Here is an 86,327-nt window from a genome sequence, read left to right on the forward strand (position 1 = left end):
CGGCAATCGACACAAGGTCGCCCGAGTTGATTTTCGCTTCATATTCCTGCGCGCGGCGCGACCACATGGTGCGCTTCACCTTCGGCTTGGTCGTGAGCACCTGCAGCGCTTCCTTCAGCGTCTTGTCCGACGACAGCTTGCGCATCCCCACGCCTTCCGCCTTGTTGGTCGGGACACGCAGAGTCATTTTTTCCTTCTCAAAGCGCAGCACATAAAGCTCAAGCTGCATGCCGGCGATTTCCGACTTCTGCAGTTCGATGACGCGCCCCACGCCATGCTTGGGATAAACGACATAGTCTCCGACTTCGAAGAGGAGGGTATTTGCGGACATGCAGGTTCCTTTCATTGATCTTGCCGCAAGGTCAGCGTCAAAACTCCGGTGCATCCGGCCCTCGCATAAGAGGGGGATCGAGCAACTGGGTCGGCGCTAGCCCGTTAAAGTGGCAAGGGATATGGCTCCATCGGAACGCCGGACGATGCCCGCCGCGAACGGCGATGCGGGGGAAAAGTTCGACGCGTTGACATTTATTATAGCAGAGTCGCAACAAAATTGCCACCCCGCGCCGAAATCCGCGGAATCAGCGGCTTGACGAGGATTCCAGTCCGTTTCACCTTGCTACGGAAATGAGATGGGAATGATGACATGAAGGATCAAGTCTGGTGGGTAACGGGTGCGTCGTCAGGGATCGGCGCGGCGCTGGCGCGCAGTCTCGCTGCGCGAGGCGCAAAGCTGATTCTCTCGGGGCGCAACGTCGCAGCGCTCGAGGCGGCGGCGGGGGACATCGGCCCCGGCACGATGATCCTTCCCTTCGAGGCGACCGACTATGAAGCCCTCCCCCGCCTGGTCGAGGAGGCCTGGAACTGGGGCGGCCGGATCGACGGACTTGTCAACAATGCCGGCATCTCGCAGCGCAGCCTCGCTGTCGACACCGATTTTGCGGTCTATCAGAAGATCATCGACGTCGATCTCCTCGCGCCGATCGCGCTGACGCAGCAGCTTTTGCCGCGCATGCTTGCGGCAGGCGGCGGGCAGATCGTTGCCATATCGAGCGTCGCAGGGATCGCCGGCATCCCGCTGCGCAGCGCCTATTCGGCGGCGAAGCACGGGCTCATCGGCTATCATGACGCGGTGCGCGCCGAAAACGAGCATCTCGGTCTCAAAGTCCTCGTCGTCGCCCCGGGATCGGTGGCAACCAACGTCAGCCGCAACGCGCTCAACGCCGACGGCAGCGTGCGGGGCACAAGCGACAAGGCCATCGACAATGGCCTCGCGCCCGAAACCGCTGCAGAGCGGATTGTCGATGCGGTGGAAGCCGGCAAGCGCGAGATCATTGTCGCCGAGGGCGCCGAGGCCGAAGTTCCCGGACTGCGCCGCGGCGATCCTGATGCATTGTTCGACCGGATGAATGCGATGGTGCAGGCCGGCTATGCACGGCAGATGGGCGCCGCAACGGCGCCCTGAGGCAGCTTCCCTGAGGAATGTGAGCGACCGCTCCCTCATCCCTCGCCCGCCAAGCAAAAGCCCCGCCGGATCGCTCCGGCGGGGCTTCTTCTTCGCCTTTGCGGCAAGGGTCAGCCGGCCGCGTGACCCGCGAGCGCCGCGAGCAAGAGCAGCGCGACGATGTTGGTGATCTTGATCATCGGGTTCACCGCCGGTCCCGCGGTATCCTTGTAGGGATCGCCGACGGTATCGCCGGTCACCGCGGCCTTGTGGGCTTCGCTGCCCTTCCCGCCGTGGTTGCCATCCTCGATATATTTCTTGGCGTTATCCCAAGCACCGCCGCCCGCGGTCATCGAGATGGCGACGAAGAGCCCGCCAACGATCACACCGAGGAGCAGCGCGCCGAGCGCGGCAAAACCCGCCGCCTGGTCGCCCGCGACCCAGCTGATCACATAATAGACGAGGATCGGAGCCAGCACGGGCAGCAGCGAGGGGACGATCATCTCCTTGATCGCCGCCTTGGTGACGAGGTCGACCGTGCGCGCATAGTTGGGCTTGGAGGTTCCCGCCATGATGCCGGGGTCGTTCGCGAACTGCTCGCGCACGTCCTTCACCACGTCGCCCGCCGCGCGGCCGACCGCCGTCATGCCCATCGCACCGAAGAGATAGGGCAATAGGGCGCCGAGCAGGAGGCCGACGATGACATACGGATTTTCAAGGCTGAAATCGACCGACAGGTCCGGGAAGAATTCCCGAAGATCGGTCGTATAGGCTGCAAAGAGTACCAGCGCTGCAAGGCCCGCCGAGCCGATCGCATAACCCTTGGTGACCGCCTTGGTGGTGTTGCCAACCGCGTCGAGCAGGTCGGTCTTCTCCCGGACCGAATCGTCGAGTCCCGCCATTTCGGCGATGCCGCCCGCATTGTCGGTGACCGGACCATAAGCGTCGAGCGCAACGACCATGCCGGCAAGCGCGAGCATCGCGGTTGCGCCATAGGCGATGCCGATGAGTCCGGCGAGCTGATAGGCGATGATGATGCCGGCAACGATCACGAGCGTCGGCAGCGCCGTCGCCTCAAGGCTGATCGCAAGACCCTGGATCACATTGGTGCCGTGGCCCGTTTCCGACGCCTTGGCGATCGAGCGGACCGGACGGAAGCCGGTGCCGGTATAATATTCGGTGATCCAGATGATCAGTCCGGTGATGACGAGCCCGAGCAGCGAGCAATAGAAGAGCGAGCGGCCGGTGTAATCGGTGCCGGGGATCACGGCTTCCATGCTGCCAAGCGCGTAGCTGGTCGCGAACCAGATGCCGGCGATCGACAGGATCGCCGAGACGAGGAAGCCCTTGTACATCGCGCCCATGACATTGTTCGAGTTGCCAAGACGCACGAAATAGGTGCCGATGATCGAGGTGACGATGCAGACCCCGCCGATCAGGAGCGGCAGCGCCATCAGCCCGCCCAATAGGTCGCCTGCGCCCTTCAGGAGCAGCGCCGTGAGCACCATCGTCGCGCCGACAGTGACGACATAGGTTTCGAAAAGGTCGGCTGCCATGCCGGCGCAGTCGCCGACATTATCGCCGACATTGTCGGCGATCACCGCGGGATTGCGCGGATCATCCTCGGGAATGCCCGCCTCGACCTTGCCGACGAGGTCGGCACCGACGTCGGCCGCCTTGGTGAAGATGCCGCCGCCAAGACGCGCGAAGATCGAGATCAGCGAAGCGCCGAACGCGAGCGCGACGAGCCCGTCGACGACGGTGCGGTCCTCACCGCCGACGCCCTTGCCCATCTGGGTGGTCAAGAACCAGTAGAAGACCGAGATGGCGAGCAAAGCGAGCCCCGCGACCAACATGCCGGTGATCGCGCCGGCGCGAAAGGCGAGCGTCAGGCCCGACTGCAGCCCCTTTTGCGCGGCCGCAGCGGTACGGACGTTCGAGCGCACCGAGATGTTCATGCCGATGAATCCGGCGACCCCGGAGAGGATCGCACCGATGACAAAGCCCGTCGCGGAAACGCCGCCGAGCGTCGCAAGGATGATGACGGCGACGACGACGCCGACGATGGCGATGGTGGTATATTGGCGCTTCAGATAGGCCTGCGCGCCCTCCTGAATCGCCGCAGCGATTTCCTGCATCTTCTCATTCCCCGCCGAGGCGCCAAGCACCTGCCGCGAGGTAATGAACCCATAGAGCACAGCCAAAAGGCCGCACGCTATCGCGATCAAAACCGGATTCATGCGTGTCTGTTCCTTCCCCAATGAGAAGGGCGAACGCATAGATAGCAGTCGAACGTCCGACTTATTGTTGCCGGCTCGCCCTCTCCCCTGATGCGACCGCCCCAAAATTTTTAACGGCCGGGTTATGGGAAGAAAGAATGCTAAGCACAAGCCCGCATTATGAAGGGGCGGGCTCCACGCGATTTTAGTGCATGAAACCCAGCCGCTCGGGAAGCGGGACCCTCTGCGCCTTGTGGGTCAGCATCACCCCCTCGCCCACCGCGGTGTGACCGAGCAGTGTCACCCTGACGTCGAGCCCCTCGGCGATCTCACGGATCGCGGCAGCTTCAGCCGGGTCGGCCGCGAAAAGAAGCTGATAGTCATCGCCGGCGGTGGCCGCGGCCATCCGGGTGTCGACCACATCGGGGCGAACTGCAAGCAATGCCGCCGACAAAGGCAATGATTCCAGCATGATCCCCAAGCGGCAGCCGCTCGCCTCCGCCATGCGTCCTGCGTCGATGATGAGGCCGTCGGATATATCCATCATCGCGTGGACATGGGGCGCGACCGCCTGGCCGAAGGTGAGTTGCGGCTGCGGGCGGCGATAGGCGTCGAGGCAGGTTTCATTGGACTCAACCTCACCCAGCCGCATCGCAAGTCCAACGCCCGCATTGCCGATCGTTCCTGTAACCCAGATCTGGTCGCCTGGCCGCGCGCCGCTGCGCGATGGCGCGCCCTTTTCAGGAGCGCGGCCGATTGCGGTGAGGCCAAAGCTGCGCGGTGCGCCGGCCGGCGCGCGCACCGTATCGCCCCCGAGCAGCAGCAAGCCGAAGCGGCGCAGCGCGATATCGAGACCGTCCGCGAAGGCCTTGTCCCACGCGTCGTCGCCCAGACTGTAGCCAAGGAGAACTCCAAGCGGCGCCGCGCCCTTCGCAGCGAGGTCGGAGAGGTTCACCGCGACCAGTTTCCACGCGACGTCCTGCGGCCTTTCGTCGGGCAGGAAATGGATGCCCTCGATGATCATGTCGTGGGTGAGGACCAATCCTTCCCAAACCGCCGCATCATCGGCGAGTCCCCGCGCAGCGGGGTCGGTCGCGATGCTCCGCAGACGGGAAATGAATTCGGCTTCGCTCATAGACCCCTCACGTCGACCGGGCGACATCTGCTGTCCATCACCTCGCGCCGAACCGAGATACTATCGCGGCCGCGCCAGGCTGGCGGGGATCGCAGGCGTCGGAGAATACGAACGGACTATTCAGGCGCTGGTTCCCCGCACCGCCTTGCCGATCGCATCGAGCAGACCATTGGCGAAGCCCGCTTCGCGCGCATCGAAGAAGGCCTTCGCCACGTCGACATATTCGCTGACGACCGCGCCGACGGGCACGTCGGTGCGGGCGATCAGCTCATAGGCGCCGGCGCGCAGGATGGCCTTCATCGTCCGGTCGAGCCGCTCCATCGTCCAGCCGCTCGCGAGCCGCGCCGTGATCGCCGCGTCGACCTCGCCGGCCCTCGCGATCGCGCCTTTCACGATATCGTCGAAGAAAGGCACGTCCGCATCGGCATATTCGGCATCTTCGATAATGGCGCCGATACGGTGCTGGTGGAATTCGTGGATCAGCTGCGCGACGGGCGTATTTTCCATCTCATGCTGATAGAGCGCCTGCACCGCGGCGAGGCGGGCGGCGGAGCGGGGCTGGCTGCGATTTGTGTACTTGCTCATGACTGTTTCAATCTGTTCTGGACGCTGAGCGCATGGGCGGGCAGGCCTTCCGCGGTCGCGAGCGCAACCGCGGCGGGGCCGATCGCCGCCAGCGCATCCTCGTCGAGCGCGAGAAAGCTGGTGCGCTTCATGAAGTCGGTGACCGACAGCCCGCTCGAAAAGCGCGCGCGGCGACCGGTGGGCAGAACATGGTTGGGCCCCGCCACATAGTCGCCGATCGCCTCGGGCGTCTGGCGGCCCAGGAAGACCGACCCTGCATGACGCACCGCCCTGAAGAGGGCGTCGGCCTCGGCCGCGTCCACCGCGAGTTCGAGATGCTCAGGCGCCAGCCGGTCGCAGAGCGGGACCGCGTCGGCGAGCGCCGGAACGACGATGACCGCGCCATTTTCGGCCCAGCTTGCCTGCATCGTCGGCGCAGTTGCGAGCGTCGGGATCACATGCGCAACCGCCGCGGCGACCGCGTCGGCGAAATCGCCGTCGTCGGTGAAGAGGATCGACTGGCTTGTCGGGTCATGCTCGGCCTGGCTCAAAAGGTCGGCGGCAATGACGTGCGGGTCATTTTTCGCGTCGGCGATGACGACAATTTCGCTGGGGCCCGCAACCATGTCGATGCCGACGACCCCGTAAAGCTGGCGCTTCGCCTCAGCGACCCAGGCGTTGCCGGGGCCGGTGATGACATCGACGGGCGCAATCCGCCGCGTGCCATAGGCGAGCGCCGCGATCGCCTGCGCTCCGCCGATCCGAAAGATTTCGTCGACCCCCCCGATATGCGCGGCTGCCATCACGACGGGATTGACCGCGCCATCGGGCGTCGGCGTAACCATCACGATACGCTCGACCCCTGCGACCTTGGCCGGGAGGATGTTCATCAGAACCGAGGAGGGATAGGCGGCGCGCCCGCCGGGCACATAAACCCCCGCTGCATCGACCGCGCGCCAGCGCGCGCCGAGCCGGGCGCCCACGGCGTCGCGATAGTCGCGGTCCTCAGGCCGCTGCGCGGCATGATAGGCGCGGATGCGCTCGGCTGCGAGATCGAGCGCGGCGCCGAGCACGGGATCGAGCGCCTCATAGGCCGCAGCGCAGTCTTCCTTCGAGATGCTCCAGCCTTTTGCATCGAGGTCGAAGCGGTCGAACCTTGCGGTATAGTCTGCGAGCGCCGCATCGCCCTCAGCCTTGACCCGCGCGATGATCGCAGCGACGTCGGCCGAAACGTCGGACGCGCTCTCGCGCCGGTCATTTACCAGCGCGTCGAAGGCAGCTGGAAAGCCAGGGTCCGAGGCGTCAAGCCGGCGCATGGCCGACCGCCTGCCGGAATCTCTCGACCAGCGCGGGCACTTCGGCCGAATGCAGCTTGAAGGCCGCGCGATTGACGATCAGCCGCGCCGATACCTCGCTTATCACCGTCTGCTCGGCGAGCGCATTCTCGACCAGCGTGCGCCCTGTCGAAACCAGATCGACAATATGCGATGCGAGCCCGAGCTTCGGCGCAATTTCCATCGCGCCGTTAAGCTTGATACATTCGGCCTGGATGCCCTGCGCCTCGAACCAGCGGCGCGTGGTCGAGGGATATTTGGTCGCAACGCGGATATGGCTTTCGCCCAGCCCCGGCGGCGCGCTGCCTTCGGGCCCCGCGAGCGACAGGCGGCAATGGCCGATGCCGAGGTCGACGGGCGCGTAAAGCTCAGAATAATCGAACTCGTCGACGACGTCCGATCCGACGATCCCGAGCTGCGCCGCGCCATGGGCAACAAAGGTCGCAACGTCGAAGGCGCGCACGCGGATCAGGGAGATATGCGGCCGGTTGGTCCCGAACACGAGGGCACGGCTCTTGGGGTCGAAGAAATCCGGCGCAGGCTCGACCCCGACACGCGCGAGCAGTGGCAGCGCTTCATCGAGGATGCGTCCTTTGGGGATAGCAAAGATGATCGGTTCGGGCATAAACGCCGTGCCTTTAAGCGGCGGCGGGAGAAAGGGCAATGAGCGAGCGCTATCAGTTTGTCGACATGGCACAAGCCGGCCCCGACGCCGTGCGCACCGCATTTTCGAACCAGGTCGCTTATTGCCGCGCCGCCGAGGCGCCGGTGACGGCGCGGATAGTCGCCGCGGCAGCCAGCCTTCTCGACAAGCCCGCGACCGACTTCGCGCGGCAGATCGCCGAGTGGCCAGGCGCGCCGCTCGCCGACGCCTTGCCGCTGCGGGTAGCCGGCGGACTCCACGCGCTTCATCTCGCGGGCGCCGCGCCCGAGCTTTCGCCCATCTACGCCAATGCCGAAGATATCAATGACGCTGCGATCGTTGCCGGCGTCGTCCGCCGGCACGAGGCGGCCCTGCTCCCCTGGCTCGGCGGCCCGCCGCAGACCAACGAGGCGGGGCGCTCGGCCAATTTCATCGCAGCGATGCTGTGGCTTGCCGACCGGCCATTGCCGCCGCGCTTTCAATGCCTCGAAATCGGATCGAGCGCGGGGATCAACCTGATGCTCGGCCGCTATCATTATGATCTGGCAGGAGTCGTGGTCGGGCCGCAGCCCAGCGTGATGAGCTTTGCGCCCGAGTGGCGCGGCGCGCACCCGCCGCAGCACCCCATTGCAATTGCGAGCACGCGGGGCTGCGACGTTGCGCCCGTAGATCTGACCGACCCTGCCGAGGCGCTGCGGCTCAAAGCCTATATCTGGCCCGAGCATCATGTCCGCTTCGGCCGCATCGAGGCAGCGATCGCAGCGGCCAAGGCCGACCCGCCCGATCTGGTGCGGATGAACGCGGCGGATTTCGTCGAGGCCGAGCTTGCAAAGCCGCAGGCCGAAGGGACGACGCGCGTCCTCATGCACTCGATCGTCTGGCAATATGTGCCCGATGAAGAGCAGGCGCGGGTGAGCCAGGCGATGGAGGATGCAGGCGCGCGCGCCACGCCCGAGCGGCCGCTCGCCTGGATCGCGCTCGAGGCGAACCGGACGCTGCACCGGCACGAGCTGAGCGTGCGATACTGGCCCGGCGACGGCGAACCGGTGATGCTGGGGAGCGCGCATCCCCACGGGGCCTGGATCGAATGGACCGCGCCCGCATGATGCGCCTTTCGATTTTGGGTATCGGGCCGAACCATGCTATGCTGCGCGCGGAAAGGAGAATGCCCATGCAGGCCGTAACCGAAGGCGACCGCCGCAAGGAACTCGCCGTCCTCCTCGACCAGATCCAGGCCCATCCCGAACGTGACTGGACTCGGGAGCGACAGCGAATCGCAACGCTCAACAAGCTGATCGCGCCCTCGCGCAAGCCGCACTGACGGGCACGCGGACGCGATAGGTCGCCCGAAAGCCAGGACAGTCTTTCGGGCGACGGCTCGCCGCAGCTCAGCGCCCGCCCACCGCATTGACGCGCAAATCCGGGAACGATCGAATCTTCTGTTCGTAGCCCCCTCATTCGGCCGCTCGCGCGGGATCCATGTCGTGCGGGCGGCTCCTTTGAAATCCAAGGGGGAACAGCCAGGAGATTGATCATGCGCAAGACCCTCATTCTTCTCGCGGCAAGCGCCGCTGCAGTGGCCGCGCCCGCCCTCGCCCAGCTTGATACCGGCGTTGCCGGGCAAGTTGGCGGCAGCGTCGATCCCGGTCGCGTTGCAGGCGGCGTGGTCCAGGATGTGACCCAGCCCGTGGGCGGCGTCGTCGATCAGGTCGACCAGACCGCAAATGACGCAATCGGCAGCACCGACCTCAAGCTCGCGGCGCGCGAAGATGTGCGCGCGGGCGCGAATGTGACCGATTCCAAGGGCAACAGCATCGGAACGGTGCAAAGCATTGACGGTGACAACGCCGTGGTTGTCAGCGATGGCAAGCTCTACAATATTCCTCTCTCGGCTCTCTACAGCCATGCAGCAGGCACCGCGCACGGCCTTGTGACCAAGCTGCCCAAGGCCGAGCTCGAGGCGCGCGGCGCTGCCGCCGCCGAAACCGACGCTGCGAACCCCGGTCGCTGACCGAACGAGCCCCTGCGCGGCCATCCCCCCCCCGGCCGCGCATGAAGGCGCCGGAGCCCAAGGCTCCGGCGCCTTCACTTCATGCCGGGAAAGCGCTTTCCAGCGTGCACCTCAACCTCGTCGCCGGCCCTGAGCGGAATCACCGCACGGCCGAACCAGACGTAGCGCGCGCTGGGCTGCGTCAGATCATTGTCGTAGCGCGCCGCAGCGAGCGCCTTGTCATAGCCCATCCATCCAAGCGTTGCGGGCAGGATCTGGCTTGCCGAATGTCCCTTGCGCGGCGCCTGGGCATAGGCCTCGGCAAAACGCGCGGGCAGAAACGCAAGCAGCGGCACGCGAAATTCGTCGGCCACGGGCTCGCGGCTGCAGTGCGGCAAGGCGCCAGGCGTCAGATTCTGCCCGTGGTCCGACGTATAGACAATGGCAACGTCCCGGCGGTCGACCCCTGCGAGCAAGCGCGCGAAGAAGCGCCGCTTCGACCAGGCGAGCGCGGTCGCATATTGCCGAGCGGCGGGCGCGTCGGCGGGAATTGTCCCGAGCGGATAATGGTCGCGGTACTGGAAATGTACCCCGCGCAGCACCGCATAGCTGAACGTTCGCCCCGGGCGCTTGATCTCGGCGTTCAGCCGATCGGCAATCTGAAGGTCGGTGTCGATCCCCCCTTTCATCGAGAGGACGGTGTCAATCAGGGCGCGTTCGGGCGGGAGAAGCAGATTTTGCGGTGCCCCGCTCGTCTGCCCGTCGATCAGCAGCGTGCGGTAGCCCGCCGCGCGCGCATAGCCCCAGATAGAGGGCGTGCGCCGCAAATCGGTTTGGGGGCCGGCGCGGCGCACATCGACGCCCGATCGCAGCGCGACATGGGCCGGGGCGGAGCAATTGGCCATGGAAGCTGCCACCCCGAAATCGAGGTGCGGAATATCGGCGATAAGCGGCGCGATGATGCGCTCGAACGGCGCCTGCGCAACGCTCTCGTCGACCACCCAGACGATATGGCGCGGCGCGAGCGCAGCTCCCTCGCGCGTCGGCCTGAGCGCCGGCGCGGCGCGCGGCGGCGGCGCTTCGGCCGTCACAACCTCCCAGCCAAGGCCGTAAAGATTGCGCTCGGCGCTTTCGGGCCAGAGGCCAAGAAGGCGCGCTGCAAGACTGGGGGCGATGAGCAGGATCAGGAGCGGCGGCAGCGCGCGCGGCCAGGCCGGGAGCCATCCGCTCTGCCGCGCGAGCACCCGCGCGGCAGCAAGCAGAGCCAGCGCCAGTGCCGTCTGCACGACGGCAAAAAGCAGCGGCGCACCGAATTCGCCTGCAGCAGCCCCTGCCTGCCGCGCTTCGGCCAGCATCCAGCCGAGCGTCGCGGCGTCGAGCGGCGCGCCGACCACCTGCCCGTAGCCGAGGTTGACGAGGATCGATGCGCCGGCGAGCGCGAGGAGCGCGGCACACCAGCGACGGGGCAAGAGGCAGATAAGGGCGAGCAGCACCGCGGCTTGCACAGCAAGAAATGCGAAGGCCGCCGCGGCGCTTGCCGGATCGCCGGCGGCGAAACGGTAAAGCACCGAGTGGACGAGCTGAAAGCGGTTGGCGAGCGCAAAGCCGGCTGCAAAGAGCAGCACAGCCGCCGCCATTTTCACCCCGCCGCCGCGCGTCCTGCGGCGGGCCTCGCTCATCCCCGCGTCCCTCATCGCCGACAGTCATAACGGGCAAGCGTTGAAAAAGCACGAAGCGATCGCAAGCAGCCGCGTTCGTGCCAAAGGAAATGGCCCGCCCCAGGGGAGGACGGGCCAGTTTCAGTGCCGGAGCGCCGGATTGCGGCTCCAGCCCTCTGATTATCTCGTCAAACTCTCGTCAGCCCTCTTCCTCGAAGAGATCGGCAGCGTTCGCAGCGCTTGCCGAGAGCCGCACCGTGTCACCATCCACCGAGGCGACAAGACCAGCGGGGAGATAGTGATGCCGCGCACCTTCCCCGTCCCCGGCCTGCGGGCTGTCGCTCTTGGTGAGCTTGATCCGCTCGCCCTCGAGGTGATCGACGGTGCCAATATGAACGCCGTCCGCGCCCACCACCTTCATATTCTCCTTGATCGCGCTGTGGTCATGCTCGGCCATCGTCTCTCTCCTTGCCGCCCGCGCAACCCGCCGCGCGAGCCTCTTCGTCATACGCGCCGGATCCCATTATGCTCCCACCTTCCCCGACGAGCCGGGCGAAATTGTCGCCAGCCTCCATCGCCGCATCGATCCCGGATCAGGGCGCGCCGCGGGGTTCATCGTCGTCGATCCCGCCCGGACCGAGTTCGCCTTCCTCGTCGTCATCGCTGCGCTCGCCCCGATAGGCATCCATGTCGATCCGTCCCGACCGCTCCATCTGGCGCATATGGTCGACAAGATCCTGGCTATCGTCGTCCGGGCCCTGCGAGGGCGTCTTGTCGCTGTCGGCGAGCCTGCGGCCGCTTTGCGCGTCCTCGGCGACGCTTTGCGCCTGAGCCTCGTCGTCGCGCTGCTCGCGGTTGACCGCTTCGGGCGCGCCGGGATCGCGGGCATCGCGCGCGGGGAATGGAGTGCTTGTCTCGTTCATGGCCGGCTCCTTCAGGATGGATACCGGTTCAACGCGCAGCCTCGCTTCGCTGTTCCTTCAGGCGGCGTCGGCGAGCACCTTGCGCTCGATCACGCGAATGAAGGCCTCGGGTTCCTGCGCCCCCGGTATCAGCATCCGCCCGCCCAGAATGAAGGCGGGAACGCCGCTAATATTCCGGTCAGCCCAATAAGCCTCTTCGGTGCGCACCATTTCGGCATAGTCGCCGGAGGCGAGTATCGCCGCCGCGCGGTCGGCGGGGAGCCCCACTGACGCTGCGATGTCAGCAAGAACGCCATGGTCGCTCACATCGCGATTGTCAGTGAAATGGGCGCGAAAGAGCGCAAGCTTGAGCGCGGTCTGCACGCCGGTCGGACCTGCCTGGTCCGGCTCTTCGAGCGCTCCTGCCCAGGTCAGCAGGCGATGCGCATCAAAGCTGTTGCGCATTCGAAAACCCGGCCCGCGGTTGAAGCTGAAATCAAGATCGGCGGCGATTCCCGCCAGGCGGTCGCGGTTCGCCCGGCTCTGATCCGGCGTGATGCCATATTTGCGGATCACATGTTCCACCGAATCTTCGCCTTCGGGCGGCATGTCGGGATTGAGTTCGAAAGGATGCCACTGGACCCGAAAATCGAGCCGCCCCGCAAAATGCGCGATGACCTTTTCAAACTTCAGCCAGCCGATGATGCACCATGGGCACATCACGTCGGACACAATGTCGACGGCGAGCAAGGGACGAGGCGATAGGGTCACGGCAATTCTCCTTCGTGCGCGGCGCCCGGCTATCGCATCAGCGCGTGCGACGATCCTTGCCGCTGCGCCGCTCGCCTTTGCGGCGCTCGGTCCCTTCGTAATCGGGAGCGTCGCTGGCACGGCGGTCGCCCGACCGCCGATCGGGACTGCTGCGCTTCTCTTCGTCGGACATCCATGGTTCCTTTCCACCACAAAGAAACGGGAAGCGACCTTGCAGGCGAGTTACTCACATAATTGGCAAAAGCACAAGCAATGGCGCGTGAAAATTCAGCGCCGCCGGCGCGAAGCATCGCCCAGCGGTGACCCAGCAAGGGCACATCCTGTTTTTCTCTCGGTTCAGCCGCGCGAAAGCCAGGGGCGGCTATGGGCGTCATTGCGGGGCGGGGTGCCCGCCGCCCGCCCATGGAGTCATTTCAAAGATGCGCAGATTGACTGGCCTCTCAACCGCCGCCGCGGTTCTCGTCACCACCATCGGCGCGAGCTCCACACCCGCCGAAGCGCGCGGCCGCCATGGCGGCTGGGGTCACCGCCATCATGACCGGATCGATGCCGGCGACGTGATCGGCGGTCTGTTCGTGATCGGCGCGATCGCTGCGATTGCAAGCGCTGCGAGCAAGCAGAAGCGCGACCGCGATGGCCGCTATGAACCGCCCTATCGCGATGACCCGCGCAGAGATGCTGATTACGAGCCGCGTGACGCGCGCCCCTATGAGGACGGCGCCTATGGTACGGGCGAAGCCGAAGCGCGCGCGAGCGACGCGTGCAGCTGGGCGGCCGAAGGCGAACTTGGCGATGGCGCGCGCGTCGAAAGCATCACCGATGTTCGTCCCGGCGCCCGCGGTCTCTCGGTCACCGGCACGGTGTCGCAGCCCGATGGCGAGGTGCGCAGCTTTGCCTGCAGCTATCGCGGCGGCCGCGTGATCGACGTCAGCTTTGGCTGAAGCGGGCGCGACCCCTGCTTGATCGCAGCGCTTCGCGCGCGGCGGCCTGGTTGCGGCTGGCCAGTGGACATGGGGCCTCAAGATGAACGCCAGCCAACGACGGCTGAACCTCAGATAAGCAAGGGGTTCAGCACCCCGTCACTCCCGCGCTGGTAAATCGTCTTCAACAGGCTGCGAGTTCGCGCTGCCTGACGGTGAAGGAGACCGAACCATGGCTGAGATGATCAAAACGTCTTTGACCAAGGCCGCAATTGGTGTGGCCACCGCCGGCGCGTTGATGAGCGCCACACCTGCAATGGCGCGCGACCGTTATGACCGCGACGGCATCAGCGCAGGCGAGATCATCGCCGGCGCGGTGGTGCTCGGCGGGCTCGCAGCGATCCTGTCCTCGAACAACGACCGTTACGACTATCGCGACCGCTATAACGACCCGCGCTACGGCTATGGCTATGATTATGGTCGCTATGGCAACAGCCGCACCGCGGTCGACCAGTGCGTCCGCGCCGCCCAGCGCAGCGCAAGCCGATATGGCCGCGCCGACGTCACCCAGGTGACGAGCGTTGACCGCAAGCGCGACGGGTACAAGGTCAAGGGCCGCGTCGTGGTCCGCGATGGGTACGGCGGGCGCTGGGGCCGCGGCGGCTATTATGACAAGGGCAAGTTCAGCTGCAGCATCCGTTACGGCCGCATCCATGATCTGAAGCTCTCGGGTCTGCGCTAAGCAGCCAAGAGGTGCAAGGGAGCCCGCCTGCCAATCGGCCGGTGGGCTTCTTGCCTTTGGATCGCGGCGGATGATGACCGAATATTTACCTTCCTTGTTTATAACCGTCCATGGACAATAATCGCCATCCGGACGTGGGGGACCGGACGGCAGCTATGGGTTGCGCATGTCTGATTTCGAGACCGGATCCGAGTCCGCAGGCGCGGACGAAAAGCGCCAGCCGCGCCAGTCGCGCCTGGTAAAGGCCGCGCTCGCCTGTTCGCGCTTCGGACAATTTGACGTGACGATCCGCAACGTGTCGCAGAGGGGGATCGGCGGCAAGGCGCCGCACACCCTCAATCTTGGCGAGCGGGTCACGCTGTTCCTCCCCGGGCACGACCCGATGATGGGCACCGTCCGCTGGGTCGTCGACCACCGGTTCGGGCTCGAGACCGATGCGGAGATTTTTCCCGGCCGGCTCCGTTCCGCGCATTCCGACACGCTGGTGACCGCGGACAGCCACGCCGACTTCCAGATCATGCCGCCGCCCAGGGTTTCGGCCTGGCGGCCGGGTCTGACGCAAACCCAGCCGCTCCCCGGCCACTACGGCCGCAAGCGCTAGGAACGTCCCCCATGCATAAGAAAAGCCGGCGCGGACGCTCCCGCACCGGCTTTACACGACCAGACAGTAGAGGCGTCAGGCGACGCGGCGTACTTCGTTGCCGTCGTCGTCGATGTCGCGCAGCACATAGCCGCGGCCCCAGACCGTTTCGATATAATTTTCGCCCCCGCAGGCCAGCGCGAGTTTCTTGCGCAATTTGCAGATGAAGACGTCGATGATCTTGAGTTCCGGCTCGTCCATCCCGCCATAGAGATGATTGAGGAACATTTCCTTCGTCAGCGTTGTGCCCTTGCGAAGGCTCAGAAGTTCCAGCATCTGATATTCCTTGCCGGTCAGATGCACGCGCACGCCGTCGACCTCGACCGTCTTGGTATCGAGATTGACCGCAAGCTTGCCGGTCTTGATCACGCTCTGGCTGTGCCCCTTCGAGCGGCGGACAACCGCATGGATGCGCGCAACCAGCTCGTCGCGGTGGAACGGCTTGGTGACATAGTCATCGGCGCCAAAGCCAAAGGAGCGCACCTTGGAATCCATTTCGGAGATACCCGAGAGGATCAGCACCGGCGTCTGAACTTTTGCGGTGCGCAGCTTTTTCAGCACATCATAGCCGTGCATGTCCGGCAGATTAAGGTCGAGCAATATGATGTCGTAATCATAGAGCTTGCCGAGATCCAGGCCTTCTTCGCCCAGATCCGTTGTATAGACGTTGAAGCCCTCTGTGGTGAGCATCGTGTCGATCGCCTTCGCGGTCGTCGGCTCGTCCTCGATCAGCAATACACGCATTGGGCACCCCTTCGACTGTTTCCCACGAGAGCCCCGCGAACCGATCGCCGGGCCATCGTAATCGTCCGCGGCGGATCGGTCCCCTGTTGCGGGACTGCCGGACCATTAACCACGAAACTAATGAAGGGAAAAGGTTAATTTTGGCTTAACCCGCAGGAATCCACGAGTCGCAACGAATTGCGAGGCCTCAGGCGCTGCAGGTTCATGCCTCTTTATCCGCCGCCGCGAGCTCTCCCACGCGGCCGCAGGAGCGTTTCAAGGCATCGACCAGATAGTCCGAAAGGGCGCGCACACGCGCCGGACGCAGCCGTGACGGGGGCGAGAGAAGGTGCAGATGCGCCTGCGGAAGCGACCAGTCGCTCAGGATGCGCACGAGCCTTCCCGCCGCGAGTTCCTCTTCGACAATGAAATCGGGGAGCATGGCGATCCCGCCCCCCGCGAGGAGCCACGGCACCGCGATGTCGCCATTGTTCACGAACAAGGGGCCGCTCGGCACCACGGCTGCCTCCTCGGTGCCGCGGTGGAAGCGCAGCGGGGCCGCGCGTTCGCGGTGCCCATAGCCCACGAGCCGGTGACGCGCGAGTTCGAGCGGGTGGCGGGGCGTCCCGTTCCTTTCAAGATATGCAGGGCTTGCCATCACTGACGCTGCGACCGGCGCAATGGTGCGTGCGAGCAGAGCGGAATCATCAAGGCTCGCGATCCGCAGCGCGAGGTCGATTCCCTCGGCGACAAGATCGTTGCGCGCATCGTTCAAAATCACCTCGACCTCCACCGCCGGGTGCTGCTCGAGAAAGGCGGCGAGCGGTGGACCGAGCACCTTGATGCCAAAGCTCATCGGTGCTGCAAGGCGGATCGGACCTGCAAGGTCGACGCGGTCGCCGCGCGCCGCCTCGGTTGCAGCGGTCGCCGCCGCCACCATCGCACGCGCCTCATCGAGCAGTCCCGCGCCCGCGGTCGACACGGCGACGACGCGGGAGCTGCGATGGAGCAAAGTGATGCCGAGCGACGCCTCGAGCCGCGTGACCGCCTTCGAAACGCTCGCCTTTGATATTCCAAGCTGAGCCGCAGCAGCAGTAAAGCTGCCGCCGTCGGCAACGGCGACGAAACAGGCCCAGCCTTCATAATCGGGAAGCGCCACGAACACCCTCCAAATGGAAACGATAGTTTTCTATATATGCTATTTTAGAAACAATCCCAATCGCTATGTTGGCCCCAACGGAAAAAAAGGCCGCAGCCGCAATCGCGGCACAAGCCTCCCCAAGTGAAAGGATTGCCCCATGATCGACATTCGCAAATTCGAGACGCTGGGCCACGCGAACCACGGGTGGCTCGATGCCCGTCACCATTTTTCCTTCGCCAATTATCATGACGAAAGCCGCATGGGCTGGGGTGCGCTGCGCGTCTGGAACGACGATGCCATCGCGGCTCAGTCGGGCTTTCCTCCCCACCCGCACCGCGACATGGAAATCATCACCTATGTCCGCACCGGGGCGATCACCCATCGCGACTCGATGGGCAACAGCGGCCGCACCGCGGCGGGCGATGTCCAGGTGATGAGCGCGGGCACCGGCGTCACCCACAGCGAGTTCAACCTCGAAGATGAAGAAACCACGCTGTTCCAGATCTGGATCCTCCCCGATCAGGCGGGCGGCAATCCCGGCTGGGGTCAGCGCGATTTTCCAAAAGCCGACCGTTCGGGCAGCTTCGTGACGCTCGCAAGCGGGATTGATGGAGACGACGCCTTGCCGATCCGCGCCAACGCCCGCGTCGCAGCGGCGACGGTGAACGCCGGCGAGACGGTCGCCTACGACCTCGACGCCGGTCGCCACGCCTATCTGGTCGCCGCCAAAGGCCGCATCCGCGTCAATGGCGAGGATGCAAGCCCTCGCGACGGCATTGCGATCCGCGACGTCGGCACCATCACCGTCGAAGCGCTCGACGATGCCGAACTCGTCCTGGTCGACAGCCTCTGACACCCCCCGGGCCGCCGCCCCGCCCCTCCCTCGCGGCGGCGGCCCACCCTTTTCGCGATCCTTTCCAAGCTGCCCACGGAGTCTTTGCCATGACCCACATTCTTCGCATCGATGCGAGCGCCCGCACCCAGGGTTCGACGACGCGTGCGCTCGCCGACCAGCTCGAAGCCCGCCTCGTCGAGCAGAGTTATGGCGCGACCGTCACTCGCCGCGATCTCCATGCGGCCCCGCCTGCGATGCTCACCGAAGCCTGGGTCGGCGCAAACTTTACCGACGAAGCCGAGCGCAGCGACGAACAAAGAAATGTGCTGGCCGCGTCCGACGAGCTGATCGGTGAGCTCGAGCGGGCCGACACCATCGTGATCACCGCCCCCATCTACAATTTCTCGATTCCCGCCGCGCTCAAGGCATGGATCGACCAGGTGACTCGCGCGCGCCGCACCTTCCGCTACACCGCAGCCGGACCCGAAGGGCTGCTGAAGGACAAGCGCGCCTTTGTCGTCTTCGCCTCGGGCGGCGTTGCGCTCGGCAGCCAGGTCGATTTTGCGAGCGCCTATCTTAAACATATCCTCGGCTTCATCGGCATTCGCGACGTCGAGTTCATCGCCGCCGACGGCCATCAGACCGACAGCGCGGCCATGGCCCGCGCGGCAACTGCGATCGACGCGGTGAAAGAGGCCGCCTGACACCCCCCGGGGTCGCCGCCCCCCTCCCCGGCGGCGGTCCACCTTGTTTCCATCCACGAAAGGACATAATCATGACTAAGATTTTGGTGCTCTATTATTCAAGTTACGGGCACATCGAGCAGATGGCCGATGCCGTCGCCGAAGGCGCGCGCACCGCGGGCGCCGAGGTCGATATTCGCCGCGTTGCCGAAACCGCGCCCGCCGCGGTGGTCGAGGCGGCCGGCTTCAAGACCGACACGGCGCATCCGCAGCTCAGCGACCCGAACGAACTTGCCCAATATGATGCGATCGTCGTGGGCACCCCCACCCGCTTCGGCCGCATGGCGAGCCAGATGGCAAGCTTCTGGGACACCGCTGGCGGGGTCTGGGCGCAGGGCAAGCTCAATGGCAAGGTCGGCGCCGCCTTCACCTCGACTGCCACGCAGCACGGCGGGCAGGAAACGACGCTCTTCTCGGTCCTCACCAACCTCCTCCATTTCGGCATGACGATCGTCGGCCTCGATTACGGCTTTGCCGGACAGACGGGCGTCGATGAGGTCAAGGGCGGCGCTCCCTATGGCGCGACCACGGTCGCCGACGGCGACGGGTCACGCCAGCCAAGCGAGACCGATCTTGCGGGCGCGCGCTATCTCGGCGAGCGCGTCGCGCGCACCGCCGCGAAGCTTGCGGCGTGAGAACAGCGATGCACCGGCTTCCCGCTCTGTTCCTTTCGCATGGGTCGCCAATGCTGTCGCTGGAGCCCAGCCCGGCGCGGGATTTCCTCGCCGGGCTGGGCGACCAGCTGCCGCGGCCGCGCGCAGTTCTGATCGTCTCGGCGCATCACGATGCAGCCCATGAGGCCGGGCGCGTCACGGTCACCGCTTCGCCCGCCCCGGCCACGATTCACGACTTCGGCGGATTTCCGGACGAACTTTATGCCATGGAGTATCCGGCGCCCGGCGATCCCGCGCTCGCCGCGCGCATTGCAGCGCTGCTCGGCGCGCAGGGCTTCAATGTCACACGCGACCCGGCGCGCGGTCTCGACCATGGCGCCTGGGTCCCGCTCTCGCTCATCTACCCGGACGCGGACATTCCAGTCGTCCAGCTTTCGATCGCCTCGCACGCGGCGCCCGAATGGCATTATGCGCTCGGGCAAGCGCTCGCACCGCTTCGCGACGTAGGCGTGCTGATCGCTGGATCGGGCAGCATGACGCACAATCTGCGCGCCCTTTTCGCAGAGCGCCCGGCCGTCGATGCGCCCGCACCCCCCTGGGTCACCGGCTTTGCCGACTGGGTGGCTCAGCGCCTGGCCGCAGGCGCCGTCGACGACGTCCTTCACGCGGTCGAGCGCGCGCCGCACGGCAAGGACAATCACCCGTCGATGGACCATATCCTGCCCTTGTTCGTCGCGATGGGTGCGGGCGGCACCCCGCTTGAGGCGCGGCGGCTCCACGCCAGCACGACCTATGGCCTGCTCGCAATGGACGTCTACAGCTTTGGCGCTCAATAGGGCGGCGGGTCGACAGCGCCTCTCGAGCATCATCCCGGTCTCATCCTGCATCTGCTGCGAGCCAGGATCTTGGATCCGGCGCGCCGCCCATTCCCGCGCCAGACCGCTCAATATCCTCTTTTGCGCTTTCGGCGACCGGGCGGCCCGCCTATAGCGCGGCGATGCTCCTTTCTGACCGCATCCTTTTCCTCGACGGCGAGGCGATCGTACTCGACAAGCCGGCAGGGCTGCCGGTCGACCCGCCGCGCGACGGGAGCCTCAGCCTCGAGAACCATCTCGATTCGCTGCGCTTCGGCTTCAAGCGCTGGCCGCTCGCGGTGCACCGGCTCGACCGCGACACCTCCGGCTGCCTCCTGCTCGCGCGCAATCCCAAGGCCCACGGGCGCTTCACCCGCGCCTTCGAAGAGCGCGCCGTCGACAAGCAATATCTCGCGATACTCGACGGGGTGCCCGAAAGCGACGGCGGCACGATCGATTTGCCGCTCGCCAAGATTTCGTCGGCCGAGGCGGGCTGGCGGATGGTCGGCGACCCGCATGGCACGCAAAGGGGCAAGGCAGCGGTGTCGCATTGGGAAAAGCTGGCCACAGTCGAAGGCCGCAGCCTGCTGCGCTTTCGCCCCGAGACGGGGCGCACCCACCAGCTTCGCGTTCATGCGCTCGAAGGGCTCGGCTTCCCGCTCGTCGGCGACCCCGTCTATGGGCTCGGTAACTCCGCAACGCGCACTTTGCTCCACGCCGAACGGCTGGTGGTGAAGCGCGACCCCAAGCCGCCGATCATCGCCGAGGCGCCCTTCCCCGATGCCTTCGTCGCGCTCGGCTTTACCGAACCCGCAGGAGCCGCGCCGACCCGCGGCTGACCTCCCGCGCGAGCGCAATCATCGAGACGTTTTCTGGAAGCGCCGCGGCCGGGCAGGCAGATGTGCGCGTGCGTGTTTCGCCCCGCGCGCCCTATTGCCAATTCAGCCCTTCGGTTTTGAAGGTGAATTGCTGATTGCCTTTCTGGAAGAACTCGCCTTCGATGATGACCTTTTTCGACTTCTTGAGACTGGCCAGGAACGAGCGCTCATTGAGGATGAAGGCGAGATCGGAAGAGCCATCGCTTGCGCCGGTGCAGCTGAACCGCCTGATCGGCTGATCGTCGAATTTGACCGAGACATAGCCGTCGCTGAAGGAATGGCAGAGAATCTGTCCCTTATCGACCGAGAAGATGATGCTCAAACCGTCCTTCTTCTGCTGGCGTACCGTCAGATAGCCGTTCACGACGCCATAGGGGAAATCGAGGTCCACTTCATTTGCGCTGACAACGCGGGCAAACTTCGTCGTGGTGCCGCGCATCTCGTCGGTGCTTTCGCTATAGTCCCAATTGCTTTCATCGGCGCGCGCAGCGGCGGCCGCCTCGACTTTTCCGCCAGTGGGCGCGGCAGCGGCAGACTGGCCCTTCTCGCTGGTTTCCGCCTCGCGCAGGGATGCGGCGTCCGGTTCCGGGGCAAATATCCCGACCAGGATAAAGGACGCAAATGCGGCAAGGCCGAAATGCCACCGCTTCCAGCCACCAAGATAGGGCTTGAAGACACCCACAATGGCGGCGAGGAACAGAAAAAGGAACAGAAACGACACGGAAAGCCCCCCTCGCGTAAATAACTGCGGCGATATGCCGGCTTGGCGTAAACACCGGCTTAATCATCCGTCACCGCCCTCGGCCCATGGTCCCCGCAATGTCTCGGGCAGAGGGCTTATGCCCAGTGTATGATGTTTCTCTTCGGCGTTTTGCGAAGATATTTTGCGCCTTCCGGCGGGAACAGCGGAAGAGCTCGAAAGTCGCTCGCCGCTCCTCGGCGTCGCCGCCCCAGGCCGGTCGGGCCGGAGTTCACCTGCTGCGGGCCGCCACTACCAAGGAGTTGCGCGGCCGATAGAGCCTGCATATCGAGAGCTATGGTTCTCGTTCCGATCACACGCAGCATCGCCATTGACAGCGATGAGCTTGACGAAAGCTTCGCGCGTTCAGGCGGCGCGGGAGGCCAGCATGTCAACACGACCGATAGCGCGGTCATGCTCCGCTTCGACGTGGTCAACTCCCCTACCCTGCCCGAGGCCGTGAAGACACGACTTGCCGCCCTGGCGGGGTCGAGGCTGACCAAGGACGGGGTTCTGATCCTTCGCAGCGAAGGGAGCCGATCACAGGCTCTCAACAGGCAGGAAGTGCGCGAGCGACTCTTCGCCCTGATACGCGAGGCGACCTTCGTCCCCAAAAAGCGCAAACCAACCAAGCCGAGCGCGTCGTCGAAGAGGCAGCGCGTCGAGAGCAAGCAGCGTCGGGGCGCGATCAAGGCGGGGCGCGGGCGGGTGCGCGGGACCGACTGAAGCGCACCGCGGGTGACCCGCCTCTACCGCCTCGATGCGCCTGCCAGCGCGATCGCCGCCGCCTTCGGCATCGAGGCGGGCGATGATCCCTGGACCGGTGATTATGTCGCCCCCGGCCGCCCGGCGCCGGTGATCGTCGGCGACGGCCGCACCGGATCGCGCCGCTTTCTGCGTCCGCGGCTCTGGGGCGTCGCGCCGCCGCCCATGGGCGCGCACCCCGTTACCACGGTCCGCAACCTTCAAAGCCCTTTCTGGATCGGCACGCTGCGGCATCCCGAACTGCGCTGCCTCGTGCCCGCGACCGCCTTTGCCCTGTGGTCGGGTCCTGCGGGCGCTAAGCGTCAGCGCTGGTTTTCGCTCGCATCGCGCCCCGTCTTCGCCTTTGCCGCGATCCAGCGGCAGATCGAGGATTGGCCGGGGTTTGCCATTCTGACGACCGATCCGAACCGGCTGGTCGCGCATTACCATGAGGGCGCGATGCCGCTCATCCTCCATGCCGAGGATCACGATCGCTGGCTGACCGCCGACTGGCGCGACGCAGCGTCGCTGGTTGCACCCTATCCCGGCCAGTCGATGCGGGTCGGCGATCGGCCGCCGCCCGCGCTTTAAGCCCCGGGCTTTTCCGACTTTTTGAGGATATGCTTCCACTCCTCCGCTGTCACCCGCCCGACCGACAGGCGCGAGAGGCGGATGAGGTCCATTCCCGCAAGCTTGGGGTCGGCCTTGATCGCCGCGAGCGTCACCGGATGGGCAAGCGGCCGCACGGGCTCGACGCGTACGACGACCCAGGGCGAGCCTTCCTCGGCGGTCGGGTCGGGAAAGGCGGACTCGGTGATCTTCATGATCCCGACGCATTCCTTGCCGATATTGCTGTGATAGAAAAGCGCCTCGTCGCCGACTTTCATCGCCTGCATGTTGAGTTTCGCCGTGTGGTTGCGCACACCGTCCCAGATGCCGCTGCCATCCTGGACGAGCGTGTCCCAGCTGTAGACGTCGGGTTCGGATTTCATCAGCCAATATTGCTTTGCCATGGGCCGCGCTTAGCCGAGCAGGCTGCGCGACGGAACCGCCTTTTTCCCTTTCACCCTCCCGCCGGAACGCCTAAATCGCAGCTATGACGCGCCCCGGGGCGCAAACCCCTTACAGATGGATTCCACTCGCATGACCGCCGCCGTCCCCGTTATTTCCCTGTCGCTTCCCGCCGAGCAGTTTGCGCATGATTTCGGCGCTTCGTTCGAGCGCTTCGGCTTTGCCATGATTACCGATCACGGCATCGAGCCGGCGCTGATCGACGATGCCTGGACAAAGGCGAAGCAGTTCTTCGCGCTGCCCGAGGAGCAGAAGCGGGCTTATCATATTGCTGGCGGCGGCGGTGCGCGCGGCTACACGCCGTTCGGAACCGAGATCGCGAAGGGCGCAAAAGAAGTCGACCTTAAGGAATTCTGGCACGTCGGCCGCGACCTGCCCGAGGGCCACCCGCTCGCTGCGCAGCAGCCGAACAATGTGTGGCCCGCCGAGATCGCAGGGTTTCGGGACACCTATGAAAAGCTGTTCGCCGAATTCGACCGCGTGGGCGGCCGTTTGCTTTCGGGCATCGCCCGCTACCTCGGGCTTTCTCCCGATTTCTTCGACGAGACGGTAAAGGACGGCAACAGCGTGATGCGCCTTCTCCACTATCCGCCCGTCGACGGCCCGGCGAAGGGCATCCGCGCCGAGGCGCACGAGGATATCAACACGATCACCCTGCTGCTTGGCGCCGAGGAGGCAGGGCTCGAGATTCTCGACAAGGACGGCAGCTGGCTTCCCGTCAGTCCGCCCGCCGGGGCGATGGCGGTCAATGTCGGCGACATGCTGCAGCGGCTCACCAACAACCGCCTGCCATCGACCACCCACCGCGTTCGCAACCCCGATGCAGGGCGCGCCAGCATCGCGCGCTATTCGATGCCCTTCTTCCTCCATTTCCGCTCGGACTATGTCATCGAAACGCTCGATGACTGCATCGATGCCGAGCACCCGAACCTCTATCCGACGCCGATCACCGCTGATGAATATCTGCAGGAACGGCTGCGCGAGATTGGACTCAAAAGATAGGCGCAATGGCGCTATCATCTCCTTCTTCTCACGAAGGAGGCGGCCATGACTTACGAAGGCGAATGCTTCTGCGGCGCCGTGAAGATCGAGGTGTCCGGCCAACCCGAGGCGATGGGCTATTGCCATTGCCGCTCATGCCGCTCGTGGTCGGGCGGCCCCGTCAATGGCTTCACTTTGTGGAAGCCCGAAAATGTGCAGATTACCGAAGGTGCGACCAATGTCGCGACCTTCAACAAGACGCCCGGCAGCAGCCGCAAATATTGCGCCGCTTGCGGCGGCCATCTCATGACCGATCATCCGGGGCTAGGCGTCGTCGATGTCTTTTCCGCGACCTTGCCGGCGCTGGCGTTCGCGCCGGGTCTGCACATCCATTATGCCGAGACGGTCCTCCCGATGCGGGACGGGCTTCCCAAGTACAGGGACGTGCCAGGCGCCTTCGGCGGGTCGGATGAGCAGATAACAGAATAGCGCCCGCGCTTACCGCCCCTCCCAATAGTCGAATACCGCTTGCTGCTGCTCGCGGATGAAGCGCGCCGCGCTAGCGCCCTCCCAGGGTCCGTCATATCCCAGTAGCAGCGCAGTGCCGCCGACCCACCAGCCCTGCCCGGGCAGGCGGTCGCTTTCGCGCACGACGAGCACCGCAAGGTCGGGCTCGCCGTCGAGCGCGCAGAGGCGGTCGACCTCGGTAAGCGTCTTGCATAGCGCGCGCATCTTGGGGCGGGTGAAACGGAAACCGAGATCGCCAAGCAGTTCCGAGTAGCTCACGCTCCGTCCCTCGCGCGCAGCCTCGGTCAGGATCGCACGGATCCGCGGCGCGTCGCCGAGCGCGCCGACGTCGGCCGCGGTCTCTTGGTCGCCTAAGCCTTGGTCTTTGGCGGCCATGGGATGAATCCGGAGGTGCGATCGACATAGTCGGCGTAGCCCTCACGCGACTTGTGAAGCCCCTTTTCGAGCAGCGGCTTGCCCGACCAGCGGGTCAGCGTGAAGGTAAGGAAAAGCGGGCCGATGATGCTTGCGAGTGCGACCCACAGCCCCGCGTCGGCGGCGACCAGCCAGATGCCCCACCAGCTGAGCGTGTCGCCGAAATAATTGGGGTGGCGCGTATAGCGCCAGAGGCCGGTGTCGAGCACCTTTCCGCGGTTTTCGGGGTCCTTGCGGAAGGCGTGGAGCTGCGCGTCGCCGATGCTCTCGAAAGCAATGCCGGCGAGCGCGGCGAAGGTGCCGAGCGCCGCCAGCCAGCCCGCGGTCGCGGGCGGCGTCGTCGCGCTCGCCCAGATGCCAATCTGTGCCGGAAGCGAGGTGAGAAAAAGCAAGGGCGCCTGGGTCAGGAACACCGCGACCAGGGCGGCCGTGCCCCAGCTCCAGCCGCGCTGCTCCATAACGCTGCCCAGGATCTTGCGGTAGCGCGGATCCTCGCCATTAGCGCGCCAGCGCAGGAAGAGGTGCCCAGCAAGGCGCAGACCCCACAGCGTGACAAGAAGCAGCAAGAGCTGGGTGCGCACACCATCAAAGCCTGCCTGAAGCGCGGCTCCCCATGCGAGCAGCACGATGCCAAACGCCCAGAAGGCGTCGATGAAAGAGACATCGCGGATTGTCCGCGCCGCGATCCAAAGGGCCAGAATCACGACCAGGAGGCCCGTGAAATTGATCGCCAGAACTGACCCGAGCCCTGTCATGCCGCCGCTCCTTCGCTCCCTTCTCCTATTATATCAGCAAGCGAGCGCACAGCCCGGTCGGGATATTTTGGGGTGCAGTCGCGGTAGATGGCGAACAGCTTCTCCATATCGGCTCGAAAATCGCCCGTGGGCCAGATTGCGGGCCCAAGCCCGCCAGTCTTTCGGCCATAATCCATCAAGCCGACCACCATCGGTACCTTCGCCGCCATCGCGATGTGGTAGAAGCCGGTGCGCCATTTCCTCGTCCGGGCGCGGGTGCCCTCGGGCGCGACCGTCAGCATGAACGCGTCGCGGCGCGCGAATTCGGCCACCATCGCATCGACATAATTCTTCCCGCCGCTGCGATCGACGGGAATACCCCCCATCTGCCGCATGAAGCCGCCGATCGGCCATCGAAACAGCGAAAGCTTGCCCATGAAGTGTGGGCGGATGCCAAGGTCAGCCGTCAGACCGAGATAATAAAGAAAATCCCAATTGCTCGTGTGCGGCGCGGCGATGATCAGAAAACGCCGAGGCTCGGGCACTTCGCCCGCTGCCGTCCAACCCTGGCGGCGGTAGAACCAAAGCATCGCAGCGCGCACGAAGCGCGCCAGCGGACCCGGCGCGTCATCCCCGACAGCCATCACGCCCCTCCCCTCTTTCTCGCCCGGATTGCGCGAATGCGCGCGGCAACGCAAGCGGCGAGAGCTTTGCCCTTTGCCTGAGGGCCCGGCCTTGCTATCGGCACCGGACAATGGCGAATACCACCGACGATCCCGACCATAGCGAACCCGTCCCCGGCCAGATCGATACCCCGTTCGACAGTGCGCTGTCGGAACGCTATCTCGTCTATGCGCTCTCGACGATCACCGCGCGCTCGCTGCCCGATCTGCGCGACGGGCTGAAGCCCGTTCACCGCCGCCTTCTCTGGGCGATGCGCGCGATGCGGCTCGATCCGAGCCAGGGCTACAAGAAGTCGGCGCGCGTCGTCGGCGACGTCATCGGCAAATTCCATCCCCACGGCGACACGGCGGTCTATGACGCGATGGTCCGTCTCGCGCAGGACTTCTCGCTCCGCTATCCGCTCGTCGACGGCCAGGGCAATTTCGGCAATATCGACGGCGATAACGCGGCCGCCTATCGTTACACCGAGACGCGGCTGACGCGCGTTGCGATCGACCTCATGCAGGGGCTCGACGAGGGCACCGTCGACTTCAGACCCACCTATAATGGCGAGGACGAAGAGCCCGAGATCATGCCGGGTCTCTTCCCCAACCTGCTCGCCAACGGGGCGAGCGGGATCGCGGTCGGCATGGCGACGAACATCCCGCCGCACAATGCCGCGGAGGTGATCGACGCCGCACTCCTTCTCATCGACAATCCCAAGGCCGAGCTTTCGCAGCTTCTCGAGCATGTCAAAGGCCCCGATTTTCCGACCGGCGGCATCGTCGTCGACAGCCCAGAGGCGATCGCGCAGGCCTATGAAACGGGCCGCGGCGGATTTCGCGTTCGCGCGCGCTTTTCGACCGGCAAGGATGCCAATGGTGCCTGGGAAGAAAGCGGGATCGAAAAGCTCGCTGGCGGAACCTGGCAGCTCGTCATCAGCGAAATTCCTTATGGCGTCGCCAAGGGCAAGCTGATCGAGGCGATCGCGCAGCTCATCGCCGACAAGAAGCTCCCGATCCTTGAGGATGTGCGCGATGAAAGCGCCGAGGACATCCGCATCGTCCTCGTTCCCAAGAGCCGCAACATCGATCCCGATGTGCTCAAGGAGAGCCTCTTCCGGTTGACGGAACTTGAAAGCCGCTTCGCGCTCAACCTCAATGTCCTCGACGCGACGCGCACGCCAAAGGTCATGGGCCTGCACCAGCTGCTGACCGAGTGGCTGCAGCATCAGATCATCGTCCTCGTCCGCCGCGCCGAGCACCGGATCGGCAAGATCGACGACCGGCTGGAACTGGTCGGCGGCTATCTGATCGCCTTCCTGAACCTCGACCGCGTGATCGAGATCATCCGCACCGAGGATGAACCCAAGGCGGTGATGATCGCCGAGTTCGAGCTCACTGACCGGCAGGCCGAAGCGATTTTGAACATGCGTTTGAGGTCGCTGCGCAAACTGGAGGAAATGGAGCTCAAGCGCGAGCAGTCCGGCCTGATCGCCGAGCGCGAAGAACTGGTAAAGCTGGTCGAAAGCCCGGCGCGCCAGCGCACGCGGCTGAAACGCGATCTCGCTGCCTTGCGCGCGGTCTACGGCCCCGATACCGCGCTCGGCGCGCGGCGCACGACGCTTGCAGAGGCGGCACCAGCGCGCGACATCCCCCTCGACGCGATGATCGAGAAAGAGCCGGTGACGGTCATCCTGTCGAAGCGCGGCTGGATCCGCGCTCAGCGCGGACATGTCGCTCCTGAACAATGGGGCGAGTTCAAGTTCAAGGAAGGGGACGAGCTCGCCTTCGCCGCCCATGCGCAGACCACCGACAAGCTGCTCATCGCCGCGAGCGACGGCCGCTTCTTCACGGTGGGCGCGGACAAGCTGCCCGGCGGGCGCGGCTTTGGCGAGCCGCTCCGGCTGATGGTCGATATCGATCCCGAAGCGCGGATTGTCGCGCTGATCCCGGCGAGCGCCGAGGGCCGCCTGCTTCTCGCCTCGACGAGCGGACACGGCTTCATCGTCCAGATGGGCGAAGTGATCGCGGAAACGCGCAAAGGCCGCGGCGTTGTCAATTTGAAACCCAAAGCGCAGCTCGCCGTGGTGCGTCCGATCGCGCCGGGCGACGACAGCGTCGCGGCGGTCGGCGAGAACCGCAAACTTGTCGTCTTCCCGATCCATGAAGTGCCCGTCATGGCGCGCGGCCAGGGCGTGATGCTGCAACGATATCGCGACGGCGGCCTCTCCGATGCGACGAGCTTCGTCTTTGCCGAGGGGCTGAGCTGGGCGATGGGCGGCGACAGCGGCCGCATCCGGACCGAGACCGACCTCATTCCCTGGCGCGTTGCGCGCGGCGCGGCCGGGCGAATGCCGCCGACGGGTTTCCCGCGAAACAACCGTTTCAATTGAAACGGAATGTCCCTTTGCCGTAAATAGCTTTTTTACTTCCCGTGACATAGTCATGGGAACATGGGGAAAGGTCGCACAAAACCCTTCGTTATGCCTATCGATCAGACCGGCGAAGACCGGCCCTTGCTTTACGTCGGCTGGATCGACGCTCTGCCGGTTCCCGCTGCGCTGATCCGGCCGATGGCGCGCGGCAATTTCAGCCTCCACGCGAGCAATGCGGCGTTCGACCGGCTCGGCCTCGCACCCGCCAGTACCAAGGCGCCGATCAAAATGCGCCGCGCGATCGAGCGCGCGGCAGCGGGAGCGGCCGACGACACGCAGGAATTCTCATGCCGTCTCGGCGAGGGCGTGGGTGCGCGCGACTTGCGCGGCGCGATCGGCCGGCTGTCGGCCGAATACGGCGACGAAGCGCTGTTCCTGCTCACGTTGATCGACCGGACGCAGGAAATGATGACCGAGCGCAACCTGCGCCGCGAGCTTGTGTCGGACAGCCTCACCGGTCTTCCCAATCGCGCAGGTTTTCAGGAACTGGTCGAGCAGCGCTCGCGCGGCGATGAACCCGCCGACAATGCGATCCTGCTGCTCGATCTTGCGCGCTTCAGCCGCATCAATGAACATATCGGACCGCTTGCCGGCGACGAATTGATCATCACCGTGGCGCGCCGCCTCAAATCGAGCCTGCGCAGCGGCGATATATTGGCCCGCAGCGGGGGCGACGAATTTGCCATCTTCACCCGCATTACCGGCGGCCGCGCCGATGTGCGCGAACTTGCGCGGCGTATCCGCGGCTGTTTCGACCATCCCTTCCGGATCGGGGAGTTGAAGGTCAGCGTCGATTGCGCGCTCGGCTGCGCCATTCAGCCCGGGAATGACACCGATATCGGCGACCAGATCCGTCACGCGCAGATCGCCTTGAAACGCGCGAAGCAGACCGACCGCATCGAAATATACGAGCCTGAAGCGGCCATGCTCTCGGACAATCGCTTTGGCCTCGAGACCGCGCTCAGGAGTGCGATCGAGGAAGACCGGCTGAAGCTTGCCTTCCAGCCGCTCGTCGAGCTGGGCAGCGGCCGGGTCGCAGGCTTCGAGGCGCTTGCGCGCTGGGACGATAAGGACGGGAGCCCGGTCTCTCCGGCCGAGTTTATTCCGGTCGCCGAGGATTCAGGGCTCATCGTACCGCTCGGCCAATGGGTGATTGCAAAGGCGGCAAAGGTGCTTGCCGCCTGGGACAGCGACAATGGCGCAGCCCCGGTGGAATGTTATTTCTCGGTCAATGTCTCGGCCATCCAGCTGGTCCGGGACGATATCGCGGCCGTGGTTCGCCAGGCGCTGGAGACCAATGCCATCGGCGGCGAGCGGCTGATGATCGAGCTGACCGAAAGCGCGATCATCGGCGATCCCGATCTTGCCCTCTCGGTGCTGAGCGAACTCAAGGCGCTCGACGCGCGGATCGCGATGGACGATTTCGGCACCGGCTATTCCAACCTCGCCTATCTCCAGCGCCTGCCGATCGACGTGCTCAAGATCGATCGCAGCTTCGTCGACCATATGGTCGAGGACCGCGACAAGGCGGCCATCGTGCGCACGATCCAGAGCCTTGCCGAGGTGCTGGGAATGAAGACGACGGCCGAAGGCGTCGAGACCGCCGACCAGGCCCGGCTCTTGTCCGCCCTCGGCTGCGATTTTGGGCAAGGCTATCTCTTCGCTCGCCCGATGGACGGTCCTGAAGCCTTTGCCTATTGGCGCGAATCGCTCTTGCGGCCGATCATCTGATCAGCAAGTTCGCGCGCGCGCGCCGCACCGGGAAAATCTTCCGCGACCCAGGCCGCCTCGACCGCGCGGAGGACGCGCGCGACCTCGGGCCCCGCGGTCACCCCGCGCGCGATGATGTCACCGCCCTTGATCGGCAGCACGGGAGGCGCCCAGCCTTCAAGGCTTTGCACCTCGGCGACGTCCGAGCCGCCGAGGAGATGGACATCGCGCGCGGCGTCCACGCCGATCGCGTAGGCAAGACGGCGCGCTGGACGCGCCCGATCGTGGCGGTGCGCTGCGACCGAGGCTAAATGCTTGCGCTGGCGCGTCGAGAGGCGCAGCCGGCTCGCCACGGTCTCGGCAGTTGCCGCGTCCGCCGGGAGAAGCGCCGACAGGCGGCGAAGCGGGGCGGGCGTGGTGCAGCTTGCGGTCTCGCTCGCGATCAACCGGTCGAGGGCAGCCGCGAAGGCGGGATCGAGTTCGGGCACAATCACCGCGAAAATACCATCTTCCGCCATCCGGCCGACAATGGAACGCGGATCGCGAAGCGCGAGGATCTTGAGGAGCTCATCGGCGACGCGCTCGCGTGAGAGGCTCTTGAGCGAGTGGCGCGCGGCCACCGCCGCGGCGTGGCTCGCGGGGTCGAGGTCGCCGGTCCCGAAGCGCGCGGCGAAGCGGTAAAAGCGCAGGATGCGAAGATGATCCTCGGCGATCCGGGTCGCCGCATCGCCGATGAAGACGACGCGCCCCGCCTCAAGGTCCGCAAGACCGCCAAACCAGTCGTCCACCTCGCCCGTCGCGGGGTCAGCGTAGAGCGCGTTGATGGTGAAGTCGCGGCGCGCCGCGTCCTCCCGCCAGTCGTCGGCGAAAGCGACCGTCGCGCGCCGCCCGTCGGTCGCGACGTCGCGGCGCAGCGTCGTGATCTCGTGCCGGTCGCCGCTCGCGATCGCGGTCACGGTTCCGTGCGCAATGCCGGTCGGGATGACTTTGATGTTAGCGGCCGTCAGCCGCGCTGTGACCTCGTCGGGACGCAGCGGGGTCGCAAGATCGATATCGGTCACCGGAAGGCCAAGCAGCGTATCGCGCACCGCGCCGCCGACGATCTTCACCGCGCCTCCGTCCGCCGCGAGCGCAGCCACGATTCGCGCAAGGCCGGGTCTTTGCCGCCACTCGGCATCGGGCAGCCGCGTCACCGGTGCCATCCCGCGGGCATTCGCCGCGCCAGATTGATGATGATGCCCGCCGTCACCCCCCAGATCCGCCGTCCCTGCCAGTGCATGTCATAATAGTGACGATCATGCCCCTGCCAATGCGCCTGCTGGCGATGGTAGCTAGCGGGATTGAAGAGGATGTCGAGCGGCACCTCGAACCAGTCTTCCACCTCGTCGGGGTTCGGGTCGAGCGGCAGGTCGGGCGGAATGACGCCAAGCACAGGCGTGATGTGATAGCCGCTCCCCGAACGATAGGCGTCGGTCATACCCGCGATCGTCACGTCGCGGCGGTCCAGCCCGATCTCTTCTTCTGCCTCGCGAAGCGCAGCGTCGACTGCGTCGCGGTCACCAGGATCGATCTTCCCGCCCGGGAAGGCGACCTGGCCTGCGTGACTGCGCAGCCATTGCGGCCGCTGGGTGAGAATGACGCCGGGCTCGGCGCGGTCGGTAAAGGCAATGAGTACCGCCGCGTCGCGAAGGCTCGGGGCGCTGTCGAGCAGATAGGTCTCATCCTCTCCCGGATGGGGAAGCAGATTGCCCAGCGCCTCGCGCAGCTTTTCCGATAGCATCAGACGTCCACCAGCGCGAAACGGACCCCGTCGGACCATATGGCGGGCGCGGACGCATTCTCGCCAAGCGCCATCTCGACGATCTCGTAATAGAGCGCGCGCTCGATGCGCGCCTCAAGTCCGCACCCGATCGCGCCGCGGACATGAAGCCGGGGGTCGGGATTATCGGGGTCACGGCCGAAGAAAAGCGGGTGATCGCCCCCCGCGAGCACCAGATCGTCGGTGTCGAGGCGAAAAATCAGCTTGCGCGCCGCCCCCTCGCCTTCGCTCTTCATCTCGACCGCGCGAAAGGGCGTATCCTCGACTGCGATCGCAAGCTTCTCGGCGGGGGTGACGAGAACATATCTCCCGTCGGGCTCGCGCCGCAGAATGGTCGAGAATAGACGGACCATAGCGGGTCGGTCGATCCGCCCGCCTTCATGATACCAGCTGCCGTCGGCGCGAATCTCCATCGCGCTGTCGCCGCTGCGCTCGGGGTGCCACGTCTCAACCGGAGGCAGCTTGCGCGCCGCAAGCATCTCGGCCGCCTCGGTAAGCGAAAGCTGCGAAAAGGGTTTGGGAAGCGACGGCGCGGGCGTGACCATGGATCTGACATAGGCGGGCGGGCGCGCCGTGCAACCCCGCCTGTCGTCAGCGCGGGGAGATCATCCCCGCATCGCTGGGCACAGCGTGGCCGTTCGCGGCGCGCGCAAGGAGACGATGCTTCTCGAAGGGGCCCGGCAGATCCCATGCTCCCGTCGCATCGGCCGCGAATCCAAAGAATCGGCCATAATATTCAGGATCGCCAATCATCATCAAAGCACCGTCGGCAATCGCTTCGGCCGCCTCGAGCATATGCGCCATCAGCGTGCGGCCGTGACCGCCGCGCTGCACGTCGGGGCGCACCGCGACGGGTCCGACCATGACGAGCGGATAGGCGGCGCCCTCTTTTGTCCGCAGGGCGACGGGCCAGCACTGGATCGTCCCGATGAGGGCCCCCTCCTCGATGAGCGCAAAACTCAGCTCAGCGATCGCCGCCGTGCCTTCACGGATGCGGTAGGCGGTTCGTCCGAAGCGGTCGGGCCCGAAAGCGGCGTCGAGCAGATGCTCGACCGTCTGCGGCTCGATATTCGCCAGTGGAAGTAACTCGACCAATGCACGCCCTTTCGCTAATGCGGCGGCGCTTTAGGGTCGCGGCACCGCATTGGAAAGCCGAATGTCGCGCCCCGCAGACAGGATTTTCTTGTGACCGACCAACTCTGGCTCGAAGTCGACGGGCTGACCGTCCAGGTGCTGACCGGCATCTATTCGGAGGAGACCCACCTTCCCCAGCCCTTGCGCATCTCGGTGCGCGCACGGCTCGCGATGGCGGAGCATTATGACCCCGCCACCCCCTTGAGCGCATCGAAGAATTACATGCACCTCAAGTTCGCGGCGACCGAGGCGATCCCGAAAGACGTGCATTTCGTGCTGATTGAAAGCGTCGCGGATCATATCATCGACACGCTGTTCCTTCAGGACGACCGGGTCCTCGAGGTGGAGGTGAAAATTGTGAAGCTCGCGATCGCCGAGGACGGGGAAGATATCGGGATCACGATGCGGCGCATGCGAAAATGACGCAGAAGCTTGCTCTCGTTACCGGCGGGCTCCACCGCGTCGGGGCCGCGATTGCAGCGCGGCTCGCGCGCGAGGGCTATGTGCTGGCGCTTCACAAGCACAGCCTCGCCGACCCTGACCCGATTCTGAGCGACGCCCTTGCCGAGACGGGCGCCGAAAGCCGGCATTTCATCGCTGACCTCTCGGAGGCGAGTGAGGTCGACGCTCTCGTCCCGGCGGTTGCCGACGCCTTCGGGCGGACGCCCGACCTCCTTGTCAACAATGCGGCGCTGTTCGCCGAAGGCGAATGGCCTGAGCTCACGCAAGCGGGCCTGGCCGCCATGATGCAGCTTAATCATCATGCGCCCGTCATGCTCGCCAAGGCGCTTGTTGCCCGGGCGGGCGAAGGCCAGCGCCCCGCGATCGTCAACATCGTCGATCAGCGCGTTGCGCAGCCGGTGCCCGACCAGATCGCCTACAGCCTTTCAAAATCCGCGCTGTGGCAGGCGACGGCGATATTGGCGGTGGCTTTCGGGAGCCGCGCGCGGGTCAATGCCGTGGCCCCGGGGCTCACCCTTCCGACCGACGACTATGTGCCGGGACAGATGGAGCGGCTTGCGCAGCGCATGCCGCTGGGCGCGCTCCCGACCCCGGCGCAAATCGCCGACGCGGTCGCCTATCTTGCACGCGCCGAGGCGGTAACGGGGCAAACGATCTTCGTCGACGGCGGCGCGCATCTTGCGCCGATGGGACGCGATTTCGTGGCGCTCGAGCGCGATTGAGGCGCATCGCTCGAGCGGCCCCTGGAGCGGCGGACCCTCAATAGATATGGACCGCCTTGGTCACCAGATAGGAGTCGAGGCCTTCAGGACCGCTCTCGCTGCCGAAGCCCGATTCCTTGATGCCGCCAAAGGGCGCATCGATTGCTGAAATCACGAAACTATTGATCCCGACCATGCCGCTCTCGATGCCGTCGGCGATGCGGTTGATGCGGCGGCCATTCTCGGTGAAGGCGAAAGCGGCAAGACCATAGGGCAGTCGGTTGGCTTGCTCGAGCGCATCCTCTTCACTCGCAAATGGGCGTATCAATGCCAACGGACCGAAAGGCTCGTGATTCATTGCATCAGCGTCGAGCGGCACGTCGGCGATCGCGGTGGGCAAAAAGAAATTGCCCTCGCCCGTCGCTTCCCCGCCCGCGACGACGCGCGCGCCCTTGGCCTTTGCATCCTCGATCATCGCCTCGAGCGCGGGCGCGCGGCGCGCATTGGCGAGCGGCCCCATCTGCGTGTCGGGATCGAGCCCGCTGCCGATCTTCACCTTCGCGGTGCGCTCGGCAAAGCCTTTGACGAAGGCCTCGTAAATTCCCTCCTGAACATAGAAACGCGTGGGTGAGATGCACACCTGGCCCGCGTTACGGAACTTTTGTGCAACGACGCGGTCGAGCGTTGTGTCTAGGTCGCAATCATCGAAGATGAGCACCGGCGCATGGCCGCCAAGCTCCATTGTGATCCGCTTTACCCCGTCGGCAGCAAGCCGCATCAGATGCTTGCCGACCGCCGTCGATCCGGTGAAGCTGACCTTGCGGATCACCGGCCTTGCGAGCAGGTGACGGCTGATCATGTCGGGAACGCCGTAAACAAGCTGAGCGACGCCCGCAGGGATGCCTGCGTCGTCGAGGCAGCGCATGATCGCGCTGGTACAGCCCGGCGTTTCCTCGGGCGCTTTCGCGATCACGGTACAGCCGGCGGCAAGCGCGGGCGCAATCTTCTTCACCATCAGATTGACCGGGAAATTCCACGGGCTGAACCCCGCTGCCGGGCCGACGGGCTGCTTCAGCACCATCGCGCGCTGCCCGGCGGGGCGCGGCAGCACGCGGCCCGTCACGCGCTTGCCTTCTTCCGCAAAATAGGCAAGCAGCCCCGCCGCTGACGCAACCTCGCCGCGGGCCTCGGCGATCGGCTTGCCCTGTTCAAGCGTCAGCAGCGTCGCAATCGGCTCGATGCGCTCGCGGATGATCTGGGCTGCCTTGTGCATGAGCGCCGCGCGCTCGTCGGGGGTCTTGGCGCGCCAGCGCGGCCACGCCTTCTCGGCAGCAGCGAGCGCCTCATCGAGGTCGGCGGCGGTGGCGATTGGCAGCTCGGCGATCGGTGCACCCGTCGCGGGATTGTAGACCGGCGCGACGTCGCGTCCCTCTCCGCTCCGCCACGCGCCCGCGATAAAGAGTTGCAGGTCGGCGTTATAATCGGCGGTCGCGGTCATCGAAGAGCTCCTTCTAGGCGCCTCCCGTCTCCACCCGCTCCAAGCAAAGGCTAAGACCCGATCGGCGCTGATGCTCGAGGGAGCGCATCGATTTTGCAGGGCACGAAGAAGATGAGGGGACGGTCAGCAGATGCGCCCCATATAGGAAGGGCTCAGGAGTAGTTAAAGCTGATACTGATCCGCTCGTGCTTGCCGGCATTGACCATCACCTCGTGCCTCAGCCAGCTTTCCCAAAGGAAGATGCGCCCGGGCGCAGGCTCGGCATAGATGAAAGGGTGGAGATGCTCGGGCGCATCGTCGGTGCGGCCGGGGGCCGCCATCAACATCGGCAGCCGCGGGTCTTCAAGCTTCAGCGCGCCCGAGCCTGCTGGCACCGTGACATAGAAGGTACCCGAGACGATGCTGTGCGGATGAATATGGCCGCTATGCGTGCCGCCCGGTTTCATCAGATTGACCCAGAGGCTGTCGAGCCGGAGCGGCTTTGCCAGATCGAAACAGGAGGCCTTGGCAAAGGCCCTCACCTCGCGGTCGAGCAGGCGCTTGAGATCGGCAAAGGCGGGGTCGCGCTGCGGCAGGTCGTTGAGACTCGCATAGCTGGTGTAGCCGCGATGGCCGTGAGTGCGGCTCCAGCTGCGGCCCGCGCTATCTTCCTCGGCGAGCAGCCGGCAGCTTTGCTCGAGCTCCTCAAGCAGATCGGGCGTGCCAATGTCGGCCTCATAGAAATTTGTGGCGAAGAGCGTGCGAACGGGCATGATGGGCGGGAAAGCACAGCAGACGAACGAGGGCAAGGGAGACGAGGATGGAATTCGAACTGATCGCGGACGGTTTGCGCTTCCCCGAGGCGCCGGTGGTGATGGACGATGGCAGCGTAATCGTGGTCGAGATCGAGCAGGGCCGCATCACCCGCTGTTGGCCCGGCGGCCGAAAAGAGGTGATCGCAGCGCCTGGCGGCGGTCCGAACGGGCTCGCTTTCGGTCCCGACGGCAAGCTTTATTGCTGCAACAACGGGGGTTTTCACTATCTCGAATCCAACGGCTATCTCGCCCCCCACGGGATCGCGAGCGACTATTCGGGCGGGCGCATTGAACGCATCGACATCGAAACCGGCGCGGTCGAGATCCTATACAAGTCGGGCGATCACGGCATCACGCTGCGCGGCCCCAACGACATCATGTTCGACGCGCACGGCGGCTTCTGGTTCACCGATCACGGCAAGGTCGATTATGAAAAACGCTGTCACGACATCGTCGGCATCTTCTATGCGAAGGCCGACGGGAGCTTCGTCGAAGAGGTGATTTTTCCGAGCTACAACCCCAATGGTATCGGCCTCTCTCCCGACGGTAAGAAGCTCTATGCCGCGGAAACCTACACATGCCGGCTGACCCAGTTCAACATTGTCGCGCCGGGAAAGGTCGACGATGCCGCAGGACCCGGCGGACCCGGCATCCCGCTTTACCGCCCGGCGGGCTATAAATTCTTCGACAGTCTCGCGATGGAGGCGAACGGCAATATCTGCGTCGCGACGATCGGCGAATGCGGGATCAGCGTCGTCTCGCCCGAGGGCGAACTCGTCGAATTCGTTGCGACCGACGATATCTTCACCACCAATATCGCGTTCGGGGGCGATGATATGCGCGACGCCTATCTGACGCTCTCGGGGAGCGGGCGGCTCGTCAAGACGCGCTGGGCGCGGCCGGGACTGAAGCTGCAATATTGAAGAAGAGACGGGGAAAGCCATGCACCGCGAATCCCATACGGTCGAGCGGATCGGCTGGCTACGCGCCGCGATCCTGGGCGCCAATGACGGCATCGTCTCGACCGCGAGCCTGATAGCGGGAGTAGCAGCAGCGGGCGCTGCCCAAGCATCGATCCTCGTCACGGGCGTTGCAGGGCTCGTTGCGGGCGCGATGTCGATGGCGGCGGGCGAATTTGTGTCGGTGAGCTCGCAGGGCGATGCCGAAAAGGCCGACATCGCGCGCGAAAAATTCGAGCTCAAGACGCAGCCCGAGTTCGAGCTTGAGGAACTGACGCAGATCTATGAGGGGCGCGGACTCGACCGGCGCCTTGCCGAAGAGGTCGCCGAGGCGCTCACCGCGCACAATGCGCTCGACAGCCATTTGCGCGACGAGCTTGGCCTCAGCCGCGAAATGCGCGCGAGGCCGGTGCAGGCCGCGGCCGCGTCGGCTGCGAGCTTTTCGGTGGGCGCAGCGCTCCCGCTCCTCATCGTGCTGCTCGATGCCGGCCCTTCGCTCCCCTGGACCGTCTCGGCCGCGTCGCTCCTCTTCCTGGCGTTGCTCGGCGCGCTCGGCGCCTGGGCGGGTAGCGCCCCGATCGCGCGCGCGGTTCTGCGGGTCAGCTTCTGGGGCGCGTTCGCGATGGCGGCAACCATCGCGATCGGATCGCTGTTCGCAGCGACGGGAGGGCCCTAGCGCCTTTCCAGCCACTCGCGCAGTGCGACCGCATTGTTTCGCTTTTCGTCTTTCGCCGCATAGAGCAGCGTGACGGGCCCCGCATTTCGGGCCGCCTCGAGCTCTGCGAGCGCCGCTGCAATGTCCTCGCCCCCGGCGCCGAGTGCCGCGAAATAGGCGCTGCGAAATGCGTCCCAGGCCGCATCGTTGCCCGCCGCGGCATTGTGGAATGCATCGCGCATCGCGTCGGTGGGCGACAGCGCTTTCAGCCACACAGCGATATTGGCCTTTTCCTTCGAAATGCCGCGGGGCCAAAGCCGGTCGACCAGAAAGCGCGTGCCGTCCCCGGGCTCTGCCGGCGCATAGATGCGCTTCACTGCGATTGTATGGGGAGGCGTCATCTGTATGACTATCCCCCATCCTGCGGTGGTGGGCAAGAGAATCGGAAAGGGTTTGCATGCAGAACGGCTGGGCAATCGACATTGATCGCGATGACATTACGAAAGCGGCGCTGATCGAGGAGGCCCATGCGTCGCTCGCGCCAGGGCAGGTCCGCGTGGCGATCGACCTCTACGCGATGACCGCCAACAACGTCACCTATGCCGTGTTCGGAAAGCCGTCGGGGCTGTTCGGAAACGACCAGGGCTATTGGGATTTTTTCGCCGAGCGGGATGCCCCCGGCCGCCTCCCCGTGTGGGGATTTGCAACTGTCACCGAAAGCGCGGCGAAGGGCATCGCCGCCGGCGATCGCTTCTACGGCTATTATCCGATGGCAAGCCACGCCGTGCTGACCCCCGACAAGGCAGGGCCCAGCGGCTTTACGGACATCACGCCGCGCCGGACCGCCCTGCCCCCCGTTTATAACCAGTACCAGCGTCTCGAGGCGCTGCCCGACTATCGCGCCGGACACCATGACTATTGGCCGATCTTTCGCCCGCTTTTCCTGACCGGCTGGCTGATCGCCGACCAGTTCGACGATGAGGGCGACTATGGTGTGGATCAGATCTTGATCGCGAGTGCGTCGAGCAAGACCGCGATCGGCCTTGCTTATTCGCTCGCACGGCGCGGCGGCGAGAGACCCCAGACGATCGGTCTCACCAGCCGCCCGCATGTCGCCGACCTCGCCGCCCAGGGCATATATGACCGCGTCATCGCCTATGAGGAGGTCATGACGCTGCCTGCTTCGATTTCGGCTGCACTCGTCGACATGGCAGGCAATGGCGCAGTTACGCGAATGGTGCACAGCCATTTCGGGAACAATCTCAAAGCCTCGATCATCGTCGGCAAATCGCACTGGGACGCGCAGGCCGATAACGCCGGGCTTCCGGGTCCCGAGCGCCTGGGCTTCTTCGCCCCGGGCCGAGTCCAGAAGCGGATCGGCGACTGGGGGGGCGGCGCCTTTGCGCAGAAAATGGGTGAGGCATGGCTCGGCTTCATGGATGTCGCGCCCCGGCTCGCGCGCCCCGATACGCGCGCGGGCGGCGCAGCGGCGCTTGACGCTTACCGCGAAATGCTGTCGGGCGCGGCGGACCCCAAGACAGGATTATTGATCGCGCCATGAGCTTCACCACGGTTATTTTCGACTTCGGCGGCGTCATCACCGCCTCACCCTTCGAGGCGTTCAACAGGTTGGAAGAAGCGCGCGGCCTGCCGCGCGACTTCGTGCGCCAGGTCAATGCGCGCGACCCCGACATCAACGCCTGGGCAAGGTTCGAGCGCGCCGAGATCGACGCTGCGGCCTTCGATCGCGCCTTCGCGGCCGAGGCCCGCGCGCTGGGGCACGAACTTGAGGGCGAGGCCGTGCTCGCGGTGCTCGCCGGTGCCGTACGCCCGGCGATGGTTTCAGCACTCGATACACTGAAGTCGAGCGGGTTCGCGATCGGCTGCATCACCAACAATGTCCCGTCGGGCAAAGGCGCGGGGATGGCACGCAGCGACAGTGCCGCGGCCGAGATTGCAGCGATCATGGGGCGCTTCGATCATGTCATCGAGTCGAGCAAGGTCGGGGTGCGCAAACCCGACCCTGCGATCTACCGGATGATGTGCGACGCGCTTGGCGTTGCAGCGGCCGACTGCATCTATCTCGACGACCTCGGCATCAACTGCAAACCCGCTGCCATGCTCGGCATGCACGCGATCAAAGTGACGAGCGGCGAGCAGGCGCTCGCCGATCTCTCCGCGGCGCTGGGGATGCCGCTGCCCTAGACTTTAGTGCGCAAGGAGCAGCGGCATCCGGCTGTGCGACAGGAGGTGCCGCGTCACGCCCCCGAAGAGCGTCTCGCGCAAGCGGCTGCGGCCAAATGCTCCCGTGACGATGAGCCCCGCGCCGAGGGCCCCCGCCTCGGCGAGAAGCTGCTCGCCGACGCTTTCGGCGCTGCGGGCGACGGGCTTGAGCTCCCCGTGGATGTCGTGGCGCGACAGGTAACGGAGCGCATCGGTCGCGGGAAAGCCGTCTTTAGCGCTCTCCTCCTCCTCGACCGTCACCAGGGTCACCGCGCGCTCTTGAAGAAGGGGAAGCGCCGCGCGGAGAGCGCGGGCTGATTGCGTACTGCCATTCCAGGCGACCATCACGGGCCCTTCCAAAGCGAACGTCTTTGTCTCGCGCGGCAAGGCGAGAACGGGCACCGATGCCGCGAGCGCCACATCGCCCGCGAGCAGCGGCAGGTCGCCCCGCCCCTCGCCTTCTCCCGCCGGCAGGCTGACGATGGCGAGATCAGCAAAGGTCGCAGCGCCGGCGAGCGCGCCCGCGACGTCGCCATCGGCCATTGCGATGTCCCAGGGCACATCCTCGTCCGCAAGGCGCTCGGCAAGGCGGCTTTCGAGGGCCAGATCCTCCGCCTGCGCCGCGGCGAGCGCCTCGGCAGCAAAATAGGTGCCGCCAAAAGGATCGAAACTGACGAACTGGCGCAGCGGCGTTGCGATCAGCAGCGTAGCATGCCCCTCGAATTTTCGGGCGAGATCGAGCGCGGTCTGGAGCCGTCCCTCGAAAGCGGCGTCCTTATCGGCATGAACGAGAATCGAGCGCATGCGTGCCTCCTTTGTCATTTGGTGGGCGAAAGACTGTACCTTAGATCGCGGCGATTCATTGACCAGCGTCAATGGCGGGCGCGATACTGAGCTGCGCAGCCTCCTCGAAGATGCGCACCAAAACCGGTTCGGTATCGGCGACGCGCATCGCGACATGGAATTCGACGGGCGCGGGCGGCGGCATGCCGGCGAGCTCGACGAGCGCGCCGCGCGCAACTTCGGCGCGGACCATCGGCTCGGGGAAAATGCCGATCCCGCCGCCCGCGAGCGCGATGTCGATCATCATCCGGGCATTGTTGCAAAGATTCAACGAGCGCGGCGCGATGCGCGAGGCGTCGATTGCGTCGCGCATCCGGCCGTGGATCGGCGAATGGCTCGCGAGCGACCAGACCGAGACGGGCGCTGCCTCGCCGCCCGCATCGAAGGCCGCTGCCACCGGGGGACTGGCGAGCCAGAGGAGCGCCACCCGGCCGATGGGCCGCGATGTGAGCGCGGGATGCGCAACGGGACCCGCGGCGAAGGCCATATCGGTGCGCCCCGTGAGCAATTGCTGGATGAGGTTCGCGGTGAGGTCGATCTCGATCTCGAGCCCGACCCCCGGCATCTCCTCCTTCAGGGCGGCAACGAAAGGCGGAAGACAGCTTGCCGCTGCAATTTCTCCAGCGCCGATCCGGACCACCCCGCTCGCTTCGGCGAAACCGCCGCTCCCAAGAAGCGCGCTCTCCATGTCGCGAAGCAGCGGCGCGCAGTCGCGCACGAGCTTTCGCCCCGCCGGAGTGAGCGACATCGTGCGCCCGTCGCGGCGAAAGAGCGTGGTGCCGAGCCGCTGCTCAAGCTCGCGCATTCGCGCCGACACGGCCGGCTGGGTCGTGTTGAGGCGCTCGGCGGCGGCCGAGAAGGTCCCGAGCCGGTCGATCCACAGCAGCGTTTCGAGATGATAGAGCGCGATTCGATTAATCGACATTATTTATCGATAGTCTAAAATCACTATGATTAGAATTGATATGTCGGATCGGCCAATGTCAGCGCATCAGCAGCAGGAGGCCGAGTCATGGCGAACAAGCGATATCCCGACGCAGCGACAGCTCTTGAGGGTCTCCTCTTTGACGGAATGCACATTTGCGCAGGCGGCTTTGGTCTTTGCGGCATACCCGAGCGGCTGATCGACGCGATCCGGGATTCCGGGGTCAAGGACCTCACCATTGCGAGCAACAATGCCGGCGTCGATGGCGAAGGGCTCGGCAAGCTGCTGCGCACGCGCCAGATCAAGAAGATGATTTCCTCCTATGTCGGCGAGAACAAAGAGTTCGAGCGGCAATATCTTGCAGGCGAACTCGAAGTCGAATTCTGCCCGCAGGGAACGCTCGCGGAGCGCTGCCGCGCTGGCGGCGCGGGCATTCCGGGCTTTTACACCAGGACCGGCGTCGGCACCGCGGTCGCCGAGGGTAAGGAAGTCCGCTCGTTTGACGGCGAGGACTATATCCTCGAACGCGGCATCTTTGCCGACCTTGCAATCATCAAGGGATGGAAAGCCGACGAGAGCGGGAACCTCATTTTCCGCAAGACCGCGCGCAACTTCAACCAGCCGATGGCGACCGCAGCGAAGATCTGCGTCGCAGAGGTCGAAGAGATTGTTCCCGTGGGGAGCCTCGACCCCGACGCCATTCATTTGCCTGGCATCTATGTGAAGCGGCTCCTTCTCGGCGCGCCCTATGACAAGAAGATCGAGTTCCGCACCGTGCGGCCGCGGGAAGCCGCGTGAAGCGCGCCATCGCCCTGTCGCTTGGCCTCCTTCTTGCCGGCTGCGCGAGCACGGGAGGAAACTCCATCGCGTCCGCGCCCGTCGCCCCTGGCAAACCGGCGACGCCGGCTACCGCGCTTCAATATCTTTATGGCTCGGCCGAGGCCGAAATCGCCGTGCGTGCGGTCAATGTGCGGATCGCTGACTATGTGGAGGAGCGCGTCAAGCAGCGGCCGCAGGACAGCGTCATCCTCGCGCCCGGTGCGCGCATCGATGCGCCGCGCTTTGAGCCTTGCAGCGACAAGCCCTTCGCCGCGGTGTTCGATGCCGACGAGACGTTGATCTGGAACCTCGGCGCGACGCGCTACATGGCCGAGCGCGGTATCGCTTTCGATCCCAAGATCTGGGACAGCTGGGAGAAGACGGGCGCCGGCGCTGCGAGGGCGATGCCGGGGACGGCCGAGATGGTGAACGCGCTTCGCGCGGTGGGCGTCACCGTGGTTGCCAATAGCAACCGCCTCGCCGCCAATGCCGCGGGCTCCGAAGCGACGCTGCGGGCGGCGGGCCTCGGCGACTTCAAACATGGCGAGACCTTGTTCCTCGCGGGCGACGATGCCGGCGGGTCGAGCAAGGATGGGCGCCGCGCCGCGATCGCCTCGAAATATTGCGTGATCGCAATGGCGGGCGACCAGCTCGGCGACTTCAGCCAGCAGTTCAACGAGAAGACGCTGTCACCGGAGGCGCGCATCGCGCTCGCGACCTCTCCTGCTGCCTCCGCGCTCTGGAACCAGGGCTGGTTTCTCTTTCCCAACCCCGTCTATGGTCCGTGGGACCGGCTGGGCTGGGATGATCTTTTCCCCTCCGACACCCATTGGGAGCCGAAATAATGGCCGACGAAAAAAAGGGCTGGACCCGCGACGACATGGCGGCGCGCGCCGCCAAAGAGCTGGAAGACGGCTATTATGTCAACCTTGGTATCGGTATTCCGACGCTGGTCGCCAACCATGTGCCCGCGGGCATGACGGTGACGCTCCAGTCCGAAAACGGCATGCTCGGCATCGGCCCCTTCCCCTATGAGGGCGAGGAGGATCCCGACCTCATCAATGCCGGCAAACAGACGATCAGCGAACTGCCCCAGACCGCCTATTTCGGGTCGGAGCAGAGCTTCGCGATGATCCGCGGCGGGCACATCGACCTTGCGGTGCTCGGCGGCATGGAAGTCGCCGAGACTGGCGACCTTGCCAACTGGATGGTGCCCGGCAAGATGATCAAGGGCATGGGCGGCGCGATGGACCTCGTTGCGGGGGTGAAGAAGATCATCGTGGTAATGGAGCATGTGTCGAAAGACGGAAGCCCCAAATTCATTCCTGAATGCACGCTGCCGCTCACCGGGAAAAATGTCGTCGACATGATCGTCACCGACCTTGCAGTCTTCAAGCGCGACGATCATGCAAGCCCTTTCAAGCTCATCGAGCTGGCGCCCGGCGTGACGGCCGAGGAGGTCGCGGCGAAGACGACCGCCCGATTTGAGACGGCGATCGAGACAGCGTGAGGCGGGCGCCTGCGCGCGCGAGACCCGATCGCCCTGCGGCGAAGGGGCCCTGTTTGACCCGTTCATCCATCCTGCCGTCTCCTTGGGGGTGACGGCGAGGAAAGGGAGAGCTAAGAGGGCGACCAAATATGAGGTCGCGATCACCCCGAAAGTCCGCTCTGCGGCTCCTCCTCGCTCCCGTTGCGCTCGCCGCACTGGGTCTTGGCTGGTTTGGTCTTCACGCCTCGGGCGGCAGCCAGCCGCTCGCGAGCATCGCGATCCCGATGAATGCGCCCGAGGATCTGCCCGACACGCCGACCGAATGGCGCGGCCGGGTCGATTACGAGGCGATCGACCGGCAATTGACCGATCTCTCGCGCCGTCCCGAAATGGCGGGACTGGCGGTCGCGGTGGTGGAGGACGGCAAATTGCGCTTCGTGCGCACCTACGGCGTCGCCGACCGCTCGACCGGGGCGCCGGTCACGCCGCAAACCCTCTTTCGCTGGGCCTCGGTCTCCAAGACCGCGACCGGCGTTCTCGCCGCCGCGATGGCGCGCGACGGGACGATCGACCTCGACCGCCCCATCACCCAGTGGCGCACGTCGCTGCATCTCCCGGGCGGCGCCGAGGCGCGTGTCACGCTCGATCAGTTGCTCGCCCAGCGTACAGGCCTCACCAAAAATGCCTACGACGACCGGCTCGAAAGCGGGCAGAATCCCGCGCTCCTGCGCGCAAACCTGGTCGATGCACCGCTGCAGTGCGAACCGGGTACCTGCCACACCTACCAGAATATCGCTTTCGATGCGGCGAGCGAAATATTGGGCGAGGCAGCCCAAAAGACCTTTCCCGATGCAGTGAGCGACCGCCTCTTCCTCCCGCTCGGCATGGTGAGCGCCGGCTTCGGAATGGAGCGGCTGACGGGCGCGAGAGACTGGGCGAAACCGCATCGCGGGCGGATGATCCTGCCGCTCAAGGAATCCTACTGGCGCGTTCCCGCCGCCGCAGGGGTCGAAAGCGATATTGTCGATTTTGCGCGCTGGATGCAGGCGATGATGGGCACGCGCCCCGAGGTGCTGCCGAAAGCTGTGCTGGAAATCGCTCACCGCCCGCGGGTCAACACCGGGCGCCTCTACGGGGGCGCCCTGCGTCAGGCGACGAGCGATGCAGGCTATGGTCTCGGCTGGCGGAGCTTCAGCTATGACGGGCGCAGGGTCGAGGGCCATTCGGGGGCGGTTTCAGGCTACCGCGCGACCATGATGTTCGAACCGGCGACCCGTACCGGCGTGGTGGCAATGTGGAACAGCGACTGGGGCTTCCCGTTCCGCATCCCCTTCGCCGTGCTCGACAGCTATCACAAGCGCGGCGATGCGCGCTGGCTCGACCTTCGGGAATTGCCGAAGGTCAAAGCGGACGTGGCTGCAAGGCCCGCGAGGGCATCGGCGGGCTGAAAACAAGGCGAAGGGGGCCCCTGCATGTACGAGCTGATCACCGCCAACCGCAACTATTCAAGCTGGTCGCTGCGACCCTGGATGCTGATGAAAGGGCTCGAAATCGCGTTCGAGGACCGGATCGAGCCTTTCGCGCAGCCCATTAATTATGACGCATTCCGTAGCTTTTCTCCGACTGGACAAGTGCCCGCGCTGATCGACGGCGACCGGACAATTTACGATTCGCTCGGTATCACCCTCTATCTCGCCGACCGGCACGACGGCGTTTGGCCGAGCGATCCCGGCGCACGCGCCTTTGCGCAATGCGCAGTCTGCGAGATGCACAGCGGATTTGGCGCACTGAGGAACGATTGCACGATGAACGTCGGCGTTCGCGTGCAGCCCAAACCGATGTCGGACGCCTTGAAGGCCGACATCGGACGGATCCGCGAGCTGTTCGAGGACGGGCTTGCGCGTTTCGGGGGGCCATGGCTTGCGGGCGCGGCCTTCGGTGCCCTCGATGCCTTCTTTGCGCCCGTGGCCTTCCGCATCCGCACCTACGGTCTCGACGTCGGCGCCGGTGAGGCCTGGGTCGCGGCGATGCTCGCCCATCCCGCGATGCAGCAGTGGGAAGCACAGGCCCTCGCCGAAAGCTGGCGCGAGGAAAGCCACGAAGCCGAGTTGGCGGCGGCGGGCGTGATCACTGCGGACTACCGTAAAAGCTGACCGCCGCTATTCCGCAAGGGCTTCGCGCACGGCGGCAACCCCCGCCTCACGCTGCGCCTTGAGCTCGGCTTTCAGTGCCGCAGGATCGCGCGCGAAGAGGAAGCCGAAGCTCACCCCGCCTTCCTTGCCGAAAGTCGCATGGTGGAGCTTGTGCGCCTGGACAAGCCGCTTTGCGTAGCCGCGCCGCGGCACCCAGCGAAACCAGCGCTGATGGACGAGCCCGTCATGCGCGAGCGTGTAGAGGATGCCGTAAAGGAGAATTCCGAGCCCGATCCACGTCCCCGGCTCCCACGCCCGGGCGCCCATGATCATCGGGCTGCCCAGAGCGAACATCGAAATGCTCATCGCGGCGCCCACAAGCGCGAAGCGGTCATTTTTCTCCAGCACGCCATCGTGCGGCTCGTGGTGATCGCGGTGCCATGCCCAGCCGAAGCCGTGCATGACATATTTGTGGCTCGCCCAGGCGACGCCCTCCATCGCTGCGACGGTGGCAAGAACAAGGAGAATAGGGGCAAGGCTCGACATGGCGAGAGTATAGACCTCTCCCCTCGCCCGCGCACCCTCCTTCCGCAATCCCGCGCGACGAAATCGAAATCGCGCCGGAGCGGCGACCGAAAATTTCACTTCCTTCCGCCCCCGGCTTGCATTGTTATGCAACCGGCTTAATTGGACCGCATGACTCAGCCCCGCACTCTCTATGAAAAAATCTGGGACGCGCACGTCGTCGAGCGGCGCTCCGATGGAACCTGCCTGATCTTCATCGACCGGCACCTCGTCCATGAAGTGACGAGCCCGCAGGCGTTTGCAGGTCTTCGCGCGACCGGTCGCACGGTGCGCCGGCCCGATCTCACGCTTGCGGTGCCCGATCATAATGTGCCGACCACAGCGCGGCTCGATGCGGCGGGGAACAAGCTGCCAATCACCGATCCCGAGAGTGCGGCGCAGCTTGCAGCGCTCGAGACGAACGCGCCCGATTTCGGCATTCGCTATATCGACGCAGTCGCGCCCGAACAGGGCATCGTTCACGTGGTCGGGCCCGAGCAGGGCTTTTCGCTGCCCGGCGCGACGATCGTCTGCGGCGACAGCCACACCGCCTGCCACGGCGGCATCGGCGCGCTCGCCTTCGGCATCGGGACGAGCGAGGTCGAGCATGTGCTCGCGACGCAGACGCTGTTGCTCCAGCCTGCAAAGACGATGGAAGTCCGCGTCGAGGGCGAGGTCGGCCCCGGTGTCAGCGCGAAGGACATCATCCTCCACATCACCGGCACGATCGGCGCCGCGGGCGGCACGGGCCACGTCATCGAATATACGGGCAGCGCCATCCGCGCGCTGTCGATCGAGGGACGCCTCACGATCAGCAACATGGCGATCGAGGGCGGCGCGCGCGCCGGGCTGATTGCGCCCGACGAGACGACCTTTGCCTATCTCAAGGGCCGGCCCTACGCGCCCAAGGGTGCCGACTGGGATGCCGCGGTCGCTTATTGGAAAAGCCTCGCGACCGATCCCGGCTCAACCTACGACAAGGTAGTCGTGATCGACGCTGCGGACATCGCGCCGAGCGTGACATGGGGCACGAGCCCCGAGGATGTCGTGCCGATCACCGGCGTCGTCCCCGATCCTGCAAGCTTCGCCGACCCGTCGAAACAGACCGCCGCCGCCAAGAGCCTTGCCTATATGGGCCTTGAACCGGGCATGCGGATGCAGGACGTTTCGGTTGAGAATATCTTCATCGGCAGCTGCACCAACAGCCGCATCGAGGACATGCGCGCCGCCGCTGCGGTCATCAAGGGCCGCAAGAAGGCCGCGAACGTCAAATGGGCGATCGTCGTCCCCGGCTCGGGTCTCGTGAAGCGGCAGGCTGAGGCTGAAGGGCTCGACCGCATCTTTATCGAGGCGGGACTTGAATGGCGCGAGCCGGGCTGTTCGGCGTGCCTTGCGATGAACCCCGACAAGGTGCCCGCGGGCGAGCGCTGTGCATCGACGAGCAACCGCAATTTCGTAGGCCGCCAGGGACCCGGCGCGCGTACCCACCTCGTCAGCCCCGCGATGGCCGCGGCGGCAGCGGTGACCGGCAAGCTCACTGACGTGCGGGAGCTGATGCTATGACCCCCCTTGAAAAGGTCGCGGGCCGCGCGATTCCGCTGGGACTCAAGAATGTCGACACCGACGTCATCATCCCTGCGCACTGGCTGAAGACGACGAGCCGCGAGGGCATGGGACGCGGCGCGTTCGAGAGCCTGCGCGCCGACCCCGACAATCTCTTCGACAGGCCCGAATATAAGGGCGCGCCGATCCTGATCGCGGGCGACAATTTCGGCTGCGGCTCGAGCCGCGAGCACGCTGCATGGGCGCTCGGCGATCTCGGCATCCGCGTCGTGATCGCGCCGAGCTATTCCGACATTTTCTCGGGCAATGCGGTCAAGAACGGCATCCTCCCGGTCGTGCTTCCGCAGGCGGCGATCGACCGATTGATGGAAGTCGCAGCGACCGATCCCATCCATGTCGATCTCGACACGCAGACCGTAACAACGCCCTTCCAGGACCGTTTCACCTTCGAAATCGACCCGTTTCGCAAGATGTGCCTGCTCGAAGGGCTCGACGAGATTTCGCTGACCGAGAAAAGCGGCGCGGCCATAGACGCCTATGAAAAGACCCTCGATGCCGAGCGGCCGTGGATGCGGCCTGCCGTCTGATAATCTGAATAAAGGGAGACGATGATGAAGGCTCTTCTGTCGACCGCGACCGGCGGCCCCGAGACGCTGACGCTCGGCGAACTGCCGCGCCCGACCGCGGGCAAGGGGCAGATCGTCATCGACGTCAAGGCCTGCGCGGTCAACTTCCCTGACGTGCTGATCATCGAGGACAAATATCAGTTTCGCCCCGAGCGCCCCTTCGCGCCGGGCGGCGAGGTGGCAGGGCTCGTCGCCGAGATCGGTGAAGGCGTCACCGAGTTCAAGGTCGGCGACCGCGTGATTGCGGGCTGCGGCAACGGCGGCATGTCGGAGGCCGTCGCCGTCGGCGTGCACAATGCCTATCACCTGCCCGAGGGCCATGATTTTGCCGAAGGCGCATCGCTCCTGATGACCTATGGCACCTCCATTCACGCGCTGGTCGATCGCGGTCATATCAAGGAGGGCGATACGCTGCTCGTTCTTGGCGCATCGGGCGGCGTCGGTATCGCGGCGGTCGAACTCGGCAAGGCGTTTGGCGCGAGGGTCGTCGCGGGCGTTTCGAGCGAGGAAAAGGCCCAGATCGCGCGCGCGGCAGGCGCCGACGAGGTGGTCGTCTATGGCCGCCAGCCGTTCGACAAGGACCAGTCGAAAGACCTTGCGAACAAGTTCAAGGAAGCGGTGGGGCCGAACGGCGCCAACCTCGTCTACGACGCCGTCGGCGGCGATTATGCCGAACCCGCACTGCGCTCGATCGCATGGGAGGGTCGCTATCTTGTCGTCGGCTTCCCCGCGGGTATCCCGCGCCTGCCGCTCAACCTGACGCTCCTCAAGAGCTGCGATGTCGCGGGTGTCTTCTGGGGCGCCTTCGTCGCGCGTGAGCCGGTGCGCAACCGCGCCAATATCGCGCGCCTGTTCCAGCTTTGGGAACAGGGCAAGATCAGCCCGCGGGTCACCGAAACCTTCGCGCTCGAGGACGGCGGGAAGGCGATCGCGAAGCTCGGCGATCGCACCGCGGTCGGCAAGCTGGTCATCACCCTCTGAAATACCGGCCCGACCCGGCGCTGACCGAGGCGCTGCGCGCACTCGCCGCATCATCGGGGAAGCTTGAACTGCGCGTCACGCCGGGCGCGAGCCGCGATGCTGTCGCCATCGCGGACGGGATTGTGCAGGTGCGCGTGACCGCCCCTCCAGCCGATGGCGCTGCAAATGAGGCGGTGCTGAAACTTCTCGCCGCGGCGCTCGGCTGCGCGCGCCGCGACCTGACGCTCCTGCGCGGAGCCACCGGGCGCACAAAGCTTGTCGGGGTCGATCTTCCGGGCGGCAATTAACGCTTTGTCAGGGGCTTTTCCCTATTGTGCGAAGGACGACAGAACCGGGCGCAAGGGTGGGATTTCATGGCGACTCGCCGTTCGATAGGGGAACCAGGTGCCGCGGGCGTGGCGAATATCTCGCGCACCCGCCGCGCGCAGCTCGTTGCCGAGTTCGAAGGCGAACTGGGCATTGATCACCAGGCACGCGCCCGCGCCGCCTATGAAGCGCGGCGCTGGCAGATCATCAAGACGGTGATCGTCTGGACGATCGCGATCATGTTCTTCCTGATCGCGTGCCAGAAATTATGGCTCATGGGCCTCGAAGTCGATCAGCCTTTTTCCGATCTCGATCCGATGAAGAGCCTTTTCGGCGATTAGCCCCACGCGCCGCGTCAAAGCCGCAAGGCTTTGCATCAGCCCGCAGCCTTCATCCCCGCATCGCCGAAAGAAGAGCCGCCCAAAAGGCGCGGGATCAGTAGACCCGCGCCTTCGGCTTGATATATTCGACGTCGTCCGAGAGCGTATATTCGTGGACCGGGCGGTAATCGAGCGTTACGCCGCCGCCCTTGCCGCCCCAGCCGTCGAACCAGCTCACCGTGTGCTTCATCCAGTTCGCATCGTCGCGGTTCGGGAAATTCTCGTGCGCGTGAGCGCCGCGACTTTCCTTGCGGTTGAACGCCGAGTGCATCGTCACCGTCGCCTGCGCGATCAGATTGTCGAGTTCGAGCGTTTCGACAAGGTCGGTGTTCCAGATGAGGCCGCGGTCGGTAACGTGAATGTCCTCCATCCGCGCGTAGGTCTTGGCGAGCTTTTCCTTGCCCTCGGCCATCAGTTCGTCGGTGCGGAACACCGCTGCGTGCTGCGACATGGCGCGCTGCATCTCGGTGCGGATCTCCGCGGTCGGCGAACCGCCATTGGCATTGCGGAAATGGTCGAGGCGGCCGAGCGCAAGGTCGGCGCTGTCCTTCGGCAGCGGCGCCAGCGCCGCGCCGGGCTTCAGCAGCTCCTTGAGGCGATGCCCGGTCGCGCGGCCGAAGACGACAAGGTCAATGAGGCTGTTCGAGCCGAGGCGATTGGCGCCGTGGACCGACACGCACGCCGCCTCGCCGACGGCGAAGAGGCCGGGCACCACATGCTCGGGGTTGCCGTCCTTGAGCGTCACAACTTCGCCATGATAGTTGGTCGGGATGCCGCCCATATTGTAATGGACCGTCGGCACCACGGGGAGCGGCGCGCGGGTGAGGTCGACACCGGCGAAGATCTTGCCGCTTTCGGTGATGCCCGGCAGGCGTTCCGCAAGCACCTTGGGATCGATGTGATCGAGGTGGAGGTAGATATGATCCTTGTGCGGACCGACGCCGCGGCCCTCGCGGATCTCGAGCGCCATCGAGCGCGACACGACGTCGCGTGAGGCAAGGTCCTTCGCCGAAGGAGCGTAGCGTTCCATGAATCGCTCGCCTTCGGAGTTAGTGAGATAGCCGCCCTCGCCGCGCGCGCCCTCGGTGATGAGAACGCCCGCGCCGTAGATACCGGTCGGGTGGAACTGGACGAACTCCATGTCCTGCAGCGGCAGCCCTGCGCGCAGCACCATGCCGCCGCCATCGCCCGTGCAGGTATGCGCCGAGGTTGCGGTAAAATAGCAGCGGCCATAGCCGCCGGTCGCAAGCACGACCGCTTGCGAACGGAAACGGTGAACGCTGCCATCCTCGAGGCAGAGCGCGACCACGCCGCGGCACACGCCATTTTCCATGATCAGGTCGAGCGCGAAATATTCGATGAAGAAGTCCGCGTCATATTTGAGGCTCTGCTGGTAGAGCGCGTGGAGCATCGCATGCCCGGTGCGGTCTGCCGCGGCGCAGGTGCGCTGCACCGGCGGGCCTTCGCCCATATTCTGCATATGGCCGCCGAAGGGACGCTGATAGATGGTGCCGTCCGCGTTGCGGCTGAACGGCACGCCTGCATGTTCCAGCTCGTAGACCGCCGCGGGCGCCTCGCGCACCATATATTCGATCGCGTCCTGGTCACCGAGCCAGTCGGAGCCCTTGACGGTGTCGTACATGTGCCACTGCCAGTGGTCGGGTGTGTTGTTGCAAAGACTCGCCGCGATACCGCCCTGGGCCGCGACCGTGTGGCTGCGGGTGGGAAACACCTTGGTAATGCAGGCGGTCTTGAGGCCGGCCTCGGCGCTGCCCATGGTGGCGCGCAGCCCTGAGCCCCCCGCCCCCACGACGACGGTGTCGTAAACATGGTCGATAATCTTGTAGGCTTCACTCATCTCACATGCCCCCCGGGCCGAGCGCAGCGGGCGCCAGCGCGATGCGCACGATCGCGAAGATCCCGAAGGCCGCGCCGCCGATCGCGTAGAAATTCAGAATGACAAGCGCCAGCAACCGCGTCGCTTCGCCATGGACATAATCTTCGATCATCACCTGAAGCCCGAGGCGGAAGTGCCAGAAAACGCTGATGATGAGCAGGATCAGGCCGAGCGCGACGGTCGGGTTCGACGCCCAGCGCGCGACGGCGCCATGATCGGCGAGCGGTAGCCGAAGGAGCGAGACGAGGAACCAGGTGACGAGCAGCAGATTGCCCAGCGCGGTCAGCCGCTGTTGCAGCCAGTGACCGGTGCCATGGTGCGACGAGCCGAGCCCGCGCACCCGGCCGAGACGCGTTCCGTTACCCATGAAGCGCCTCCTTCGCGATGTAGAGCCAGACCGCCGCGGTCGAAAGGATCGCGCCGACAAAGACGAGGATCGACCAGAGCCTGTTGATCTTGAGCTCGTAGCCCGCGCCCGTGTCGAGAACGAGGTGGCGAAGGCCCGAGAAAAGATGCTGGAAGAACGCCCAGGTCAAACCGACGAGGACGATCTTTCCAAGAATATTGGTGACCTGATGGAAGGTCCCCGCGTCCGGATCGTGCCAGACGCAGGCGACAAAGGCGGCATAGGCCTCTGGTCCCGCGGCAATCGCGCAAAGCCACCATAGGAAAAGGAGCACCCCGGCAATCGCGAGTCCGTCGCCCGTTATGCGATGGAAGATCGAGACCGCCATCGACGGCGCCCATTTATATATTCCAAGGTGCGGTGAGAGCGGTCGCCCGCCCGGTTCCCTTTCAGCCATATCAGCCCCGTATCTTCCTGACTCTATCCGGTCGATGGGGGCCGGTTAAGCCTTCCTGCCGCGATATGCAATTGCCTTGGCAAATGAAGATGAAGATTTCAGGCCGGCAGGCAAGGCCGCGCCCCGAGGCGCTACTTGCTCTTGTCGCGGTTCACGTAGAGCAGCGCTGCCAGAACGGCAGCCGAGCCGATCCCGATCCCGGCGGCTGCGGTTTTCCAGCCGCGCTTCCGGTCGATCTTCGCCGCAGCCTCCTTGTCGGCCGCTTCGGCCCTGTCGGCGGCTTCCTTCTGCGCCTGGAGCTCGCGCGCGGCGCGGAGGACCTCATTCTCTTCTTCTTCGGGGAGGGGAGGGTTCGGCTGGCCTTGGTCCGTCATCGGTCTTCTCTGTTCCTTGCTCAACGTAACGCCTGGTCGACAGGCACATAGTCGGTTCCGGTCGCTTCGGCTACCGCCTCGAACGTCACCTTCCCATTCCAAACGTTCAAGCCCTGCGCAAGATGCACATCGCGGCTGAGTGCCTCCTTCCAACCAAGGTCGGCGATACGCAGCGCGTGCGGCAGCGTGACATTGTTGAGCGCATAAGTGCTCGTTCGCGCGACCGCACCCGGCATGTTGGCGACCGCATAATGGACGATGCCATCGACGACATAGGTGGGATCATCGTGCGTCGTCGCGTGGCTCGTCTCGAAGCAGCCGCCCTGATCGATCGCGACGTCGACGAGCACCGATCCGGGGCGCATCGTCTTCAGCATGTCGCGGGTGACAAGCTTGGGCGCCTCGGCGCCCGGGATCAGCACTGCGCCGATGACGAGATCGGCCTCGGCGACGCATTCGGCGAGATTTGCGCGGTTCGAGAAGCGGGTCTTCGCCCGCGATTCGAAAAATGTGCCGACGCGTTCGAGCACCTCAGGATCACGATCGAGGATGGTGACGTCTGCCCCGAGCCCGGCTGCCATCTGCGCCGCATTGAAGCCCACCACCCCGCCGCCGATGATGCACACTTTCCCCGGCGCCACGCCCGGGACGCCGCCGAGCAGCACCCCGCGCCCGCCATGCGCCTTTTCCAGCGCCGTCGCCCCCGCCTGGATCGACATGCGCCCCGCAACCTGGCTCATCGGCTTTAGAAGCGGCAGCCCGCCGTGCGGGCTCGTGACCGTTTCATAGGCGATGCACACGGCGCCCGATGCCATCAGGTCGCGCGTCTGCTCAGGGTCGGGGGCGAGATGAAGATAGGTGTAGAGGATCTGGCCGGCGCTGAGCATCGCGCGTTCCGCCGGCTGCGGTTCCTTCACCTTCACCACCATCTCGGCGGAACCGAAAATCTCCGCGCCGCTCGCGACAATTTCGGCCCCTGCATCCTCATAGGTGCGATCGCGCGCGCCGATACCCTCGCCCGCCCCCGTTTCCACCAGCACGCGGTGACCGTGCACGACGAGCTCGCGCGCGCTTTCAGGGGTCAGCCCGACGCGATATTCGTGATTCTTGATTTCCTTCGGCGTACCGATGATCATGACCCTGTCTCCAACCGGTTTCACCTGAAACCAATAGCCGCCCCCAAACCCCGATGTATAGCGCTCACGGGTCTGCCGCGCTCACCAAATTCGCGCGCGCCGGGTTAACGCGCAATTTACCCATTTTGCAGCATATTCCGTTCACCAGCTTCGCGGACGAAAAGGCGGCAGCCGCCGCGCGTCGAAAACATGGCTTCGGGGGACGGGATATGGTGAAGGAAAATCCGATTCATAAGCAGCAGATTGATCCGGTGCTGATGGCCGATCGCTTCTTCTATTACGACCTCGACGGCCGCCTCGTCGCTGACGCGGAAGAAATTGCCGCGATCGTGGCGGGCCATGAGGAAGAAATGGGGCGTGCCTATTGGGACGCGTTCAACGCCCTTCCCCATGTCCGCAAGGTCGAGGGCGAGCTCCTTGAAACCTATGTGCGCGGCAGCGCGCGGCATATGCTCATCAAATATTCCGATCCCGCAGGCCAGGAATCGGCGACGATCGCCTGCCAGAACACGCATATGGCGCGGCGCGTCAATGTTCCCCTTGCCTCGGTGCTGTCGTGCCTTGGCGCGTGCCACCGCCTCACCATCGAGCATGTCGTCCGGGCCTGCGAAGGCGATGCTGAGCGCATCGTCCGGCTGACGAGCGCGGTCAACCGCCTCGCGCTGCTCGAGATCGACATCATGCAGACCTATGCCGAGAAACTGGAGCGCGCGGCGGTCTCGAGCGAGCGGCAGGCGCTCGCAGGCGATTTCGACCGCTCGATCGCGACGCTCGCCCAGGACACCGACGGGGTGCGCCAGCAACTCGCCGTCCAGGCCGAATCGGCCGACCTTGCCGCCAAGGGCATGATCGCAAAGACTAGCGAGGTCGCCGCAGCCTCCGAGCAATCGGCGATCGCGATGCGCGAAGCGGCGTCGACTGCCGCCGGGCTGATCCGCGCCATCGAGGACGCACGCAGCGAAGTCGAGGCCTCGGCCGCGGTCGCGACGCGCGCCTCTGAACAGGCGGGCGAAGCGGTGGCGATGTCCGAGGCGCTGTCGCGCCACGCTGAATCGATCGAGTCGATCCTCGGGCTGATCCGCGAGATCGCCGGCCAGACCAACCTTCTCGCCCTCAACGCGACGATCGAGGCGGCGCGCGCGGGCGAATCGGGCCGCGGATTTGCGGTGGTTGCGCAGGAGGTAAAGAGCCTTGCCAATGAAACCGCTCGCGCGACCGACGACATCGCGGGCAAGATCGCCGCGATCCAGCAGGCGACGAAGGGCGCGGTGAGCGCCAATCAGTCGATCCAGACGACGATCGTCGAGGTCCAGCAGTCGGCCGAGCGGATTCGCGACGCGATGGATGCACAGGCTCAGACCGTCACCTCGATCACCGCCGCGGTCGACGAAACCGCGCTTGCCGCCGACTCCATGTCGTCAACGATCGCAAGCATCCGCAACGATTCAGGTATGGTCGCGGGCGAGATCAGTGTGCTGAGCGAAAAATTCGCCAAGATGGGCGAGCGGCTCCAGTCGCTCGAGCAGGCAGCGAGCGAGTTCAGCCGCCGGGTCGCCTAGCGCCACTTACGCCCTTGGCACGGCGCCCCGCCCGCCGCTAAACGCGGCGGATGAGCAGGCATATCCTCATCACGGGCGCAAGCCGCGGCATCGGTGCCGCGATCGCGGCGGCGCTGCAATCCCCCGATCACCGCATCGTCGCGCTGTCGAGCGCCGATGGCGACCTTGCCGACCCGGCCGTGCCGCCTCGGCTCTGGACCGCGGGCCTCGACCGGCTCGGCGGCCGTATCGATGTGCTGATCAACAACGCCGGGGTGTTCGAGGCAAATCCGATCGACAAGAGCGACGCCGATTGGCTTGCGGGATGGAACCGCACGCTTGAGATCAACCTCACCGCGAGCGCCCAGCTTGGCCGCCTCGCCGTGCGGCATTGGCTCGAAGGCGGTGAGGGCGGGCGCCTCGTCAACATTGCAAGCCGCGCCGCGCACCGCGGCGACAGCCCCGCGCACTGGCACTATGCAGCGTCAAAGGCGGGGATGGTCGCTATGACCAAGACGATCGCGCGCGGCTACGCCCGCGACAAGATTCTCGCCTTTGCGATCTGTCCGGGTTTCACCATGACCGGCATGGCCGACGATTATCTTGCGAGCCGTGGCGGCGACAAATTGCTCGCCGATATCCCGCTCGGCCGGGTCGCCCAGCCGGAGGAAATCGCCGAGATGGCGCGCTGGTGCGCCCTTAAGGCGCCGCCTTCGATGACCGGCGCGGTGCTCGATGTGAACGGGGCAAGCTATGTCCGCTAAGCCGCTGCTCCTCGCCGCGCTGCTGCTGCTCGCAGGCTGCGCGGCGCCGGCCGGGAAAGTCTCTTTCCCCTCCCCTGCTGCCAATGGCGAGGCGCTCGCCGCCGCGTGCGAGGACCGCGACGGCTGGAGCGACCCCGCGCCGCCCGCGAAAATTTTCGGCACCAGCTATTATGTCGGCACCTGCGGCATTTCCGCGGTGCTGATCGACGCACCGGGCGGCCTCGTGCTGATCGACGCGGCGACCGAGACCGCCGCGCCGCAGATTCTCGCCAATATCCGTACGCTGGGTTTTGACCCCAACAAGGTCCGCATGCTGCTCGCGAGCCACGAGCATCTCGACCATGTGGGCGGCCTTCGGGCGCTGCAGGATGCGACCGGCGCCAAAATCTATACGCGACGCGAAGCCATCGAGGCTCTGACGAGCGGCGAGCCCGATCCACGCGATCCGCAGCGCGGCGCGATCGCCCCTTTTCGCGGCGTGGTCATCGCCGGCGAACTTCAGGACGGCGAGACAGTGCCGATTGCAGGGCTTGAACTCACGCTTCACGCAACGCCCGGCCACACGCCGGGGAGCACGAGCTGGACATGGAAGTCGTGCGAAGGCGCCGACTGCCGGACCATCGCCTATATCGACAGCCTGAGCGCCGTATCGGCCGATGATTATCGCTTCGCCGATCACCCCGACTATGTCGCCATGCTGCGCGCCACCTTCGCCAAGCTGTCCGCCTTGCCTTGCGATATATTGGTCACCCCGCATCCTGCTGTAAGCAACCTTTTCGCGCGCCTATCGGGGGCCGCCGCGCTCGTTGATACCGACGCTTGCCGCGTCTATGCCGCGGGCGCCGCGGAGCGTCTCGACGCGCGGCTCGCCAAGGAGGCCGAAAACAAGTCATGAGCTGGCTCGTCTCGCTCCCCTGCACCCGCGATGAAGCCGAGGCGCTTTCGGGCGAAGTGCCTGCGCTCGACGCGCTTCCCGATGCGCCGGTGGTGGCAACACGCGAGATCGACGAAGCGGCGGGCCAGTGGCAGCTCGATGCCTATGTCGAGACGCCGCCTAGCGCCGCGCTCGTTGAAACCTTGCGCGCGCTGATCCCGAGCGCGAGAAGTGCCGCGCCGACGGTCGAGGAGCTCCCCGAAGAGGATTGGGTGACGCTGAGCCAGCAGGGACTCCGGCCCGTTCAGGCCGGCCGCTTCTTCGTCCATACAAGCAGCCATGCCGACCATGTGCCGTCCGGCGTCGTCGCGTTTCAGATCGACGCGAGCCAAGCCTTCGGAACGGGCGGGCACGACACCACCGCGGGGTGCCTTGCGATGCTCGACCGGCTGGCGCGCAGAGGCGCCGCGCCGCGCAACATCGCCGACATCGGCACCGGCACGGGGCTCCTCGCCTTCGCGGCCCTTCACCTGTGGCCCCGCGCGCGCGTGATTGCCTCCGACATCGACCCTGCGAGCATTTTCGTCACGCGCGACAATGCCGTGATCAACGCCGTGCCGCTCGGCCGCGGCGGCGGGCAGCTCGCGCTTGCGGTTGCAGCCGGAACCGATCATCCTGCGATCCGCCACCGCGCGCCTTTCGATCTCGTGATCGCCAATATTCTCGCGGGTCCGCTGATCACCCTCGCTCCCGACATTGCCGCTTCCACCGCGCCGGGCGGTCATGCCATTCTTGCCGGACTGATCGCGCGCCAGATGGAGGCGGTGCTCGCCGCCTATCGCGCGCAGGGCTTCCGCCTTGCAGCGCGCGGGGGGAGCGCCGATTGGCCATGCCTGCTCCTCGCCAAGCGCCGGCGCTATGGCTTTCGGCGCAAGGAACGCGCCTTCCACCGGTCGGACCCGGCGGACGCCAGTTTCGGGAGCTGGTAGGCGCTACGAGCTCTTGGCGAGCGCGTAATCCTGCGTACCGCGCGTGATCACCTCGTCGCCCGGCAGGATGTCGGCGATCGGGATCGGCGGCAATGCAGCGTTCGAAGCGTAAAGCGGCGCGAAGTCGGTATTGACCGTTACATCGAGGAGCTGGTCGAGGCTGTCGATGACAAAATAATTCTGCTGGAAATCGTCGATCCGATAGTCGGTGCGCATCACGCGCGCGAGATCGAAGCCGATGCGGTTCGGACTGTCTGAATCGAGCGCAAATAGGCTCTCGGCGTAGGAAGACACAATGCCCGCGCCATAGATGCGCAGCCCCCCCGCTTCCCGGATCAGGCCGAATTCGACCGTGTACCAGTAGAGCCGGGCGAGCTGCTTGAGCGCATCGAATTTCTGGCTGCGTAGCCCGCCCTCGCCATAGGCCTGCATATAATCGGCAAACACGGGGTCAGCGAGCATCGGGACGTGGCCGAAGACGTCGTGGAAGACGTCGGGCTCCTGCAAATAGTCGAGCTGCTCGGGCGTGCGGATGAAATTGCCCGCCGGAAAGCGCCTGTTGGCGAGATGATCGAAAAAGACATCGTCGGGAACGAGACCCGGCACCGCGACGACCTGCCACCCCGTCGCCGCCATCAAGCGCGAATTGAGCTCACGATAATCCGGAATGCCAGGATTTTCGAGCTTGAGCACGTCGATACCGCGCAAAAAGGCTTCCGATGCGCGGCCGGGAAGCATCGCAGACTGGCGCGCAAAAAGGCGGTCCCACATCGCATGCTCGGCGGCGGTAAACGCCTCCCAGTTCTGCGCAATCGTCCAGTCGGGCGCGGCGGCTGGCGGCGGCGTGTCGTGGACATGGGTTTCGGGATTCGCCATAGGCATCGCGTTACCACAAAACTGGTTTCAGGTGAAACTTTAACTCGGTCTCAGCCATCGAGCGCGATCACTTTGGTCGCGAGCCGGTCGACCTCGTCGCGGTCGTGGCTCACGTAGAGAATCGGAAGCTTCAGGTCATCGCGAATACGCTCGATCACCGTCATGATATCGCCGCGCCGCGCGGCATCGAGCGAAGAAAGCGGCTCGTCCATCAGCAGTATCTCGGGTCCGGCAAGCAGCGCGCGGCCGATCGCGATGCGCTGCGCCTCGCCCCCCGACAGGCTCCCTGGCCAGCGATCGAGCAGATGGCCAATGCCGAGGAAGGACGTCGCCTCGTCAAGGCTCATCCAGCGGCTCGCTGGTGGTGCAAGCTTGACCCCGTAAAGAAGATTGGCCCGCACCCGCCGGTGCGGGAAAAGACGACCGTCCTGAAAGACATAGCCGACCCGACGGGCCTCGGGCGGCAGGTCGATGCCATCTCCAAAGAGCGTGCGTGTGCTGACGCGGATATGCCCCCGGTCGGGCCGCAGGAGCCCCGCGACCATATCGAGAAGACTGGTCTTGCCGGCGCCTGAAGGACCAAAGAGGGCGGTCAGCCCCGGCCCTGCCGTAAAGCGCGCGGCGATGAGCCGATCGCCGCGCCGCTTCGCAACATCGATATCAATCGTCATGCTGCTGCCTTCCGGCCGGCGTGCGGCGAACGAGCCATTCGGAAAGAAGGAGCGCGCCGAGCGACAGCGCGACCGAAAAGAGCGCAAGCCTCGTCACCATCGTCTCGGACCCCGGGATCTGAAGCGCGGAATAGATGGCGAGCGGGAGCGTGCGCGTCTCGCCCGGAATGTTCGACACAAAGCTGATCGTTGCGCCAAACTCGCCGATCGAGCGCGCAAAGCCGAGCACGAGCGCGGCGAGCACGCCGGGAAAGGCAAGCGGCAGGCTGATCGTCCAGAAAGCATGCCACGAGCTTGCCCCGAGCGTCCGCGCCGCCCCTTCAAGCCGCCGGTCCACCGCCTCGATCGAAAGCCGCATCGCGCGCACCATCAGCGGCAGCGCCATGATCGCCGCCGCGAGCGCCGCGCCGGTCCAGCGGAACATCAGGCTCACGCCGAACCAGCTTTCAAGCCAGCGTCCCGCCGGACCCAGCGGCCCGAACGCGAGCAGCAGCAGCCAGCCCGTGACGACCGGGGGCAGCACGAGCGGCAGGTGGACGAGGCCATCGAGCAGGAGACGCCCCGGAAATCGGTAGCGCGCAAGCACCCAGGCGAGCGCAAACGCCAGTGGCAGCGCTGCGAGCACCGCGGCGCCGCCGACCTTCAGCGACAGCGTAACGATGCCCCATTCGGCCGGCGTGAGCATCAGGGCGCCGAAAAGCCGTGGCGCGCGAAGATCGCGCGCGCCTGCTGCGAGAGGAGAAAGGAGCGAAATGCGGCCGCATCCTTGTGCCGCGACGCCTTCAGCACGGCGAGCGGATAACGGATGGGCGCGTGGCTCGAGGCAGGAAAGACGCCCACGACGCGGACGCCGCGCGACGCCTTCGCGTCGGTTTCATAAACGATGCCGAGCGGCGCGGCTCTCCGCTCGACCAGCGCCATCGCGGCGCGGACATTCTCAGCCGGAGCGAGCTGCCGTCTAAGCGCGCTCCACACGCCAAGCGACGTCAGCGCGGCCTTTGCATATTTGCCCGCCGGCACCGCATCGGGATCGGCAAGTGCAAGCCGCCCGCCGCCAAGCACCCGGGCGAGCGGGAAACCATGCGCGATCGTCAGCCGCACCTTGCTCGCCGCAGGCGCGACCAATACCAGCCGGTTCCCGAGCAAGGTCGCGCGGCTTCCTGCGCGCAGGCGCCCCGCCTTTCCGACCCTGTCCATCCAGGGCTCGTCGGCAGAGATGAAAAGGTCGGCAGGCGCGCCCGCGATGATCTGCCGGGCGAGCGCAGATGAGGCGGCAAAGGAGACGACGGGCCGAGCATGTCCCTTTGCCGCCCATGCGTCGGCGACTTCGCCTAAGGATTCCTGGAGGCTCGCCGCAGCAAGCACCAATGGTCCGCGCTCGGCAGCGCTTAAAGCCGGCGCGAGAAAGAGCGCGGCAAGGAGAAGACCAAGGGAGCGGACAAACGCCATATCGTCTCAGCTATATAGAGCGCCGCTGCCCGGCGAAAGCGAGGCTGCGACGCGGATGTGGCCATAGCCTGGCTCGACCAGCCCGCGCGCGGTGAGCTCGCGAAGCGCGGCCCCCAGGGTCACGCGCGAGACCCCGAGCAGGTCCGCGAGCTGCTGCTGCGTTGCGCGGACCGTGCTGCGATCGGGCGCGTCTGCCGCCATCGCAGCGAGCAGCCGCACAAGCCGGTCGGCGGCCGGCAGACGCCGTTCGGCATCGATGATGTCGAGCGTGACAGCAAGCTGGCGCGACAGGCTGCGAAGCAGGAGTTCGGCCCACCCGATATCCTCCGCCATCAGCCGGCGCAGCAGCGGCCGGCCGATTGCGATCAGCCGCGCAGGTCCGCTCGCGATCGCGTCGGCCTGGCGCGGAACGCCTGCAAAAAAGGCAAGTTCGCCGAACATGTCGCCCGGCCCCAGCACCGCAAAGGCGGTGAAGCGTCCGTCCTCGGCATGGCGCCCTGCGAGGACATGCCCCTCGCAAACCACCCAGAAGGTGTCGCCAGGGTCGCCCTGGTGCTGCACAAATTGCCCATCGGCGAGGCTGCGCACCGGCGCGATCGCTGCAAGCCGCTCGCGCTCGGCGCGCGCGAGCCTGGTCCGCTCGGCAAGCGCAAAGTGATAACTTCTTTGCATTGCGCTCCTGGACCTGGGCCAGCGAGCGGCAAAAGGCAAGCCGCCCGAAGCGGTGGACGGCCCCCCGCATGCGGCGTCAGCCGCGACCCGGCGGCCGGGCCTTCTCCCGCCCGCGCCCCGGGCGGGAGAAATATATTACAAGGCCCCGTGGCAATGCTTGTATTTGCGTCCTGAACCGCAAGGGCACTGCGCGTTGCGGCTGATATCGAGGCCGGCATAGGGGTTCTCACCCTCGGGCATATCGGGACGCGGCGCCTGCATCGGGGGCAGCGTGTTCGCGATCACCCCGAGGTCGCCGCCATCGATGTCCGCGCTGTTGTCCTCGCCGGTGAAGGGGTCGATGTGGGTGGTGAGGAAGTCGGGCAGTTCAGGCAGCGGCATCGGTTCGGGTTCCTGGAACTGGAAATCGATCCGCGCGACGGTGCGCGTCACATCCTCGCGAATATTTTGCAGCATCCGCTCGAACAGCGCGAAGGCCTCGGCCTTATATTCGTTGATTGGCTGCTTTTGCGCGTAGGCACGCAGGAACACGACCTGACGCAGCGCATCGAGGGTGGAAAGATGCTCCTTCCAATGATGATCGAGCGTCTGGAGCAGAATGGATTTTTCGATCCCGCGCCACGTATCGGGGTCGACCTGCGCGGCCTTCTCGGCCGCCGCGGCATCGGCCATCGCTTGAATGCGCTCTTCGAAGACTTCCGGATCGACGGCATCTTCCTCCATCCACGCATCGATCGGCGGCGTGAGGTCGAGAATATCGGCGATGCGCGCCTTCATGCCCTCGATGTCCCACTGTTCGGGATAGCTTCCCGGCGGGCAGGCGTCGGCGACGATCGAATTGACCGTTTCGGCGCGCATCGCGGCCATGGCATCGTCGACGGTCTCGCTGTCGATGATTTCGCCGCGCTGTTCGTAGATGACCTTGCGCTGGTCGTTCATGACGTTGTCATATTCGACGACCTGCTTGCGGATGTCGTAGTTGCGCGCCTCCACCTTCTTTTGCGCGGTCTCGATCGCCTTCGAAAGCCATTTCGAGCCGATCGCCTCGCCGTCCTCGAGATTCTTGTTCATCATCTTCGCGAACAAGGTGTCGGGCCCGAAGATGCGCAGCAAATCATCGTCGAGGCAGAGGTAGAATTTTGACAGACCGGGGTCGCCCTGGCGTCCCGACCGGCCGCGCAGCTGATTGTCGATGCGCCGGCTTTCGTGGCGTTCGGTCGCGAGCACGAAGAGGCCGCCTGCTGCACGAACCGCCTCGCGCTCGGCCGCGACCTCCTCATGAAGGCGCGCGATCGCCGCATCGCGTTCGGGGCCCTCGGGGAGGTCCTTCAGTTCATCCTCGATGCGAAATTCTTCGCTTCCTCCGAGCTTGATGTCGGTGCCGCGGCCCGCCATGTTGGTCGCGATCGTCACCGCGCCGAGCCGGCCCGCCTGCGCCACAATATGCGCCTCGCTTTCGTGGAAGCGTGCGTTGAGGACGCTGTGCGCGACGCCCTCCCGTTCCAGATAGGAGGAAAGCAGCTCGGACTTCTCGATCGACACCGTGCCGACGAGTACCGGCTGGCCGCGCTCCTGCGCCTCGCGGATCGTCCGCGCGATGGCGCCGAACTTGTCGGCGATATTCTTGTAGAATTCATCTTCCTCGTCGCGCCGCGCGATCGGGCGGTTCGTCGGGATGGTGACGACGTTCATCTTGTAGATTTCGAAAAATTCGGCCGCCTCGGTCGCCGCGGTGCCGGTCATACCCGAGAGCTTGGGATACATGCGGAAATAATTCTGGAAGGTGATCGAGGCCAGCGTCTGGTTCTCGGGCTCGATCCGAACGCCTTCCTTGGCCTCGACCGCCTGGTGCAAGCCGTCGGACCAGCGGCGCCCGTCCATCATGCGGCCGGTGAACTCGTCGATGATCACGACCTTGCCGTCTTTCACGATATAGTCGGTATCGAGCTTGAACATCACGATCGCCTTCAGCGCCTGGTTGACGTGATGGACGATCTGGGTGTTCTCGATATCGTAAAGGTTGCTGCCCTGGAGGAGGCCGGCCGCCTCAAGCAGCCGTTCGACATGCTCGGTGCCCTCTTCGGTGAGGCTGATCGACTTGGCCTTCTCGTCCTTCTCATAATCATCCTCGCCGAGCTGGTTCACCACCTCGTTGACGCGAATGTAGAGCTCGGACTTGTCGTCGGTCGGACCCGAGATGATGAGCGGCGTGCGCGCCTCGTCGATCAGGATCGAGTCGACTTCATCGACGATGCCGAAGTTGAAGGGGCGGTGGACCATTTGCGACCGCTCGAACTTCATATTGTCGCGCAGATAATCGAAACCGAGCTCGTTGTTGGTCGCGTAGGTAATGTCGCTGTTATACGCCTCGCGCCGCTGCATCTCGTTGAGGTTGGGGACAATGACGCCGGTCGTCAGGCCGAGAAAACCATAGACGGCACCCATCCACTCGGCGTCGCGGCGGGCGAGATAGTCGTTGACGGTCACAACATGAACGCCCTTGCCCTCGAGCGCGTTCAGATAGCAGGGCAGCGTCGCCATCAGCGTCTTGCCCTCGCCTGTCGCCATCTCGGCAATCTCGCCGCGGTGAAGGACGATGCCGCCGATCATCTGCACGTCGAAATGCCGCATGCCGAGCGTGCGCCTTGCAGCCTCACGTACCGTCGCAAAGGCTTCGGGCAGAATGTCGTCGAGCGTTTCGCCCGCGGCGAGCCGCTCGCGGAATTTCGGCGTCTGCGCCTGCAGCGCAGCGTCGTCGAGCGCCTCCATCTGCGGCTCGAAGCCATTGATCTTGTCGACGATCTTGCGAATCGAGGCGACATAACGGTCGTTGGACGAGCCGAAGAGGCTCTTGGCAATGCTGCCGAACATGCTGGATTTCCTTGGATTATCGCTAGGGATAGCGGCGACGCTGTGCGTCGCCCGTTCGCCGCGGGGGCGGCGTGAAAAAGTCTCAGGCGGATTGCCCGCGAAGCGGCACTATTCGAGTGCGCGATCCGAACGGCTGAGAACGCCGGGCAGATAGGGCGGAGCCGTGCGCACCGGCTTGCGGCACGCGCAGGAGGCGCGGCGCGAGGGCACCGGATCGGCAGGCCGGCGCGCCTTGTCGGACGCATCGGATTGGCCTGCGGTTTCGGCGAGAAGAATGAGCGACCCCATCGCCGCCGGCATCGCCGGCGCCGCCTGCGCGCGGTCCGCGCCGGCAAGACCGGTCAGCAACGCGAGCAAGGTCAATAAAAGTCGCAATCGGGGCCCCTCTTTGGTCCAGCGCACAAAATAGTGCACGCTGAAGGCTGAACATAGGGTGAAAAGGGCGCCGCGTCCAGAGACTGATCAACGGCAAGGCCTTGCCGCACGCATCAGGAAAGCTGGGGGTTCAGCTCCTTCACTTCCCGAAGGAAACTCTTGGGTTTCTTGAAAAACTTGCTCTTGCGGTTGACCTTCAGCCCGACCAACTCGGCGAGCTCCATCACGAAATGGACGCAATTATGCTTGCCGAGGTTGTAGCTTGGCTGTTTGCGCTCCTGCCATTCGCGGATCTTGGCGGTCAGCCGGGCATAGGTCGCATCATCGAGTGTCAGGCTGAACTGCTTGTCGCTCTTTGCCACATAATCGGGCTTCGAGGTCTGCACATAGCCCTTTACCGATCCCAGCAGGATCGCCGGGCTCACCGTTCGGGCGGTGAAGCCATAATTGGTGTCGACCAGCTCACCGGTCGCGTCGAGGCGCCCCTTCAGCGTCACAAAGGCGTGGGGGAAGCGGTCGCCGAAATCATGGCTGTAAAAGCTCACCACCACCGCGGCACGCGCCGGAAGCGCTGCGCAGAGGAAAAAAACCAAGAGGGAGAGGAGCATCGGCCGCAAAAAGGTCATCGCGCCGTGATAACCAGCCCGCCTCCCCATGGCCACCCCCCGTTATTGCCGCTTGACCTCTGTCGCTCGTAGCGCGGACAAGCATGTGAGCACGAGGGGAGGACAAACATGGCACGCAGGGCGATCTTCATCACCGGCGGCGGGTCGGGCATCGGGCGCGCAGCCGCGCGCCATTTCGCAGATCGGGGCTGGTTCGTCGGGCTCGCCGACGTCAATGCCCAAGGGATCGACGAGACCGCCGCGCATCTCCCCGAGGGCGCCGTCTCGCGCCACATCATGGACGTTCGCGACCGCGATCAGTGGCAAAAGGCACTCGCCGATTTTGCCGCAGCGAGCGAAGGCCGGCTCGATGTTCTTTTCAACAACGCCGGAATTGGCACGGGCGGCCAGTTCATCGACATGCCGCCTGCCGAGACCGACCGGCTGATCGCGATCAATTTCGGCGGCGTCGTCAACGGAATCTACAGCGCGCTGCCGCTGCTTCGCGCGACGCCGGGGTCGACCATCCTCAACACGGGCTCGGCGTCAGGATTTTACGGCGTCGCGGGGCTTGCCGTCTATTCGGCGACGAAATTCGCGGTGCGCGGCCTCACCGAAGCCCTCGAGATCGAATTTGGTAAATATGGCATCAAGGTTTGCTCGCTGATGCCGGGCTTCATCGACACGCCGCTCCTCGACCAGGTGAGCGCCGACAGCAACGAGCCCGCGCGCATCCGCCTTGCGGCGAGCGGATTCGAGATCGTGCCCGTCGAACGCGTTGCCGAGGCGGCGTGGGAGGCGGTGCATGGCAGCCGTGTGCATGTGACCGTCGGCAAGATGGCGAGGCGCCTGTCGCGCCTCGCGCGTTTCTTTCCGGGGCTGATCGCGCGGCAGTCGAAAAAGATGGACGGCCTCGGCGCCGCGCAAACTTGACGGGAATAGCGCGGCCGCGCCGCCTGCCGCGCGTCAGTGGACCGTGTCGGCCGCCGCCTCGCCGGGTGAGGGCCGGGTCCGCGACAAAATCCACCAGCTTGCGATCATCAGCCCCGCCGACAGCGCCTCGATGATCATCGCCTGGATGATTGCGGGGTCGATCGCGTCGCCGCTTGCCGCCCCGATCAGCCGCCCGATCAGCGCGGTGCCGTAGAGCGCCGCGGGGACCAGCAATGCGCGGGGCCATGCGGGGAGCAAGGCACCTACGGCCGCTCCGCCGGCTGCAACGAGGAAGAAGGCCGAGAGGTCAGCGCGCACCGTGTTCGCCGCCGGCCCCTCGGCGATGATCCCGAACAAGTCGGCGAAACTTGCCGGATCGATGATTCCCCGCAAACCGACAATGGCAAAAAACAGCGCCCATAAGAGGACGGCGCCGCGCAGCACCCAATTGATCATCTCGTCTCTCCCTTGTCTGCCGCAAGGCTGCGACATCGGGGAAAAAACTTCAATCTATTCCGCAAGGTCCGGCGCGAGCGTTTCCTCGATCCAGCCGCCGCCGAGCACCCGGCTCTCGTCGGCAGCGTCGTAAAGCACGGCCGCCTGCCCCGGCGCGACGCCATATTCTGGCGCGGCAAAGCGAAGGCAATCGCCCTCGACCCGCGCCGGCGCGGGCCTTGCCATGCTGCGCACCTTGGCGAGCACGTCGCGCCCCTCGACATCGGCCAGCCAGTTTGCCTCGCCGAGCCGCGCGCCCGTGACGGCGAGCGCGCGCCGCGGTCCGACCACCACGCGCTTTGTCTCGGCATCGAGCCGGACGACATAAAGCGGCTCCGCCTGTCCGCCGATCTCGATCCCGCGCCGCTGCCCGACCGTATAGTGGATGAAGCCCCGGTGCGTGCCGAGGACAGTGCCGTCGATATGGACGATCTCGCCCCGGTCATCGGCCTCGGGGCGAAGCTTGCGGACAAGACTTGCATAATCCCCGTCGGGAACGAAGCAGATGTCCTGGCTGTCGGGCTTGCCGGCAACGCCAAGGCCAAGTTCGCGCGCAATTTCACGCACGACGCTCTTTTCGAGCCCGCCCAAGGGAAAGCGCAGGAAGTCGAGCTGCGCCTGGGTTGTGGCAAAGAGGAAATAGCTCTGGTCGCGCGCGGGGTCGAGTGCGCGGTGGAGCTCTGCGCCATGAGAGCCCATCACGCGGCGGACATAATGGCCGGTTGCAAGGCAGTCCGCGCCGAGATCCTTCGCCAGCGCGAAAAGGTCGGTGAATTTGACCCCCATGTTGCAGCGCACGCAGGGAATGGGCGTGCGCCCGGCGAGATATTCGTCAGCGAACTGGTCGATCACCGTGTCGCGAAACCGGCTTTCATGGTCGTGGACATGGTGAACGAAGCCCAGGCGGTCGGCGACCGCGCGCGCGTCGCGGATATCCTGTCCCGCGCAGCAGGCCCCCACGCGCTTCGCCTTCGCGCCATGATCATAAAGCTGCAGCGTCACCCCGATGACCTCTGCGCCCGAGCGGGCAGCGAGCGCTGCAACGACGCTCGAATCGACGCCGCCCGACATCGCGACGACGATTCGCCGGTCCTTCAGCGGTTCGGCGAGCTGGAAATCGCCGAGTCGGTCGGGGGTGAGCACAGGAGCCATGATCGCGGGCATCTAGGGACGGCAGCGTCAAAATGCCAGCTTTTCCGCGCATCGCGTCAAAATATTGACGCGGATTAAGCTTCGCTAACAAGCGCTGAAACGGGCATTTACCGGGCTTTAGCGCCTCGACGCTAGACGGGGGGCATGAACCTTGCCCCGTCCGACCTTCCGCGCCTTGGCGGTGCTGCCAGCCTGTCGAAGCCCGGCTTCGACATCATATTGGCCGTCTCCGCCGCGCGGCAGGCCGCCTTGCCGACCGTGCGCCTGCTCCGCGCCCGGTCGCGTCGCGAATCGCGGCAGGCCAAGGTGAATGCTCTGCGTGCCATGTTCGGCGGACCGGCGGGCGCCGACCCGAGTAGCGCCCCCCGGCCCGCGCGCTTCTTCGATCTGTCCGATCAGAAAAACGCCTTGCCCGAAACCATGAACAGCCCGTTTACCAGAGGGTTTCAGCCGATGTTGAACCTCGCTTGTGTAGGCAGACCTTTGTCGGTTGAACCGATCCCCCCCGCTCAAGACGTTATGGAATGATCATGATCGAGAATCAGAAAATCCGCCCGGCCCAGGTCATCGGCCCCTTGGGGGAACCGCTGACGCTGGACACGCTGCCGCCGCCGAACACGACGCGCTGGGTGGTGCGGCGCAAGGCCGAAGTCGTTGCGGCGGTCAATGGCGGCCTGCTGACGGTCGACGAGGCGTGCGAGCGCTACGGGCTGACGATCGAGGAATTCGCCAGCTGGCAGCGCTCGATCGATCGCAGCGGCATGCCGGGCCTGCGCGTGACGCGGATTCAGCATTATCGCGACCTGTACGAGCGCCAGCAGCGCTTTTGAAAAGCGACGAAAAGTCGCGGCAGGGGGCGCCCCGGGGCGCCCTCTTTTTTGTCCGAACACCGCTCGTATCCGACATTTTCGACAGAAAAATGCGTGGCTTTCCCGATATTTGATAATTTGCGTGCAACCCCTGCGTTCACTCAGCGTTAAGGCTCGGAGTCAATCAGGAGATCACTCATATGCGCAAGTTTGCAATCACCCTCACCGCCGCGTCGGCGCTCGCGCTCGGCGCTTGCCAGAGCCCCGAAGCCGACAGGGTCGAGGATCAGGCAGAAGCCCAGGCTGAAGCGATCGACTCTCAGGCCGACGCCATGCCCGAAGGCGCAGCCAAGGAAGCGTTGGAAAAGAAGGCCGACATCGTCGAAGAACAGGGCGAGGAAAAGGCCAACGCGATGGACGACAATGGCGAAATCGCTCCGTCGGAAACCGGCGTCGGCGACACGCAACAGTAAAGCCTGCCTTCCCTTTACGGGAGGCAGCAGGAAGGGCGTCCGGCATCGCCGCGGCGCCCTTTTCTATGCGCTTGAGAGAGTGTGAAAGACGTCCTGCACACCGCGTGCCGCGGTGTCGCGTCGTAATAGATCGAGCGCGTCGGCGACATCGAGCCGATATTCGGACACGCCTGCGGCTGCGCGCTCCCACTTGGCGCCGAGCGATCCCACCAGCCGCACAGCGGCGCGGTTTTCGGACAAGATGTGAACGTCGAGCTCGGTCAGCCCTTCCGCGAGGCACTGGATCAAGAGCGCCGTGGTCATCATCCGCGCGAGCCCTTTGCCATGAAATGCGTCGATCACCGCGACCGAATATTCGCCAATGCGGCCGCCATGCGCATAGCGCACCGCGTGCACCGCGCCGATTGCGGGCGTCCCTTCGCATCCGGTGCAGAGTGCCCCCCATGCGATATGATCACGCCCGTCGACGTCGACCAGGCTCTCGACCACGCTATCGGGCGGCATCGGCGCGGGCGAGAAGAAGCGCAGATAGCGCGCCTCGGCCGAGAGCCTCGTAATCCCCTCGCGCAGCAACGGCTCGTCCGCAGGCGTGATGGCACGAAGGCAGACGGCGGTGCCGTCGGCGAGCACGCTATGTACTTCGATGCCGCCCAGGGACATCCCGGCCCTTGCTGCCATCCCGATCTCCCGGCCGCGCGCAATGGCCAGACGATAGGGCGGCGGCGCGCGTGCGGCAAGGGAGCAGCCTCCCCTGCCCTAATCGGAAGGATCAGGCATCATCCCCCATGCGAAGCGCGGCGATGAACGCCTCCTGGGGAATGTTGACATTCCCATATTCGCGCATCCGCTTCTTGCCCTCTTTCTGCTTTTCGAGGAGCTTCTTCTTGCGGGTGGCATCGCCGCCATAGCATTTGGCGGTCACGTCCTTGCGCAGCGCCGCGATCGTCTCGCGGGCGATCACCTTGCCGCCGATCGCCGCCTGGATCGGAATCTTGAACATGTGGCGGGGGATGAGGTCCTTCAGCCGCTCGCACATGCCGCGGCCACGGCTTTCCGCCGAGCCGCGGTGAACGATCATCGAGAGCGCATCGACAGGCTCATTGTTGACGAGGATGCTCATCTTGACGAGGTCGCCCGGGCGGTGGCCGATCTGGTGATAGTCAAACGAGGCGTAGCCTCGCGAAATGCTCTTAAGCCGGTCGTAGAAGTCGAACACCACTTCGTTGAGGGGCAGCTCGTAAGTGATCTGCGCGCGGCCGCCGACATAGGTGAGGTTCTTCTGGATACCGCGGCGGTCCTGGCAGAGCTTCAGGATGGAGCCCAGATATTCATCGGGAACATAGATCACCGCCTCGATCCACGGTTCCTCTATCTCCTCGATCCGGTTGGGGTCGGGCATGTCGGCGGGGTTGTGGAGCTCCATTTCGGTCGGCCCGCCATCCTTCGAGCGGGTGAGCTTGAGCTTGTAGACCACCGAGGGCGCGGTGGTGATGAGGTCGAGATCATATTCGCGGGTGAGCCGCTCCTGGATGATCTCGAGGTGGAGGAGCCCCAAAAATCCGCAGCGGAAGCCAAAACCCAGCGCCGCGCTCGTCTCCATCTCGAAACTGAACGAGGCGTCGTTGAGACGAAGCTTCTGGATGCTCTCGCGCAGCTTTTCAAAGTCGTTGGCATCGGTCGGGAAGAGGCCGCAGAAGACGACCGGCTGGACCTCCTTGAACCCAGGCAGCGGGGCTGCGGCGGGCCTCTTCGCGTCGGTGACCGTGTCGCCGACACGCGCCTGCGCAACATCCTTGATCTGCGCGGTGATGAAGCCGATCTCGCCCGGGCCGATCTCGGTGAGGTCCTGCCTTTTGGGAGTGAAGCAGCCGACGCGGTCGATGAGGTGGGTCGTGCCCGCCTGCATGAACTTGATCTGCTGGCCTTTCTTCAGGACGCCATCGACAACGCGAACGAGGATGACGACGCCGAGATAGGGGTCGTACCAGCTGTCGACGAGCATCGCGACGAGCGGCGCCGACGCATCGCCCTTGGGCGGCGGGATCTTGGCGACAATCGCCTCGAGGCATTCCTCGATGCCGATCCCCGATTTGGCCGAGGCGAGAACTGCATCGTCGGCGGGCAGGCCGATGATATCCTCGATCTCGGCCTTTACCTTGTCGATGTCGGCGGCGGGAAGGTCGATCTTGTTGATGACCGGCACGATCTCGTGATCATGCTCGATCGACTGATAGACGTTGGCGAGCGTCTGCGCCTCCACCCCTTGCGCGGCATCGACGACGAGAAGCGCGCCCTCGCATGCAGCGAGGCTGCGCGACACCTCATAGGCAAAGTCGACGTGGCCGGGCGTGTCCATGAGGTTGAGCTGATAGGTCTCGCCATCTTTCGCCTTGTAGGAAAGACGCACCGTTTGCGCCTTGATGGTGATCCCGCGCTCCTTCTCGATCTCCATATTGTCGAGAACCTGCGCCGACATCTCGCGCTCGGTAAGGCCGCCGGTGAACTGGATCAGCCGGTCTGCGAGCGTCGACTTGCCATGGTCGATGTGCGCGATGATCGAAAAATTACGGATATGCGAGAGAGGCGTTGTCATGGCGCGCGCGTTAGCAGGGGTTTGCCGCGCTGTCAGCAGCCGAGTCGTGCCGCCGCGCCCCTCAGGCGGGGCCGGAGGCGCCGGGCGCTCCAAGCCATAGCGACAGACCCGGCGGCACGTCGGCGGGGGGCGCTTCCGCCTCGGTGCGCACCGCGTCGGCGCGGGCGCGCGTCAGGATCGCAGGGGCAACCGCCGGGTGGTGGAAAATAAAGTCGGCCTGCCCGAGGAGCCGCGCTGCGCGCAAGGTGAGCGCATCAGGGTCGTTGCTCGCAAGAAGCAGGATTTCGAGGCGAGCGGGCGCCTGGGCGTCCGCTCGCTCGCCAGGCTTCGCCGACGCGAGCCAGGCCTCGACGCGCTCAGCGGCCCTCTCGTCGAGCGGATCGAGCAGCCCGCCTTCGGCAAGCGCGGCGTCGATCGCGCGGCGCCGGTCGGCAGCCGCAGGCCAGCGTTCAGTCATCGCCGCGCGGGCGGCGCGGAGCGCTGCGGCGAGAGCGCCGAGCCCTTCGGGAAGCAGCGCCTCAATGCGCTGGCGGATCGCTTTGGCAAGACCCGCCGACGCGCCGCCGGTGCCGACCGCAATGGTGACGGGCGCGCGCTCGACAATCGCCGGGGTTGTGAAATCGCAAAGATGGGGCCGGTCGACGACGTTGACGAGAAGCCCATGCGCGCGCAGCGCCTCGGCGGCAGCGCGCGCTGCCTCCTCATCCTCGATCGCAACGAAGCCGATGGTTGCGCCAGGCTCCCACGCCGAAACGACCCGCCCCCCTGCCCGCGCGACGAGCCGCCCCTTGGCCTCTGCCGCAGCGCCGGTCCCGACGATTACGACGGCGCGGCCGGCGAGCGAGAGGAAGATGGGGAATTGGTGCATGAGGCGCCTCTTAACAGGCCCGTGCGCAGGAGGGGAGAGGCGGGGTGGAAGGGGGGCGCTCGACGCGCCGCCCGGGCGCCCCCCATCCGCCGGGCGGGGGAGCGCCCACGCGTCAGTCGATCCAGTCGGGAACCCGCTCGGCCGCCATGATCGTACCGGCGGCGATCCGGTCGGCGACGACGATGTAGCGCCCGCCATCGACGAGTACTTCGGGGACGAGGCTGCGGCTGTTGTAGGTCGACGCCATTGTCGCGCCATAGGCGCCCGCGGTGCGAAAGACGGCAAGGTCGCCGGCTTGCACGGCGTCAATCTCTCGGTCGCGTGCGAAGGTGTCGCCGGTTTCGCAGACCGGACCGACGATCGATGCGGTCATCTTCTCCCCTGTCGGCTTCACCGCGGCGAAATCGTGATAGGCATCGTAAAGCGCGGGGCGCGCAAGGTCGTTCATCGCGGCATCGACAATGACGAAGGGGTTCGCCGCGCCGGGCTTGACCCAGAGCACCTCGGTCAGGAGCACCCCGGTGTTGCCCGCGATCACGCGGCCGGGTTCGAACATCAGCGTGACGTCCCAGTCCTTCGTGACGCGCGCGACCATCGCGCCATAGTCGGCGGGGCTCGGCGGATTGTCGCCGGGCTTGTACGGCACGCCGAGCCCGCCGCCGAGATCGACATGCGTGATGCTGTGCCCCGCGGCGCGCAGATCCGAAACAAGCCGGCCGACGCGCTCGAACGCGGCCTCGAGCGGGGCAAGGCTGGTGAGCTGGCTCCCGATGTGAAGCGCGACCCCGCGCAGATTGAGACCCGGCAGCGCCGCGAGCCGCGCGAAGATTTGGGGTGCGACATCGATGCCGACCCCGAACTTGTTTTCGGCCTTGCCGGTCGAGATTTTGGCATGCGTGCCTGCGTCGACGTCGGGGTTGACGCGCAGCACCGCGTTCGCCGTCGTCTCGCGCGCCAGCGCAATTTCTGCGAGCGCGGCGCCCTCGGGCTCATGCTCGATGTTGAACTGGCCGATGCCGCGGTCGAGCCCTTGCGCAAGCTCGGCGCGGGTCTTGCCGACGCCCGAGAAGACGATGTCTTCAGCCGCCATGCCCGAGGCAAGCGCGCGTTCAAGCTCGCCCCCCGAGACGACGTCGGCGCCGTAGCCCTGCCGCGCGAGCACGCGTAGCACGCCGAGATTGGGGTTGCACTTGATGGCGAAGGCAAGGTGCTTCTTCGGCACATCCTTCAGCGCGTCGCGAAAAACCTGCGCATGACGCTCGAGCGTCGCGCGCGAATAGACATAGACGGGGGTTCCCACCTCAGCGGCAATCTGCGGCAGGGGGATATCTTCGGCGTGGAGGACGCCGTCACGAAGTTCAAAATGGTCCATCGAAGGAAATCCTGATCATCTTCATTTGCACGCGCATCGAAAGATCGAGATGCCCCAAAAGACAGGAAGGGCCGTGGGGGTCTCGATGCCGCGCGAGGCGAGCGGGAGGCCGGGGTTTTGCTCAGCCCGGCGGGGGCAGGTCGAAATCGTCGGGTTCGCGCTGTTCGGAGCGTTTGAGAAGTTCGTCGCTGCGCGCGGGCTTGGCCTGCGCGTCAGGCGTCGTGAGCTCCTCATTCGTCGGGGCGCGCGTCGCGCCGATGGGGATGACCGGCGGGGCCTGGCCCACCACCGGCTTCAAGTCCTCGCGGCTGCCGCACGCGCCAAGCGTCGCTGCAAGGGCGGCGGCCGACAGGACGGCGGCGGTGAGCGGGCGGGTTCGCATCGTCAACTCTCCAGCGCGGCGCGCGCCGCGGCAATGGCCTGCCTTACCCGTTCGGGCGCGGTGCCGCCATAGCTGATGCGGCTTGCGACCGACGCCTCGACGGTGAGCGCTGCAAGCGCCTCCGGCGTGACGGCCGCGTGGATTGCCGCCGCCTCGGCCGCAGGCAGCGCCGAAAGCTCAACGCCAAGCTCTTCGGATCGTTTCACGCAGGCACCGACGATATGGTGCGCCTCGCGGAAAGGCACTCCCGCCTCGCGGACCAGCCAGTCGGCAAGGTCGGTCGCGGTCGAAAAGCCCGACGCGGCGAGCGCGCGCATCCGGTCGGTGCGGAAGGTCAGCGTCTCGACCATGCCGGTGAGCGCGGCAAGCGAGAGCGCCAGCGCGTCGAAGGCGCCGAACACCGTCTCCTTGTCGTCCTGCAGATCCTTCGAATAGGTGAGCGGCAGCCCCTTGACGATAACCGCGAGCCGCTGAAAGGCGCCGAGCAGCAGCCCTGCACGCCCGCGCACGAGCTCAGCCGCGTCGGGATTGCGCTTCTGCGGCATGATCGAGCTGCCCGTCGACCAGGCATCGGGCAAGGCGACAAAGCCGAAGGGCTGGCTTGCCCAGATCACGATTTCCTCGGCGAGGCGCGAGAGGTGCAGCGCGGCAATCGCGGCGGCTGCGCAGAATTCGAGCGCAAAGTCGCGGTCGGAGACGGCGTCGATGCTGTTCGCCATCGGACGCGCAAAGCCGAGCGCCTTCGCCGTCGCGTCGCGATCGATCGCAAAGCCCGTGCCAGCGAGCGCCGCGGCGCCGAGCGGCGATTCGTTGAGGCGCGCGCGCGCGTCAAAAAAGCGCCCGCGGTCGCGCGCGGCCATCTCGACATAGGCAAGAAGATGATGGCCAAGCGTCACCGGCTGCGCAACCTGAAGATGGGTAAAGCCAGGCATGATGCTCGCCGCATGCTCCTCGGCGCGCGTAAGGAGCGCAGCCTGGAGGTCCTTCAGTCCGGCATCGATGCGCTCGCAGGCGCTGCGCACCCAGAGGCGGAAATCGGTCGCGACCTGGTCGTTGCGCGAACGCGCGGTGTGAAGGCGCCCGGCAGGCTCGCCGGCAATTTCCTTGAGCCGCGATTCCACCGTCATGTGGATATCCTCAAGCGCAAGGTCGACGGGCACGCCGTCGCGGGCGAATTCGCCGGCGATTTCGGCAAGGCCTGCGTCGATCGCTCGAGCATCAGCGGCGGTGATGATGCCCTGCGCGCCGAGCATCGCGGCATGTGCGCGGCTTGCCGCAATATCTTCTTCCCACAGACGCTTGTCCACGGGGATCGAGGCGTTTATTTCCTGCATGATCGCCGCGGGACCGCCCCCGAAGCGGCCGCCCCACATGCTGCTCTTGTCCGGAGATTCCGCCATTCGCCGCGCCCTAGATCCGAAAATAGCCCTCCTCGCCATCCTGCTGGCGGGGTCGATCGCCGGCTGCGATAGGGAAAAGCGGGACCAGGAGCAAGCGGGGCCGTCGCAAGCAAATATTGCCTCCGGCGAAGCCAGGGATGCGCGCAGCGCCGAAACCTTCCAGCATCTGATCGATCGATCGCATGCGGGCGAGGCCGCTCCGGCCGCGCGCTTTTTCGGCCCCGACAATGCACCGGTGACGCTTGCAGCCTTCAAGGGCCGGCCGCTCCTCGTCAATCTTTGGGCGACCTGGTGCGCGCCGTGCATCGCGGAAATGCCGACGCTCGACGCGCTCGCCTCGCAGCAGCGCAAGGCCATGACGGTGATCGCGGTCGCACAGGATCTCCAAGGCGCCGCAGTCGTCGACCCCTGGTTTCAGCAGGCGGGGCTGACCTCGCTCCAGCCCTATATCGACCCGGACAACGCCCTCCTCGATGCGGCGAGCAGCGCGCTTCCCACAAGCATTTTCTACGATGCCGACGGCAAGGAATTATGGCGGGTGATCGGCGCGATCGACTGGCAGGGCGCAAAAGCGAAAGCGCTGCTTGCCGAGGCGGACCTTTAGACCCGATCCACCGCCGCCGCCTCGCTGCTGCCGGGACCCGCTGCGACGTCCGATCGGCGCGGCACTATGGGAGGACGCCAGCGTGGGTTCCCCTTTGACCCGCGCGCGAATGGCGAAGCGCGAAGCCATCGCACCCCCCGTTTGTTTTCACATATATGCAAACATATTTCTGGATATTGAAATAGTCGTCGCACTCCCCTAGCCCCTCATCGATGGAAAGAGAGACTCAAGCATGAGCGGGATGCTTACGGACAAGGTGGTGGCAGTGACGGGCGCGGGACGCGGGGTCGGGCGCGAGATCGCCCTCCTTTGCGCGCGCGAGGGCGCGGCCCTGGTCGTCAATGACCTTGGCACCTCAGGCGAAGGCGAAGGCGCTGACCTCTCGCCCGCCGAGGAAACGGTGAACGACATCAGGGCCGCCGGCGGCCGCGCGGTCGTCAACGGCGCGAGCGTTGCCGACCCTAAAGGCGCCGCGAGCATCATCGAGGATGCGGTGCGCAATTTCGGGCGTATCGACGCAGTGGTCAACAATGCCGGCATCCTGCGCGACCGCATCTGGCACAAGCTCAGCCATGAGGATTGGGCCGCGGTGATCGATGTCCATCTCAACGGCTGCTTCAATGTCTCCAAAGCCGCGACGCCTTATTTCCGCGAGCAGGGGTCGGGAAGCTTCATCCACTTCACCTCGACGAGCGGGCTCATCGGCAATTTTGGTCAGGCCAATTACTCGGCGGCGAAGCTCGGCATCGTCGGCCTCTCGCAGTCGATCGCGCTCGACATGGCGCGCGCGGGCGTGCGCTCGAACTGCATCGCCCCCTTTGCCTGGAGCCGCATGACCGCCTCGATCCCGGCGACGACGCCTGAAGAGATTGCGCGTGTCGAGCGGATGAAGACGATGAGCGCCGACAAGATCGCGCCGCTCGTTGCCTTCCTCGCCAGCGACGCATCGAAGGAGGTCACCAACCAGATTTTCGGCGTGCGCAAGAACGAGATTTTCCTCTTTTCAAAGCCGCGCCCGATCCGCTCGATGCAGAAGGGCGAGGGCTGGACCCCGCAGGCGATCGCCGAGGAACTCCTGCCCGCCTTCCTCCCGAGCTTCGCCCGCCCCGACGAGCGCTCAGGCGACGTCTTCGGCTATGATCCGATCTGAGGATAAAAGGCCCATGCAGGATTACACCGCCATCCGCGAAGAGGTCGCCAAGCTCTGCGCCGCCTTTCCCGGCCCCTATTGGCAGGCGAAGGACAAGCGGCGCGAATATCCTTCAGAGTTTGTCGCGGCGCTCGGCGAGGCGGGCTATCTCGCCGCGCTCATCCCCGAGGAATATGGCGGCGCGGGCCTGCCGCTCTCCGCCGCCGCGGCGATCCTCGAGGAGATCCAGCGCCAGGGGTGCAACGGCGGCGCGGTGCACGCGCAAATGTATGTGATGGGGACAGTGCTGCGCCACGGATCGGAAGAACAGAAGGCCCGCTATCTGCCGCGCGTCGCGACGGGCGAGCTGCGCCTGCAGGCCTTCGGGGTCACCGAACCGACGAGCGGCACCGATACGCTCAGTCTCAAGACCACCGCCAGGCGCGAGGGCGATCATTACATCGTCAACGGCCAGAAATTATGGACAAGCCGCGCCGAGCATAGCGACCTCATGATCCTGCTTGCGCGCACGACGCCGCGCGAAGAGGTGGCGAGCCGTACCGAGGGTCTTTCGGTCTTCCTCGTCGACATGAAGGAAGCGCTCGCAGCGGGAACGCTCAGTATCCGGCCGATCGACACGATGATGAACCATGCAACGACCGAGGTCTTCTTCGACAATATGCGCATCCCCGCCGCCAATCTTATCGGCGAGGAAGGCAAGGGCTTTCGTTATATCCTCTCCGGGATGAACGCCGAGCGGCTGCTGATCGCTGCTGAATGCATCGGCGATGCGAAGTGGTTCATCGAAAAGGCGAGCGGCTATGCCAAGGAGCGTGTCCTCTTCGGCCGCCCGATCGGCCAGAACCAGGGCGTCCAGTTTCCGATTGCCCGCGCCTACGCCCAGATGCGCGCGGCCGAACTCCTCGTCCACGACGGCATCGCAAAATATGAGGCGGGCGAAAATGCCGGGGCCGAGGCCAATATGGCCAAGATGCTCGCCGCCGAGGCAAGCTGGGCTGCGGGCGAAGCCTGCATCCAGACCCACGGCGGCTTCGGCTTCGCGGCCGAATATGACATTGAAAGGAAGTTCCGCGAGACGCGCCTCTATCAGGTCGCGCCCATCAGCACGAACATGATCCTCTCCTATGTTGCAGAGCATGTACTTGGAATGCCGCGCAGTTATTGAGGCGCGCGGACAAGCGGGCCGCCCGGCCGGACGGCCCGCTTGTTCGGCAGGCGGAAGGTCCGCCGATCATCCCTATCTGTCAGTCCGCGGCCGCTTCCTGCCGCTTCGCCTCCTCCTTGAGCTCTCCCTTGGTCATGCCGGTAACGAGCATATTGCCCGCGCCCGAGAAGCTGGCGGCGGGAAGCGTCGCGACGCGGTCGCCGACCTCGACACTCACAGCTTCCACGACGCCGCCGCCGGTCTGGCGTACATCGTGAACATAGCCGATGACCTTGCCGCGCGGGTCGGCGATGGGCATGCCGGGGGCGACTGCAAACATGCCGTCGCCGCTCGCGGCGCCGCTACCCGTCGCGGCTAGCTGGCCGAGGCTGCCCTGAAAGCTTCCCGCGGCCGAACCGGAGCCCGTGGCGCTGCCCGAGGCGTTGGACAATGTGCTGCTGGCTCGGTCACCGAGAGGCCCGACCGCATCGCGCGCGGTGCCCGTTGCGGTCGAAGCCACGCCTCGCATCGTACCGACTGCGCCCCGTGCGGTCTCGCCGACGAAATCGGTACCGACCGACTGAGCTTCGACGCTACCGCTGCCTGAGGCACGTCCTGAGCCGCTCGCCTCGGCGCCCAACCTGTCACCGAGCAAGTCCGCGCCGGCCGAACCCTGGCCGCGCGCGTCCGCATCGCCCTCCCCGCGGACGCGGCCCGACCGGCGGTCGACCTCGATGTCGCCGCGCCCGGAACCGATAATGTCGCCCGCCGTACCGATCGTGCCGCCGATCGGTGCGGTCGGATTGCCGAGTGTGCCGCCCAGCGTGCCTCCAAGACCCCCGCCAAGACGGCCGCCGCCACCGAGCAGCTGCGCCGAGGCCGGGGCAGCGGGGACGAGGGTCGACGCGATCAGTGCGGCAGCGGAAATAAGGGTGCGATATTCCATGATGTTTCTCCTGACGCTGGAGCCCGCAAAGTGGCGGGCCTGGAAGGAGAACGACGCGGCTTCGGATTTTCTTCCCTCGAAGAGTCAGCGGCCGCAATCGCCGCAGACCAGGCCGTAGCCGGTCTGCTTGTCGCGGCCCTTCCGGCCGAGGTCGCGCGCCTCGGCGATCAGCGCGCGAATGGCAGGCTCGATGCGGTCGACGTTGGGCGCGGGATAAAGCCGCGCGAGGCGTCCAGCGACGAGCGGCGCAGCGAAAGAGGTACCGCGCAGCCGCTCGCTGCTCGCCGCCCCCGTTGCCGCAAGCACGGCCTCGCCTGGCCCTGCGAAATCGACCTGCGCAGCCCGGCCGGCTTCGGGCAGCACCTCTCCCTTGGCATCAACGCCGGTCACCCCCAGGACGCCGGGATAGGCGGCGGGATAGGCCGGGGGCGCTGCGGGGCCATCGTTGCCGACCGCCGCGACGATCAGGAGCCCGCGCGCCTGCGCGCGCTGGACCGCGAGCGCGAGCAGCTTGTTGTCGGGGCCCACGAGACTGATCGTGACAACCGCAGCGCCGCGCTGCACGAGCCAGCCGAGCGCGCGGGTGATCGCGCTCGCATTGCCGCCTGCAGGATCGGCACCATAGACGTCGGCTGCGAGCAGCCGCGCTCCCGGCGCCGCGCCGCGGACCGTCCCCTCGCCGATCAGCAGCGAGGCGACGGCGGTGCCATGACGGCTGGGGCTGGGCGCACCTCGCGCAAAGCCGCGCTGCTCGACACGCCCCGCGACCGACGGATGCGCAGCGACGCCGCCGTCGATCAGTCCGAGCGAGACGCCGCTGCGCGCCGCAGAGGCAAGCGGCGCCGCGCGCATGGTCCCGTCCGCGGCGGCGCTTTCGCTGCCACTCGCAAAATAGAGATTGTCGGCGTCCACCTGGGCGCCGGGAAGCAGCCTTGCGAGCTGTTTTTGTGCGCGTGCGAGGCTGCGATCGCCGGGCACGCGGAAGCGGGCGACATCGAGATCGAGCCCTTCGATCCGCTCACGGCTTTCCAGTGCGAAACCCTCCTCGGCCGCGCGTGCGACCATCGCGGCATCGACTCCTATCGCGAAGAGGATGCCGCGCACAGCAGGCCGATCATTGCGGTCAAGCTCCACGATTTCGGGATGCGCACGCAGCAGCGCGTCGACCCGGTCGAGCCGCAGCCGGTCTAATGTACGGTCGAGGTCGATCAGCGGCGGCTCGCCGATCCGTGACAATTCGGGTATCCGGGGAAGCTGGACGGGCGGCAGGCTGATCTGCGCGGACACGCGCGGACCCGCCGCAAGAAGCAGGCAGAATATCATGATCAGGATGGCGGACAGTCGCATTCCATCTCCTCACGCCTCGCGGGCCGCATGCGATCCGAAAAATTTTTAGCAGGATCTGGAAGAAACGATAGAAGCGCCTCGTTACGTCCAAAGGGATATGAAAAGGCAATAAATGCGCTTTGAGGACGAACTGGTCGGGTTGTTGCCTCGCCTGCGCCGTTTTGCGCGCGGTTTGGCGCGCGATGCGGGCGACGCCGATGACCTTTGCCAGGCGGCAATCGAGCGCGCGCTAAAATCGAAGCGCCAATGGAGCGCAGGAACAAGACTGGACAGCTGGATGTATCGGATCACCCGTAATCTGTGGATCGACGAGCGCCGTGCCGCCGCGCGCCGCGGGGTCCAGAAGCCGGTCGACGAGGCGGTCTTGCAGATTGCCGGTGACGGCGCGTCCCAGGTGGAGGCCGGTGCCCTGCGCGGCGACGTCGACGGCGCGATGGCGCGCCTTCCCGCCGAACAGCGCGAGGTGGTCATGCTCATACTTGTCGAAGGCTATGCCTATCGCGAGGCTGCGGAGATACTGGAGGTTCCCGTCGGCACTGTCACCTCGCGGCTCGCGCGGGGACGCGAGGCGCTGATCCACTTGTTGGGAGAAGCGGCATGACGATCGACCGCGCCACCATCGCCGCTTATGTAGACCGCGAACTCGACGACATCGCCGCGCGCCGCGTCGAGCGCGCGGCTGAGACCGACCCCCAAGTCGCGAGCGCCATCCTCCGCTACCGCGCGCTGACCGCGACCCTCGCGGCGCATTATGGCCCGGTCGCCGAAGAAGCAGTGCCGGATCGGCTGCTCGATCTTATCGAGGGCGCCGGCCCGGTCGACACCAGCTTGGCCGCGCGTCGCAAGGCCAAGCGGACACGCTTCGGCATTCCGCAATGGGGTGCGATCGCGGCGGCGCTGCTTCTCGGGCTGACGATCGGACTGCGACCGTGGCTACCTGCAGAGCCGGTCACGGTCGAGGGCGGCGCGTTGGTTGCCGCGGGGCCACTGTCCCAAGCGCTCGACACCCAGCTCGCCTCGAACCAGCCCGCGGACGCGCCGGTGCGGATCGGTCTCAGCTTCCGCGACCGCTTGGGCCGATATTGCCGAAGCTTCGAAAGCGTCGCAGTTGACGGGATCGGATGCCGCACCAAAGGACGCTGGCGGCTCGAGCGTACGGTCCCCGGTGCGGCGACGGCGGATTATCGGCAGGCCGGGTCGGGCAGCCTTGCAGCGGCTGCGGCCGACATGATGGTAGGCGATGCGCTCGATGCGAATGCAGAGCGCGCGGCACGCGACGGCGGCTGGCGGCGCTGACCCTTTCGCCCTCGCGACCGCCAGCATATCCGCCCTTGTCAAGAAGAGGAAGCAATGAGGGGATATCGGAACGGAGCGAGCGCATGAAAGCACTCGCCCTTACCTTGCCAGCCGGATCGGCCGGTCAGCCGAGAATCACGCGCGCGGCGCGATAACCCTTTTTGCGCATGGCCTTCACATAATCCTTGTCAGCATCGAGGATTTCGGTGCGCCACTCCTCCCAGGCATCGCGGCGATCCTCGCGGTCTCTCGCGCGGCGAAGGTCGCTTCGCAGTTCCTTTTCGGCTTCGGCGATGTCGGCGCGATAATTATACCAATATGGGTTGTAGACCGCCGCAATCGGCACTTCGCGGATTTCGGGCACCTGGAATCCCGGCGGCGCTTCATCGCGCGGAGCGCCCGCAGACACGGCCGCTGGAAGCACAAGCGCGAATGTGAGCCCGGCCCAAATCTTCATCCTTCATCTCCTTTACGACCTCGCGTCAGAAAGTGGAACGAAGGAGGGCGCCTCTTTATTCCCCTTTCATCGGGGACAGGCAGCGAAGGGCGTTGGACGCGGTCCTAGCCTGGGTGGGCTTCGTCGCCGACACTTGAGCGCAGGAGGCCCCTGAACACCTCCTGCGCCGTCCGCTTTCCTTGCGTAACGTCGAAGACGTCGCTGGCGATGGGCATTGCGATGCCGTAAGTTTCGGCGAGCGCCATCACCGTCGGCGCGCTCTTCACGCCTTCTGCGACCATGTTCATGCCTTCGATGATCGCATCGATGTGGCGTCCCCTGCCCAGTTCGACCCCGACATGGCGGTTGCGGCTCAAGGGGCTGGTGCAGGTGGCAATGAGGTCGCCCATGCCGGCAAGGCCCGCGAAAGTTTCGGGGCGTCCGCCCATCGCGACGCCGAGCCTAGTGATCTCGGCAAGGCCGCGCGTCATCAGCCCCGCGCGGGTATTGTCGCCTGCGCCAAGCCCATCGCCCATGCCGACCGCAATCGCGATGATATTCTTCAGCACCCCGCCAAGCTCGCAGCCCAGAAGATCGGTATTGGTGTAGACGCGAAAGAGCCCCGAATGGAAAACGGGCTGGAGCGCGCGAACGACGATCTCGTCTTCCATCGACAGGACGCTCGCTGCTGCCTGCCCGCTCATGATCTCGCGCGCGAGATTGGGGCCGGTGAGGACGCCGACGGGGTGACCGGGCAGCACCTCTTCGATGAGCTCGGTCATCCGCTTGCCCGAGGCGAGTTCGAGTCCCTTGGTAAGGCTGATGACGGGAACCCAAGGACGAAGGTGGCGCTGTGCCTCTTCGAGCACCCCCCGAAAGCTGTGCGAGGGCACTCCCATCACGAGAACGTCGGCGCTTGCCACCGCCTCCTCAAGACTGGTCGTCGCAGTGAGCGCCGCAGGGAGCGTAATGCCGGGGAGATATTTGGGGTTCTCGTGCTCGCGATTGATGCTCGCAACCGTCTCGGCGTCGCGCGCCCAGAGCGTAATCGGCGCATTGCGCGACACGAGGGACGCGACCGTCGTTCCCCAGCTACCGCCCCCGAGCAGCCCGATTTTCAGCCGCATCGCTCTCTCCCTCTCCCTCTCCCTCTCCCTGACGCGAAGAGTGGCGCGACTTTAAGGCCTTGACAAGCGGCGCTGGCAATTCTTGCCGCTGGCGGGATCCTTCCACTGTTTTGATAAACGGGAGAGCGCGCGGAGCGGGACACCCGGCCGGGTCCGCTGCCGCCCCAAAGCTAGGTTGTGTGGACGAATTTGATCAAGCAAAGTCCGGCGGCGAAACTGACGATGGACCGGAAATTCTGCGCGGTTTTTTCGCATCTGAGTGCGA

100 protein-coding genes (1 of these 100 running past the window's edge) are annotated in these 86,327 nt (G+C 65.5%); 47 read left to right on the forward strand and 53 right to left on the reverse strand.

The genetic code is table 11. The features are described from left to right. Window positions 1–331, reverse strand: the 5' portion of a protein-coding gene (locus B5X69_RS09770; RefSeq protein ID WP_053553831.1) for a CarD family transcriptional regulator. It extends 197 nt beyond the left edge of the window; 331 of the gene's 528 nt are visible here — the first part of the coding sequence; it begins with the start codon at window positions 329–331; its stop codon lies off the left edge, out of view. A 312-nt stretch (window positions 332–643) separates the two neighbouring features. Here B5X69_RS09770 and B5X69_RS09775 point away from each other — a divergent pair, with 312 nt between their 5' ends. Further along, entirely contained in the window at window positions 644–1,462 is an 819-nt protein-coding gene (locus B5X69_RS09775) for an SDR family NAD(P)-dependent oxidoreductase (protein WP_079638515.1), read from the forward strand. Between the two features lie 110 nt (window positions 1,463–1,572). Here the strand turns inward: B5X69_RS09775 and B5X69_RS09780 are convergent, their stop codons facing one another. The 5 genes from B5X69_RS09780 to hisG form a co-directional block, all read right to left on the reverse strand. Then, window positions 1,573–3,681: a sodium-translocating pyrophosphatase gene (locus tag B5X69_RS09780; RefSeq protein WP_079638516.1), complete on the reverse strand. Its 2,109-nt coding sequence runs from the start codon at window positions 3,679–3,681 to the stop codon at window positions 1,573–1,575. Window positions 3,682–3,865: 184 nt separating this feature from the next. Further along, window positions 3,866–4,795 carry a thiamine-phosphate kinase gene (thiL, locus tag B5X69_RS09785; RefSeq protein WP_079638517.1) on the reverse strand — a complete coding sequence of 310 codons (930 nt, stop codon included), beginning with the start codon at window positions 4,793–4,795 and terminating at the stop codon, window positions 3,866–3,868. Between the two features lie 120 nt (window positions 4,796–4,915). After that, window positions 4,916–5,380 carry a transcription antitermination factor NusB gene (gene nusB, locus B5X69_RS09790; protein WP_079638518.1) on the reverse strand — a complete coding sequence of 155 codons (465 nt, stop codon included), beginning with the start codon at window positions 5,378–5,380 and terminating at the stop codon, window positions 4,916–4,918. After that, window positions 5,377–6,675 carry a histidinol dehydrogenase gene (gene hisD, locus B5X69_RS09795; RefSeq protein ID WP_079638519.1) on the reverse strand — a complete coding sequence of 433 codons (1,299 nt, stop codon included), beginning with the start codon at window positions 6,673–6,675 and terminating at the stop codon, window positions 5,377–5,379. Before hisD ends, nusB begins: the two co-directional genes overlap by 4 nt. After that, on the reverse strand, window positions 6,662–7,318 hold the full coding sequence (hisG, locus tag B5X69_RS09800; RefSeq protein ID WP_079638520.1) for an ATP phosphoribosyltransferase: 657 nt from the start codon (window positions 7,316–7,318) through the stop codon (window positions 6,662–6,664). The genes hisD and hisG overlap by 14 nt, the downstream gene beginning before the upstream one ends. A gap of 38 nt (window positions 7,319–7,356) precedes the next feature. Here hisG and B5X69_RS09805 point away from each other — a divergent pair, with 38 nt between their 5' ends. From B5X69_RS09805 to B5X69_RS09815, 3 genes are all read left to right on the forward strand, one after another. Continuing rightward, complete coding sequence (locus tag B5X69_RS09805) at window positions 7,357–8,442, forward strand: DUF2332 domain-containing protein (protein ID WP_079638521.1); 1,086 nt, start codon at window positions 7,357–7,359, stop codon at window positions 8,440–8,442. Between the two features lie 65 nt (window positions 8,443–8,507). Continuing rightward, the gene (locus tag B5X69_RS21435) at window positions 8,508–8,657 is read left to right on the forward strand and encodes a hypothetical protein (protein WP_176141561.1); all 150 of its coding nucleotides are present in this window, start codon (window positions 8,508–8,510) and stop codon (window positions 8,655–8,657) included. Between the two features lie 213 nt (window positions 8,658–8,870). Next, window positions 8,871–9,347 (forward strand): hypothetical protein, encoded by a 477-nt coding sequence (locus B5X69_RS09815; protein WP_079638523.1) that lies wholly within the window; start codon window positions 8,871–8,873, stop codon window positions 9,345–9,347. Between the two features lie 74 nt (window positions 9,348–9,421). On the opposite strand, the gene B5X69_RS09820 is transcribed toward B5X69_RS09815, so the two are convergent. The 5 genes from B5X69_RS09820 to B5X69_RS22250 form a co-directional block, all read right to left on the reverse strand. Continuing rightward, window positions 9,422–11,005 carry a sulfatase-like hydrolase/transferase gene (locus B5X69_RS09820; protein ID WP_139375738.1) on the reverse strand — a complete coding sequence of 528 codons (1,584 nt, stop codon included), beginning with the start codon at window positions 11,003–11,005 and terminating at the stop codon, window positions 9,422–9,424. Between the two features lie 178 nt (window positions 11,006–11,183). Further along, window positions 11,184–11,441 (reverse strand): DUF2171 domain-containing protein, encoded by a 258-nt coding sequence (locus tag B5X69_RS09825; RefSeq protein ID WP_079638525.1) that lies wholly within the window; start codon window positions 11,439–11,441, stop codon window positions 11,184–11,186. A gap of 136 nt (window positions 11,442–11,577) precedes the next feature. Further along, a complete protein-coding gene (locus B5X69_RS09830; RefSeq protein WP_079638526.1) occupies window positions 11,578–11,907 on the reverse strand; it encodes a hypothetical protein in 330 nt (109 codons plus the stop codon). Window positions 11,908–11,964: 57 nt separating this feature from the next. After that, entirely contained in the window at window positions 11,965–12,657 is a 693-nt protein-coding gene (locus B5X69_RS09835; protein WP_245798689.1) for a DsbA family oxidoreductase, read from the reverse strand. A gap of 37 nt (window positions 12,658–12,694) precedes the next feature. After that, entirely contained in the window at window positions 12,695–12,829 is a 135-nt protein-coding gene (locus B5X69_RS22250; protein WP_281250929.1) for a hypothetical protein, read from the reverse strand. Between the two features lie 247 nt (window positions 12,830–13,076). Between B5X69_RS22250 and B5X69_RS09840 the strand changes: the two genes are divergently transcribed. The 3 genes from B5X69_RS09840 (at window position 13,077) to B5X69_RS09850 (ending at window position 14,920) form a co-directional block, all read left to right on the forward strand. Further along, window positions 13,077–13,598, forward strand: coding sequence for a hypothetical protein (locus tag B5X69_RS09840; protein ID WP_079638527.1), 522 nt, complete (start codon window positions 13,077–13,079; stop codon window positions 13,596–13,598). Window positions 13,599–13,809: 211 nt separating this feature from the next. Further along, window positions 13,810–14,319: a hypothetical protein gene (locus B5X69_RS09845; RefSeq protein WP_245798690.1), complete on the forward strand. Its 510-nt coding sequence runs from the start codon at window positions 13,810–13,812 to the stop codon at window positions 14,317–14,319. A 166-nt stretch (window positions 14,320–14,485) separates the two neighbouring features. After that, complete coding sequence (locus tag B5X69_RS09850) at window positions 14,486–14,920, forward strand: PilZ domain-containing protein (RefSeq protein WP_079638528.1); 435 nt, start codon at window positions 14,486–14,488, stop codon at window positions 14,918–14,920. A 75-nt stretch (window positions 14,921–14,995) separates the two neighbouring features. Here B5X69_RS09850 and ctrA read toward each other — a convergent pair whose 3' ends face one another. Both ctrA and B5X69_RS09860 read right to left on the reverse strand, forming a co-directional pair. Continuing rightward, complete coding sequence (gene ctrA, locus B5X69_RS09855) at window positions 14,996–15,703, reverse strand: response regulator transcription factor CtrA (protein ID WP_053554599.1); 708 nt, start codon at window positions 15,701–15,703, stop codon at window positions 14,996–14,998. A gap of 202 nt (window positions 15,704–15,905) precedes the next feature. Continuing rightward, window positions 15,906–16,841 (reverse strand): LysR family transcriptional regulator, encoded by a 936-nt coding sequence (locus tag B5X69_RS09860; protein ID WP_079638608.1) that lies wholly within the window; start codon window positions 16,839–16,841, stop codon window positions 15,906–15,908. Window positions 16,842–16,980: 139 nt separating this feature from the next. On the opposite strand from B5X69_RS09860, the gene B5X69_RS09865 reads away from it, so the two are divergent. From B5X69_RS09865 to B5X69_RS09885, 5 genes are all read left to right on the forward strand, one after another. Beyond that, on the forward strand, window positions 16,981–17,676 hold the full coding sequence (locus B5X69_RS09865; RefSeq protein WP_079638529.1) for a pirin family protein: 696 nt from the start codon (window positions 16,981–16,983) through the stop codon (window positions 17,674–17,676). An 89-nt stretch (window positions 17,677–17,765) separates the two neighbouring features. After that, window positions 17,766–18,362 carry an FMN-dependent NADH-azoreductase gene (locus B5X69_RS09870; protein WP_079638530.1) on the forward strand — a complete coding sequence of 199 codons (597 nt, stop codon included), beginning with the start codon at window positions 17,766–17,768 and terminating at the stop codon, window positions 18,360–18,362. Between the two features lie 71 nt (window positions 18,363–18,433). After that, complete coding sequence (gene wrbA, locus B5X69_RS09875; RefSeq protein ID WP_079638531.1) at window positions 18,434–19,036, forward strand: NAD(P)H:quinone oxidoreductase; 603 nt, start codon at window positions 18,434–18,436, stop codon at window positions 19,034–19,036. Between the two features lie 8 nt (window positions 19,037–19,044). Further along, window positions 19,045–19,851 (forward strand): DODA-type extradiol aromatic ring-opening family dioxygenase, encoded by an 807-nt coding sequence (locus tag B5X69_RS09880; protein WP_079638532.1) that lies wholly within the window; start codon window positions 19,045–19,047, stop codon window positions 19,849–19,851. Between the two features lie 161 nt (window positions 19,852–20,012). After that, complete coding sequence (locus tag B5X69_RS09885; RefSeq protein ID WP_079638533.1) at window positions 20,013–20,708, forward strand: RluA family pseudouridine synthase; 696 nt, start codon at window positions 20,013–20,015, stop codon at window positions 20,706–20,708. 91 nt (window positions 20,709–20,799) lie between these two features. Here B5X69_RS09885 and B5X69_RS09890 read toward each other — a convergent pair whose 3' ends face one another. Beyond that, window positions 20,800–21,468 (reverse strand): hypothetical protein, encoded by a 669-nt coding sequence (locus tag B5X69_RS09890; RefSeq protein WP_079638534.1) that lies wholly within the window; start codon window positions 21,466–21,468, stop codon window positions 20,800–20,802. 315 nt (window positions 21,469–21,783) lie between these two features. On the opposite strand from B5X69_RS09890, the gene arfB reads away from it, so the two are divergent. Both arfB and B5X69_RS09900 read left to right on the forward strand, forming a co-directional pair. Continuing rightward, on the forward strand, window positions 21,784–22,212 hold the full coding sequence (gene arfB, locus B5X69_RS09895) for an alternative ribosome rescue aminoacyl-tRNA hydrolase ArfB (RefSeq protein ID WP_079638535.1): 429 nt from the start codon (window positions 21,784–21,786) through the stop codon (window positions 22,210–22,212). 12 nt (window positions 22,213–22,224) lie between these two features. Next, window positions 22,225–22,821 (forward strand): SOS response-associated peptidase family protein, encoded by a 597-nt coding sequence (locus B5X69_RS09900; RefSeq protein WP_079638536.1) that lies wholly within the window; start codon window positions 22,225–22,227, stop codon window positions 22,819–22,821. On the opposite strand, the gene B5X69_RS09905 is transcribed toward B5X69_RS09900, so the two are convergent. Next, entirely contained in the window at window positions 22,818–23,243 is a 426-nt protein-coding gene (locus B5X69_RS09905; protein ID WP_079638537.1) for an EVE domain-containing protein, read from the reverse strand. The two genes, B5X69_RS09900 and B5X69_RS09905, sit on opposite strands and share 4 nt — an antisense overlap. A gap of 130 nt (window positions 23,244–23,373) precedes the next feature. Between B5X69_RS09905 and B5X69_RS09910 the strand changes: the two genes are divergently transcribed. Together B5X69_RS09910 and B5X69_RS09915 are read left to right on the forward strand one after the other, a co-directional pair. Next, window positions 23,374–24,303, forward strand: a complete 930-nt coding sequence (locus B5X69_RS09910) for an isopenicillin N synthase family dioxygenase (protein WP_079638538.1) — start codon at window positions 23,374–23,376, stop codon at window positions 24,301–24,303. Window positions 24,304–24,348: 45 nt separating this feature from the next. After that, the gene (locus B5X69_RS09915; protein WP_079638539.1) at window positions 24,349–24,771 is read left to right on the forward strand and encodes a GFA family protein; all 423 of its coding nucleotides are present in this window, start codon (window positions 24,349–24,351) and stop codon (window positions 24,769–24,771) included. Window positions 24,772–24,780: 9 nt separating this feature from the next. On the opposite strand, the gene B5X69_RS09920 is transcribed toward B5X69_RS09915, so the two are convergent. The 3 genes from B5X69_RS09920 to B5X69_RS09930 are packed head-to-tail and all read right to left on the reverse strand — an operon-like array spanning window position 24,781 to window position 26,602. Then, window positions 24,781–25,185 carry a ribose-phosphate pyrophosphokinase gene (locus B5X69_RS09920; RefSeq protein ID WP_079638540.1) on the reverse strand — a complete coding sequence of 135 codons (405 nt, stop codon included), beginning with the start codon at window positions 25,183–25,185 and terminating at the stop codon, window positions 24,781–24,783. Further along, the gene (locus B5X69_RS09925) at window positions 25,161–25,979 is read right to left on the reverse strand and encodes a DUF1295 domain-containing protein (protein WP_079638541.1); all 819 of its coding nucleotides are present in this window, start codon (window positions 25,977–25,979) and stop codon (window positions 25,161–25,163) included. The genes B5X69_RS09920 and B5X69_RS09925 overlap by 25 nt, the downstream gene beginning before the upstream one ends. Next, window positions 25,976–26,602, reverse strand: a complete 627-nt coding sequence (locus B5X69_RS09930; RefSeq protein WP_079638542.1) for a lysophospholipid acyltransferase family protein — start codon at window positions 26,600–26,602, stop codon at window positions 25,976–25,978. Before B5X69_RS09930 ends, B5X69_RS09925 begins: the two co-directional genes overlap by 4 nt. 110 nt (window positions 26,603–26,712) lie before the next feature. Here B5X69_RS09930 and parC point away from each other — a divergent pair, with 110 nt between their 5' ends. Both parC and B5X69_RS09940 read left to right on the forward strand, forming a co-directional pair. After that, window positions 26,713–29,016 carry a DNA topoisomerase IV subunit A gene (gene parC, locus B5X69_RS09935; protein ID WP_079638543.1) on the forward strand — a complete coding sequence of 768 codons (2,304 nt, stop codon included), beginning with the start codon at window positions 26,713–26,715 and terminating at the stop codon, window positions 29,014–29,016. Window positions 29,017–29,106: 90 nt separating this feature from the next. After that, window positions 29,107–30,789, forward strand: a complete 1,683-nt coding sequence (locus tag B5X69_RS09940) for a putative bifunctional diguanylate cyclase/phosphodiesterase (RefSeq protein ID WP_245798692.1) — start codon at window positions 29,107–29,109, stop codon at window positions 30,787–30,789. On the opposite strand, the gene B5X69_RS09945 is transcribed toward B5X69_RS09940, so the two are convergent. The 4 genes from B5X69_RS09945 to B5X69_RS09960 are packed head-to-tail and all read right to left on the reverse strand — an operon-like array spanning window position 30,753 to window position 33,682. After that, the gene (locus B5X69_RS09945; RefSeq protein WP_079638610.1) at window positions 30,753–31,961 is read right to left on the reverse strand and encodes a CCA tRNA nucleotidyltransferase; all 1,209 of its coding nucleotides are present in this window, start codon (window positions 31,959–31,961) and stop codon (window positions 30,753–30,755) included. The genes B5X69_RS09940 and B5X69_RS09945 overlap by 37 nt on opposite strands. Further along, window positions 31,958–32,548: a CoA pyrophosphatase gene (locus B5X69_RS09950; protein ID WP_176141563.1), complete on the reverse strand. Its 591-nt coding sequence runs from the start codon at window positions 32,546–32,548 to the stop codon at window positions 31,958–31,960. The genes B5X69_RS09945 and B5X69_RS09950 overlap by 4 nt, the downstream gene beginning before the upstream one ends. Next, entirely contained in the window at window positions 32,548–33,132 is a 585-nt protein-coding gene (locus B5X69_RS09955) for a DUF1285 domain-containing protein (protein WP_079638545.1), read from the reverse strand. The genes B5X69_RS09950 and B5X69_RS09955 overlap by 1 nt, the downstream gene beginning before the upstream one ends. A gap of 46 nt (window positions 33,133–33,178) precedes the next feature. Further along, window positions 33,179–33,682 carry a GNAT family N-acetyltransferase gene (locus B5X69_RS09960; protein WP_079638546.1) on the reverse strand — a complete coding sequence of 168 codons (504 nt, stop codon included), beginning with the start codon at window positions 33,680–33,682 and terminating at the stop codon, window positions 33,179–33,181. A gap of 90 nt (window positions 33,683–33,772) precedes the next feature. On the opposite strand from B5X69_RS09960, the gene B5X69_RS09965 reads away from it, so the two are divergent. Together B5X69_RS09965 and B5X69_RS09970 are read left to right on the forward strand one after the other, a co-directional pair. Next, complete coding sequence (locus B5X69_RS09965) at window positions 33,773–34,144, forward strand: dihydroneopterin aldolase (protein WP_079638547.1); 372 nt, start codon at window positions 33,773–33,775, stop codon at window positions 34,142–34,144. After that, complete coding sequence (locus B5X69_RS09970) at window positions 34,141–34,905, forward strand: SDR family oxidoreductase (protein ID WP_079638548.1); 765 nt, start codon at window positions 34,141–34,143, stop codon at window positions 34,903–34,905. The genes B5X69_RS09965 and B5X69_RS09970 overlap by 4 nt, the downstream gene beginning before the upstream one ends. 37 nt (window positions 34,906–34,942) lie before the next feature. Here the strand turns inward: B5X69_RS09970 and B5X69_RS09975 are convergent, their stop codons facing one another. Next, window positions 34,943–36,382 (reverse strand): NAD-dependent succinate-semialdehyde dehydrogenase, encoded by a 1,440-nt coding sequence (locus tag B5X69_RS09975; protein ID WP_079638549.1) that lies wholly within the window; start codon window positions 36,380–36,382, stop codon window positions 34,943–34,945. A gap of 152 nt (window positions 36,383–36,534) precedes the next feature. After that, window positions 36,535–37,134: a TIGR02466 family protein gene (locus B5X69_RS09980; protein ID WP_079638550.1), complete on the reverse strand. Its 600-nt coding sequence runs from the start codon at window positions 37,132–37,134 to the stop codon at window positions 36,535–36,537. Window positions 37,135–37,181: 47 nt separating this feature from the next. Between B5X69_RS09980 and B5X69_RS09985 the strand changes: the two genes are divergently transcribed. Together B5X69_RS09985 and B5X69_RS09990 are read left to right on the forward strand one after the other, a co-directional pair. After that, window positions 37,182–38,099: an SMP-30/gluconolactonase/LRE family protein gene (locus tag B5X69_RS09985; protein ID WP_079638551.1), complete on the forward strand. Its 918-nt coding sequence runs from the start codon at window positions 37,182–37,184 to the stop codon at window positions 38,097–38,099. A 19-nt stretch (window positions 38,100–38,118) separates the two neighbouring features. Next, a complete protein-coding gene (locus B5X69_RS09990) occupies window positions 38,119–38,811 on the forward strand; it encodes a VIT1/CCC1 transporter family protein (protein WP_079638552.1) in 693 nt (230 codons plus the stop codon). On the opposite strand, the gene B5X69_RS09995 is transcribed toward B5X69_RS09990, so the two are convergent. Continuing rightward, window positions 38,808–39,191, reverse strand: a complete 384-nt coding sequence (locus B5X69_RS09995; RefSeq protein WP_079638553.1) for a DUF488 domain-containing protein — start codon at window positions 39,189–39,191, stop codon at window positions 38,808–38,810. The genes B5X69_RS09990 and B5X69_RS09995 overlap by 4 nt on opposite strands. Before the next feature lie 56 nt (window positions 39,192–39,247). On the opposite strand from B5X69_RS09995, the gene B5X69_RS10000 reads away from it, so the two are divergent. Together B5X69_RS10000 and B5X69_RS10005 are read left to right on the forward strand one after the other, a co-directional pair. Continuing rightward, window positions 39,248–40,351 carry a DUF2855 family protein gene (locus tag B5X69_RS10000; protein WP_079638554.1) on the forward strand — a complete coding sequence of 368 codons (1,104 nt, stop codon included), beginning with the start codon at window positions 39,248–39,250 and terminating at the stop codon, window positions 40,349–40,351. Then, window positions 40,348–40,995, forward strand: coding sequence for an HAD-IA family hydrolase (locus tag B5X69_RS10005; protein ID WP_079638555.1), 648 nt, complete (start codon window positions 40,348–40,350; stop codon window positions 40,993–40,995). Before B5X69_RS10000 ends, B5X69_RS10005 begins: the two co-directional genes overlap by 4 nt. 3 nt (window positions 40,996–40,998) lie before the next feature. Here the strand turns inward: B5X69_RS10005 and B5X69_RS10010 are convergent, their stop codons facing one another. Beyond that, on the reverse strand, window positions 40,999–41,817 hold the full coding sequence (locus B5X69_RS10010; protein WP_079638611.1) for a universal stress protein: 819 nt from the start codon (window positions 41,815–41,817) through the stop codon (window positions 40,999–41,001). A 55-nt stretch (window positions 41,818–41,872) separates the two neighbouring features. Further along, window positions 41,873–42,781 carry a LysR family transcriptional regulator gene (locus B5X69_RS10015; protein WP_079638556.1) on the reverse strand — a complete coding sequence of 303 codons (909 nt, stop codon included), beginning with the start codon at window positions 42,779–42,781 and terminating at the stop codon, window positions 41,873–41,875. Between the two features lie 87 nt (window positions 42,782–42,868). Between B5X69_RS10015 and B5X69_RS10020 the strand changes: the two genes are divergently transcribed. From B5X69_RS10020 to B5X69_RS10040, 5 genes are all read left to right on the forward strand, one after another. Continuing rightward, the gene (locus B5X69_RS10020; protein ID WP_079638557.1) at window positions 42,869–43,579 is read left to right on the forward strand and encodes a CoA transferase subunit A; all 711 of its coding nucleotides are present in this window, start codon (window positions 42,869–42,871) and stop codon (window positions 43,577–43,579) included. Then, complete coding sequence (locus B5X69_RS10025) at window positions 43,576–44,445, forward strand: HAD family acid phosphatase (protein ID WP_079638558.1); 870 nt, start codon at window positions 43,576–43,578, stop codon at window positions 44,443–44,445. The genes B5X69_RS10020 and B5X69_RS10025 overlap by 4 nt, the downstream gene beginning before the upstream one ends. Continuing rightward, on the forward strand, window positions 44,445–45,110 hold the full coding sequence (locus B5X69_RS10030; RefSeq protein WP_079638559.1) for a CoA transferase subunit B: 666 nt from the start codon (window positions 44,445–44,447) through the stop codon (window positions 45,108–45,110). The genes B5X69_RS10025 and B5X69_RS10030 overlap by 1 nt, the downstream gene beginning before the upstream one ends. Window positions 45,111–45,238: 128 nt before the next feature. Then, on the forward strand, window positions 45,239–46,537 hold the full coding sequence (locus B5X69_RS10035; RefSeq protein ID WP_079638560.1) for a serine hydrolase domain-containing protein: 1,299 nt from the start codon (window positions 45,239–45,241) through the stop codon (window positions 46,535–46,537). 24 nt (window positions 46,538–46,561) lie between these two features. Beyond that, window positions 46,562–47,242 (forward strand): glutathione S-transferase family protein, encoded by a 681-nt coding sequence (locus B5X69_RS10040; protein ID WP_079638561.1) that lies wholly within the window; start codon window positions 46,562–46,564, stop codon window positions 47,240–47,242. A 6-nt stretch (window positions 47,243–47,248) separates the two neighbouring features. Here B5X69_RS10040 and B5X69_RS10045 read toward each other — a convergent pair whose 3' ends face one another. Continuing rightward, window positions 47,249–47,767 (reverse strand): sterol desaturase family protein, encoded by a 519-nt coding sequence (locus B5X69_RS10045; protein WP_079638612.1) that lies wholly within the window; start codon window positions 47,765–47,767, stop codon window positions 47,249–47,251. Between the two features lie 150 nt (window positions 47,768–47,917). Here B5X69_RS10045 and leuC point away from each other — a divergent pair, with 150 nt between their 5' ends. The 5 genes from leuC to B5X69_RS10070 all read left to right on the forward strand — a co-directional run bounded on the left by leuC (window position 47,918) and on the right by B5X69_RS10070 (window position 51,602). Beyond that, a complete protein-coding gene (gene leuC / locus B5X69_RS10050) occupies window positions 47,918–49,348 on the forward strand; it encodes a 3-isopropylmalate dehydratase large subunit (RefSeq protein WP_079638562.1) in 1,431 nt (476 codons plus the stop codon). Beyond that, on the forward strand, window positions 49,345–49,935 hold the full coding sequence (gene leuD, locus B5X69_RS10055) for a 3-isopropylmalate dehydratase small subunit (RefSeq protein ID WP_079638563.1): 591 nt from the start codon (window positions 49,345–49,347) through the stop codon (window positions 49,933–49,935). The genes leuC and leuD overlap by 4 nt, the downstream gene beginning before the upstream one ends. 24 nt (window positions 49,936–49,959) lie before the next feature. Then, entirely contained in the window at window positions 49,960–50,955 is a 996-nt protein-coding gene (locus B5X69_RS10060; protein ID WP_053554636.1) for an NADPH:quinone oxidoreductase family protein, read from the forward strand. 68 nt (window positions 50,956–51,023) lie between these two features. Then, the gene (locus tag B5X69_RS10065; protein WP_321164244.1) at window positions 51,024–51,242 is read left to right on the forward strand and encodes a DUF167 domain-containing protein; all 219 of its coding nucleotides are present in this window, start codon (window positions 51,024–51,026) and stop codon (window positions 51,240–51,242) included. A gap of 66 nt (window positions 51,243–51,308) precedes the next feature. After that, on the forward strand, window positions 51,309–51,602 hold the full coding sequence (locus B5X69_RS10070; protein ID WP_053554637.1) for a hypothetical protein: 294 nt from the start codon (window positions 51,309–51,311) through the stop codon (window positions 51,600–51,602). Between the two features lie 94 nt (window positions 51,603–51,696). On the opposite strand, the gene sdhA is transcribed toward B5X69_RS10070, so the two are convergent. The 5 genes from sdhA to ald form a co-directional block, all read right to left on the reverse strand. After that, the gene (gene sdhA / locus B5X69_RS10075; protein WP_079638564.1) at window positions 51,697–53,499 is read right to left on the reverse strand and encodes a succinate dehydrogenase flavoprotein subunit; all 1,803 of its coding nucleotides are present in this window, start codon (window positions 53,497–53,499) and stop codon (window positions 51,697–51,699) included. A 1-nt stretch (window position 53,500) separates the two neighbouring features. After that, the gene (sdhD, locus tag B5X69_RS10080; protein ID WP_079638565.1) at window positions 53,501–53,905 is read right to left on the reverse strand and encodes a succinate dehydrogenase, hydrophobic membrane anchor protein; all 405 of its coding nucleotides are present in this window, start codon (window positions 53,903–53,905) and stop codon (window positions 53,501–53,503) included. Further along, window positions 53,898–54,341 carry a succinate dehydrogenase, cytochrome b556 subunit gene (gene sdhC / locus B5X69_RS10085; protein ID WP_079638566.1) on the reverse strand — a complete coding sequence of 148 codons (444 nt, stop codon included), beginning with the start codon at window positions 54,339–54,341 and terminating at the stop codon, window positions 53,898–53,900. The genes sdhD and sdhC overlap by 8 nt, the downstream gene beginning before the upstream one ends. A 131-nt stretch (window positions 54,342–54,472) precedes the next feature. After that, the gene (locus B5X69_RS10090; protein WP_079638567.1) at window positions 54,473–54,715 is read right to left on the reverse strand and encodes a hypothetical protein; all 243 of its coding nucleotides are present in this window, start codon (window positions 54,713–54,715) and stop codon (window positions 54,473–54,475) included. A gap of 20 nt (window positions 54,716–54,735) precedes the next feature. After that, a complete protein-coding gene (ald, locus tag B5X69_RS10095) occupies window positions 54,736–55,851 on the reverse strand; it encodes an alanine dehydrogenase (RefSeq protein ID WP_079638568.1) in 1,116 nt (371 codons plus the stop codon). Between the two features lie 209 nt (window positions 55,852–56,060). Here ald and B5X69_RS10100 point away from each other — a divergent pair, with 209 nt between their 5' ends. From B5X69_RS10100 to B5X69_RS10115, 4 genes are read left to right on the forward strand one after another with little or no spacing between them, the layout of a single operon-like run. Beyond that, a complete protein-coding gene (locus B5X69_RS10100; protein ID WP_079638614.1) occupies window positions 56,061–57,410 on the forward strand; it encodes a methyl-accepting chemotaxis protein in 1,350 nt (449 codons plus the stop codon). A gap of 50 nt (window positions 57,411–57,460) precedes the next feature. Further along, window positions 57,461–58,153 carry an SDR family NAD(P)-dependent oxidoreductase gene (locus B5X69_RS10105; RefSeq protein WP_079638569.1) on the forward strand — a complete coding sequence of 231 codons (693 nt, stop codon included), beginning with the start codon at window positions 57,461–57,463 and terminating at the stop codon, window positions 58,151–58,153. Further along, window positions 58,143–59,048, forward strand: coding sequence for a subclass B3 metallo-beta-lactamase (gene bla / locus B5X69_RS10110; protein ID WP_079638570.1), 906 nt, complete (start codon window positions 58,143–58,145; stop codon window positions 59,046–59,048). Before B5X69_RS10105 ends, bla begins: the two co-directional genes overlap by 11 nt. Continuing rightward, on the forward strand, window positions 59,045–60,016 hold the full coding sequence (locus B5X69_RS10115; RefSeq protein ID WP_079638571.1) for a 50S ribosomal protein L11 methyltransferase: 972 nt from the start codon (window positions 59,045–59,047) through the stop codon (window positions 60,014–60,016). Before bla ends, B5X69_RS10115 begins: the two co-directional genes overlap by 4 nt. Window positions 60,017–60,019: 3 nt before the next feature. On the opposite strand, the gene phhA is transcribed toward B5X69_RS10115, so the two are convergent. The 8 genes from phhA to B5X69_RS10155 form a co-directional block, all read right to left on the reverse strand. Next, window positions 60,020–60,892: a phenylalanine 4-monooxygenase gene (gene phhA / locus B5X69_RS10120; RefSeq protein WP_079638572.1), complete on the reverse strand. Its 873-nt coding sequence runs from the start codon at window positions 60,890–60,892 to the stop codon at window positions 60,020–60,022. Between the two features lie 50 nt (window positions 60,893–60,942). Then, complete coding sequence (locus B5X69_RS10125) at window positions 60,943–61,563, reverse strand: molybdenum ABC transporter ATP-binding protein (RefSeq protein WP_079638573.1); 621 nt, start codon at window positions 61,561–61,563, stop codon at window positions 60,943–60,945. Next, window positions 61,553–62,248 (reverse strand): molybdate ABC transporter permease subunit, encoded by a 696-nt coding sequence (modB, locus tag B5X69_RS10130; RefSeq protein ID WP_079638574.1) that lies wholly within the window; start codon window positions 62,246–62,248, stop codon window positions 61,553–61,555. Before modB ends, B5X69_RS10125 begins: the two co-directional genes overlap by 11 nt. After that, window positions 62,248–63,012, reverse strand: a complete 765-nt coding sequence (modA, locus tag B5X69_RS10135) for a molybdate ABC transporter substrate-binding protein (RefSeq protein WP_079638575.1) — start codon at window positions 63,010–63,012, stop codon at window positions 62,248–62,250. The genes modB and modA overlap by 1 nt, the downstream gene beginning before the upstream one ends. Window positions 63,013–63,018: 6 nt before the next feature. Then, on the reverse strand, window positions 63,019–63,684 hold the full coding sequence (locus tag B5X69_RS10140) for a Crp/Fnr family transcriptional regulator (protein ID WP_079638576.1): 666 nt from the start codon (window positions 63,682–63,684) through the stop codon (window positions 63,019–63,021). Between the two features lie 135 nt (window positions 63,685–63,819). Then, window positions 63,820–66,555 (reverse strand): preprotein translocase subunit SecA, encoded by a 2,736-nt coding sequence (gene secA / locus B5X69_RS10145; protein WP_079638577.1) that lies wholly within the window; start codon window positions 66,553–66,555, stop codon window positions 63,820–63,822. A 108-nt stretch (window positions 66,556–66,663) separates the two neighbouring features. After that, window positions 66,664–66,930: a hypothetical protein gene (locus tag B5X69_RS10150; protein WP_079638615.1), complete on the reverse strand. Its 267-nt coding sequence runs from the start codon at window positions 66,928–66,930 to the stop codon at window positions 66,664–66,666. A 113-nt stretch (window positions 66,931–67,043) separates the two neighbouring features. Then, entirely contained in the window at window positions 67,044–67,586 is a 543-nt protein-coding gene (locus tag B5X69_RS10155; RefSeq protein WP_245798694.1) for a hypothetical protein, read from the reverse strand. A gap of 78 nt (window positions 67,587–67,664) precedes the next feature. Between B5X69_RS10155 and B5X69_RS10160 the strand changes: the two genes are divergently transcribed. Next, the gene (locus B5X69_RS10160) at window positions 67,665–68,468 is read left to right on the forward strand and encodes an SDR family oxidoreductase (protein ID WP_079638579.1); all 804 of its coding nucleotides are present in this window, start codon (window positions 67,665–67,667) and stop codon (window positions 68,466–68,468) included. Between the two features lie 33 nt (window positions 68,469–68,501). On the opposite strand, the gene B5X69_RS10165 is transcribed toward B5X69_RS10160, so the two are convergent. After that, on the reverse strand, window positions 68,502–68,924 hold the full coding sequence (locus B5X69_RS10165; protein ID WP_079638580.1) for a hypothetical protein: 423 nt from the start codon (window positions 68,922–68,924) through the stop codon (window positions 68,502–68,504). A 54-nt stretch (window positions 68,925–68,978) separates the two neighbouring features. Further along, entirely contained in the window at window positions 68,979–70,115 is a 1,137-nt protein-coding gene (mnmA, locus tag B5X69_RS10170; RefSeq protein ID WP_079638616.1) for a tRNA 2-thiouridine(34) synthase MnmA, read from the reverse strand. 144 nt (window positions 70,116–70,259) lie between these two features. Here mnmA and B5X69_RS10175 point away from each other — a divergent pair, with 144 nt between their 5' ends. The 3 genes from B5X69_RS10175 to B5X69_RS10185 all read left to right on the forward strand — a co-directional run bounded on the left by B5X69_RS10175 (window position 70,260) and on the right by B5X69_RS10185 (window position 71,397). Then, window positions 70,260–70,643 carry a hypothetical protein gene (locus B5X69_RS10175; RefSeq protein WP_079638581.1) on the forward strand — a complete coding sequence of 128 codons (384 nt, stop codon included), beginning with the start codon at window positions 70,260–70,262 and terminating at the stop codon, window positions 70,641–70,643. A 2-nt stretch (window positions 70,644–70,645) separates the two neighbouring features. After that, window positions 70,646–70,945, forward strand: coding sequence for a CtrA inhibitor SciP (gene sciP, locus B5X69_RS10180; protein WP_079638617.1), 300 nt, complete (start codon window positions 70,646–70,648; stop codon window positions 70,943–70,945). A 179-nt stretch (window positions 70,946–71,124) separates the two neighbouring features. Then, complete coding sequence (locus B5X69_RS10185; RefSeq protein ID WP_079638582.1) at window positions 71,125–71,397, forward strand: hypothetical protein; 273 nt, start codon at window positions 71,125–71,127, stop codon at window positions 71,395–71,397. 63 nt (window positions 71,398–71,460) lie between these two features. On the opposite strand, the gene B5X69_RS10190 is transcribed toward B5X69_RS10185, so the two are convergent. From B5X69_RS10190 to argH, 6 genes are all read right to left on the reverse strand, one after another. Further along, window positions 71,461–72,075: a GNAT family N-acetyltransferase gene (locus B5X69_RS10190; protein ID WP_079638583.1), complete on the reverse strand. Its 615-nt coding sequence runs from the start codon at window positions 72,073–72,075 to the stop codon at window positions 71,461–71,463. A gap of 91 nt (window positions 72,076–72,166) precedes the next feature. Then, on the reverse strand, window positions 72,167–73,990 hold the full coding sequence (gene lepA, locus B5X69_RS10195; RefSeq protein WP_079638618.1) for a translation elongation factor 4: 1,824 nt from the start codon (window positions 73,988–73,990) through the stop codon (window positions 72,167–72,169). A gap of 61 nt (window positions 73,991–74,051) precedes the next feature. After that, entirely contained in the window at window positions 74,052–74,858 is an 807-nt protein-coding gene (locus B5X69_RS10200) for a precorrin-2 dehydrogenase/sirohydrochlorin ferrochelatase family protein (protein WP_079638584.1), read from the reverse strand. Window positions 74,859–74,970: 112 nt separating this feature from the next. After that, complete coding sequence (gene lysA / locus B5X69_RS10205; RefSeq protein ID WP_079638585.1) at window positions 74,971–76,230, reverse strand: diaminopimelate decarboxylase; 1,260 nt, start codon at window positions 76,228–76,230, stop codon at window positions 74,971–74,973. A gap of 121 nt (window positions 76,231–76,351) precedes the next feature. After that, window positions 76,352–76,612: a hypothetical protein gene (locus tag B5X69_RS10210; protein ID WP_176141564.1), complete on the reverse strand. Its 261-nt coding sequence runs from the start codon at window positions 76,610–76,612 to the stop codon at window positions 76,352–76,354. Between the two features lie 2 nt (window positions 76,613–76,614). Continuing rightward, on the reverse strand, window positions 76,615–77,985 hold the full coding sequence (argH, locus tag B5X69_RS10215; RefSeq protein WP_079638586.1) for an argininosuccinate lyase: 1,371 nt from the start codon (window positions 77,983–77,985) through the stop codon (window positions 76,615–76,617). On the opposite strand from argH, the gene B5X69_RS10220 reads away from it, so the two are divergent. From B5X69_RS10220 to B5X69_RS10230, 3 genes are all read left to right on the forward strand, one after another. Beyond that, window positions 77,984–78,616 (forward strand): TlpA family protein disulfide reductase, encoded by a 633-nt coding sequence (locus B5X69_RS10220; protein ID WP_079638587.1) that lies wholly within the window; start codon window positions 77,984–77,986, stop codon window positions 78,614–78,616. The two genes, argH and B5X69_RS10220, sit on opposite strands and share 2 nt — an antisense overlap. 232 nt (window positions 78,617–78,848) lie before the next feature. After that, complete coding sequence (locus B5X69_RS10225; protein WP_245798695.1) at window positions 78,849–79,766, forward strand: SDR family NAD(P)-dependent oxidoreductase; 918 nt, start codon at window positions 78,849–78,851, stop codon at window positions 79,764–79,766. A gap of 13 nt (window positions 79,767–79,779) precedes the next feature. Continuing rightward, entirely contained in the window at window positions 79,780–80,931 is a 1,152-nt protein-coding gene (locus B5X69_RS10230) for an acyl-CoA dehydrogenase family protein (RefSeq protein ID WP_217699108.1), read from the forward strand. A 79-nt stretch (window positions 80,932–81,010) separates the two neighbouring features. On the opposite strand, the gene B5X69_RS20965 is transcribed toward B5X69_RS10230, so the two are convergent. Both B5X69_RS20965 and B5X69_RS10245 read right to left on the reverse strand, forming a co-directional pair. Then, window positions 81,011–81,856 carry a hypothetical protein gene (locus B5X69_RS20965; RefSeq protein WP_176141565.1) on the reverse strand — a complete coding sequence of 282 codons (846 nt, stop codon included), beginning with the start codon at window positions 81,854–81,856 and terminating at the stop codon, window positions 81,011–81,013. Between the two features lie 84 nt (window positions 81,857–81,940). Then, window positions 81,941–83,203 (reverse strand): S8 family serine peptidase, encoded by a 1,263-nt coding sequence (locus B5X69_RS10245; protein ID WP_079638592.1) that lies wholly within the window; start codon window positions 83,201–83,203, stop codon window positions 81,941–81,943. A gap of 112 nt (window positions 83,204–83,315) precedes the next feature. On the opposite strand from B5X69_RS10245, the gene B5X69_RS10250 reads away from it, so the two are divergent. Continuing rightward, window positions 83,316–83,804: an RNA polymerase sigma factor gene (locus B5X69_RS10250; protein WP_079638593.1), complete on the forward strand. Its 489-nt coding sequence runs from the start codon at window positions 83,316–83,318 to the stop codon at window positions 83,802–83,804. Continuing rightward, entirely contained in the window at window positions 83,801–84,499 is a 699-nt protein-coding gene (locus B5X69_RS10255; RefSeq protein ID WP_079638594.1) for an anti-sigma factor family protein, read from the forward strand. The genes B5X69_RS10250 and B5X69_RS10255 overlap by 4 nt, the downstream gene beginning before the upstream one ends. A gap of 124 nt (window positions 84,500–84,623) precedes the next feature. Here the strand turns inward: B5X69_RS10255 and B5X69_RS10260 are convergent, their stop codons facing one another. Together B5X69_RS10260 and B5X69_RS10265 are read right to left on the reverse strand one after the other, a co-directional pair. After that, window positions 84,624–84,956, reverse strand: coding sequence for a hypothetical protein (locus B5X69_RS10260; RefSeq protein ID WP_079638595.1), 333 nt, complete (start codon window positions 84,954–84,956; stop codon window positions 84,624–84,626). A 104-nt stretch (window positions 84,957–85,060) separates the two neighbouring features. Continuing rightward, window positions 85,061–86,062 carry an NAD(P)H-dependent glycerol-3-phosphate dehydrogenase gene (locus B5X69_RS10265; RefSeq protein WP_079638596.1) on the reverse strand — a complete coding sequence of 334 codons (1,002 nt, stop codon included), beginning with the start codon at window positions 86,060–86,062 and terminating at the stop codon, window positions 85,061–85,063. Window positions 86,063–86,327 lie beyond the last annotated feature (265 nt).

The organism is Sphingopyxis flava (assembly GCF_900168005.1).
In the GTDB taxonomy this organism is placed as follows: Bacteria; Pseudomonadota; Alphaproteobacteria; order Sphingomonadales; family Sphingomonadaceae; genus Sphingopyxis; species Sphingopyxis flava.

Excerpts from the sequence above, each read along its gene's own strand:
- B5X69_RS09775 (WP_079638515.1), top strand. The coding sequence starts at position 644 with ATGAAGGATCAAGTCTGGTGGGTAACGGGTGCGTCGTCAGGGATCGGC.
- B5X69_RS09780 (WP_079638516.1), bottom strand. The coding sequence starts at position 3,681 with ATGAATCCGGTTTTGATCGCGATAGCGTGCGGCCTTTTGGCTGTGCTC.
- thiL (WP_079638517.1), bottom strand. The coding sequence starts at position 4,795 with ATGAGCGAAGCCGAATTCATTTCCCGTCTGCGGAGCATCGCGACCGAC.
- nusB (WP_079638518.1), bottom strand. The coding sequence starts at position 5,380 with ATGAGCAAGTACACAAATCGCAGCCAGCCCCGCTCCGCCGCCCGCCTC.
- hisD (WP_079638519.1), bottom strand. The coding sequence starts at position 6,675 with ATGCGCCGGCTTGACGCCTCGGACCCTGGCTTTCCAGCTGCCTTCGAC.
- hisG (WP_079638520.1), bottom strand. The coding sequence starts at position 7,318 with ATGCCCGAACCGATCATCTTTGCTATCCCCAAAGGACGCATCCTCGAT.
- B5X69_RS09805 (WP_079638521.1), top strand. The coding sequence starts at position 7,357 with ATGAGCGAGCGCTATCAGTTTGTCGACATGGCACAAGCCGGCCCCGAC.
- B5X69_RS21435 (WP_176141561.1), top strand. The coding sequence starts at position 8,508 with ATGCAGGCCGTAACCGAAGGCGACCGCCGCAAGGAACTCGCCGTCCTC.
- B5X69_RS09815 (WP_079638523.1), top strand. The coding sequence starts at position 8,871 with ATGCGCAAGACCCTCATTCTTCTCGCGGCAAGCGCCGCTGCAGTGGCC.
- B5X69_RS09820 (WP_139375738.1), bottom strand. The coding sequence starts at position 11,005 with ATGAGCGAGGCCCGCCGCAGGACGCGCGGCGGCGGGGTGAAAATGGCG.
- B5X69_RS09825 (WP_079638525.1), bottom strand. The coding sequence starts at position 11,441 with ATGGCCGAGCATGACCACAGCGCGATCAAGGAGAATATGAAGGTGGTG.
- B5X69_RS09830 (WP_079638526.1), bottom strand. The coding sequence starts at position 11,907 with ATGAACGAGACAAGCACTCCATTCCCCGCGCGCGATGCCCGCGATCCC.
- B5X69_RS22250 (WP_281250929.1), bottom strand. The coding sequence starts at position 12,829 with ATGTCCGACGAAGAGAAGCGCAGCAGTCCCGATCGGCGGTCGGGCGAC.
- B5X69_RS09840 (WP_079638527.1), top strand. The coding sequence starts at position 13,077 with ATGCGCAGATTGACTGGCCTCTCAACCGCCGCCGCGGTTCTCGTCACC.
- B5X69_RS09845 (WP_245798690.1), top strand. The coding sequence starts at position 13,810 with ATGGCTGAGATGATCAAAACGTCTTTGACCAAGGCCGCAATTGGTGTG.
- B5X69_RS09850 (WP_079638528.1), top strand. The coding sequence starts at position 14,486 with ATGTCTGATTTCGAGACCGGATCCGAGTCCGCAGGCGCGGACGAAAAG.
- ctrA (WP_053554599.1), bottom strand. The coding sequence starts at position 15,703 with ATGCGTGTATTGCTGATCGAGGACGAGCCGACGACCGCGAAGGCGATC.
- B5X69_RS09865 (WP_079638529.1), top strand. The coding sequence starts at position 16,981 with ATGATCGACATTCGCAAATTCGAGACGCTGGGCCACGCGAACCACGGG.
- B5X69_RS09870 (WP_079638530.1), top strand. The coding sequence starts at position 17,766 with ATGACCCACATTCTTCGCATCGATGCGAGCGCCCGCACCCAGGGTTCG.
- wrbA (WP_079638531.1), top strand. The coding sequence starts at position 18,434 with ATGACTAAGATTTTGGTGCTCTATTATTCAAGTTACGGGCACATCGAG.
- B5X69_RS09880 (WP_079638532.1), top strand. The coding sequence starts at position 19,045 with ATGCACCGGCTTCCCGCTCTGTTCCTTTCGCATGGGTCGCCAATGCTG.
- B5X69_RS09885 (WP_079638533.1), top strand. The coding sequence starts at position 20,013 with ATGCTCCTTTCTGACCGCATCCTTTTCCTCGACGGCGAGGCGATCGTA.
- arfB (WP_079638535.1), top strand. The coding sequence starts at position 21,784 with ATGGTTCTCGTTCCGATCACACGCAGCATCGCCATTGACAGCGATGAG.
- B5X69_RS09905 (WP_079638537.1), bottom strand. The coding sequence starts at position 23,243 with ATGGCAAAGCAATATTGGCTGATGAAATCCGAACCCGACGTCTACAGC.
- B5X69_RS09910 (WP_079638538.1), top strand. The coding sequence starts at position 23,374 with ATGACCGCCGCCGTCCCCGTTATTTCCCTGTCGCTTCCCGCCGAGCAG.
- B5X69_RS09915 (WP_079638539.1), top strand. The coding sequence starts at position 24,349 with ATGACTTACGAAGGCGAATGCTTCTGCGGCGCCGTGAAGATCGAGGTG.
- B5X69_RS09920 (WP_079638540.1), bottom strand. The coding sequence starts at position 25,185 with ATGGCCGCCAAAGACCAAGGCTTAGGCGACCAAGAGACCGCGGCCGAC.
- B5X69_RS09925 (WP_079638541.1), bottom strand. The coding sequence starts at position 25,979 with ATGACAGGGCTCGGGTCAGTTCTGGCGATCAATTTCACGGGCCTCCTG.
- B5X69_RS09930 (WP_079638542.1), bottom strand. The coding sequence starts at position 26,602 with ATGGCTGTCGGGGATGACGCGCCGGGTCCGCTGGCGCGCTTCGTGCGC.
- parC (WP_079638543.1), top strand. The coding sequence starts at position 26,713 with ATGGCGAATACCACCGACGATCCCGACCATAGCGAACCCGTCCCCGGC.
- B5X69_RS09940 (WP_245798692.1), top strand. The coding sequence starts at position 29,107 with ATGCCTATCGATCAGACCGGCGAAGACCGGCCCTTGCTTTACGTCGGC.
- B5X69_RS09950 (WP_176141563.1), bottom strand. The coding sequence starts at position 32,548 with ATGCTATCGGAAAAGCTGCGCGAGGCGCTGGGCAATCTGCTTCCCCAT.
- B5X69_RS09955 (WP_079638545.1), bottom strand. The coding sequence starts at position 33,132 with ATGGTCACGCCCGCGCCGTCGCTTCCCAAACCCTTTTCGCAGCTTTCG.
- B5X69_RS09970 (WP_079638548.1), top strand. The coding sequence starts at position 34,141 with ATGACGCAGAAGCTTGCTCTCGTTACCGGCGGGCTCCACCGCGTCGGG.
- B5X69_RS09975 (WP_079638549.1), bottom strand. The coding sequence starts at position 36,382 with ATGACCGCGACCGCCGATTATAACGCCGACCTGCAACTCTTTATCGCG.
- B5X69_RS09980 (WP_079638550.1), bottom strand. The coding sequence starts at position 37,134 with ATGCCCGTTCGCACGCTCTTCGCCACAAATTTCTATGAGGCCGACATT.
- B5X69_RS09985 (WP_079638551.1), top strand. The coding sequence starts at position 37,182 with ATGGAATTCGAACTGATCGCGGACGGTTTGCGCTTCCCCGAGGCGCCG.
- B5X69_RS09990 (WP_079638552.1), top strand. The coding sequence starts at position 38,119 with ATGCACCGCGAATCCCATACGGTCGAGCGGATCGGCTGGCTACGCGCC.
- B5X69_RS09995 (WP_079638553.1), bottom strand. The coding sequence starts at position 39,191 with ATGACGCCTCCCCATACAATCGCAGTGAAGCGCATCTATGCGCCGGCA.
- B5X69_RS10000 (WP_079638554.1), top strand. The coding sequence starts at position 39,248 with ATGCAGAACGGCTGGGCAATCGACATTGATCGCGATGACATTACGAAA.
- B5X69_RS10005 (WP_079638555.1), top strand. The coding sequence starts at position 40,348 with ATGAGCTTCACCACGGTTATTTTCGACTTCGGCGGCGTCATCACCGCC.
- B5X69_RS10010 (WP_079638611.1), bottom strand. The coding sequence starts at position 41,817 with ATGCGCTCGATTCTCGTTCATGCCGATAAGGACGCCGCTTTCGAGGGA.
- B5X69_RS10015 (WP_079638556.1), bottom strand. The coding sequence starts at position 42,781 with ATGTCGATTAATCGAATCGCGCTCTATCATCTCGAAACGCTGCTGTGG.
- B5X69_RS10020 (WP_079638557.1), top strand. The coding sequence starts at position 42,869 with ATGGCGAACAAGCGATATCCCGACGCAGCGACAGCTCTTGAGGGTCTC.
- B5X69_RS10030 (WP_079638559.1), top strand. The coding sequence starts at position 44,445 with ATGGCCGACGAAAAAAAGGGCTGGACCCGCGACGACATGGCGGCGCGC.
- B5X69_RS10035 (WP_079638560.1), top strand. The coding sequence starts at position 45,239 with ATGAGGTCGCGATCACCCCGAAAGTCCGCTCTGCGGCTCCTCCTCGCT.
- B5X69_RS10040 (WP_079638561.1), top strand. The coding sequence starts at position 46,562 with ATGTACGAGCTGATCACCGCCAACCGCAACTATTCAAGCTGGTCGCTG.
- B5X69_RS10045 (WP_079638612.1), bottom strand. The coding sequence starts at position 47,767 with ATGTCGAGCCTTGCCCCTATTCTCCTTGTTCTTGCCACCGTCGCAGCG.
- leuC (WP_079638562.1), top strand. The coding sequence starts at position 47,918 with ATGACTCAGCCCCGCACTCTCTATGAAAAAATCTGGGACGCGCACGTC.
- leuD (WP_079638563.1), top strand. The coding sequence starts at position 49,345 with ATGACCCCCCTTGAAAAGGTCGCGGGCCGCGCGATTCCGCTGGGACTC.
- B5X69_RS10060 (WP_053554636.1), top strand. The coding sequence starts at position 49,960 with ATGAAGGCTCTTCTGTCGACCGCGACCGGCGGCCCCGAGACGCTGACG.
- B5X69_RS10070 (WP_053554637.1), top strand. The coding sequence starts at position 51,309 with ATGGCGACTCGCCGTTCGATAGGGGAACCAGGTGCCGCGGGCGTGGCG.
- sdhA (WP_079638564.1), bottom strand. The coding sequence starts at position 53,499 with ATGAGTGAAGCCTACAAGATTATCGACCATGTTTACGACACCGTCGTC.
- sdhD (WP_079638565.1), bottom strand. The coding sequence starts at position 53,905 with ATGGGTAACGGAACGCGTCTCGGCCGGGTGCGCGGGCTCGGCTCGTCG.
- sdhC (WP_079638566.1), bottom strand. The coding sequence starts at position 54,341 with ATGGCTGAAAGGGAACCGGGCGGGCGACCGCTCTCACCGCACCTTGGA.
- B5X69_RS10090 (WP_079638567.1), bottom strand. The coding sequence starts at position 54,715 with ATGACGGACCAAGGCCAGCCGAACCCTCCCCTCCCCGAAGAAGAAGAG.
- ald (WP_079638568.1), bottom strand. The coding sequence starts at position 55,851 with ATGATCATCGGTACGCCGAAGGAAATCAAGAATCACGAATATCGCGTC.
- B5X69_RS10100 (WP_079638614.1), top strand. The coding sequence starts at position 56,061 with ATGGTGAAGGAAAATCCGATTCATAAGCAGCAGATTGATCCGGTGCTG.
- B5X69_RS10105 (WP_079638569.1), top strand. The coding sequence starts at position 57,461 with ATGAGCAGGCATATCCTCATCACGGGCGCAAGCCGCGGCATCGGTGCC.
- bla (WP_079638570.1), top strand. The coding sequence starts at position 58,143 with ATGTCCGCTAAGCCGCTGCTCCTCGCCGCGCTGCTGCTGCTCGCAGGC.
- B5X69_RS10115 (WP_079638571.1), top strand. The coding sequence starts at position 59,045 with ATGAGCTGGCTCGTCTCGCTCCCCTGCACCCGCGATGAAGCCGAGGCG.
- phhA (WP_079638572.1), bottom strand. The coding sequence starts at position 60,892 with ATGGCGAATCCCGAAACCCATGTCCACGACACGCCGCCGCCAGCCGCC.
- B5X69_RS10125 (WP_079638573.1), bottom strand. The coding sequence starts at position 61,563 with ATGACGATTGATATCGATGTTGCGAAGCGGCGCGGCGATCGGCTCATC.
- modB (WP_079638574.1), bottom strand. The coding sequence starts at position 62,248 with ATGCTCACGCCGGCCGAATGGGGCATCGTTACGCTGTCGCTGAAGGTC.
- modA (WP_079638575.1), bottom strand. The coding sequence starts at position 63,012 with ATGGCGTTTGTCCGCTCCCTTGGTCTTCTCCTTGCCGCGCTCTTTCTC.
- B5X69_RS10140 (WP_079638576.1), bottom strand. The coding sequence starts at position 63,684 with ATGCAAAGAAGTTATCACTTTGCGCTTGCCGAGCGGACCAGGCTCGCG.
- secA (WP_079638577.1), bottom strand. The coding sequence starts at position 66,555 with ATGTTCGGCAGCATTGCCAAGAGCCTCTTCGGCTCGTCCAACGACCGT.
- B5X69_RS10155 (WP_245798694.1), bottom strand. The coding sequence starts at position 67,586 with ATGGGGAGGCGGGCTGGTTATCACGGCGCGATGACCTTTTTGCGGCCG.
- B5X69_RS10160 (WP_079638579.1), top strand. The coding sequence starts at position 67,665 with ATGGCACGCAGGGCGATCTTCATCACCGGCGGCGGGTCGGGCATCGGG.
- B5X69_RS10165 (WP_079638580.1), bottom strand. The coding sequence starts at position 68,924 with ATGATCAATTGGGTGCTGCGCGGCGCCGTCCTCTTATGGGCGCTGTTT.
- mnmA (WP_079638616.1), bottom strand. The coding sequence starts at position 70,115 with ATGGCTCCTGTGCTCACCCCCGACCGACTCGGCGATTTCCAGCTCGCC.
- B5X69_RS10175 (WP_079638581.1), top strand. The coding sequence starts at position 70,260 with ATGAACCTTGCCCCGTCCGACCTTCCGCGCCTTGGCGGTGCTGCCAGC.
- sciP (WP_079638617.1), top strand. The coding sequence starts at position 70,646 with ATGATCGAGAATCAGAAAATCCGCCCGGCCCAGGTCATCGGCCCCTTG.
- B5X69_RS10185 (WP_079638582.1), top strand. The coding sequence starts at position 71,125 with ATGCGCAAGTTTGCAATCACCCTCACCGCCGCGTCGGCGCTCGCGCTC.
- B5X69_RS10190 (WP_079638583.1), bottom strand. The coding sequence starts at position 72,075 with ATGGCAGCAAGGGCCGGGATGTCCCTGGGCGGCATCGAAGTACATAGC.
- lepA (WP_079638618.1), bottom strand. The coding sequence starts at position 73,990 with ATGACAACGCCTCTCTCGCATATCCGTAATTTTTCGATCATCGCGCAC.
- B5X69_RS10200 (WP_079638584.1), bottom strand. The coding sequence starts at position 74,858 with ATGCACCAATTCCCCATCTTCCTCTCGCTCGCCGGCCGCGCCGTCGTA.
- lysA (WP_079638585.1), bottom strand. The coding sequence starts at position 76,230 with ATGGACCATTTTGAACTTCGTGACGGCGTCCTCCACGCCGAAGATATC.
- B5X69_RS10210 (WP_176141564.1), bottom strand. The coding sequence starts at position 76,612 with ATGCGAACCCGCCCGCTCACCGCCGCCGTCCTGTCGGCCGCCGCCCTT.
- B5X69_RS10220 (WP_079638587.1), top strand. The coding sequence starts at position 77,984 with ATGCTGCTCTTGTCCGGAGATTCCGCCATTCGCCGCGCCCTAGATCCG.
- argH (WP_079638586.1), bottom strand. The coding sequence starts at position 77,985 with ATGTGGGGCGGCCGCTTCGGGGGCGGTCCCGCGGCGATCATGCAGGAA.
- B5X69_RS10225 (WP_245798695.1), top strand. The coding sequence starts at position 78,849 with ATGAGCGGGATGCTTACGGACAAGGTGGTGGCAGTGACGGGCGCGGGA.
- B5X69_RS10230 (WP_217699108.1), top strand. The coding sequence starts at position 79,780 with ATGCAGGATTACACCGCCATCCGCGAAGAGGTCGCCAAGCTCTGCGCC.
- B5X69_RS20965 (WP_176141565.1), bottom strand. The coding sequence starts at position 81,856 with ATGGAATATCGCACCCTTATTTCCGCTGCCGCACTGATCGCGTCGACC.
- B5X69_RS10245 (WP_079638592.1), bottom strand. The coding sequence starts at position 83,203 with ATGCGACTGTCCGCCATCCTGATCATGATATTCTGCCTGCTTCTTGCG.
- B5X69_RS10250 (WP_079638593.1), top strand. The coding sequence starts at position 83,316 with ATGCGCTTTGAGGACGAACTGGTCGGGTTGTTGCCTCGCCTGCGCCGT.
- B5X69_RS10255 (WP_079638594.1), top strand. The coding sequence starts at position 83,801 with ATGACGATCGACCGCGCCACCATCGCCGCTTATGTAGACCGCGAACTC.
- B5X69_RS10260 (WP_079638595.1), bottom strand. The coding sequence starts at position 84,956 with ATGAAGATTTGGGCCGGGCTCACATTCGCGCTTGTGCTTCCAGCGGCC.
- B5X69_RS10265 (WP_079638596.1), bottom strand. The coding sequence starts at position 86,062 with ATGCGGCTGAAAATCGGGCTGCTCGGGGGCGGTAGCTGGGGAACGACG.